This is a genomic window from Paraburkholderia caffeinilytica (genome assembly GCF_003368325.1).
Classification (GTDB): domain Bacteria; phylum Pseudomonadota; class Gammaproteobacteria; order Burkholderiales; family Burkholderiaceae; genus Paraburkholderia; species Paraburkholderia caffeinilytica.
The window spans coordinates 4,249,021-4,364,363 of sequence record NZ_CP031467.1; the positions used below are offsets into that span (position 1 = coordinate 4,249,021).

At 61.7% G+C, this 115,343-nt stretch carries 95 protein-coding genes, 1 tRNA gene and 4 pseudogenes (2 of these 100 only partly in view); 55 read left to right on the forward strand and 45 right to left on the reverse strand.

Features of this window, described 5'->3' with window-relative positions; all coding sequences use genetic code 11:
* Together DSC91_RS35320 and cheY are read right to left on the reverse strand one after the other, a co-directional pair.
* Positions 1–463 carry the 5' portion of a protein phosphatase CheZ gene (locus DSC91_RS35320; protein WP_115783087.1) on the reverse strand. The gene continues 251 nt to the left of window position 1, outside the view, so the window shows 463 of its 714 coding nt (coding positions 1–463); the start codon lies at positions 461–463; its stop codon lies off the left edge, out of view.
* Complete coding sequence (gene cheY / locus DSC91_RS35325) at positions 460–861, reverse strand: chemotaxis response regulator CheY (RefSeq protein ID WP_115783088.1); 402 nt, start codon at positions 859–861, stop codon at positions 460–462. The genes DSC91_RS35320 and cheY overlap by 4 nt, the downstream gene beginning before the upstream one ends.
* Positions 862–2,350: 1,489 nt before the next feature.
* Here cheY and DSC91_RS35335 point away from each other — a divergent pair.
* On the forward strand, positions 2,351–5,497 hold the full coding sequence (locus DSC91_RS35335; RefSeq protein WP_162831518.1) for a PAS domain-containing sensor histidine kinase: 3,147 nt from the start codon (positions 2,351–2,353) through the stop codon (positions 5,495–5,497).
* Positions 5,498–5,623: 126 nt separating this feature from the next.
* Here the strand turns inward: DSC91_RS35335 and DSC91_RS38590 are convergent, their stop codons facing one another.
* Positions 5,624–5,749 carry a hypothetical protein gene (locus DSC91_RS38590; protein WP_268238816.1) on the reverse strand — a complete coding sequence of 42 codons (126 nt, stop codon included), beginning with the start codon at positions 5,747–5,749 and terminating at the stop codon, positions 5,624–5,626.
* 635 nt (positions 5,750–6,384) lie between these two features.
* Here DSC91_RS38590 and DSC91_RS35345 point away from each other — a divergent pair.
* The 6 genes from DSC91_RS35345 to DSC91_RS35370 all read left to right on the forward strand — a co-directional run bounded on the left by DSC91_RS35345 (position 6,385) and on the right by DSC91_RS35370 (position 14,713).
* Positions 6,385–7,038, forward strand: a complete 654-nt coding sequence (locus DSC91_RS35345; protein WP_115783091.1) for a hypothetical protein — start codon at positions 6,385–6,387, stop codon at positions 7,036–7,038.
* 607 nt (positions 7,039–7,645) lie between these two features.
* Complete coding sequence (gene mreB, locus DSC91_RS35350; protein WP_175172143.1) at positions 7,646–8,680, forward strand: rod shape-determining protein; 1,035 nt, start codon at positions 7,646–7,648, stop codon at positions 8,678–8,680.
* A gap of 18 nt (positions 8,681–8,698) precedes the next feature.
* Entirely contained in the window at positions 8,699–9,505 is an 807-nt protein-coding gene (locus tag DSC91_RS35355; RefSeq protein ID WP_115783093.1) for a DUF2968 domain-containing protein, read from the forward strand.
* A gap of 401 nt (positions 9,506–9,906) precedes the next feature.
* The gene (locus tag DSC91_RS35360) at positions 9,907–11,148 is read left to right on the forward strand and encodes an alginate lyase family protein (protein WP_115783094.1); all 1,242 of its coding nucleotides are present in this window, start codon (positions 9,907–9,909) and stop codon (positions 11,146–11,148) included.
* A 98-nt stretch (positions 11,149–11,246) separates the two neighbouring features.
* Positions 11,247–11,612 carry an amidohydrolase family protein gene (locus DSC91_RS35365; protein WP_208645760.1) on the forward strand — a complete coding sequence of 122 codons (366 nt, stop codon included), beginning with the start codon at positions 11,247–11,249 and terminating at the stop codon, positions 11,610–11,612.
* 917 nt (positions 11,613–12,529) lie between these two features.
* On the forward strand, positions 12,530–14,713 hold the full coding sequence (locus DSC91_RS35370; protein ID WP_115783096.1) for a LamG-like jellyroll fold domain-containing protein: 2,184 nt from the start codon (positions 12,530–12,532) through the stop codon (positions 14,711–14,713).
* Between the two features lie 455 nt (positions 14,714–15,168).
* Here DSC91_RS35370 and DSC91_RS35375 read toward each other — a convergent pair whose 3' ends face one another.
* The 3 genes from DSC91_RS35375 to DSC91_RS35385 all read right to left on the reverse strand — a co-directional run bounded on the left by DSC91_RS35375 (position 15,169) and on the right by DSC91_RS35385 (position 18,455).
* A complete protein-coding gene (locus tag DSC91_RS35375) occupies positions 15,169–16,323 on the reverse strand; it encodes a branched-chain amino acid ABC transporter substrate-binding protein (RefSeq protein ID WP_115783097.1) in 1,155 nt (384 codons plus the stop codon).
* Between the two features lie 67 nt (positions 16,324–16,390).
* Complete coding sequence (gene ctlX, locus DSC91_RS35380; RefSeq protein WP_115783098.1) at positions 16,391–17,320, reverse strand: citrulline utilization hydrolase CtlX; 930 nt, start codon at positions 17,318–17,320, stop codon at positions 16,391–16,393.
* A 58-nt stretch (positions 17,321–17,378) separates the two neighbouring features.
* Positions 17,379–18,455 carry an ornithine cyclodeaminase gene (locus tag DSC91_RS35385; protein WP_115783099.1) on the reverse strand — a complete coding sequence of 359 codons (1,077 nt, stop codon included), beginning with the start codon at positions 18,453–18,455 and terminating at the stop codon, positions 17,379–17,381.
* 195 nt (positions 18,456–18,650) lie between these two features.
* Here DSC91_RS35385 and DSC91_RS35390 point away from each other — a divergent pair, with 195 nt between their 5' ends.
* Complete coding sequence (locus DSC91_RS35390; RefSeq protein ID WP_115783632.1) at positions 18,651–19,082, forward strand: Lrp/AsnC family transcriptional regulator; 432 nt, start codon at positions 18,651–18,653, stop codon at positions 19,080–19,082.
* Positions 19,083–19,323: 241 nt separating this feature from the next.
* Positions 19,324–19,449 (forward strand): arginine deiminase-related protein, encoded by a 126-nt coding sequence (locus tag DSC91_RS38720; protein WP_115783100.1) that lies wholly within the window; start codon positions 19,324–19,326, stop codon positions 19,447–19,449.
* Between the two features lie 413 nt (positions 19,450–19,862).
* On the opposite strand, the gene DSC91_RS35400 is transcribed toward DSC91_RS38720, so the two are convergent.
* From DSC91_RS35400 to DSC91_RS35410, 3 genes are all read right to left on the reverse strand, one after another.
* Positions 19,863–21,173, reverse strand: coding sequence for an MFS transporter (locus tag DSC91_RS35400; protein ID WP_115783101.1), 1,311 nt, complete (start codon positions 21,171–21,173; stop codon positions 19,863–19,865).
* A gap of 122 nt (positions 21,174–21,295) precedes the next feature.
* Entirely contained in the window at positions 21,296–22,198 is a 903-nt protein-coding gene (locus DSC91_RS35405) for an HpcH/HpaI aldolase/citrate lyase family protein (RefSeq protein WP_115783102.1), read from the reverse strand.
* A complete protein-coding gene (locus DSC91_RS35410; protein ID WP_115783103.1) occupies positions 22,195–23,427 on the reverse strand; it encodes a Zn-dependent hydrolase in 1,233 nt (410 codons plus the stop codon). The genes DSC91_RS35405 and DSC91_RS35410 overlap by 4 nt, the downstream gene beginning before the upstream one ends.
* A 141-nt stretch (positions 23,428–23,568) precedes the next feature.
* On the opposite strand from DSC91_RS35410, the gene DSC91_RS35415 reads away from it, so the two are divergent.
* Entirely contained in the window at positions 23,569–24,522 is a 954-nt protein-coding gene (locus DSC91_RS35415) for a LysR family transcriptional regulator (protein ID WP_229758080.1), read from the forward strand.
* 34 nt (positions 24,523–24,556) lie between these two features.
* Here DSC91_RS35415 and DSC91_RS35420 read toward each other — a convergent pair whose 3' ends face one another.
* The 4 genes from DSC91_RS35420 to DSC91_RS35435 form a co-directional block, all read right to left on the reverse strand.
* Positions 24,557–25,483: a 2-hydroxyacid dehydrogenase gene (locus DSC91_RS35420; RefSeq protein WP_167470541.1), complete on the reverse strand. Its 927-nt coding sequence runs from the start codon at positions 25,481–25,483 to the stop codon at positions 24,557–24,559.
* A 22-nt stretch (positions 25,484–25,505) separates the two neighbouring features.
* Positions 25,506–26,282 (reverse strand): class II aldolase/adducin family protein, encoded by a 777-nt coding sequence (locus DSC91_RS35425; RefSeq protein WP_115783104.1) that lies wholly within the window; start codon positions 26,280–26,282, stop codon positions 25,506–25,508.
* 107 nt (positions 26,283–26,389) lie between these two features.
* Complete coding sequence (locus DSC91_RS35430; protein ID WP_208645761.1) at positions 26,390–27,073, reverse strand: RraA family protein; 684 nt, start codon at positions 27,071–27,073, stop codon at positions 26,390–26,392.
* Positions 27,074–27,082: 9 nt separating this feature from the next.
* Positions 27,083–28,435, reverse strand: a complete 1,353-nt coding sequence (locus DSC91_RS35435; protein WP_115783105.1) for an MFS transporter — start codon at positions 28,433–28,435, stop codon at positions 27,083–27,085.
* Positions 28,436–28,576: 141 nt separating this feature from the next.
* On the opposite strand from DSC91_RS35435, the pseudogene DSC91_RS35440 reads away from it, so the two are divergent.
* The 4 genes and pseudogenes from DSC91_RS35440 to DSC91_RS35455 form a co-directional block, all read left to right on the forward strand.
* Positions 28,577–29,330 (forward strand): annotated as a pseudogene (locus DSC91_RS35440) (IS110 family RNA-guided transposase); the annotation flags it as partial.
* Between the two features lie 1,346 nt (positions 29,331–30,676).
* On the forward strand, positions 30,677–31,141 hold the full coding sequence (locus DSC91_RS35445; protein WP_115783107.1) for a hypothetical protein: 465 nt from the start codon (positions 30,677–30,679) through the stop codon (positions 31,139–31,141).
* Between the two features lie 10 nt (positions 31,142–31,151).
* Positions 31,152–31,859 carry a nucleotide-binding protein gene (locus tag DSC91_RS35450; protein ID WP_115783108.1) on the forward strand — a complete coding sequence of 236 codons (708 nt, stop codon included), beginning with the start codon at positions 31,152–31,154 and terminating at the stop codon, positions 31,857–31,859.
* Complete coding sequence (locus DSC91_RS35455; protein WP_115783109.1) at positions 31,849–32,583, forward strand: hypothetical protein; 735 nt, start codon at positions 31,849–31,851, stop codon at positions 32,581–32,583. Before DSC91_RS35450 ends, DSC91_RS35455 begins: the two co-directional genes overlap by 11 nt.
* Before the next feature lie 63 nt (positions 32,584–32,646).
* Here DSC91_RS35455 and DSC91_RS35460 read toward each other — a convergent pair.
* From DSC91_RS35460 to DSC91_RS35470, 3 genes and pseudogenes are all read right to left on the reverse strand, one after another.
* Positions 32,647–34,850: pseudogene (locus tag DSC91_RS35460) on the reverse strand (ParB/RepB/Spo0J family partition protein).
* 130 nt (positions 34,851–34,980) lie between these two features.
* Entirely contained in the window at positions 34,981–35,814 is an 834-nt protein-coding gene (locus DSC91_RS35465) for a DUF932 domain-containing protein (protein ID WP_115783110.1), read from the reverse strand.
* Positions 35,815–36,023: 209 nt separating this feature from the next.
* Positions 36,024–37,288 (reverse strand): annotated as a pseudogene (locus tag DSC91_RS35470) (IS110 family RNA-guided transposase).
* Between the two features lie 570 nt (positions 37,289–37,858).
* Between DSC91_RS35470 and DSC91_RS35475 the strand changes: the two are divergent.
* Together DSC91_RS35475 and DSC91_RS35480 are read left to right on the forward strand one after the other, a co-directional pair.
* Complete coding sequence (locus tag DSC91_RS35475; protein ID WP_162831520.1) at positions 37,859–38,071, forward strand: hypothetical protein; 213 nt, start codon at positions 37,859–37,861, stop codon at positions 38,069–38,071.
* Positions 38,072–38,190: 119 nt separating this feature from the next.
* Positions 38,191–38,901: an ImmA/IrrE family metallo-endopeptidase gene (locus DSC91_RS35480; RefSeq protein WP_115783112.1), complete on the forward strand. Its 711-nt coding sequence runs from the start codon at positions 38,191–38,193 to the stop codon at positions 38,899–38,901.
* A 263-nt stretch (positions 38,902–39,164) separates the two neighbouring features.
* On the opposite strand, the gene DSC91_RS35485 is transcribed toward DSC91_RS35480, so the two are convergent.
* The 5 genes and pseudogenes from DSC91_RS35485 to DSC91_RS35500 all read right to left on the reverse strand — a co-directional run bounded on the left by DSC91_RS35485 (position 39,165) and on the right by DSC91_RS35500 (position 44,359).
* A complete protein-coding gene (locus tag DSC91_RS35485; RefSeq protein WP_229758329.1) occupies positions 39,165–40,019 on the reverse strand; it encodes a hypothetical protein in 855 nt (284 codons plus the stop codon).
* Between the two features lie 120 nt (positions 40,020–40,139).
* A pseudogene (locus DSC91_RS38725) lies at positions 40,140–40,286 on the reverse strand (DUF4236 domain-containing protein); the annotation flags it as partial.
* 683 nt (positions 40,287–40,969) lie between these two features.
* Positions 40,970–42,916 carry a helix-hairpin-helix domain-containing protein gene (locus DSC91_RS35490; RefSeq protein WP_115783114.1) on the reverse strand — a complete coding sequence of 649 codons (1,947 nt, stop codon included), beginning with the start codon at positions 42,914–42,916 and terminating at the stop codon, positions 40,970–40,972.
* Positions 42,900–43,685: a PP2C family serine/threonine-protein phosphatase gene (locus tag DSC91_RS35495; RefSeq protein ID WP_115783115.1), complete on the reverse strand. Its 786-nt coding sequence runs from the start codon at positions 43,683–43,685 to the stop codon at positions 42,900–42,902. The genes DSC91_RS35490 and DSC91_RS35495 overlap by 17 nt, the downstream gene beginning before the upstream one ends.
* Positions 43,682–44,359, reverse strand: coding sequence for a vWA domain-containing protein (locus tag DSC91_RS35500; RefSeq protein WP_115783116.1), 678 nt, complete (start codon positions 44,357–44,359; stop codon positions 43,682–43,684). The genes DSC91_RS35495 and DSC91_RS35500 overlap by 4 nt, the downstream gene beginning before the upstream one ends.
* 78 nt (positions 44,360–44,437) lie before the next feature.
* On the opposite strand from DSC91_RS35500, the gene DSC91_RS35505 reads away from it, so the two are divergent.
* The 3 genes from DSC91_RS35505 to DSC91_RS35520 all read left to right on the forward strand — a co-directional run bounded on the left by DSC91_RS35505 (position 44,438) and on the right by DSC91_RS35520 (position 46,753).
* Positions 44,438–45,355: a hypothetical protein gene (locus tag DSC91_RS35505; protein ID WP_115783117.1), complete on the forward strand. Its 918-nt coding sequence runs from the start codon at positions 44,438–44,440 to the stop codon at positions 45,353–45,355.
* 357 nt (positions 45,356–45,712) lie between these two features.
* A complete protein-coding gene (gene yidD, locus DSC91_RS35515) occupies positions 45,713–45,892 on the forward strand; it encodes a membrane protein insertion efficiency factor YidD (RefSeq protein WP_229758335.1) in 180 nt (59 codons plus the stop codon).
* Between the two features lie 126 nt (positions 45,893–46,018).
* On the forward strand, positions 46,019–46,753 hold the full coding sequence (locus DSC91_RS35520) for a hypothetical protein (RefSeq protein WP_115783119.1): 735 nt from the start codon (positions 46,019–46,021) through the stop codon (positions 46,751–46,753).
* A gap of 278 nt (positions 46,754–47,031) precedes the next feature.
* On the opposite strand, the gene DSC91_RS37760 is transcribed toward DSC91_RS35520, so the two are convergent.
* Complete coding sequence (locus DSC91_RS37760; protein WP_162831521.1) at positions 47,032–47,238, reverse strand: hypothetical protein; 207 nt, start codon at positions 47,236–47,238, stop codon at positions 47,032–47,034.
* A 47-nt stretch (positions 47,239–47,285) separates the two neighbouring features.
* Between DSC91_RS37760 and DSC91_RS35525 the strand changes: the two genes are divergently transcribed.
* The 3 genes from DSC91_RS35525 to DSC91_RS35535 all read left to right on the forward strand — a co-directional run bounded on the left by DSC91_RS35525 (position 47,286) and on the right by DSC91_RS35535 (position 51,457).
* Positions 47,286–48,260, forward strand: coding sequence for a protein phosphatase 2C domain-containing protein (locus tag DSC91_RS35525; protein WP_115783120.1), 975 nt, complete (start codon positions 47,286–47,288; stop codon positions 48,258–48,260).
* A gap of 1,095 nt (positions 48,261–49,355) precedes the next feature.
* Positions 49,356–49,432 (forward strand) — tRNA-Asp (locus DSC91_RS35530).
* Between the two features lie 87 nt (positions 49,433–49,519).
* Positions 49,520–51,457, forward strand: coding sequence for a SurA N-terminal domain-containing protein (locus tag DSC91_RS35535; RefSeq protein ID WP_115783121.1), 1,938 nt, complete (start codon positions 49,520–49,522; stop codon positions 51,455–51,457).
* 141 nt (positions 51,458–51,598) lie between these two features.
* Here DSC91_RS35535 and DSC91_RS35540 read toward each other — a convergent pair whose 3' ends face one another.
* Complete coding sequence (locus DSC91_RS35540; RefSeq protein WP_115783122.1) at positions 51,599–51,940, reverse strand: hypothetical protein; 342 nt, start codon at positions 51,938–51,940, stop codon at positions 51,599–51,601.
* A gap of 116 nt (positions 51,941–52,056) precedes the next feature.
* Entirely contained in the window at positions 52,057–52,752 is a 696-nt protein-coding gene (locus DSC91_RS35545) for an arylesterase (protein ID WP_115783123.1), read from the reverse strand.
* Here DSC91_RS35545 and DSC91_RS35550 point away from each other — a divergent pair.
* Positions 52,751–53,437, forward strand: a complete 687-nt coding sequence (locus tag DSC91_RS35550) for an ABC transporter ATP-binding protein (protein ID WP_115783124.1) — start codon at positions 52,751–52,753, stop codon at positions 53,435–53,437. The two genes, DSC91_RS35545 and DSC91_RS35550, sit on opposite strands and share 2 nt — an antisense overlap.
* Before the next feature lie 197 nt (positions 53,438–53,634).
* Here DSC91_RS35550 and pgi read toward each other — a convergent pair whose 3' ends face one another.
* From pgi to DSC91_RS35565, 3 genes are all read right to left on the reverse strand, one after another.
* Positions 53,635–55,257: a glucose-6-phosphate isomerase gene (gene pgi, locus DSC91_RS35555; protein WP_115783125.1), complete on the reverse strand. Its 1,623-nt coding sequence runs from the start codon at positions 55,255–55,257 to the stop codon at positions 53,635–53,637.
* A 332-nt stretch (positions 55,258–55,589) separates the two neighbouring features.
* Positions 55,590–57,215 carry an NAD(P)H-hydrate dehydratase gene (locus DSC91_RS35560; protein ID WP_115783126.1) on the reverse strand — a complete coding sequence of 542 codons (1,626 nt, stop codon included), beginning with the start codon at positions 57,213–57,215 and terminating at the stop codon, positions 55,590–55,592.
* 88 nt (positions 57,216–57,303) lie between these two features.
* Positions 57,304–58,605, reverse strand: a complete 1,302-nt coding sequence (locus DSC91_RS35565) for an FAD-dependent oxidoreductase (RefSeq protein ID WP_115783637.1) — start codon at positions 58,603–58,605, stop codon at positions 57,304–57,306.
* 293 nt (positions 58,606–58,898) lie between these two features.
* Between DSC91_RS35565 and purL the strand changes: the two genes are divergently transcribed.
* Positions 58,899–62,984, forward strand: a complete 4,086-nt coding sequence (gene purL, locus DSC91_RS35570; RefSeq protein WP_115783127.1) for a phosphoribosylformylglycinamidine synthase — start codon at positions 58,899–58,901, stop codon at positions 62,982–62,984.
* Between the two features lie 300 nt (positions 62,985–63,284).
* Here purL and DSC91_RS35575 read toward each other — a convergent pair whose 3' ends face one another.
* The 5 genes from DSC91_RS35575 to DSC91_RS35595 all read right to left on the reverse strand — a co-directional run bounded on the left by DSC91_RS35575 (position 63,285) and on the right by DSC91_RS35595 (position 67,278).
* Positions 63,285–64,064 (reverse strand): peptidylprolyl isomerase, encoded by a 780-nt coding sequence (locus tag DSC91_RS35575; protein WP_115783128.1) that lies wholly within the window; start codon positions 64,062–64,064, stop codon positions 63,285–63,287.
* Between the two features lie 11 nt (positions 64,065–64,075).
* A complete protein-coding gene (locus tag DSC91_RS35580; protein ID WP_115783129.1) occupies positions 64,076–64,390 on the reverse strand; it encodes a BolA family protein in 315 nt (104 codons plus the stop codon).
* Between the two features lies 1 nt (position 64,391).
* Positions 64,392–64,922, reverse strand: a complete 531-nt coding sequence (locus DSC91_RS35585) for a septation protein A (protein ID WP_115783130.1) — start codon at positions 64,920–64,922, stop codon at positions 64,392–64,394.
* A 286-nt stretch (positions 64,923–65,208) separates the two neighbouring features.
* Complete coding sequence (msrB, locus tag DSC91_RS35590) at positions 65,209–65,631, reverse strand: peptide-methionine (R)-S-oxide reductase MsrB (RefSeq protein WP_115783131.1); 423 nt, start codon at positions 65,629–65,631, stop codon at positions 65,209–65,211.
* Positions 65,632–65,721: 90 nt separating this feature from the next.
* Positions 65,722–67,278 carry a protein adenylyltransferase SelO gene (locus tag DSC91_RS35595; RefSeq protein WP_115783132.1) on the reverse strand — a complete coding sequence of 519 codons (1,557 nt, stop codon included), beginning with the start codon at positions 67,276–67,278 and terminating at the stop codon, positions 65,722–65,724.
* Positions 67,279–67,399: 121 nt separating this feature from the next.
* On the opposite strand from DSC91_RS35595, the gene DSC91_RS35600 reads away from it, so the two are divergent.
* From DSC91_RS35600 to DSC91_RS35610, 3 genes are all read left to right on the forward strand, one after another.
* Positions 67,400–69,085, forward strand: a complete 1,686-nt coding sequence (locus DSC91_RS35600) for a 3-(methylthio)propionyl-CoA ligase (RefSeq protein ID WP_115783133.1) — start codon at positions 67,400–67,402, stop codon at positions 69,083–69,085.
* A 154-nt stretch (positions 69,086–69,239) separates the two neighbouring features.
* Positions 69,240–71,324: a 3-hydroxyacyl-CoA dehydrogenase NAD-binding domain-containing protein gene (locus DSC91_RS35605; protein WP_115783134.1), complete on the forward strand. Its 2,085-nt coding sequence runs from the start codon at positions 69,240–69,242 to the stop codon at positions 71,322–71,324.
* Between the two features lie 353 nt (positions 71,325–71,677).
* Positions 71,678–72,856, forward strand: coding sequence for an acetyl-CoA C-acyltransferase (locus tag DSC91_RS35610; RefSeq protein ID WP_115783135.1), 1,179 nt, complete (start codon positions 71,678–71,680; stop codon positions 72,854–72,856).
* Here DSC91_RS35610 and DSC91_RS35615 read toward each other — a convergent pair whose 3' ends face one another.
* Positions 72,857–73,384, reverse strand: a complete 528-nt coding sequence (locus tag DSC91_RS35615) for an LEA/WHy family protein (protein ID WP_115783136.1) — start codon at positions 73,382–73,384, stop codon at positions 72,857–72,859. It abuts the gene before it with no gap.
* 70 nt (positions 73,385–73,454) lie between these two features.
* Positions 73,455–73,832, reverse strand: a complete 378-nt coding sequence (locus tag DSC91_RS35620) for a hypothetical protein (RefSeq protein WP_115783137.1) — start codon at positions 73,830–73,832, stop codon at positions 73,455–73,457.
* Positions 73,833–74,010: 178 nt separating this feature from the next.
* Between DSC91_RS35620 and DSC91_RS35625 the strand changes: the two genes are divergently transcribed.
* The 6 genes from DSC91_RS35625 (at position 74,011) to DSC91_RS35650 (ending at position 79,523) form a co-directional block, all read left to right on the forward strand.
* A complete protein-coding gene (locus tag DSC91_RS35625; protein ID WP_229758330.1) occupies positions 74,011–75,537 on the forward strand; it encodes an aminotransferase-like domain-containing protein in 1,527 nt (508 codons plus the stop codon).
* Positions 75,538–75,589: 52 nt separating this feature from the next.
* The gene (locus DSC91_RS35630) at positions 75,590–75,892 is read left to right on the forward strand and encodes a Dabb family protein (protein WP_115783139.1); all 303 of its coding nucleotides are present in this window, start codon (positions 75,590–75,592) and stop codon (positions 75,890–75,892) included.
* An 8-nt stretch (positions 75,893–75,900) separates the two neighbouring features.
* Positions 75,901–76,386: a PaaI family thioesterase gene (locus tag DSC91_RS35635; protein WP_115783140.1), complete on the forward strand. Its 486-nt coding sequence runs from the start codon at positions 75,901–75,903 to the stop codon at positions 76,384–76,386.
* 114 nt (positions 76,387–76,500) lie between these two features.
* A complete protein-coding gene (locus tag DSC91_RS35640) occupies positions 76,501–77,499 on the forward strand; it encodes an NADP-dependent oxidoreductase (protein WP_115783638.1) in 999 nt (332 codons plus the stop codon).
* 116 nt (positions 77,500–77,615) lie between these two features.
* A complete protein-coding gene (locus DSC91_RS35645; protein WP_115783141.1) occupies positions 77,616–78,503 on the forward strand; it encodes an SDR family oxidoreductase in 888 nt (295 codons plus the stop codon).
* 60 nt (positions 78,504–78,563) lie between these two features.
* A complete protein-coding gene (locus DSC91_RS35650) occupies positions 78,564–79,523 on the forward strand; it encodes an alpha/beta hydrolase (RefSeq protein ID WP_115783142.1) in 960 nt (319 codons plus the stop codon).
* A gap of 116 nt (positions 79,524–79,639) precedes the next feature.
* On the opposite strand, the gene DSC91_RS35655 is transcribed toward DSC91_RS35650, so the two are convergent.
* Positions 79,640–80,473: an NRDE family protein gene (locus tag DSC91_RS35655; protein ID WP_115783143.1), complete on the reverse strand. Its 834-nt coding sequence runs from the start codon at positions 80,471–80,473 to the stop codon at positions 79,640–79,642.
* 125 nt (positions 80,474–80,598) lie between these two features.
* Positions 80,599–81,684 (reverse strand): CAF17-like 4Fe-4S cluster assembly/insertion protein YgfZ, encoded by a 1,086-nt coding sequence (ygfZ, locus tag DSC91_RS35660; protein WP_115783144.1) that lies wholly within the window; start codon positions 81,682–81,684, stop codon positions 80,599–80,601.
* A gap of 78 nt (positions 81,685–81,762) precedes the next feature.
* Between ygfZ and mltG the strand changes: the two genes are divergently transcribed.
* The 6 genes from mltG to DSC91_RS35690 all read left to right on the forward strand — a co-directional run bounded on the left by mltG (position 81,763) and on the right by DSC91_RS35690 (position 86,767).
* Positions 81,763–82,773: an endolytic transglycosylase MltG gene (gene mltG / locus DSC91_RS35665; protein WP_115783145.1), complete on the forward strand. Its 1,011-nt coding sequence runs from the start codon at positions 81,763–81,765 to the stop codon at positions 82,771–82,773.
* Positions 82,773–83,393, forward strand: coding sequence for a dTMP kinase (gene tmk, locus DSC91_RS35670; protein WP_115783146.1), 621 nt, complete (start codon positions 82,773–82,775; stop codon positions 83,391–83,393). The genes mltG and tmk overlap by 1 nt, the downstream gene beginning before the upstream one ends.
* Before the next feature lie 94 nt (positions 83,394–83,487).
* On the forward strand, positions 83,488–84,522 hold the full coding sequence (locus DSC91_RS35675; RefSeq protein WP_115783147.1) for a DNA polymerase III subunit delta': 1,035 nt from the start codon (positions 83,488–83,490) through the stop codon (positions 84,520–84,522).
* 105 nt (positions 84,523–84,627) lie between these two features.
* Positions 84,628–85,146, forward strand: a complete 519-nt coding sequence (locus DSC91_RS35680; RefSeq protein ID WP_115783148.1) for a GNAT family N-acetyltransferase — start codon at positions 84,628–84,630, stop codon at positions 85,144–85,146.
* A 38-nt stretch (positions 85,147–85,184) separates the two neighbouring features.
* Positions 85,185–85,976, forward strand: coding sequence for a TatD family hydrolase (locus tag DSC91_RS35685; RefSeq protein ID WP_115783149.1), 792 nt, complete (start codon positions 85,185–85,187; stop codon positions 85,974–85,976).
* 50 nt (positions 85,977–86,026) lie between these two features.
* Positions 86,027–86,767 (forward strand): ankyrin repeat domain-containing protein, encoded by a 741-nt coding sequence (locus DSC91_RS35690; protein ID WP_115783150.1) that lies wholly within the window; start codon positions 86,027–86,029, stop codon positions 86,765–86,767.
* A gap of 55 nt (positions 86,768–86,822) precedes the next feature.
* Here the strand turns inward: DSC91_RS35690 and DSC91_RS35695 are convergent, their stop codons facing one another.
* Positions 86,823–87,089 (reverse strand): hypothetical protein, encoded by a 267-nt coding sequence (locus DSC91_RS35695; protein WP_115783151.1) that lies wholly within the window; start codon positions 87,087–87,089, stop codon positions 86,823–86,825.
* Between DSC91_RS35695 and DSC91_RS35700 the strand changes: the two genes are divergently transcribed.
* The 4 genes from DSC91_RS35700 (at position 87,088) to DSC91_RS35715 (ending at position 91,937) form a co-directional block, all read left to right on the forward strand.
* A complete protein-coding gene (locus DSC91_RS35700) occupies positions 87,088–87,444 on the forward strand; it encodes a Rap1a/Tai family immunity protein (protein WP_115783152.1) in 357 nt (118 codons plus the stop codon). The two genes, DSC91_RS35695 and DSC91_RS35700, sit on opposite strands and share 2 nt — an antisense overlap.
* Positions 87,445–87,922: 478 nt before the next feature.
* Entirely contained in the window at positions 87,923–89,335 is a 1,413-nt protein-coding gene (otsA, locus tag DSC91_RS35705) for an alpha,alpha-trehalose-phosphate synthase (UDP-forming) (RefSeq protein ID WP_115783153.1), read from the forward strand.
* A 67-nt stretch (positions 89,336–89,402) separates the two neighbouring features.
* Positions 89,403–90,569, forward strand: coding sequence for an AAA family ATPase (locus tag DSC91_RS35710; protein WP_115783154.1), 1,167 nt, complete (start codon positions 89,403–89,405; stop codon positions 90,567–90,569).
* A 300-nt stretch (positions 90,570–90,869) separates the two neighbouring features.
* The gene (locus DSC91_RS35715) at positions 90,870–91,937 is read left to right on the forward strand and encodes a glycosyltransferase family 4 protein (protein ID WP_115783155.1); all 1,068 of its coding nucleotides are present in this window, start codon (positions 90,870–90,872) and stop codon (positions 91,935–91,937) included.
* 108 nt (positions 91,938–92,045) lie between these two features.
* Here DSC91_RS35715 and DSC91_RS35720 read toward each other — a convergent pair whose 3' ends face one another.
* The 3 genes from DSC91_RS35720 to DSC91_RS35730 form a co-directional block, all read right to left on the reverse strand.
* Positions 92,046–92,633, reverse strand: a complete 588-nt coding sequence (locus DSC91_RS35720) for a BPSL1445 family SYLF domain-containing lipoprotein (RefSeq protein ID WP_115783156.1) — start codon at positions 92,631–92,633, stop codon at positions 92,046–92,048.
* A gap of 366 nt (positions 92,634–92,999) precedes the next feature.
* Complete coding sequence (locus tag DSC91_RS35725; RefSeq protein ID WP_115783157.1) at positions 93,000–93,446, reverse strand: hypothetical protein; 447 nt, start codon at positions 93,444–93,446, stop codon at positions 93,000–93,002.
* Between the two features lie 293 nt (positions 93,447–93,739).
* Positions 93,740–94,036, reverse strand: coding sequence for a PsiF family protein (locus DSC91_RS35730; RefSeq protein ID WP_115783158.1), 297 nt, complete (start codon positions 94,034–94,036; stop codon positions 93,740–93,742).
* Between the two features lie 448 nt (positions 94,037–94,484).
* Here DSC91_RS35730 and DSC91_RS35735 point away from each other — a divergent pair, with 448 nt between their 5' ends.
* A complete protein-coding gene (locus tag DSC91_RS35735) occupies positions 94,485–94,781 on the forward strand; it encodes a YciI-like protein (protein ID WP_115783159.1) in 297 nt (98 codons plus the stop codon).
* 583 nt (positions 94,782–95,364) lie between these two features.
* The gene (locus tag DSC91_RS35740; RefSeq protein ID WP_115783160.1) at positions 95,365–96,510 is read left to right on the forward strand and encodes a transposase; all 1,146 of its coding nucleotides are present in this window, start codon (positions 95,365–95,367) and stop codon (positions 96,508–96,510) included.
* A gap of 325 nt (positions 96,511–96,835) precedes the next feature.
* Here DSC91_RS35740 and DSC91_RS35745 read toward each other — a convergent pair whose 3' ends face one another.
* Positions 96,836–98,389, reverse strand: coding sequence for a mannose-1-phosphate guanylyltransferase/mannose-6-phosphate isomerase (locus tag DSC91_RS35745; protein ID WP_115783161.1), 1,554 nt, complete (start codon positions 98,387–98,389; stop codon positions 96,836–96,838).
* 54 nt (positions 98,390–98,443) lie between these two features.
* A complete protein-coding gene (locus DSC91_RS37765; RefSeq protein ID WP_162831522.1) occupies positions 98,444–98,824 on the reverse strand; it encodes a hypothetical protein in 381 nt (126 codons plus the stop codon).
* 212 nt (positions 98,825–99,036) lie between these two features.
* Here DSC91_RS37765 and DSC91_RS35750 point away from each other — a divergent pair, with 212 nt between their 5' ends.
* The 10 genes from DSC91_RS35750 to DSC91_RS35795 all read left to right on the forward strand — a co-directional run bounded on the left by DSC91_RS35750 (position 99,037) and on the right by DSC91_RS35795 (position 112,390).
* Complete coding sequence (locus tag DSC91_RS35750; protein ID WP_115783162.1) at positions 99,037–100,434, forward strand: undecaprenyl-phosphate glucose phosphotransferase; 1,398 nt, start codon at positions 99,037–99,039, stop codon at positions 100,432–100,434.
* Positions 100,435–100,496: 62 nt separating this feature from the next.
* Entirely contained in the window at positions 100,497–101,951 is a 1,455-nt protein-coding gene (locus DSC91_RS35755; RefSeq protein WP_115783163.1) for a UDP-glucose dehydrogenase family protein, read from the forward strand.
* Between the two features lie 48 nt (positions 101,952–101,999).
* Complete coding sequence (locus DSC91_RS35760; protein WP_115783164.1) at positions 102,000–102,455, forward strand: arsenate reductase/protein-tyrosine-phosphatase family protein; 456 nt, start codon at positions 102,000–102,002, stop codon at positions 102,453–102,455.
* Complete coding sequence (locus tag DSC91_RS35765; protein ID WP_373291932.1) at positions 102,449–103,699, forward strand: polysaccharide biosynthesis/export family protein; 1,251 nt, start codon at positions 102,449–102,451, stop codon at positions 103,697–103,699. The genes DSC91_RS35760 and DSC91_RS35765 overlap by 7 nt, the downstream gene beginning before the upstream one ends.
* A gap of 131 nt (positions 103,700–103,830) precedes the next feature.
* Positions 103,831–106,056, forward strand: a complete 2,226-nt coding sequence (locus DSC91_RS35770; protein ID WP_373291935.1) for a polysaccharide biosynthesis tyrosine autokinase — start codon at positions 103,831–103,833, stop codon at positions 106,054–106,056.
* 90 nt (positions 106,057–106,146) lie between these two features.
* On the forward strand, positions 106,147–107,079 hold the full coding sequence (locus DSC91_RS35775; protein WP_115783166.1) for a glycosyltransferase family 2 protein: 933 nt from the start codon (positions 106,147–106,149) through the stop codon (positions 107,077–107,079).
* 109 nt (positions 107,080–107,188) lie between these two features.
* Positions 107,189–108,424 (forward strand): glycosyltransferase, encoded by a 1,236-nt coding sequence (locus tag DSC91_RS35780; protein WP_115783167.1) that lies wholly within the window; start codon positions 107,189–107,191, stop codon positions 108,422–108,424.
* 3 nt (positions 108,425–108,427) lie between these two features.
* On the forward strand, positions 108,428–109,888 hold the full coding sequence (locus tag DSC91_RS35785) for a glucose-6-phosphate isomerase (protein ID WP_115783168.1): 1,461 nt from the start codon (positions 108,428–108,430) through the stop codon (positions 109,886–109,888).
* The gene (locus tag DSC91_RS35790; RefSeq protein WP_175172040.1) at positions 109,885–111,114 is read left to right on the forward strand and encodes a glycosyltransferase family 4 protein; all 1,230 of its coding nucleotides are present in this window, start codon (positions 109,885–109,887) and stop codon (positions 111,112–111,114) included. The genes DSC91_RS35785 and DSC91_RS35790 overlap by 4 nt, the downstream gene beginning before the upstream one ends.
* A 109-nt stretch (positions 111,115–111,223) precedes the next feature.
* A complete protein-coding gene (locus DSC91_RS35795) occupies positions 111,224–112,390 on the forward strand; it encodes a glycosyltransferase family 4 protein (RefSeq protein WP_115783169.1) in 1,167 nt (388 codons plus the stop codon).
* A 98-nt stretch (positions 112,391–112,488) separates the two neighbouring features.
* Here DSC91_RS35795 and gmd read toward each other — a convergent pair whose 3' ends face one another.
* The 3 genes in view from gmd to DSC91_RS35810 are tightly spaced (at most 54 nt apart) and all read right to left on the reverse strand, a layout consistent with a single transcriptional unit that may run on beyond the window.
* Entirely contained in the window at positions 112,489–113,532 is a 1,044-nt protein-coding gene (gmd, locus tag DSC91_RS35800) for a GDP-mannose 4,6-dehydratase (RefSeq protein WP_115783170.1), read from the reverse strand.
* 54 nt (positions 113,533–113,586) lie between these two features.
* Positions 113,587–114,318, reverse strand: coding sequence for an SGNH/GDSL hydrolase family protein (locus DSC91_RS35805; RefSeq protein ID WP_115783171.1), 732 nt, complete (start codon positions 114,316–114,318; stop codon positions 113,587–113,589).
* Positions 114,315–115,343 carry the 3' portion of an acyltransferase family protein gene (locus tag DSC91_RS35810; protein WP_115783172.1) on the reverse strand. The gene runs 60 nt beyond the window's last position, so 1,029 of the gene's 1,089 nt are visible here — the last part of the coding sequence; its start codon lies off the right edge, out of view — the gene reads right to left on this strand; the stop codon is at positions 114,315–114,317. Before DSC91_RS35810 ends, DSC91_RS35805 begins: the two co-directional genes overlap by 4 nt.

Genomic DNA, 115,343 nt, shown 5'->3' on the forward strand with positions numbered 1-115,343 from the left:
TCTGCGCGACCAGCACTTCGCTCAATTGAGTATTTACCGTTGCCGTTGATTGGTGGAGTGATCTAAAGAAGCTACGCGTATCGGCAAACAACTGCGCGATGGTTTCACGGTTTGCGCCTTGCACCGCAATGGAGTTCCATCTCTGTGAAAGAGTGCTGGCAGAAGACCCAAGTCTTTCCAGGATCGGGCGCATGTCGTCGATTGCGTTGAGCGTACGGGTCGCCGCATCTTCGGTCAGTTTCTCGATATATTTGAGGCGATTGACAGCATCGGGAACCAGGGACAATGATGTGCGGATATCCGCATCTATTCCAAGTGTCTGCAATGCCTCGTAGAGGCTCCGGGTGATGCCTGCCACTCGCGCCAGTATCTCGTCCTCGCGCCCCGAAAGCGGCGTCGAAGTCAGTTCATCCGGATGCGTGACCGCATTTCGCACTACGGTTAGATCGCTGACACTATTCATGATGTCGCTCCGGGCTGTGCTATTTTCTCAACAATACGGGTGATCTTCTCGCCCAGTATCTCTGCGGTGAAAGGCTTCACGATGTATCCATTTGCCCCGGCCTGGGCCGCCGCCACGATATTTTCTTTCTTGGCCTCGGCTGTCACCATCAAGACGGGTAGCGTCTTAAGCTGGATGTCGGCACGAATCGCTTTAAGCAGAGTAAGCCCATCCATATTGGGCATGTTCCAGTCACTCAGGACAAAACCAAACTGCGCGCTTTTGAGATGTTGCAATGCCTCCACACCGTCAGCTGCCTGAGCGATGTTCACGAACCCCAGTTCTCGCAAGAGGCTGGTAATTATCTGCCGCATGATTGGGAAGTCGTCCACCACGAGAATTTTGATTTTTGTGTTCATGTGTTGATCACCCTGGATCTCCAGATTTTACATGGGAAAATAATTGCCTTATCTCCCAGAGCGTGAATCGCTTGTCCCCACTTCAGCAACGCGCGTAGGGAAAAAACTGTGATGAGCCGGTGACGGTACGGCGTACGGTATCCCTCTGTCAATCTCCGAGCTCATGTACAACACAAGATATTTCTCGACGCGTTTGCGCGCTCCTGATTCTGCGTTAGGGATGTTCTGATTTTATTGTCGGCAAGACTCCGAATTTATTATCCATACCCCTCTCTTCCAAAACGGTGTCGCCCCGCACAAGGCAGAGCCAAGTTGCAGCACCGGTTGCCGGATCCCATTCACCACATCAACTCGAGCCTATCCGGTGTCATGCTGCGCTTGCTGGGCATTCTCGTGGATCGGTGGCTGGAACTGGACGACGCGATCAGCAAGCTTATCCATGAGATCGAGCCTGGAGGAGAAGAAAGGTTGTTACCTGTGAACTTTCCCACTTCTTGAGCTGTCACCTGATTCTGAAATGGTGCGGAGGAACGGTGTTTGACCCAACAGACTCTGCTATAGAGTTGATGGGTTCGCACCAAAAGTCGATATGGAAGGGCGGCGTTCGTTCACGTAAGTCGCGACGTTCGATGGCTACCCGCGACATTTCGCCGGAAAGGTTGGGTGCGGGATCGATCGCTAATGCGGTCGTGAACCGCAAGCACTCAGAAGTGAGTAATCCTTGACGTCATGCGGGATGCGCCGGGAGCGGAAGTGCCGGTTCATCGTGCAACCGACGACGCTGACTGGGAAACGAAGGTCTTCAAGGAGTGATTCGCTGGTCTCACTATCTGGGCGGCCGATCCTCAGCGTGACAGGGCTCGGCAGCACGATTCTCAATTGACTTCGCGAATTGATCGATTCCGTCGTGCGTCATGCGTCGTGCCACTAAGGAGTTCCTTACAATTAATTCGGCATGCCCCTAATGAATTTTCTACGCGTCCTGATTGCTCGACTCGCATCGCGTGACTACGATTTGACAATCGTAGCGTGGGTCGTCTCGGAGTATCTATCGGACTTGCTGCTGTCCCGCAGGTGCTGCGCTCGTAGCGCTTTCGGGGCCACGCAGTGCAAGTGGTGCTTACGAACAGTCAGGCGGCGCCGCTGCGAGGTGACTACCGTTAGCGCGTAAGTCCGTCGGAAAATGTGCACATGAGCAGTAGCGAAGTAGGAGGCGGGCCGCAGAGGTTTGGTGATGGAAAATCTCTACCAAGAGAATCGGTGAACGCGCTGAACGCGGCATTGGCCAATGTACCGCAATACTCGCGCTGTCTATCGTCGACGATTCCGATCCATCTGCGCTGGTACGTCTCAAATCTGCTCACTTGGCGTGCGCTTAAAGAAATGCTTTCCGAGGACGGTATCTCCATCGATCATTCGACCAGCCGCTGCAGGGCCTGCGAGCTTCTGTCCCTGTTGGGAATGGGGTCGTGCTACCGCACGCGTGCAGTTGGCGGAGGGCCAGGAAGCCGCCGGATACTTCCGCGTACTGACGCCGACTGAAGGCACGATTCGGTGCTATTCAGCGGTGTATCCCAACAAGCGTCTGAATGAGTTCGCAAGTGAAATCATGGTAGGTATGATTCAAGACGAAGTGGAACGGCAATATACGAATCTTCAAGGGGATCGCGAAAATCTGGAGCGACCGGTGGCCGATCGTAACGAACTGCTGGAACTGACGAACTTTGCCCTTAATCGGGTGCATGAGGCAGCTTATCTGATCGATGAGGGCGGTCGTTTCGTCTATGTCAACGAGGAGTCCTGCCGATCGCTTGGATACAGTTTCGCCGAACTGCTGCAGATGACCGTGATGGATATCGATCCGGGATGGACGATCGAGCGATTGACTCAGGCCTGGAGGGAGCTTCGCGAAGAGGGGGCGGCCTCTATGGAAACTACGCACCGTCGGAAGGATGGCAGCATATTGCCTGTCGAAGTGAGCGCGAGTTATTTCGAGTACGGCGGTAAAGAGTACAACCTGTCACTGGTACGGGACGTCACGGAGCGGGAGCGAACCAAGCTCGCGTTACGGGAGAGCGAGCACCGTTACAGGCAAATCTTCGACAATGTCTCGGATGTACTCTCTTTGCTCGAAGTGACCCCGGAAGGGCGTTTTCGTATTCTCGAGATCAACCCGGCCGGCGAACAATCGCTCGGTATCCCGAGGGCGGGTTTGATCGGAAAATGCGTGGACGAGGTGGTGTCGAAGGAAATGTCGGAAGGTCTGTGCGACAGATACCGACAATGTGTTCAGTCCGGTGTGGCTTTCTACGATGAGCGGACGCACGAATTCCCCAGCGGCCGCCGCCATTACCACTCGACACTTATCCCCTTGCGCGACGAGTCGGGCCGCATTCACCGGATCGTCGGTATCGGGCGCGACATTACGGTGCAGAAACAGGCAGAATCGCTACTGATTACGCAGTTGGAACTCGAAACGCAGTTGCACAGATTGGCGGAAAACACGCCGGGCTTTATGTGCCGCTATGACCGGCAATGCCGCTTGGTCTACGCGAATTCGGGGCTTGCTTTGATGGTGGGTAGACCGTTGATTGACCTGTTGGGCAAGACACCTACGGAACATAGCCCTAGCCGCCGGTACGCGCAATATCAGACGTTGATTGAAACGGTCATCAATACCGGGATAGAGCATAATTTTGAAATCATGGTGCCCGATGGCGGCAGCCGCGAGCGTTACCATTATATTCGCATCATTCCGGAGCGGGGAATACGGGACGAGATCGTAGGTGTGCTTACTCTTGGGTTCGACATTACCGAGCGCAAGGAGACGGCGGAGCGGCTATATGCGAGCGAACAGGCTTTCCGCGCCGTTGTAGAGCATTCACCTGACTACATCGCTCGTTACGATCTGGGGTATCGCCGCGTATACGCAAACCCGGCGCTATTGAAACTCATGGGGCCCCGTGCTGGCGAAGTGCTCGGCACGACGCCGGCAGAGCTGTCAAAGTTCGTCGATGCTTCCCGGTATATGGACCAGCTGCAACGCGTGGCCGAGACAGGCAACGAGGTGGCAGATGAGGTGCGGCTGCTTGATGCCACAGGCCGGATTCGCTGGGGACATACGCGTATCGTTCCCGAGTTTGCACCCGACGGTAAGGTTGTCAGCCTGCTGGCCATCAGCCGCGACATTGACGAACTGAAAAAAAGCGAACATCTCTTTCGCACATTGACCGAGAATTTTCCGGATTTCATTGCCCGGTTCGACAGGGATGGACGTCACATCTATGTCAATCCGGTCATAGCGGGGGCCTTCGGCGTTTCCCAGAAGGCCTTTGTCGGCAAGCCGCCACTCGATATGGCTCCTACCAGTGAAGTGGGTCAGAACGAGCGTCTTAGGCTGGGAATCCAGCGGGCCTTCAATGAAGGGCAACCGAACGAGGATGAGGCACATTGGCGCACAGCACAGGGCGTACGCATATTCGAGGTGCGGCACATCCCGGAAAGGGATGCCGAGGGCAAGGTTGTCAGCGTGCTGGGTATTGCGCGCGATATCACAAAACTAAGAAACATCGAACTGGCATTGCGGGACAGCGAGAGGGCTTTTCGCACGTTGGCGGAAAACGCGCCAGATCCCATCATCCGTTATGATCGGAACTGCCGACGTACGTATGTGAATCCGGAGTTCGAGCGGGTAAGTGGGATCGAGGCAGCGAAATTGCTCGGCGAGACCGCGGGCCGGATGTCGGGCGTACCGGCCGTGGTGGCACGGCGGTTTCGGGCGCAATTGAGAAAGATCCTGAAGGGCGGAGTGGCGGCTAAATTCGAGCTCGCTTGGAGTGACCGTGGCAGGCCACAATGCTGGTACGTCCATGCAGTCCCTGAGTGCAATTCAGACGGTGTAGTTCACAGCGTCCTGACTGTCTGGCGAGACATTACCGAGCGCAAGCAAGCCGAGCGCCGTCTGCGCGAGTCTTACGAACTGCTCCAGGAACTCACCTCGCGACGTGAAACGGCACGTGAGGAGGAACGTAAGCGCATCGCTCGTGAGATGCACGACGAACTGGGCCAGCACCTGACGGCGCTTCGCATGGGGGCGTCGACGCTGCGCATCCGGTTCGGTCATGACAATCCAGCCCTCGGCGAGCACGTCCAAAAAATACTTGAACTCGCTGACAAAACGATGCAAGTGGTACGCGACGTCGTCGCTTCGCTGCGTCCTGCCGTCCTCGACGCGGGCATCGCTGCAGCGCTTGAATGGCTGGCCGCCGAATTTTCGAACAATGGGGAGACCGCTTGTCGCCTGTTCGTGCAGGAAGAAAATATGACACTTGCGGAGGATCAGGCCGTAGCGCTGTTCCGAATCGTCCAGGAGGCACTGACCAATGTCAGGCGACATGCCGTGGCGCGACACGTATTCATTGCGTTGGAGCAACGGGGTTGCGATTGCCTGCTGGAAGTGCGCGATGATGGCAGGGGATTCGATCCAGTGACAGTCCATAAAAAGTCCTTCGGACTAGTGGGAATGAAAGAGCGCGCGCTCATGCTCGGTGGTGAGATCGGCATTGCTAGTTCGCCGGGCAAAGGCACCGCTATCAAGGTACGCGTTCCCACTAGTCCGGCTGCCGAGAAGTCGTGATCCGGCTTGTAGCCGTACCCATCCACTGCTGTGGCCCAGCCGGTCGGGGCCGAAAGTTCGGATGGGTTCTGCAGGTATCGGGCCATCCGCCAGGGCAGCAATTCGTCGACGCGGTTGATCGGTTGATTAGCGATGCATGTCAGTACGTGGCACTTCAAGTAGTGGCAACTTGAACAAGCTGACCACCTGCGCGAGCCGTGTTGCCTGATCGCGCAGTTCAGCCGCGACGTGTTCCGCGTCGCCGACAATCATTACATTCTGCTGGGTCGCCTCACCGATCTGAGTGGTTCGCATTAGATCAAAGTGTGGGACTAGTTTGTCAACTGAAGATCGAGCGCGTAGCGCCTGTGGAGGTAAGCTCATTCACCCATTGGAGGCTCGCTTGCCGCTTGCAAAGGCGGCGCGAGTCGGTGTCTCGGGCGGGCGCCAGTCAGAGATCGCCATCCGCCCGCCCGGCCCGATGACGACACCCCGCGAAACATGGGGGGCAGGGATTGAAATCGTGCCACGTTTGGCTGAGAAAATCTCCGGGTCCCTTGGAGTCGAGACAGTTATGGGGCAGTATTTCCTGACAAAGAAATCAGCGAGGCTCCCAGGAAATATCCGCATTCCCTGACTGCGTCGAAATTGGACGCTCGAATACGATCGAGCATCTGAGGTGTAGTGTACCGGCGACGATGTTGATGCGTTGCATGTACGAGGTCGCACCACCAGATTCGGGAAAGCGGGGGACCGCTGCGCATCGCTGCCTTTACGCCTGTGATGAGGCGTTTCGATTCACCAGAAACGTGCTTTCGCAGCATAAGTCCAGGTGCGTGTAAAACGCGAACAGAATGCAACCAGATGCCACTATCAGGCCCGACACAAGGGTCAAAGGAATCTGAAGTATGAAACGCCTGGTTGCGCCTTTGTTTGTAGGCGTTATCACGCTCCACACGACACTCGCACAATCGAATGAAGTTTATGGTCAGGTAGGCACAGAGGGTATCGGCATCGGTTATAGCTATGTGCTGGGTGCGCTGGACAATGTTCGTGCCGAGTTAAACGGTTGCAGTATTTCGCACGACTTCAATTCGGGAGGCTTGCACTACGATGGCAAGGTTAACCTCGCACACGGGGGTATCTATGGGGACTTTTTCCTCGCGTCGAACCCGGTGTCCTTCCGGTTGACCGCCGGCGTACTGATCGGCACCGATAACATCGACGCGACCGCCAACAGCTTGTCGGGAACATACACGATCAATGGCATCGCGTATCCGACGTTGGGTCAGAGTATCCACGCGAAGGCGATCTTCCCCGTCTTGCGCCCGTACCTCGGCATTGGTCTTGGCCACACGCTGACTGCACAAAAGGGTTTCTCGATGTTCTTCGACGCGGGTGTAGCGTACGGCAAGCCTCACGTTGATCTCGAGGTGCCGGCCGACATCCTTGCCGAGGCGGGGCAGGCTAGCGTCGACGCAGAGAAGCGATCGCTGCAGAACACGGTGGATAGGTTGCGCTTCTATCCAGTGTTGAAGATCGGCGCGACGTATCGGTTCTGATGGGTTTCTTCGCAGCGAAGTTCAGCCGTATGTCACGAGCGCCCGGAACAGGGATCGTCTGGTTAAGAGTAGGCATTGAGCAGCTCATCACACGATCCGTTCCGGCAAAAAGTAGATGCGACGTCGGCTCTGGTGTGCTGGTCCGGTTACGGATCGCTACTTCGATGACAAGTAGAAAATGCGTGGAATCTTACCTTTACAAAAAGTAGCCGAGGCTCGGGACGGCGCATGAATTGCTTGATGTCCCGTCTAATACCGCAGCGGTTTCGATGCTCGGCAAGATGCCTTGAGCCACCGCAGCGCAGAGCACAACCATAACTACGCAATTGCAGCGTACGCGCATGAGAATGGCGGCAATGGTAAGGGTACGGTTGAGGTGGCCATCGAATCTGCGAATGTGAACTCGGGTGCGAATTCATAGGCTTTATTCGCGATGGGCTTGCGACACGAGTTTTGACCGTGACTCATTGAAAGGCCGAGACGAGACTGTCCCGGCATCTTGTTGCAAACCCAAGGTGATCTGTTCGCACGACCGCGCCAGCAAGCGAACGACAGAGGGCCTCCAATTATAGTAGATCGCGCTGTAACAAGCGGACCATCCATGACTTTGTTTTCGCAATTCCGGGGACTTCTCCAAACTGATATCGCTCTCGACGTCGGTACGGCCAACACACGCATCTATAGCCGCGACAAAGGAATGGTGCTCGACGAGGCATCGGTGATCTGCGTGAGTTCAGGTGGGCAAACCGACGCGAGCGTGCTGCAGACGCAAGTGGTCGGCGGGGAGGCCAAGCGTATGCTCGGCCGCTTGCCCAGAAACATTGAAGCGATTCGGCCGATCCACGGTGGAGTGATCGCGCATTTTTCCGAAACTCAACGGATGATCGGCGAGTTTATCAAGATGGGGCGTGCGAGGCGCATGCTATCGGCGTCGCTCCATGCCACCGTCGGTGTGCCGAGCGGGGCGACGCAAGTCGAACGTCGAGCGATCAAGGAGGCCATTCAGGGCGCAGGCGTGACTCACGTCATGTTGCTTGAGAAACCCATTGCTGCAGCGCTTGGGGCCGGCGTTGCCGTGTTCGACGCGATTGGCTCGCTGGTCGTGGATATCGGCGCGGGATCGACCGAGATCGGAGTCGTGGCGCTCGGTAGCGTTGCCCATAAGGCGTCGGCGCGCGTGGGGGGAGATACCTTCGATCGAGCTATTATCAACCACCTTCGCCGTGCGCGTGGACTGTTAATCGGTGAGCAGACGGCAGAACGTATCAAGCACGAAATCGGGTGCGCAATCGCTGGTGACGATGAAACCTGCGTGGAGGTGACTGGGCACAACTTGTCCGAGGGCATCCCGCGCACACTGCAGGTCTCAAGTAGCGAGGTTTTTGAGGCCCTCTGCGATCCGTTGAATCAGATTGTCTCTCTGCTCAAAAGCGCGCTTGAGCGCACACCGCCGGAATTGGCGACGGACATCGCAGACCGCGGGATCGTTCTCAGTGGCGGAAGCGCGCGTTTGCATTCGATGGACCGCCGTCTTGCGCAGGAAACAGGGTTGCGAGTGCTGGTCGCGACGGATCCAATGACATGCGTCGTACGCGGTATGGGCATGGCAATCGACAGCCTGCAATCCTATTGCTTTGAATGATCCCACGACAAATCCAGTATGAAAATGAAACACACTTTGGCGCGACCTACACTCCGCTGCGCAATCCTTCTCGCGACGTTAGGCGTTGCCGGATTGGCCTTTTCTCAAACGGACCAACCCGCGCCAACAGGCGTCGCAATACCAGATGAACTGAAGCCGATCAGCGCAAGCTCGACAGTTGCCGCTTCGCAGTCGGCCGTGAGGTCTCCGGTGGGTGGCAATGTTGCGGCACTGACGAAGTTAGTGGCGGCTGGGAAGGTTGCGGAGATAGAATCGTCGTCAGCCGCTGAATATCGTGTGCAACTGTTTTTGCAAGGCGATGGAGCGACTTACTACGTCGCACTAAGCCAACAGAACGAATATTGGCTTGTCATGACGACGCCCAACTATGCGCGTGCTCAATCCCAATACCATGCATTTGTTCGGCGTATGGTCCAGTTGGCTGCGGCGCATCTGTTGCGTGTGAATCTGGAAATGCAGAATGCGGCGGCGCGGCGAAGGCTCGCAGAGACTCAAGCCCAAGTCGAACGACTGCAGGCGGACCTGGAGGTTGCGCAGACTCAGCGCGATGAGTCCGACGCATTACAGGACATCACGGCACAGCGGATCATGATGTTACGAAAGGATGAAGAGTCCGAGCATGCAATACTGGCGGATTCGGCGCGAAAGATACGCGTATTGCAGCGACAACTCAATGCTGGCCTGTCGCCAGTGACGGCGAAAGTAACGCTAAAGAGAAAATCGCATGTTCGCCATCCATCGGCTACCACTCGGACGGCGACTAAGGCGAGTGCATCGCTCTCTTGGGAAAGGCTGGCAAAATGAGCCGATAAAGTGATTGGGGATCGGCTGAGTCGCCACCGCTTGTCCACACCCTCTGCAACACAGTACGGAATATCCACCGGTTGCCCGGTGCGAATAGCGTCGTGATCCAGCAGGTGTTCTCCCCCCAGTATCGCGTCTTCGCACAGTCGAAGCGGTAATCGCATTAAGAACTGTGCTATCCAGACCTTTCCTAACGGCGCTCACTTGCTGTGCAAGGATGGCCGAACGCCGAGTCAGATATCTTGCGTTCTAGTGCGCATTCAATTGATTTTACGGAAGCAAACCCGTCAATTTGAGCATGTGTCGCAGCTTGCCGAGCTTGCAGCACCTTTGTTTGCGAGTCGGCAGGAAATGCCAGTCGCAATCGTTGTTTTTGTCACACGCGAAACAAAGGAAGATAAATGAAAGAACCATATAGCACGTGGGTCATCGGGTTTGCGGTGGCTACCACATTGCTCGTCGGCTGTGTGACGCAACAGCAAAGCCACACGGCGACTGGCGCGAGAGTTGGATTTGTCACAGAAGCACCAGCGAAGGATGATCAAGTCTTTGTACACCCTGGCTTGCTGCACACGCAGCACGACTTTGATCGAATGCGCATCAAGGTCGCCCATGGAGATCAGCCCTGGACTGCAGGTTGGCAGAGACTCGTTGCCAATCGACATTCTTCGCTCGACTGGAGGCCCAATCCCCGAGGGGTCGTATATCGGGGCGCCGACGGGCATCATGCAGAGAACTATCCAGACCTCTTCAATGATGCCGCTGCCGCTTACGCCCTGGCTTTACGTTGGAAGATCTCAGGTAACGACGCGTATGCCGCAAAAGCGGTCGAGATTCTGGACGCCTGGTCATCAACCCTGACGGAGATTGACGGCACGTCGGACAAATTCCTCGCCTCGGGAATCTACGGCTACCAGTTTGCGAACGCCGCTGAAATCCTACGCAGCTATCCCAAGTGGCGTGCGGCCGATTTCCGCCGGTTCCGGACCATGATGCTGAAGGTCTTCTATCCGATGAATCACGACTTCCTGGTCCGCCACAACGGCGCGAAGATCGACCATTATTGGGCGAACTGGGATCTCGCGAACATGGACTCCATGCTTGCCATCGGGGTGCTCACGGATCGTCGCGACATCTACGACGAAGCCACAGAATATTTCAAGCACGGCGCCGGGAACGGTTCTATTGCGCATGTCGTGTGGAAAATCTACAGTGGCGGAATCGGGCAGGTTCAGGAGAGCGGACGTGATCAGGGGCATACGATGCTCGACGTATCGCTGCTCGGAACGTTCTGCCAGATGGCTTGGAATCAGGGCGACGATCTGTTCGGCTACGATCATAATAGAGTTCTGCTCGGTGCAGAGTATGCAGCCAGATACAACCTGGGTTATGACGTACCCTACGCTCCCTACGCCAACAGCGACGTCACGCAGGCCGTGATCTCCAGTAATTCTCGTGGCGACATGCGGCCTATCTGGGAAATGCTGTTTAACCACTACGTTGTGCTCAAAGGGTTAGGTGCGCCGGATGTGAAAGCCTTCGCGCAGAAGGCGCGTGTGGAAGGTGGCGGTGGCGACTACGGCCCCAACAGCGGGGGATTCGACCAACTCGGGTACGGGACGTTGACTTTCACGCTGAAGTAGCCAAATTCAGGGGGGCGTTGAAGGGGCAACCTACAGGCTTTCCGGCGGAGGATATCTGAAGTCAATGCAATGGAGTGCGAAGCGAAATGGCGCGGGATGTGAATCTCTTCAACCTTGAAGAGGCTGTGTTTCGAATGACCGACCTTCCTGCACGGGAGTTCGGATTTGCCGACCGTGGACGTCTGATGCCCGGCCATTTCGCGGACATTGTCGCTTTCGATCGGGAAACACTGTTTGACCGAGCGACCTTTGAGCATCCACCGCGACCCGCGGCCGGCATCGATCAGGGGTTCGTCAATGGTGTTGCTGTGTGGCAGGACGGGCCCTCAACGGGGGCTCGTCCCGGGTCTGTGCTGTGGTCGAAGCCGATTGACCAGAATCACCGTTCGATCGTTTTCGACCATAGGGATTGTCCGGGATGCAATCGTGGTGCACAGGGGTATTCAGACGAAAATACCCGCTGACTGCAACGCTGGTCATGAATGGATTCGTTCATGCAGGAAGTTGTGCCGACAATGTGGCAGCACAACGACACGGGATCTGTTGGTTTTGCGTTGCCGCGGTCGCACCGGTCGCACGACGCCAAGATGTACCTTAGCCCGGCTTCGGTGCGTTGTCGCGACCGCCAGAGTGCACAACGCTAGCGGCGGGCATGGCCATCAATGCCTTTCCTGCGTCGAAGAACGAAGCGTCCGAAGGCCGACACGGATTCTCGCTCTGTCGGCGACCAGACTATGGAAAGGCGCAATCGCGCCGCCTAATGAGCTGTTCATCGAGGGGGCGTTTTTAGATCACCAATTACGGTTCTATTCTTTATCGAAATGTAGGGATTTCCTTATTACTCTATAGGTGAATTTCCCAAAGTATCGTACTAGGCCAGAATTGATTGAAATTCAATTAAAAAATTAGAGATTTGCCCTCAAGAACGAAGAGACGGGGCCGTTTACCCTTGAAAATGCAGGATCATTCGCACTTATGCCGTCGAGCGGATGGGTGCACTTGTGGGCATAAGTGCGAATGAGTTCCTGCTGCCCCGTGATAACGCGAAGTATTCGAACCCAAAAAAAGCCACGGAATAGAATACGGCGCTATTTGGAATGGTTCTAATGCTGCAGCGCTTAGCACGGGTCATCGAAGAATAGATCGAAATCATGTCCCCTGGCGGATATCCGGGGAGGCGAAGTTGCGGGTCTGCGAGCAAACGTTTGGCAGTCGACGATGGCGCCCGAAGCGGACTGCATGAGTGAAACACCGGGTGCGTTCCACACACGACGAGAGGACAAATATGACGAAGTCGAAATCAGGCCACGCCGATACGCCGTACCAAGACGTGAGTTGTGACGCGTCTGACACATTGTCAGGACCCTTGGGCGCCTTACCGATGCCAACGCGAATTGCGGACGGCGTATCGCGCCGGACTTTCCTCTACAGCCTGGGTGCATTGGCCCTTTCGGCTTGCGGCGGAGGAGAGGGTTCGTCGTCATCTCAGTCGACCCAGTCGTCCACGTCGCAGGCGGCAGCAACAAGCAGTTCGTCGTCCAGCGCGTTCGTACATCCCGGTCTGTTGCATACTCAGGCTGATTTTGACCGGATGAGCCAGAAGGTTGCGGCGCAAGCGTCGCCGTGGATCGACAGCTGGAATATCCTGATTGCCAACAGCCACGCGAGTCTGTCGTGGACGCCAAATCCGCAGGCGGTCGTCTCACGCGGCGACGACGGTACGGACTCCAACAATGCCGGCACTCTTTATAACGACATCGCAGCCGCGTACGCATGCGCACTGCGCTGGAAGATAACGGGTACCACCGCGTATGCCGACAAGGCGGTCCAGATCATGAATGCGTGGTCTTCGACGCTGACAAAAATTGGTGGTACGACAGGCGCAAACAGCGACTACGACGGAATCCTGCTCGCCGGCATCCAGGGTTATCAGTTCGCCAACGCAGGCGAGATCATGCGCACGTATTCGGGCTGGACGGCAACTGACTTTGCCAGCTTCCAGTCGATGATGCTCAACATCTTCTACCCGGTGAACCATGGGGCGCTTCCAGGTGCGCTCGTGGTGTACTCGAATTGGGACCTCTGCTGCGTGGCGTCGATCATGGCAATCGGGGTGCTTTGCGATAATCAGAGTGTGTTCGACGAGGCCGTCACGTACTTCAAGACGGGACTCGGCAATGGCGCAATCGCGCAGACGCTTTATTACCTCCATCCGGGCTATCTTGGGCAGACGCAGGAGTCCGGCCGCGACCAGGGGCACGACACGCTCAGCATCGCGCACCTGGGTGCGATCTGCCAGATGGCGTGGAATCAGAGCGTCGATCTGTTCAGTTACAACAACAACAGCTTGCTCGCTGCCGCCGAATATGTCGCCAAGGGCAACCTGATCCAGTCCGGCACGACGTATTACACGATTCCGTTTGCGACATACACGAACGCGAGCGTCACGGACACTGCATTTTCGACGTCCGCGCAGGGCACGATACGGCCTTGCTGGACTTTGATCTATCACCACTACGTTAACCTTCAAGGCATTGCTGCGCCCTATACGGGAAAGATGATGACGGTTGTGGGCACCGAAGGAGGCGGCGGCAACTATGGTCCGAATACTGGCGGCTACGACCAGCTCGGCTACGGGACGCTGACCTGCACGCGTGACCCGATTGCAAGCGGGGTCGCGCCGAGCGGGCTCACTGCGTTCGTGAGCGAGGGGAGCGTCACCCTGTCGTGGTGGGGTACCGCGTATGCGACCAGTTATAACGTCCAGCGCAGCACAACCTCGGGTGGTTCCTATACGACGATCGCAACGGGCATAACCGATCTGTTGACCTATACGGACAGTGGTCTCGCGGCCGGCACCTACTACTACGTCGTCTCGGCGGAGACGCCGACTGGCGAGACTGCGGTGTCGAACGAAGCGGCAGCGGTCACGGCCGTGCAATTGCAAACGTACCTCACGTTCGACGCGAGCAGCGGTACCGCCGCCGCGGATTCGAGCGGCAACGGCCATGCCGGCACGCTGGTCGGAGGGACGAGCTGGGTGGCCGGCAAGACAGGTAACGCGGTCTCCCTTGACGGCAGCACGGGCTACGTCAGTCTGCCGAGCGACATCGTGCTCGGTCTTGCTGACTTCACGATCGCAGCATGGGTTAACTGCAGCACATCGCGCAACTGGATGCGCGTGTTCGACTTCGGTTCAAATGTCGACCACTACATGATGTTGACGACGCACTCAAGTAGCGGGGTACCTCGCTTTGCGATGACGGTCAATGGCAGCGCGGGCGAGAAGGGGATCAACGGCACGACGGCACTACCCACCGGAGAATGGACTCATATCGCAGTGACACTGTCAGGCAGTCTCGGGACGTTGTATGTGAACGGCAGCGCGGTCGGCACGAATACGGCAATGTTGCTTGCGCCGTTCCGCCTTGGCAGTACCAGCCAGAACTGGATTGGCCACTCGCAGTACTCCACGGATCCATATTTCCACGGTTTGATCGACGAGTTCCGTATCTATTACAACGCGCTCACGGCCGACCAGATTGCGACATTGGCTGCGGCCTAAAGGTGGGAGTGCCGGATGCCGACGGACCCGAGGCTTGTCGGCATCCGTAGCTTGATCCGTCGTGTAGGTGAAAACGCTTGCAGGCCTCGGCGAAGCCATGCCGCCCGCTGATCTGCTGAGCGCGTATTGGCACCGCGCTGGAGCGGCGCAACGAATCATTTGACCCACCCCGAGACAGCGTAGTACATCTATTCCGATGTAGATAATCGCAAATATCTTAAGCTTTAGATCTTAATGAATCCCGGCCGGACCTGTTCTCTGTGAAAAGAACAGGGCTGTCATCCGTGAGTGAACAGCGGGCTGCCCCGGGGCTACCGGTTGGCCCGACTTGAAAGTGCTGATGTACTCGAAGTGCAGGGTGTCAGACGCTCTACCTTGCGCTGTCGATGCAAACGTGCTCTCGGATGTGTCATCGTGCTACTTCATGCACGCGTCCGAAGCATGCTACCGGGCGTTCACATTTTTACAACGTCGAGCAACCTCTGTTTCCCGTCAACGTACTGATAGAGTGATATCGCGCTTTGTTTGAGGTCGCCCTGGGCATCAAACCGAGTCGTGCCAATAACCCCTGTGTATGAAGTAGATGCCACCGCCTCGAGAATATCTTTGGCCTGAATCGACCCCGATCGTTTCATCGCGTCCACGATGATGTACACCGCGTCATAGGTGAATGGCGCATAGACTTCAATGGGTTTGTTGAAACGTGCAACGTATCGCTTCTCAAAATCCTTGCCTCGCTCCATCCTTTCGAGCGGAAGACCGGCGATAGAGCAGATGATGTTTTTGCTTGCGGCGCCGGCGAGTTCCGCTACTTTAGGCGTGCAAACCCCGTCGCCCGCGAGTACCTTTGCAGGTATTGCCAACTGCGTGGCCTGTTTGGCAAGTGGACCGCCCGTCGAGTCCATGCCTCCGTACATGATGACGTCCGGGCGCTCACCCTTGATTTTTGTCAGGATGCCCCGGAAGTCGATCGACTTGTCCGTTGTGGCATCGTGCGAGACAACGGTGAGACCAGCCGCTTTCGCCCGCTTTTCGAACTCGTTTGCAAGTCCTTGACCATACGCAGTGGAATCGTCGATGATCGCGACGGTCCTTGCTTTCAGCACCTTCGACGCATAATCGGCAAGCGCCGGACCTTGCTGCGCATCGGTTGCTACCAACCGGTAGGTGGTTTTGAAGCCTTGCTTTGTGTAAGTTGGATTCGTTGCCGACGGTGATATCTCAACAATGCCCGCGTCGTTGTAGATTCGCGAGGCGGGAATCGACGTACCGGAGTTCAAATGACCGATGACAGCAACGGCCTTGTCGTCGACCAGCTTCTGCGCGACTTGAGTCGCTTGACGCGGGTCGCCTGCATCGTCCTCCGACTCGAGTTGAAGTGTGACGTTCTTGCCGCCGATTGTTAGCCCGGCGGCATTGATCTCTTCAATTGCCAGGCGAGCACCGTTTTCATCGTCCTTTCCCAGGTGTGCGCTGCCGCCGGTTAGCGGCGCGGCATGCCCGATCTTCACGACGATGTTGTCTGGGGCCGCCAGTGCAACGCATGGTGACGTGACGCAAAGCACGGCGGCGACCGTGAATTGGGCACGTTTGTTGAATGAATGTCGCATTTGTCTCTCTCCGGTCATCGGATGTTGTAGGTGAAATGCTGTAGTTAAGGAGGGTCGATTACACGCGTTAGCGTCGCGCGAGATGGATGCCAGCAAGCATGCAGCGCACGGAGCCGCCCGCCATTTCAACGGTGGGCACCCGAAGTGGCAGCAGGCGCGCGGATTGCTCAATCTGTGTGCGTTGTTGCGGTCTCAGACTTTCAGCTGCGCGTTCGGACAACGCGAGCACACGACCGTTGCTTCCCGTGAGTTCGATTGCGTTGCCGGCAAAGCTGTCGATCTGTTCGTGATCGAGCGCAATCACGGTCCGTCCACTCTCGAGCAGTCGCCGCTGAACTTCCGCGCGGCGGGACGAATCAGAAATCAAGTCGAGCCCCACCAGCGAAAATTCGGTAGCGATGCTCATCATGACGTTGGTGTGGTAGACGGCACGGCCTGAACGATCAGTCGTGTCGAAACACATGGGCTCGAAATTGAAATGCGTACAGAAGCGCTCCAGGGCAACAGGGTCGGCGCGACGCGAACGCGCAGTGTAGGCAACGCGTGCGACGTGGTCGAGCACCATGGCGCCAGTGCCCTCGAGGAAAACACCGTCGTATTCAAGACCTGAATAATCAATCACGTCCTGGACACGATATTCTGCTTTGAGCATCTCGACGACATCTGCACGTCGCTCGCGCCGGCGGTTCGCGCAATGCATCGGATAGAGCGCGATATGACCGCCAGCATGAGTTGAGAGCCAGTTGTTCGGAAACACGGAGTCGGGCGTCTGGTGTTCCCCGTGATCGTCAAAAACGTGGGTGCGGATTCCGGCTCGCTCCAACGCTGCCGCCGCTGCCGTGACCTCGTTTCGCGCAGCAGCGGCAAGTGCCGCATGGTCCTGCTCGCGCCCGGCCCGCTGAAAGGTGTTGTCATCCGCCGTTTCGGGATTGGGGTGAAAACAGTGCGGCCGGATCATGACGACAGCGCTGGGCGCCTGAATCGAAATAGTGCTCATGTCAGTGAGGGGAGAACGAGTACGTTGTATATGTCGTTTCGAGTTTCGACGACGCTTCTTATTGACTCAGTGCCATAGCCTCGTTATTGAGCGCCATCAAGTCGTCCGCAGGCGCGCTCGACGTGGCCAGCGTATCGAACAGGTTCTTGGGGTCGACAGAAGGCGGGATCAATGCGACCTGTGTGCCGACTTTCCGGCTCTGTGCGAGACTATGCAGATAGCGGAGCGCGGAATAATCTTCGAGCGCGAAGCCCACCGAGTCGAATACCGTGACTTGCTCGGGGCGTTCCCGGCCAGCCACTTCGCCCCGAAGCACACGCCAGAATTCGATGACCGGGAAGTCGCCCGGCAGTTGTTGGATGTCCCCTTCGATGCGGGTCTGCGGCTCAAACTCAACAAATACGGTCGCCGTGCGCAGCACGTCTGCGTGCAGTTCTGTCTTTCCAGGGCAGTCGCCTCCGACTGCGTTGAGGTGCATGCCCGGCTCAATCATCTCGGGCGTGATGATCGTCGCGTACGCCTTGTCCGCAGTGACGGTGGTGACGATGTCGGCCCCGCGCACCGCGTCAGCCGTCGAGCTTGCGCGTACGACTCGCAATTGCGGGTACCCCGCGAGATTGGCAATCAGCTTGTCGGTTGCGCGAGGATCGACGTCAAACACGCGGATCTCTTCGATGCCGAGGATGGTGTGAAAGGCGATCGCCTGGAATTCGCTCTGCGCCCCGTTGCCGATCAATGCCATGGTGCGAGAGTCGGGCCGTGCGAGCACCTTCGCAACCATCGCCGACGTTGCGGCGGTGCGCAATGCGGTCGTCAAGGTCAGCTCGGACAAAAAAGTCGGGTAGCCCGTGTCGACGTCTGCCAACGCACCAAAAGCCATCACGGTGTGGATGCCGCGCTCGGCATTGATGGGATGGCCGTTCACGTACTTGAAGGCGAACAGGCTTGAATCCGCAACGGGCATCAACTCAATGACGCCCACGTTCGAATGACACGCAACGCGTGGCGATTTATCAAATTCCTGCCATCGAAGGTAATCGGCGCGAATCGTGTCGGCGAGTTCCCTCAGGAAGTGCGGGACGCCGATGTCCGCGACGAGGCGATAGGTTGCGGGTACGTCTAGAAAGCAGGTCATTGCCGAATCTCCTATGTTATTGGTGGCCGCTATGGCGAAAACGCTGGCGAAATTATTCACCGGCCTCCAGCCAACAAAAAGATGGCAAAGGTTGCAGTTTTTTTGACTTGTGTAGCAAAATGCTAGTCATTCGTGACAATTTGCTAAATTTGACGGCGACCTGTCTGTGCCGGCGCATTCAGATCGGTGGGGAAAGTGGTCAATCTCGATGATGTCGACAAGCAGTTGCTTGCGCTGTTGCGGCAGGACGCTCGCATGTCTGTGGTGACGCTTGCAAAGCACTTGCGCGTCGCACGCGCAACGGTGCAGAACCGTATAACCCGGCTCGAGAAAAGCGGGGTAATCGTCGGCTATACCGTGCGCCTGAAACCGGCGGCGGAGCCGCATCAAATTCGCGCGTTGATGACGATCGCCGTTGAAGGTAATCGAGCGAAAGACGTAATGACGGTGCTGCGCGGACACCCTAACGTGGCGACCATCCATAGCACCAATGGACGTTGGGACATGATTGCGGAGCTGCGAGCCGACACGCTGGAGAACTTCGATCGCGTGCTCGGTGCGATACGGTTGATCGACGGAATCGCCAATACGGAGACAAGCATTTTGCTTTCCACCCACAAGCTCTAAGCAGGCAGTGCGTGATTGCCAGACCAGCGGCAAGGAGATAGCTTCCGAAGCTCCCCGTCGCACCTCGACTAACCGGATGGCAGACCGGCTGCTGGCGTAACTAGCGAAACGTCACCTACTGGAAGCACTCTGCGCAAACTGGCCGCGACTTTGGACAATCTGTGATCTTTCTGTTGGCTCGAGGGGGCGCGACAATAGGTTCCTTGCTAAACCGCGGAAATCTCAATAGAGCAAGTTCACGATGTTTGCTGACGACTGGTTCTCGACGCACAAGAGCTGCCGCATCGTCCTGGACCCGATGAAGTCAATCAACCGCCGACGTGAGCGACGCCCGGATGTCGTTGAGAGATGGCGGGCGGACCGGTGAGCTATGCTCGGGGATATTCGTCTCACGCAGCGATATGGATGTCGATGCCGAGTTCGGTCAGGCGATCGCTCCCGCTCGGGAGCGGTCACGATATTATTTCCACGTGTTCGGCCAATACAAAGAGGACGAACCTCGCAAGCACGCAGGCAAGAGTTACTACACGGGAAATGAACAGACAATGACCGATAAGCGATCTCGATGGCCTCGACGGGTATCTCATCGGTCTGCCGCTCGGAAGAGGCCCCGAAGTCGGTGATGTACATCCCGCACGCGTTGGCCCAGATACCAAAACTTACCGGTCAAATTCATAAACTCTGTGTCAGGCATCAGCAAAGCCGATATCCTTGATTCTGGTTCTGTCCGACTGAGATCGGCATCAATCGAAGTGGGCGCGATTGCGCCTCCTGCACGCACTAATTCATGAGCATCGCCGCAGGTCCCTCTGCCCGGATCTCCTTGCGATATCGCCCGAGTCCCACGATCCCAAGCAGCGACACAGCGGAAAGTGCGCTGAAGAACACCGCCAATGGCAACCATTCACCCTTGTAGTTCTGCGCGAGCATCGTACCGATCAGAGGCGTCGTCCCACCGGCGATCGTCGCGCACAACTGATAGGCAATCGAAATGCCGGAGTACCGGATCTGGGTCGGAAAGGCCGGTGTCATGAAACCGGCGATGACTGCGTAGATAGCGGACAGCACCACCACTGCGAGCGAGATGCCCACTACGATCGCGACCGGATTTTGTGTCGTGACGAGCAGGAACATCGGGTAGGGCGTAAGCATCGAGAGCAGGGCGGCGCAGGTCAGAAAGCGGGTCTCCCCAACACGCTGTGCCATCAGCGCCGAAACCGGCTGGGACGCCAACTGGATGAGGGTGACGACAAACAGGCAATCAAGAATGAACGATTTCGACATGCCGAGATACGCTGTGACATACGAAATCATGAACGTGTTCGTGAAGAAGAACCCGGCGGAGCCAATCGTCGTGGCCATCGCTGCCACGACGATTGGATACCACGCGGTGCGCAGCACTTCCCTGACCGGCGACTTCAGCACCTCGCGATTCTTGCGAAGCTGCTCGAACTCGGGCGACTCTTTCACGCCGAGACGGATCGCCATGCCGATCAGGAGCAGCACGAAGCTGGCGAGAAACGGCAGGCGCCAGCCCCAGGCAACGAAGCTTGCGTGATCGAGCGAGGTCACGAGCCTGAACGACACGAGCGAAAGAATCAACCCAGCCGGGCTGCCCATCTGTGGAAAGGACGCGAAGAACGTTTTGCGGCCGGTTGGCGCGTGCTCGCTTGCCATCAGTACCGCGCCGCCCCATTCGCCGCCCACGGCAATGCCTTGGAGAATCCGCAACAGCACGAGCGAGATCGGCGCCCAGATGCCGATGCTGGCGTAGCCGGGCAGCAGGCCGATGCCGGTGGTGGCGATCCCCATCAGGAACATGGTCAGCAGCAGCATCCTCTTGCGGCCGAGCCTGTCGCCTAGATGCCCGAACACTGCACCGCTCAATGGACGCGCAATGAAGCCGACAAAGAACGTGCCGAACGAAGCCATCGTACTCAGAAAGTGATTGCTGCTCGGGAAGAACACCTCGCCGAGCACGAGCGCGGCGGCCGTGGCATAGGTGTAGTAGTCGTAAAACTCGACAGCCGTGCCGATAAAAGCCGCGGTGGCGGCGCGCACCGGCTGATGAGTCTGGTCAGAATGGGACATGGGGAATCCTGTTGATGGGCGAATAGCGTTGGCTTGACTGCCGACTTTATCGGTCGCCGAAATACGCCCGCAAAATGCGGATTTTTAATCTTCAGTATCAAGGCAGCTAATGCTCGCACTACTTATGCGTTGCCGCTGTCGTCAAAGGCGCGGAGGAGTGCGGCACGCGCGATCAGCCGTTGCGCGTTATTGCGCTCCGGGTAGTCGATCCATGTCGAACCGGCAGGGGACGGATGCGCCTGCTGCGCCGCGTGTGTATCGACGAGCGCACGCGCCGCCTTCACGTCTTCCACGGATGGCGTTAGCGCGCGGTGAATCGCCGGCACGTGTTCCGGAAACACGACGCTTTTTGATACGAATCCGAGTTGTGTGGAGATGTCCAGGTCCTGCCCAAGCACCTGCGCCGACCGATATGTACAAGGAAGATCAATCGGCACGCGGCCGGCGGCGACGCACTCAATCAGAAAGCGGCTTCGTGCGTAAAGCAGTTCGTTACCGCCCGGCGTGCGGCGTGCGCCGAGGTTCGCCGCCAGGTCCTCGACCGCCAGCATGCAGCACTTTATCCGCGCACCCACATGAAGTAGCGCTCCCAGATTGACCAGACCCTTTGCGGATTCGACAACTGGAACCACCTCCGTCGAACCCTCCGGAATGCCCAGCTTGCGCTCGATGACGGCCAGCGCATCGTCGAGTGAAGCCAGCTGAGCCGCGCTCTCCGCGTGCGGCAGAAAAATCGCCCGTGGGGTGCCGGGCATGATGCCTTCGAGATCAGCATGGCCGTCGTGCTCCAGTTTGTTGATCCGTACCGAACCGAACGTGCCGGCCCGAGCCGCCTCGCGCAATAGCGTGACAATGCGTTCGCGTGCCTGCGGCCGGTCTTGCGGCGAAGTCATCTCTTCGAGGTCGGCGACGATTGCATCTGCACCGCTTTGCAGCGCGACTGCGTGGGTCCCGGAATGGTTGCCGGGTACGAAGAGCCATGTGCGTCGGATACCTGGCGGGCGCGGCGTTTGATCAACGTTCATACGGCCTGCCCGGCGCGTGCAAGCATCGCGTGAAGCAGCACGTCCGTACCACGCGTGACGTCTTCCGGCAAAGCGTCTTCGGCTTCGTTATGACTCAGACCGTCGACACAGGGGATAAAAATCATCGCGGTCGGGCAGTGCTTCGCGAGATGGATCGCGTCATGACCGGCTCCGCTGACGATGCGTTGATGCGGATAGTCCAGCGCCCCCACCGCGTTGCTGACAGCGGCAATGCAGTGCGGGTCGAACGGCGTAGCCGGACTGACCCAATGCTGCCCCACCTCGACGGTGAGGCGGCGGCGCCGCGCGATGGCCTCGAAGCGCTCGCGCAGCGCGGCTTCCATCTTTTCGATCATCGCGTCGTCGGGGTGGCGCAGATCAACCGTGAACGACAGGTCCGCCGCGATCGTATTGCGCGATGCATTGCGTATGTGCAGCTCGCCGATGGTGGCGAGGCCCTGTGGGAAGAAATCCGCCGCGATGCTTTCCAGTTCCGCGGCCATTTCCGCGCTTGCGAATAGCGCATCGCGGCGGTACTGCATCGGCGTCGTGCCCGCGTGCGCGGCCTGCCCGCGGACGCGCACATCGAGCCAGCGAATCGCCTGGCCGCCCGTGACGACGCCAATCGGCACGCCACTTTCCTCGAGCACCGGCCCTTGTTCTATATGCGCCTCGAAATAGGCGTCGAAGACGATGCCGGGCACAGAGCGTGTGCCGGCATAGCCTGTTGCCTGCAATGCCTGCTCGACCGAGGTTCCTGCTGCGTCGCGCGTGTTCAATGCCTGGGCGAGCGGCATGACGCCCGTGAAGGCCGCTGAACCGAGCATCGCCGGCGTGAAGCGGGCGCCTTCCTCGTTGGTCCACACGACGATTTCGATAGGCTTGTCGGTTTGAATGTTCGCATCGTTGAGCGTGCGGACAACTTCGAGCGCGGCCAGCACGCCATAGACTCCGTCGAAGCGGCCGCCTTCGGGCTGGGTGTCGAGGTGGCTGCCGCTCGCGACGGGCGCGGCGTCGTTCCGCTTGCCTGCGCGCCGGGCGAAGAGATTGCCGACCTGGTCGACGGATAACGTGAGCCCCGCGTCGACACACCATTGCGAGAAAAGCGCCCGGCCTGCCGCGTCCTGCTCGGTCAGTGCGAGGCGCCGCACACCACCGCCGGCCGTGGTGCCGACGGCGGCCATGTTCATCAGGCTCGTCCAGAGCCGCTCACCATTGATCTTTAGCATCACACACTCCTGAAGCCGCGGCGTACTGTCCGCGTCGGGTTCGTCGTGATGCCTTTATCGGTAATCAAAAATGATAAGTCTAATTTCTAATTCTTATTCTAAGTATAATTTTGGCGGATGATGAAACCAGTGAGGCTCATCGTGAGCAAAGATCGCCCGGACACCTACCTGAACGACCGTCTTGACTGGAATCTGCTGCGCACTTTTCTTGCCATCGCGAAAGAGGGCAGCGTGAGTCGCGCGGCGACCAAACTCCATCTGACGCAGCCCGCGGTCAGCCAGGCGCTACGCCGTCTGGAGGAGCAGTTGGGACTGCGCCTCGTGGACCGCCACGGTCCGCGTATCGAGGTCACGCAGGCCGGCATCGAAGTGAAGCAGATTGCTGAAGACGTGTACGGCACGATTTCCCGGCTGTCGCTTGCTGAGGTGGATCGCGATCACGATATCTCCGGCATGGTGCGCGTGAGCACCGTCAGCGGCATCGATTTTCCGGCCTACGACACGTTTCTCGCGGAGTTCCATCGCACCTATCCGCGCATTGAACTCGAAAGCCAGGAGATGCGCAGTGCCGATGTGGTGAATAGTCTCCAGCAGAAGTCCGCCACACTCGGACTGACGCCGCGGCGCGCGTTACCTAAACGGGTCGACAGCCGCGTGTTTCTGCGTCAACGGTATGCGCTGTTCTGCGGACGTCATCATCCGCTCTTTGGGCGTGACGACCTGCGGGTCGCCGACCTTGCGGGCGAAAAGTTCGTCTCCTTCACCGGCGACAAAGTGGGCGATCACCTGTCGCCGCTCACGTTCTTTCGTGACGAGATGGGCTTCACGGGGCGCGTGGTGGGCTCGTCGTCGAGCATGACCGAGGTGAGGCGTTTTATCTTCGCGGGCTTCGGCATCGGCTGCCTGCCGGAACACGTCGTACGCGACGACATCGCACAGGGGCGCCTTCAGCGGCTGCCGCCGGATGACGGTGTAGCCGACCTCGATATCTACATGCTGTGGTCGCTGGACCGCAAGTTGAGCGCTGCCGAAACCGCGTTTATCGATGCCCTAAATGTGTTCATCGACGGTCAGGAGGAAGGGGTTGGCGGCTAGCGCCGCACGCAACAGCCGCGTTCAATAACAGCACTCAATAACCGCGCGTGACATCGACCACGTTCTGCAGCGGTTCGCCGCGGTTCAGCCTGCGCACGTTGTGCGCCACTTGCGTGCCGATCGTCTCCGAGCTTGCCACCGACGCCATGTGCGGCGTCACGATCAGATTCGGTGCGCGCCATAAATGATCTTCGGGTGGTAACGGTTCGGTCGGAAACACGTCAACGATCGCTCCGCCGATGTGTCCAGTTGTCAGCGCCGCGATCAGGTCCGCGGGCACCAGATGCTCACCACGACCGACGTGAATCACCTTCACGCCAGGCCGTAAGTGTTCGAACGTGTTTGCGTTGAGAATCCAGCGGGTTTCGTGCGTGAGCGGCAAGAGACACACGAGGATGTCCGTGCCCTGAAGGAATGGCTTGAATTCCTGGGTACCGGCGAAGGTCGTCACGCCAGGCAGTTCACGGGGCTTGCGCGCCCAGCCGCGCACCGCGAAGCCGAAGCGCTGCAGGTCCGTCGCGACACGGCTGCCGATTTCTCCCAGTCCCATAATGCCGACGGCGCATTCGGACGCATCACGCTGATCGTGGCGAAACCAGCGATCAAGACGCTGATTAGCGAGCACGCGGTCGAGTTGACGATGAAAGTGCAGCACCCCCCATGTGACGAATTCGCTCATTCCGCGCGCGTGCTGAGGATCGACTACCCGGCACAGCGGCACGGCGGGCAGGGCGGGGTCGGACAGGATGTTGTCGACGCCCGCTGCGATGCTATGCACGAGCCGCAGTTTCGGCAGTTCGGCCAACGCGCCGGCCGGCGGATTCCAGCACACGGCGATGTCAGCATCGGCGGCCGACCGCTCGCCGTGCATCACGACATCGAATTCAGGGGCGGCGTGCAGAATCGGCTGCACCAGATGTGACATGTCGTAGTCACGGCTCATCAGAACTAGTTTGGTCATTGCATCGAATCAGAAAGCGGGTCTAGCTGCGGTAGTCGGATTGCGGGTCGTCGATCAACCGTAACGCCGCGCGCCACGCCAACTCCGAAATTCCCGCGGAATCGTCGCGAGCGAACTGGCTCGCGGTCAACTCGCACACTTCTCGCGGCGGGATGCGCAGTGCGCTGCCGCCCGCCAGCGCCTGGATTTGCGCCTGACAGGCCCGCTCGAGGAAATAGATCTCGTGGAACGCTTCGGCTGCCGTGGTGCCTGCCGCAAGCAGCCCGTGATTGCGCAGGATCATCGCCTTGCAGGAACCGAGATCGCGCACCAGGCGCTCGCGCTCGCCCAGTTCGAGCGCGATGCCCTCGTAATCGTGATAGGCGAGCTTGCCGTAGAACTTCAACGCATGCTGACTGATCGGCAGCAGCCCCTGCTCCTGCGCCGATACCGCTGTTCCTGCGGCAGTGTGCGTATGGATCACGAAGTGCAGGTCGTCGCGCGCCGCGTGGATGGCCGAATGAATCGTGAACCCGGCGGCGTTCACACGAAACAACGCCGGATCGGTGCGCGCCCGCTCGTCGATGACGTTGCCGAGATGATCGATCTTCACGAGGTCCGACGCGCGCATCTCGTGAAACAGCACGCCATAGCGGTTGATGAGAAATGCCGGCGGCTCGCCCGGCGAGCCGGGCAGGCGCGCCGTGATGTGCGTGTCGATCATGTCGGTCATGCGGAAGTGAGCGGCCAGCCGGTAGAGTGCCGCCAGTTCCTCTCGTACCTGCTGTTCGGCAGCCGGCGGCGCCGGTTTGTCGCTCATGCGATCGGGTGTGGGCGTGGATTGCATTTCAGAAGACTCCCAGGTTCTCACTTGCTGTAGTTCGCGTAGTGTTCGTTAGCGTGTCAGTGTCCGTCAATTTCATTGTTCTAATGCTGATCATTAGCGACACAAATATTCGGCGACATGAAGCATTGAAGAACCGCGTGAATGGGTTCTTTGGCGTTGAGCCGAGCCAGTATCGCGGGCTCCGCGTGGTCGGACGCCAGCGCCAGACCGATCACGGCGGCAAGAGCCGGCGCTTCGGCGAACAGCACGCCGTTGTCGTCGGCCAGCACAATGTCGCCGGGGCGCACCACGACGCCGCCGCACACCACCGGCTCGTTTAACAGACTCGACATCGTGTCGCGTTTTTTGGTCGTCAGCAATGACGTTCCGCGCGCGAACACAGGCAGCCCCGTGCTGCGTAGTTCGATGAGATCGGTCACCACGCCGTCGACGATGACACCCCTAGCGCCGGCGTTGAGCGCGGCGCATGCCGTGACCGCTCCGACCGGCGCATGCGAGTGGTTACCGCTCATGTCGATCACCAGCACGTCGCCGGGTTTGAGTTGCGACAGGGCGCGATTCACGGGAATGGCATCGGGTGACAGCAGCTTGAGCGTCACCGCGCGCCCGATCACCTTCACGTTGGGGACCATCGCGCGGAGGTGATGGTCCGCGAAGCCATTTTCCAGAAAATGCCCGAGTGTCGGAAAGCTGACGGATTCGAGACTCTGCAGTAAGGATGAGTCTGGCGTGGCTTGCATCAGAGCGGTCTTGTCCGTTTTCATACCAGACCTTCACGAAAGGCTCGCCGTGGCGGCATTGGCGCGCGCCGCGGACGAGATATCGCGTCGAAGCGTCTCCGCGAGCAGCAGGAGCGCGAGTACCGAAACAGCAGCCGAGCCCATCATGTACCACGCCACCGACGAACCGCGACCCGTAGCAGACAACAACGCGGTGGTGACAATTGGCGTAGCGGCACTGCCGAGCAGCCCCGACAGCATATAGCTTACCGACAGACCGGAGTAGCGAACCTCGGTGCCGAACAGCTCCGCAAGGAAGGTGGCGATCGGTCCGTAGTTCGCGGCAAAGGCGGTCATCATCAGCAGATAGCCGAGCAGCGCATACGGAAACTCGCGCGTATCCAGCAGCCAGAAAAGTGGAAAAGCGAGCAGGGCCTCGGCGACAATGCCGCCGATGATCACCGGCTTGCGGCCCACGACGTCGGATAGCTTGCCGAAGGCCGGCAACAACACGATGCAGAGCGCGCAGGCAATCAGTGCGATGGAAAGCATCGCGTTGCGTGAGAAGCCCAGCGTTTGCGTCCCATAGGTTAGCCCGAAAGCGACGATCAGGTTGAAGGAGGTGCCCGTCGACATCGTCGCGATGCCGCCGAGCAGCACCTGCTTCCAATATCTGGTGAGGACCTCGGCGATCGGCAGCTTGACCTGCGCGTCGGCTTCCTTGATCTTGCGGAACGACGGCGTTTCGGATGTGTTCAGACGGATATAAAGGCCGACCCCCACGAGCAATGCGCTCGCAAGGAACGGAATGCGCCAGCCCCAGGAGAGCAGTGCCTCGTTTGAAAGCACGGCATTACTGACCAGAAACGCCAGATTGGCGATCAGCGTACCGGCGGGCACACCGATCTGCACCCACGAGCCATACAGTCCACGCTTGTTGGCAGGGGCGTGTTCCACCGCCATCAGCACGGCGCCGCCCCATTCGCCGCCGAGCGCAAGTCCCTGAGTGACGCGCAAGGTTAGCAGCAGAATGGGCGCCCAGATTCCGATCGACGCGTAGTTTGGCAGCAGGCCGATCGAAAACGTCGCCACGCCCATAATGACGAGCGAGACCAGCAGCATCGACTTGCGTCCGAGGCGGTCGCCGAAATGGCCGAACAGGGCGGCGCCGACAATGCGCGCGAGATAGGCGGAGGCGAACGTGCCGAACGCCAGCAAGGTGCCGACTAGTGGCACGAAGCCGGGAAAGAACACTTTGTTGAAGACGAGTGCCGAGGCGGTGGCGAAAACGAACAGGTCATACCATTCGACCGTCGTGCCGATCACACTCGCCACTGCGATCTTTTTCATGTTGCGTTCGGTGCCGTTTGGCGGCGGTAGCGTGTCCGCGGGGCGATAGGACGTCATGGGTTTCTCCTTGAGGCATGGCGGTTTCAGTGGATGAACGCAGCCATTGCGCGCATGGCCTGGTGCCTTTATCGGGAGCCAAAAACAATAAGTAAAAGTCTGATTTCTAATTCTTAGTATTAGCAGCGTGAATAGTTGGCCGCTGTTCCTCGTCGAAAGCTTTCGTGCACACAACTGATTCCGTTTTTTAGCAATCTGAAGGCGGCTACCGTGGTCATGGAGGCGTGTCCCGGCGCGCACGCAAGCTCGATGCAATGGGTCACCAGGTAAAGCTGATTTCGGCCCAATATGTGCGACCTTTTGTGAAGAGCAACATGAATGACTACATCGACGCCGAAGCGATCTGCGAAGCTGCATCCCGGTCCGCTATGCGCTTCGTCGAGCCGCGAAGGGAAGCGCAGCAGCTACTGGCAGCCTTGCATCGGGCGCGTGAAGGTCTGGTGACCGAACGTACGACCACCATCAACCGGATTCGTGGCGTACTGCTTGAGTTCGGCATCGTCGTTCCTTTATCGAGAGCCACGCTACGTCGGTTGCCTGATGTGCTTGCGGTTCAGGAGCTGCCACTGCGGTTGATCGAGCTCATCCACCGCCTCCATGCTCATTATCTTCACCTCGACCAGCAGATTAACGATGTCGAGCGGGATCTGACTTCACAACTAACGAAGACGAGAGCGCTGCCCGGTTACTGTCGATTCCCGGTATCAGAACCGTTACGGCAAGCCTTCTCGCACCGGAAGTCGGCAACGTTGCCCAGTTTGCTAGCGGCCGGAACTTCGCGGCCTCGATCGAACTGGTACCACGACAGCACAGCACGGGCGAGCGAAGTGTCCTGTGTGGAATCAGCAAGCACGGCGACAAGCACCTGCGCCGGTTCCTAGTGCAAGGCGCACGAGGAACCGGCAAGAATACCGAGGCCCAAACCCGACATTTCCATAAAGCTACTACAACCAAAAGGTTGATAGTTTCTTTATGCAAAATCCGCGAACGGCAGGATAGTGACCAGTTCTTAGCACCGTCGCGGTGAACGTGGCAAGTGGATCTGCCGGCCGAGGCGGCGATAGCACACGTTATTGCGTCAACCCGGTGTCGCAAAGGCGAGGGCAGGCAGGACGGATCGACTGGTGGTTGCCCGACTCCATGTAGCATCGTTCTTTGCATTTCTTTGAGGCCACCGGCCGACGCAGCAACAGGGCCGCTTTGGGCAAAGCAGCCACTTCCTGAGAAGCCAACAATGATCGCAATGTCCGACACTCGCTGGCCGCGACGACGCCTCTAACGCGAGCTGTTCCTTATAAGGAGTTCTTGGCGCGACACCGCCGCCGACCTGTTGAGTACGGCGCATTCAACCTGTCAACGCCACTGCAGACGGCGAGCAATTTCGGTGGCCACGAATTCAGTTCTGGATGTTCGCGTTAATCTGATCGATCACGTTACCGGAATACGTAACAGGATGCCGGTCGACGCGAGAGTGCGTGTTGACAAGCGCAGGGTTACGGAGGCCGCTGTCATATTTATCCAGTAGAAGTGTGTCGCACATGGCGCCTAAAACCGGCGGTAGCCTATCCTGCCGTCACTTTTCAAATGTTGTATTTTGGCTGTGGAGTTTGGCATTTTCCGCGAGATTGATCCGCTGAGTCTGAGAGGTCACCCGCGCGATTCCGTTGGTGGTGTGCCGACAGTCTGTTAGCGTGTCCAGCCGATTCGGATCATTGCATCTACCGAGGGTGGCGGATTGGCAGTGGCAGTCTGATCGCTCTGAGCTCCTGGTTCGCGAGGTCGTCCGGGCGAACTTGCGCGGTGCAATACTGCGGGTCGCGCCGGTGTGTCGCGTCAGTCTGACGGGTTTCCGCCATATGTCGGCTAGCTCACGTTTGCCGGTTTGTGATGTGCGCGTAAGCAGTCCGCAGAGCTACCTGATCAATTCTGCAGGTATGGTCGATTGAGTCTTGCGGGCGCTGCGTTTGCGGGATTGCTCACCACGCGATTCACGTTCGGGGGTGAAGCGTATATGGCCGCGCGCCGCTGCGCACCAGTTTGATACCTCATTCACTAGCGTCTGCGATGTGCCCTCCTGAAGGCTGTTGACTCGAGCAGGGCATTAAAAATATTTCTCTGTTCCATCGATTTCCTGCGTATTCCGACTGATTCCGATCGCGCAATTCTATCGCCGGAAGGGGTATTGACGAGCCGTTTCGCGATTCGCATGATGGTCCCGAAGGCGACGCATGGGAGCGAATCGTGCCGGGTGCAAAAAGCTACACACGGGCGCAGTGGGATGAGTTTGTCGATGCCCTTGAGGCATTGCCGGAGAAACCCCGAAATGATCAGCGCGTCACTATCAGCGATGCGATGAAAGAGATTCGGGCGCATATCACTGCCACTCAGGCGAAAGGCTATACGCTCGAAGAAATTGTTCAGGAGGCTGGGCGTAAGGGAATCGATGTGAGCATTGGCGCAGTCAAGTATGCGCTGTATCGCCCAGAGCCTTCTGACGCAGCATCCAGAGCGGCGAATCCCCAGGGAACGCGTGAGGCCGAGAGGTTCTCCAGGCCAAAGCAAGTCGTAAAGCGAAAAGGCAAACGCGTGGGCAACGGACATGGCGATACACGACAACAAAGGGGAAGGGGTTTAGATCAACCGGGATCAATGGAGATTCAGGACGCGTTCTCGTTTGAGATCAGGCCTGATATCGAAAACCTGTAGGAGGTTCGTCGTGGACACGATTCACCCCATTTATCTGGTCGGCGGCAGCAAGGGCGGTGTTGGAAAAAGCATGGTGACGCTTGCCCTGGCGGACTATTTGCAGCGACAGGGTACCCACGCTGTCCTGCTGGAAACCGATACCTCGAATCCCGATGTCATGAAAGCGCTCAGGGACGAAATCAAATGCGCGGCCTATGACCTTGACGATGCAGATGGCTGGATCGGGTTTGTCAATTTCTGCGATGCGCACCGGGGTGCGGCTGTGATCGTCAATACTGCCGCACGCAATCAGACCGGGGTTGCACGGTACGGCGGGACGCTGGCCCGGACTCTGGCTGAACTGGAGCGGCAACTTGTTGTGCTCTGGGTGATCAACCGGCAGCGCGATAGCCTGGAGTTGCTGCATATTTTCGGACAGACGTTCCCCGACACCATGACGCATGTCGTTCGCAACGGGTACTTCGGTATGCCGGACAAATTCACGCTGTATCAGGAATCACAGCTTCGCAAAGCCATTGAGACAAGAGGGCGGTCGCTCGATTTTCCTGATCTGGCGGATCGGGTTGCGGACGAATTACGCAGTCAACGCATCTCGATCCGACAGGCCGCTGAAGTCATGCAGATTGGCCAGCGTGCGGAACTGCTCCGCTGGCGGGAGTTGTGCGACACCATGTTCTCGAAGGTGATTGGCAGCGAGGAGGCAATCCGTGAGCGATAGGCGGTCGGAGCCGGTCGATCCGCTTGTCCGCCTGTTTCGCGAGGTGTCGGGGGATGTCCCTGACGGGGCCAGTCTCGCCCGCATGCACCGCATATCGGGCGCATTGAACCTGCGTGACAATGACGCGCTATGGTCGATTGTCGCTACCCTCGAATACTACGCGCGTCTGTACGAAGCGATGCCGGAGCGTATCCGGTGGGCGAGCGAGGGCAGTCTCGAAGCTGCACGCCGGGAGGTCGGCGGCGCAACCGATGTGCTGATTCAGCAGCATCGGGATGCGCTGGAGCGATGCAAGGCGACGATCCAGTTGGCGGAAACGCTGATACAGGAGCATGAGGAGCGGTATCGGGCAGCACTCGTGCAACTCAATGAGACCGCCTTGATGGCCCTGGCTGAGCGCATGTCAAATCAGGTCGCGCGCACGGCGGGCAACCGGTTGATCGGTGTCGCAGCGGTGTCAGCTCGTGAGCAACGCGAGCGACTGGACAGCACGATGAGCACGTTCGGGCAGGCAGTTGAGGCAGCGATGGTGCGCGTGGACGCGATGGCTTCACGCATGGAAAGGCGTTTTGCACGCTCGATGTGTCGCCTGTTGCTGGTGGGCGGTGTTTCCCTCTGCCTGCTGCTGGTTTCCGGCGGGCTCGTGGACTGGTGGAGGGCATGTCATGTGGCGGGCGCGGATTGTCGCGCGGTGCAGTTGCGACAGGCAGACGGCAGACCTTGAAGGGGTCGCCGTCTGCCTTACCCCGTTACCAGGGCAACGGGTCGGGCTGAAGTGACGTGCCGGTCAGCTTGCCTGATGCCCAACGCTGGCAGCAGTCGGGAAAGGCCAGGGCGGCTGTTCACTGCGCATTTCGGGGGACGTGTCTGCGTCGCGAGGCGCATTGTTGACTTTCTCGCCGCCGTTGCCTCCACCCGGTTCGGCGTCGGCGTCTTCGCCGTCCTGCGTCTCGCCTGCGCCGTTCCGGGTGTCCGCGTCTTCATCGTCGTAGATATCCCAGCAGGGTGTGGCCGGGATATCCCGATCGGTGAGAACTTCCGGGAGCCATGCGGCGTTTGCGAGCCGCAGTTCGGCGGCGGCAGCGGCGTCGGCCTTCTTCATCTTCCCGAGGTCGGCCGCGACCTTCGGGGATACGGCGGCGGATACGACTTCCGCAATGCGCGCCTTGCTGACGTGATCGAAGTAGGTCGCGCGGGTCGGTGTCCAGTACCGGGTCATGTCGAGGTTCAGCGCGCCCACCAGCGCATTGATCGCATGCGGCTTTTCTTCGCTCTCAATGCCATCGAGCAGGGTGCCGGTGCAGAACGCGAGCAGGTCGAGCAGGGTCGTGCCGGGGTTCTGCTGCATCAGCCACGGCAGCAGGTCGGCCGGTCTGGCGGGCAGTTCCGCGATCCAGCGTGCACGCTGCGTCCCGATGGCGTTCCATGCGGGGCTGGCAGGCAGGTCGTCCGCTGCACGTAGCAGGCCGTCGTAATTGTTCTCGCCGGAAAGCGCCAGGCAGCCGTGCGCGGACGTATGCCCGTAGTGTTCGGGCAGTGCCTGTGGGATCAGTTGCTGCAGGATGGCGGCGAGCGCGATGGCGGGCTGTGTGACCAGTTCTGCATGAATGGCGACGGTGCGATGTGCCGTGAGCCGCTGGCAGAGTTTCGCGCTGTGGACAGGTTTGACCTTCGGGGACGGCGCATCTGCCGCTTCGGGCGTTTGGGCTTCCGGCGTGCCGGTGACGGTCGCGCCTGCCGCGTCGAGCGCGGCGCTGTTCTCGCGCCTCACGAGGCCGCGCTCAATAAGCAGGTCGCCCTGCGGACCGACAATCACGAACGCACCGGCCTCGGCGATCCCCAAACGACCGCGCGGCTTTCGAGGGCGATGATCGCCGTATTGACGCGCCCGATTTCCTCTTTGAGGCGGTCGGCTTCCTCATAGGCATTTGCGTCGTCCTCCGACAGTGCCTCGAGCTTTTCGGCCAGTTCGTCCTGCTGTGCGGTGAGCGAATCCATTTTGTTCTGCTCGTCCTCTGTATACGGACGCTGGATGGGGCGCAGCCTGCCGTGGCGGTTCAATTCCAGAAAATCGCGCTCGACGCGCGTTTCGGTCCAGCCCCAACCCTCGGCACGGACTTCCTCGGCGGCGGCGTCGAGCTTCTGCGCAACGAGGCGTTGTAACAGTTCCGCGTCCGCGATGTACCCCGCGTTCTGGTCGTCGCTGAACAGGTCGCGGCGCACATACCCGCCAGCAGCCTCATAGGCGTCAAGTCCGACAAAGCGAACGAGACGGCTGCGGCTCGCGTCGATTTCCGCGCGGGTGATCGCCTGCCGCAGGTAGTTCGGCTGGCGCTGCCACTCGTTCGCATCGAACCAGATATGCTCCTGCGTCTCGTGATCGTCCGCGAGGGCGAGCGCGGCAAGCTGGTCGAGCGTGATGGCATCGTCGCGCAGCAGTGCGAGCAGCCTGGATGACACATTCGCAAGCTTCATGCGTCGTTTGACTGTGAGCGGCGAGGCGGAAAAGAGCGCGGCGATGTAGTCGACGCTGCGGCCTTCCTCCGCCAGCATCCGGTACGAACGCAGCACGTCGAACGGGTCGAGTCCTTCGCGCTCGCTGTTCTCGATCAGCGAAAGGGCGAGGGCTTCGCCTTCGCTGACGATCCGCACGGGGACCGGATAGTCGGCGGTGATGTGCTTCTGCTCGAACAGCAGATCGAGTGCGGCTTCGCGGCGCTGCCCTGCGCAGACCCCGTACTTGCGCTGCCTGCCGCGCGATCCCTTCATCTCGTGGACGACGAGGTTTTGCAGCAGTCCCTTTGCACGGATATTCGCCGCAAGGGCTGGAATGCCGGACAGGGGCTTCGTGCGGGCGTTGAGCGGCGAGCGCCGCAGGCTGGAATAGGGAACCGTGACGACTGGCTGTTCGTTGCCGAAACTGGTTTCGAGTACGGATGCGGCTTCGGCGGAGTCCACCGTGGTGGTGGTTCCGGTTTCATGGGCTTGCATGATTGACTCCAGAAAGTTGGAAAGGGAGTTCCGGGTCGGGGTGCTACCGGATTCTGTCAGGGCCTGGCCCGGATAGGAGTCCTGACAGAGGGTGACGGAGTGGGGCGACGTGGGGGCCGCCCCTGTGCGCTTACCCCTTCATCTGGCGCATCGCATCCGCGAGCATCCAGAGAGCGCGGTTGAGCTTCACGTTCTGGTCGATGCCGGTGATAGGCCGCGTAGACATGGAGCGCCCGGTGCGCGAGCGTCCGTGCAGTCCACCCTTGGTGAGGTTTTCCTGCACGCGGTTAAAGACCGTCCAGAGGTCGTCACTACGATCCTCGAAACGGCGCGGAGCGAGTAACTGGCTTTCGGTGACGGGCGCGGGTGCCTCGGTGTCGGTCGGGTCGTAGCGCAGCGCGAGAGCGGAGCGTGCGAACGCATGCTGTTCGTCGCGGTCGAGTGCCACGTCGCGCATACCGTCCTTCTGCTCGCGGATCAGGTCGAAGCCGTCGAGCATATCGAATGCGCCGTTGATGACGTTCTGGACGATGTTGCCCCTGTGTGGCACGCGGATATCCCGGACGCTGTCGCCCGCGACCATGCCGTTCTGGCAGACGAAGCGCAGCACGCCCGCGAGCATCTGGTAACTGCTCGTGCCGTCGTGCGAGTTCAGCAGCACGATTTCATTGGCTTCGCCGCCGATGATCTGGTCGGCGTGGCGAAGCCGCAGCATGTGCTTGGTGTACTCACGCTTGCTTTCGTCGCGTACGCGGGTCTGGCAGACCATGAAGGGCTGGAAGCCTTCGTTGCGCAGGCCGCGCAGCACGTCGATGGTGGGAATGTAGGCGTAGCGCTCGGAGCGGCTTTCGTGCTTGCCGTCTGCGAAGATGGACGGGGCAATGCGGCGGATCTGATCATCCGATAGGGGCGAGTCCGAGCGGAGCATCGGGGAACCGTAATGGAAAGAGGAAGCGAGTTGCATGGCGTTCTCCACAACAAAAAGTTGAAGGGTGTTGCGCTGACCGGGCTCCAAGATTCCGCTCCGCCGTGGAGGTTGGGCTCGTCCTGGTGGAACCCGGGGTTGGCTTTCCTGCCGCCAGTCTCCTGAGTTCGCGCCCGTGCGACTCAAGGAGCCAATGGTGGGCAAACGTCAAGGAAGAAAGGCGAGGGAGGGTGCCCCTATGTGTTTCGTCAAGCATTAGGGGCTGATTTCGGGTGGTAGAAGGTTCCGTCGCGCAGCATCGCGAACAGCACGTCGCAGCGCCGTCTGGCAAGAGCGATGAGCGCCTGATTGTGGCGCTTGCCCTGCTGGACCTTGCGGGCGTAATAGTCCCTCGAAGTCGGGTCTCGCAGGGCAGCAAAGGCGGAGAGGAAGAGCGCTCTCTTGAGCACCTTGTTGCCGCGTCTGGAGGGGTGTTCGCCACGGATAGACGAGCCTGAGCGTCGGGTGACCGGGGCGAGGCCGGCGTAGGCTGCGAGATGCGCAGCTGAAGCGAAGGCTTTGTGGGCGACTTCCGTGAGGAGTCTGGCGGCGGTCCTGACGCCGACTCCCGGCATGCTGGTCAGGACCGGCCAAAGAGGGTGTGCGTGCACCAGGCGTTCAACTTCGCTGGCAACCTCGTCGCGTTGTTTGCGCAAAGACGCGAGCTGCTGGGCCAGACGCGGCATGACGATGGTTGCTGCCTGCGTACCGGGTACGACCACAGCCTGTTCGCTGAGCGCCTGAACGATTTCGGCAGCAAGGCTTTTGCCCATGCGAGGTGCAAGTTTGGTGAGGCGGTTGGCGAGTGCTTTTTCGCTGGTCGCGGCAAGCTCGGCGGGCGACGGGTACCGCTCAAGCAGATCGAGCACGGCCGGATGGTCGAGGCGCGGCCCCAGAACCCGTTCCAGTGCGGGATGGATCTGGGTAAGCAGGCCGCGAATGCGGTTGCTGGTCTGCGTGATCTGCGCGGCGAGATCGTCGTCGAAACCGCACAACATGGTGAGTTCGGCAAGCGGCTCGTCAGCAAGTCGAAGCGAGCGCAGCGTGTGCGGCATCGAGCGGGCGGCCTCTGCAATGATGGCGGCATCGCGGGCGTCGGTCTTGGCTTCGCCCGCATGCAGATCGGCGATGCGGCGCATGGCCAGACCTGGCAGATAGGCGACCAGAACGCCTTCGTCCCGAGCGACTGCCAGCGGCAGCGCGCCGATGGTGGCGGGCTGGTCGACGACGAATAGAAGTTGGCCGTGCTCCTTGAGTTCGGTGATTAGGGCGCGCAGTTTGGTTTCATCGTTTGGAAGCGCTTTGTTGTACAGGCGCTTTCCGGTCCGATCGAGAGCGACGGCGTGATGATGGCCTTTACCTACGTCAACGCCGACGAAGACATCGACGGAGTCATGTTGTTGGTTTTCTTGCATCGAAGTGTTTGTGCAGATTGAGCTGGTTGGCCTGCAACATCGGTGGCAAGTCTCGGCATCCACGTTACGGACGGCCTCAAGATGTGCCCGGCCGAGCCCCTATTAGCGATCACCAGCCACCCACCAGACCCGGTGACAACACCCCCCGGATCATGACTGCGACTGGGGGCGGGAATCATGCCGGGCCTGGCTGGCCAAATCCTCAATTATCGAGGAGTGAAGATAGTAACGGGGGCGGGCAACACGGTCCCTCGCCCCTTGATGTTTGCCCACCATTGGCTACGGTCGCGGGTTTCGGGCGGGGACACAGGAGACTGGTAGATGCGAAGCGTCGGGTTTTTGCGGTATGAGCCGCCGCGCGGCGAGCGCGAATGTGGAGGCCGCCTGCGGCCTTCACCTGACTGGGCTTTCAAGGGTTGGGTTTTTGCGTCAGGGATTGATGCCCGAAGGGGCGAGACGCGGTACGCGGCTTGACGCGGAGCGCGAAAGCCCGCCCGAAGCGTCAGCGGCGGGGACGCCCTCCATCGTGACGGGCGAAGTGTCTGGATTAACGAAAGTGCGCGCTTGCTGCAATGGAGGCATTGTCAAGCAACGATCTAACGATGCCTGTGCAGCCTGAGACCGAATTGATGGACGACGTCGTGGTAACGGACAAACCCCGCCGCCCGACCCTTGCCAGCGCGCTCGAGCGGCGGGAGCGCCTGAGCGCGTTCAGGGGCTCGCGCATCCATTTCGACGCGTTCGAACCCGAAGTGGTGGAGATCAGGCCTTATAAGGATCAGGACGGGACCTTGGAGCTCAATTCCAGGCGTGTTTCGGCTTTTGGCTCTGCGCCCCGCTGATCGCTTGTCAACCAAGTGCATGTTGTCAAGTCTTAGAATATACAAGATGTGGTGATAATTTTTCTTGAATACACCATCAATTGTGGTAATCTGGATTGTATAGGTTCGGGGGTTCCCACATGGAAAAGATCGACAAGAAAGCGATCGACGACGTCGCGAAGCTCGTCCGCTTTGAAATCTACCAGCGCGCCAAACGCAGCCACAGCACGGTGCCGCATGTGCTCCAACTGCTCCGGCCGGAACACGCCGCGCGAGTGCACGGCGTCGAGTATGAGGAAGTGGCCGGCTCGCTTGGCGTGCATGGTGTTGGCAAGGAAACCTACGAGGTCGCGGGACTCATTGACCCGCAGCGAAATCTGATCAGGGTTTCCGGCAAGTTTTCCTACGAGATCCAGCGCTTCACCGGCGCGCACGAACTCGGTCACCACTTCCTGCATCGCGGCATGTCTCTCCACCGCGACCGTCCGCTGGACGGTTCGTTGACGGGGCTCGACAAACGGGAGCGGGAAGCGAACTACTTCGCTGGTACGTTCCTCGCCCCCGAGCAAATTGCCAAGAGAGCGTATGCGGCGCGGTTCGGCAGCAAGCCTCTGCATTTGACGGATGATGTTGCATTCGCCCTGAAAGGCGCGAAGGACATGCATGACCTGATGCGCACGTCAGGCACGGGCTCGCGACAACTCGCTCGGGCGATAGCGGGTGCCACGCAGTTCGGTCCTGGGCGCCGCTTCGATTCCCTTGCCTCGGTTTTCGGCTTGTCCATCACGGCGATGGCAATCCGTCTCGAGGAGATCGGTCTCGTCGAGGAAGTGAGCCTCGTCAACGACTAGTCCGCCGTGATATCTTTGGGCGCCTCTGCAGGCGCTCAAACAAATCGGGGAGCTGTGCCGGTAGCACTAACGCTTCAACAACTGGGCGCAAATTTGAGGACGACGGGATGTATTCGTCATCCCCGTATGTGGTTTCCAAGACCGACAAAGCGTTGCCTCCTTGCGTAGTCGACTTTGTCTGGCTGCATGGCAGGCACTACCCGATACCCAAAGGCAACGGTTTCACCGGAAGCAAAGGGTGCGATTTCAACGGCGTAATACCTTCAGGGGTTACCAGAGGTGCGCAAAGACATGAGGTCCCGTGCTGATTGTCGGAAGGCGGCTGCGACGCCTGGACGCGAAAATTGAAACAGTTCGTTTATGCCGGAAGCGGAACTTATTGAGAGCTCGTCGTAGCGAACGACAGGCAGCTCCCTGTTGTTCTTGAATCTTCTGTCGGGACCGCCTGACTTGTTGACGTATTGCCAGGTGCGCCCGACTACGGCGGCGTCCGTAGGGACGGCTTCGCCTTCGATGAACTGCGTTGCGCCGTCTCTGATTGCTAGTTCGCCGTATCCGACCGCCGCGACGCTACTTCCTGTGACAACGAAGAGCCGGTCAGGACAGAAGTAGAGTGTGTTCGGCCCTGCAACAATATAGGGAATGTCGAAATTGCACTTTACCTTCGAGAATGGACCTATGCCTAACTGCAGCGCTTTGCGTTGTACAAGGCTAGAAGCTCCCGCATGATATTTTCTGTCCAGTACGCGACCCGTGGCGTCGATTCGCCACTTGGCCCCGGATGCCGCGAGTTGCTCCACGCCATCTGCCAACGAAGAGAATGCTTGTTCGGAGTTTGCGTCTAAATCGTAGAACAGGACTGTTGCGCGTCGAGCTGTGTCCCAATAATAGACCCACGTGGCCGCGAAACACATCGCAATTGCAATGATGCCGCTTGCAAGCGAAGCCAAAAGTCCATTGTCTGCCAATGCTGCAGCGACAAGGATGGAAACAATCGCCAGTACGGATATCCATGGCCATATAGCCATCATCGCTGCTTTAGTGTTGATTTCCTGGACGAGCGAGTCGAGCGAAGATAGTGCCAGTTGGTCAGCGGTCACCGAAGACACGCTGACCATGGGACCAACTGTAGTGTTGGGAGGCGGGTTCAGTGTGGGTGGCGAGGCTCCGTTGGGGCGAGGGCCATTTGAGTGCGGCCGATTAGCTGGCGACGAGGGTAGGGTAGCCCGATAGGTGAAACCGCCCTTCGAGACCGACACGTAGTTGCCCCGCGGACCTGTTCCGATGCGAAAACCGGGGACCCCGACGGACACACCGATGCCGGCACCAGATAGATTAAAGCGGAATGGTCCAGCGGATAGCGATTTCCTGTAGCTCAGTCCCATTGAATTCTCCCCGATACCTTCTTATTGAGCGACGCACCAGTTGCCAATCATTCTGAAGCCAGAGTCACATTCCCATCCGTTCCATGTGTTGGCTAGGTGGGCGCTAGGTGGCAAGCTGATGGCAGAGCACGTGTTACCCATGCGTCTGAAACCTGTATTGCAGTCCCAGTTCGAGCCAACGCCAGTCAAATGCGCGTTGGACGGCATGCTCTGCATCGACATGCATACTGCCCCGAATCGCAGAAATCCATCGTCGCATTGCCATTGCCCATCTGTCGAGACTCGATGAGCGTTGGGGGGCATTGCCATCGGGACGCACCCCGATGGACCGGCAGTCATTCCAGCAGGACAGTCAGCTCGCGCGCGTTGATTGACGGAATTCGTACATCCAATGCGGTCGACACCTGGCGGGCATAAGGGCTGGCTACTTGCAGATGTGTTTTGCCCCGCGGCGGTAGGCAACGATTGTGCTTGGCTTGGAGATTGGGGCTGCGACGTCATCGGTGATGCATTCACAGGAGGCGGTGCAACAGGTCCAACCGGCTTCCCGCGAAAGGCATTTAGAAATTGGTCAACCTGAATGGGCGCCTCTTGCGCCTGACCATAAGTTGCACCTAGAAGCAACAGGCCGGTCAATGACAGGCTAAAAGAGGCGTAGCACTTCGACCTAAGTAAGCTTCTCATCAGCGCACCTGCATGACGGCAAGGTCCGCCTCTGCTTGGGCGAGTGCATGCCAAGTTGCTTCCAGTGCTCCCTTGGCATTGTTCTGTCGCCCAATTATTTCGTTGCGAAGGTCTTGCAGTTGCCGTGCCTCGTCTCTGAGTTGCTGTTCGATGTTGTTGCGCATCGACGCGACTTTGGTATTCACCGCGTTAATGTCCTGCTGCGTCGGAGCTGCACCGGCAGTGGGAACAAATCGTTGTTCGATACTGCGCTTCCATGCCAGCAGATTTGCCGTAAGTCCGGTGCCAAAGCCAGGAATGCCAGCGACAGCGGCTGCTGAAATATCTGCCGCCGATTCGATGCCGAACGAGACGAGGGTTTGCTTGCGCTGCTCACCCACGCCAGTAATCTTTGCGGAATGAATGAGATGACGGTCGAGGAAATCATGCAGCTGCCGGGCGACTATCGATGCCTGCAGTTGTTTCATCTCGCGCGCGAGCACTTGCGGCAGGTCATCCAGTCGAGCTTTGACTTGGCTTGCCGACCGCGCTTTATCCGAAAGTCGTCGGTCAGACCGCAGGCTTTCGTAGTTGGAAAGTGCCTGCTCGTATGCTCGCTTTGTGCTCTCGACAACGCTCTTTCGCGTAATGAGTTCGATTGGTGTGGCCGGTTTTACACCATGGATGGCAAATGCACCCATCACGAACCAGAGCGGCCATAGCTTAGGGACAACCAGAGACATCAAAAACGCGAGGAGGCAGATAGCGGCGTAGGTCAGTCGTGTCTTCGTAACGCCTTTGCTTACGGATGTCGGCGGTGGTCGCCCCGTCAGATTGAGTGGTGGTGGGTTATACGTCGGTAGCGACGGTAAGGCACTTAGGGCCTGAATTTGCGACCAGAGAGCAGCAATGTTGGCGCCCGCAACCTGAAAGTTTATGGGTGCACCGGTGGCTGATGCCGGTGTGAAGTAGGGTGTTCCGAGTCTATCCCGCTCGCACCAGACGCAGGTGTTTAGATGCCCAGGATACTTGTGACGGGGCTCTGCGCTGCATGAACGCAACGAGTGTAATAGCCCGTCCAGAGCGGCAACCCACTCTTTCGCCTTGGGGCGGCCGTATTTCGCGCCTACTTCAGTAAAGGCGCGCCAGAAGAGGTCGCCCATGGTTGTGGGCAGATATTCCAACCCTAGCGCTCTCGGCGGCATATCGTTTAATCGAGCGAGCCTGTCAGCGCCATACGCGAAGCGGAACTCCTTAATTGACCGTTCCAACGGGAGGTCGCCGGATATTTTGGGAATCCCGGAGAAGGGATGCCGCGCCATAAACAGCAACTGGAAAATCAGGACGGCCAGCCCGAAGTTGTCGTGATTCGCAGTACGGGTTACGCCATGAAATGAGCCCAGCCCCTGTAACTCCGGCGGAGTATAGTGAGGAACCCCCACTGTGCATGGGAAGCTGGCCGAAGCTGTGTTGACATGAAACGAGTCGCAGTCAAGCAGCTTGACGGTCCCTTGGTGGCTGACAATGATATTGTTTTCATTGACGTCCCCGATCGCGTGTCCATGCGCGTGTATTGCATCGAATGCTGCCGCGATGTTCCTCGCTGTCCCAACTAGAAACGAGAAATCGACTTTTGGGAATGTCTGCCGTCTGCTCGCAACGCCGTACAGTTGGTGCACGGGTTCGTAGCCGGAAAACTTTGGCATAGTGAACCCGGCTACTGGCCCTGGCTTGCGTGCCAGCAGAACATTGATCGGCCACGCTGCAATCTGTTTCAGATAGGTGTCACCCACCTGCGCCATCGCGCGTAGCTTTGCCTGCCGATCCGCATCCAGAGCGTGGGAATACATCTTGGCGGCCACGTTTTCCCCGTTATGCGTCGCATCGAAGACAGCGCCTTCACCGCCTTGCCCCAGCTTCTTACCGAGCGTGAGCTGGTTTCCCTGTTCGTCAAATGCCACGGACATCAGTTGCTCCCAACGCACGTGTAGCAAGAATCAGCGTCTTATCGTCGTCGGTTCTTTCGTTTATCGCGTCGCTACCCAGAAAACGCTCGAGTGCCGCACACAGCGAGTCGGTTTGCTCGTCAGTGGACGTCCGTAGAGCCTTGAACATGGGTTCAAAGAACGGCGCATGCGCTGTTTCGCTGGAGAACACCAGGGCAAGGCGCTGCAAGCCGTCACTGAACAGAGCGGCCTCGTCGGTCGTCCACCGTACTTCGATACGCAAATGGTTATGCGCGTCGGCATCCGTGACGAAATAGGTCATGTTTGCGTACTCGCCAGACTCGGGCCAAAAAACCGGCGTGAGCGTACCTTCATGCCGCGCGACGATTGCTCCGTCACCGACCTGAAAATAGAGCGCTTGGGTTGGCCCAATGACTACACCGAGCAATGTGCACGCCAGCTCGCGCGTGGTTACGTTGCGAGCGGTCGCAGCTTTTGTGATTTCTGCTCGCACATTCTCGAGTAACTCGGCAGCCAACTCTGTCTTCAGACCCGCTTCACCTGCGACCTCGACCGCTTTAATCAGAAATCTTCCGCTGGTCTCGCAAGCAATCTCAGCTCCTACCTCTCCGAACTGCGCGCTTCCAGCCCCGTCGGACGCGAGAGCGACCAGAAAAACGGCGCCGTTTGCGTCATTCGCGACGTGGTAGAAGCAGCTGTCCTGGCACGGCGCTGACGTTTGGACATGCGAACTGCCGACAACGGAAGCGCCAATGACTCGCCAGCTCACACTGAGGCCCAGCCCGTGGGCGCCGCGAGGGGAACCTCGGTGCCCGGCGTTGAGCGGGAAACGGCTGCCATCGACGCAGACAGCCACTGGAACAGTTCGCGGAATTTCAATCCCTGCAGCGACAATGGCTGACGAGTCGAAATCTGGGCGAGTGTATCCATATTCGCGCCCTGTACTCCGACCGCGAAGAAAGCGAATTTCTTTGAAGCTTCGCCTTCTCGAACTCGGGCCGCCGCTGATTGCCAGGCATCCGTCGGACCGCCGTCTGTGATAAGGAACACCCATGGGCGGTAGTAGGAGATGCCGTTTGCTTTGTATTCGGCTTTTCGCGCTTCGAGCGTGTCCAGCGCGAGGTTGATAGCAGAGCCCATTGGCGTATCGTTATGGGCCGTCAGAGTGGGTGGGAAGAAGTTCGGTGCCGTGTGGAACGGCATTTCGAGTGTGGCGGGGCCGAATGTCACAATCGCTGTGTCAACCCGCTTCATCGCGAGAGAGTCTGCGGCCAGCTCGTCTTTGAAAGTCGTCAGGCCAGCGTTGAGTTGAGCGATTGGCTCTCCGCTCATGGAGCCTGAACGGTCAAGGACGAGCACGCAGGGGCAGCGTTGCTCAGGATTTTCGGCGAAATTGTCCGTGCCGAATGCTACCTGCGTAGCAAAGTCATTGTTCTCAGTCATGGTCTTCTCGCTATGCGGCGCTGGCTAAGCTCGGAACCGCGCGTTAGTATTTAAGCCTGAGATAATAATCCAAGAATCATGTCCGCAAGTAAAGCTCCAGCTTATTTAGGTTTGGTCTTCGCTGTAGCAATGGGCGTGCTCGTATCCGGGGCTAACAAACACACGTCATCTGACGTCGCGGCGCCGCCCGATATCGCAAGTGCGCCGGCGACAGCGGTGTCGCAACCGACCGAACCTGAGTCCGTTCCCGCTGCCGTATGGAAGTTGCAAACGTTAAAAATTGGCCCCTTGCGGGTAAAGGCAAATCTGCCGTCCTACGGGATTAATGCGACTTGCATGTTGCCGAGCCCTGCTGACGACGAAGTCAGCATGTGCCAACCAGTTGTGGGAACCTCTGATACGTCCATCTGGCAAATTCGGATTGTCAGCCAACGCGACCGCTTCGTGCCGTTGACCTGGTTCGACAGTGTGACCCAATCACTGCGCGGGATGCCGGTCGATGTTTTGACTCGCCAACTGGGAAACGAAGCCAACCTAGTGACCAAGGCAGGGTTTACCAGCGCTGCGCTTCTCGCGCCCGGCGACTTGTCGGGAGCCGTAGCTATCCGTGGCTCCGCTGCAGCGCCTTCAGCATTCGCCGCTGCTAAACCGCAATCGTGTGTCTACGCGTTTTTGCTCGCAGCGAACAGGCCAGCGACGGTTCTATACTGTGCTGCGAATGACGAGGATGCGCTGGCTGGCACTCAGAAGATTGTTTCTTCCTTGCTGAAGTTCAACACATCTGCTGAATACAAGCGTGGCAGTGCGCAAGGCGTCGAGCACAACCTGTATCTGAAGCGCCTGAAAGCAGCAGGCGGCGGCGCGCCGGAACTTCTGTCTTCCGAGCAGGCGTATGAGCAGTCGACGGCAGCCGAGTGTGAAAGGTACCCAGTTATATCGCAAGAGCGATACCAGTGCTATGAGGGATTTGCCGCCAATCGTCTACCGATGTTGTGATGTGCTTGTCTCGCACCGATAGAAATGTTGTGTCGAAGACCTAAAGTTCTCGACGCAACTGTCGTCATGCAGGCATGAAGTCCTGTGAGGATGTATGGCGTTCGAATACAGGATGGTTCAGGTTCCTCCAAACATTGCGGTCCGTGCACGCGAGCATAGAGGTAAAGAGGCAGCCGCCTATCTGGGAAGGGGTGTCAACGAGTACGCGCGACATGGATGGGAATTTTATCGCGTCGATAGCATTGGAGTGAATGTCCAGCCTGGATGCTTTGATGCATTGTTTGGTCGCAAGGCGCAGTCTGCAACATACTATGTCGTTACCTTCCGACGGCGCTGATTAGCGCGAGCGAGGCGGTAATCGGTGTCTATCGGAGGCTTGCCTCGGTTGCACTCCGAGACGCTTGCTTTTTCGAGCCGACTTGTTCGGAATATGCGCTGCACGCGATTCGCAGATATCGACCTTTTCGGGGGTGGATGAAGGCGTTGCGACGAATTGCCAGGTGTCGGCAATCGAATGGCGGGATAGACGAACCATGATCCTATAGACTCTTGGGAGTCGCGCGTCTCAAGGCAGCCAGTTAGGCAGGAAGGGTGCGCTTGAGTCTGTCATTCACAACCTATTGAACTTCTGATTATTTAGTCAAAGTTCTCTGAGTCAAAAAAATGAGCAACTTCGGGGTCGGGCTGTTTCTTGTTGGCGTGCTCACCGGATTGATTGGTGTTGGAGGTTTTTTCGATACTCGAAAAGTCGATCGGCGCTTCAAGACGGGTTACAAAAATAATGAACCAGATAACAGGAATTTTGGGCGTGCGGGCAAGCGTATTCTGTACGGTATAGGGGTTTGTATTGTAGCGTCGGCCATTATCAGCTTAAGCTCGCCTTCTGAACGCACATTGCCCACCACGCAGGTGGACAACGTTGCCTCGCAGCCCGAAGTGGTCGCTGCCTCACAGGCAGAAGTGTCGAATCCGGTTGTCGCTCTTGACCCTCAGCAAGCGGGGCAGAAGTCTGACAGCGGAGTTGCACTCGGTTCGAACGAGCGAGTGGTCGCGCCCGAAAGTGTCGCCCCGGCTCTCGCTTCGGAGTTGGTCCCGGTTGCACAAGTACAAGATGCTTCGCTGCAATCTGGCCAGGAAAGCGCCAGCTGCACCGAGGACGGGACGTTTTTTGGTGCCAACATCTGCAAAAGTGCAACTCTCGCGGCGGCCTACGACCGTGAACTGAAGGAGTATGAGGCGGCGCAGGGCCGTATTGGTGGGAAAGACATCGGAGTGCGCATTGAACAGCAGAACTGGCTCGACCAAGTCACCAAAAGCTGTTCGGACATGACGTGCCTGACCGAGGCGTTTGATGCACGGACAGCTAATCTTCACTCTCGGTACCGAAAAGACGGCTAGACCTTTATGTCTTGGCGCCGAACGTCGCGACGTGACGAATTGTCCGATTGCCACAAAGCTCTCTAGGGCTAAGCCATCGAAGGCGCTACCGCAGGCCTTGGTGGAGTCTGCGTCAGCAGAACATCAGGAAATCGTAGTGCCAGGAGTGACAGCCGATACATCCAGTAGCATCACGGCTGAGCGGGTATGTGAAGTGCGGAGGCTACAGCCGGTACGCACTCTCTCAACCATCAATCCAAGAACGCCCGCGACAAAGTGAGCGTTCTTGTCAGCATTAATCACTGATGGCGAAACTGACCATGCCTGTCGCTGGCTTTCATATTACGTTCGCGGTGAATGTTAATTTTCCGCCCCTTCGATTTTGCCCAAGCTATTGCGTCAGCCTGCCTGTCACATGTATGCAAAATAGTTGAAGTTTTATCTTCTTCTACTGCATGGTATTCACCATTAACAGCCTTGACCCTAACAATATCAACTTCAAGCATGGTAATGCCTCCAATTTGAAAGGTCTCTAACAAATAGTCGAGCGCACATGACACGCGCCGGATGGAGTTGCGGTCGAATCGGCATATTTCAAGAGAAACATTTTTCGAAACAGGTTTTCGGCAGCCCTGACGGTTTTCATGACGAATTCTCGCTTCGTTTCTTCATCCATTCGGCCGCTTTTTTGCGCATCGATCGACGCCAACGTATGCGGAGGGAGGGCAGGGAAGTCGAGCGGCGCGACAGTCGCGAACCGGCTTCCGAAGAGTTTTTTTGCGCGGCACACGTCATCGTCCGAGTTCAGATCTTTGATCTGGGCGCCATCCGGCGAGATCGCGTCGAAGTCAAAGACGGATTGCTGGACTTCGGACTGCCCGTAGCGAGTTCCAAGGTGAAGACGAGTGCGGGGGTTCTACCCGTGACTGATGCCGCGGGACGAGAGTGGGGTGTGGTGTTGTGCTTTCATGCAGGGCACCCCGAACGGGTCTGTCGGCGGGCGGTTGGTCTTTCGTCGGCCACGCCGTGCTCGGCGCCACATTATGCCGATAAGTGCCTAGCGAGATTGCGCCGCAAGAGCCGTGGAATGAAGTGCGATGTTGATGCATTCGCGTGCACGCTTATGTTCGTCGCGCACAAATCCGGACGATACCTCGCGGGCCATCTTGGCGACGGCATGATTGCCATGGATGATGGTGTTGGAGAGGTGATTACTTTGTCGCATCCGGATAACGGCGAGTACGCAAACACGACATTTGTGACAGAGCCCGACGCGGTTCAGAGGCTGCGAATCTACGCGGGAGAATGCGCGGCGTCGGCTTTCGCGGTAATGAGTGATGGCACTGCAGAAAGCCTCTACCTGCGCGCGACTGGTCAGCCAGCTAGGTTGGCGCTCAGTAAGCGGTTTCACTGGACCCGAACGTTTCCGAGATCCAAAACGGAAGGCATTCTGGCGCAGAACCTGGAACAGGCGTTTGCTGGAAAAACGACGGACGACTGTTCCATCGGACTGATGGTCATCGCCTGAGCGCGCCCAGCGCAACATCCTAATGCGTCGATTTGCTGGTGGAAATGATTAAGGCCGAATCTGGGTGGCCCGGCGAGGTGCCTGCACTAGGCTATTTCGTCGGCTCCCCAGCCGTCCAGCACTGTTCGGTACGTCGTCTCGTCGTCTGGTTCGCCGGCCAAGGCGCGGAACATATGAATGACTTGCTGTGCGTGTCCAGGGCGCAGTCCGCAAATCGCCTGAGCGGACCCTGCATATGTGGCTTGGCAGCCAGTGCTGTACGCGCCCGGCGATCGCTGCACGCTTCTGGTTGGGGCGGCCGGAGTTGCAACTCTGGCTTTTGAAGGCTCTACCCAGATCAAATTGGATGGTGTCCGACGGTACCGACGACGGTACGCCGACAAGAATCGTTTTGAGACGCCCCGCGTTCGTGACATTTCAACGAAAGCGCGTGTTGATGCTCCAATGCACTTTATCGAAAGCCAATAACTGCCGACTGGATTTCTCGGTATCGCGGACGGTATCGTCGCTGCCCGACTTGGCGGAAACGCCACTCCACAAGAGCTTCGCCCGCGCGATTGACGATCGAGTGGGTATCGTTGGTCAGGATATCTCCAAACTCAATAGTCGCGGCGCATGGAGGCCAACGCGCGGTATTGGCTCATCAGAACCAACATCTTGCAGCTATCGGGCTACCGGGTGCCAAGCTGACGGATTGTCTCAGGAGACCCTTTGGAAGCCAGCCACGTGGCACGATCTCAAAAAACCACTTCCCAAGGACTGGCAGGCGGACGTCGGCGAAAGCCGGCACTCTATATAAATAGTGTCCAGGGTATGTCCGTTGCCGGGGGCGGGAATCCGGACCTAACACTTCGATGGGTTGCGGGTAACATAAGAGGCGCGATGCCTTCGGGTTAGCTGGCGCGACCATATTTCCGTTGCCAAGCCGCGACATTTGCGGCAGAATCTCGGATCGTTGTATTTTTCGTTGTATCCGCTGGATCGAATTGTGCGGGCGCCTTACCCCATAAGGCTTCGCTGGGTGTTTTCGAACCCCTCAGCACCACCAGTTTCAGAGTCGGCTAAGTGCTTCGGCGCAGCGCAATTGCAGTATAAGGAGTGGTAGTTCAGTCGGTTAGAATACCGGCCTGTCACGCCGGGGGTCGCGGGTTCGAGTCCCGTCCACTCCGCCAGTATCCACGAAAGGCGAACTCCGGTTCGCCTTTTTTATTGCCCGCTGTTGTAAGATCGGGCGTTCTGTTTTTGGCACTCCCTCACGCATGCTCGATTTTTTCCGCAATCACAAACGCCTGATGATGTTCATGCTCATCCTCGTCATTGTGCCGGGGTTGGGTTTTGTGGGTATCCAGGGCTTCCGCGGCTTCTTTGACGAAAGTGCAAACGTCGCCAGCGTCAACGGTCACAAGATTACTCGCGCAGAGTATGACGACGCGATGCGTCAGCAACTCGACCGTGCCCGGCAAATGCTCGGCGCGCAGTTCGACATGAAGTCGTTCGACACGCCGGAGCGCCGTCGCGAAATGCTCGACGGTCTGATCGAGCAGCGTGTGCTGGCCGACGAAACACAACGCCTGCATCTGACCGCATCTGACGACGCCGTGCGCCGCGTGTTGCTGAACGATCCGGTGATCTCGTCGCTGAAGAATCCGGACGGCTCGATCGACGTGGACCGCTACAAGCAGTTGCTCGCGATGCAGGGCATGACGCCCGATCAATACGACGAACGTGTGCGCTACAGCATTGCCACGCAGCAGTTGCCTGCGAGCATTCAAGGCAGCGCCTTCACGTCGAAGACCCTCGCGCAGCATCTCACCGAGCTTGCCGAACAGCAACGCGAAGTGCAGGGTATCGCGTTCCATTCGCGCGACTATGCAGCGAAGTTGCAGCCCACGGATGCGCAACTTCAGGGGTATTACGACGCGCATCGCAACGACTTCGCCACGCCGGCCACGGCAACGATCCAGTACCTTGTGATGTCGCCGGCAACGCTGTCCGCCGCCGTGCAGCCGAGCGATGCCGATCTGAAAAAGTACTACGACGACAACATCGCGCATTACCGCACGGACGGCCAGGTGCGCGCGAGTCACATCCTGATTGCCGCGCCGAAAGATGCGAGCGCGGCTGACAAGGCCAAGGCGAAGCAGAAGGCCGAAGAGCTGCTCGCTCAGGTCAAGGCGCATCCGGACCAGTTCGCGCAGATTGCGCAGCAGAATTCGCAGGATCCGGGTTCGGCGTCGAAGGGCGGTGATCTGGGTTACTTCGGTCGCGGCATGATCGCTGGCGGCCAGGCGTTCGACGACGCCGTGTTCGGTCTCAAGAAAGACGAAGTCAGCGGCATTGTGCAGACCGACTTCGGCTATCACATCGTCAAGGTCACGGACGTGAAGCCGACAGTCACCAAGCCGTTCGACGAAGTGAAAGATCAGATCGCAAAAGACCTGAAAACCCAGCTGGCGAGCAAGGCGTTCAGCGACGACTCGGAAGGCTTCACATCGCTGGTCTACGAGAAGGCGAAGAGCCTGCAGCCTGCTGCCGACAAGTACAAGCTGCAACTGCAAACGGCCACGGTCACGCCGCAGCCGGATCCGAAGCTGCCGCCTGGCAGCCCGCTGGGCAACGCGAAGTTCCTGGTTGCCGTGTTCGCAAACGACGCGGTCACCGCGCGCAACAACACGCAAGCAATCGACGTCGGCGGTAACACGCTGATCGCCGCGCACGTGACCGACTACAAGGCGGCGGCTGTGCCGGCGCTGGACGCCGTCAAGGACGCAGTGCGTCAGAAAGTGATCGCGGTTCAGTCGAACGAGGCAGCTCACAAGGAAGGTATCGCGAAGCTGGCGGAGTTCGACAAGTCGAAGGCCACGACGGGCTTCTCATCGCCGCTGAAGGTTTCGCGCAACGACGCGCAAGGCGTGCCGCCGGCTGCCTTGAGTGCAATCTACAAGGCAGACGCGCAAAAATTACCCGCGTACGTGGGCGTGGATCTCGGCGACGACGGCTATGCGATCTACCGCGTGAACGCGGTCGTTGCAAGCGCCCCGATCGATCCGCAGCGTCTGGCTGCCGCGCAGCAGCAGATTGCACAGGTCGATGCGCAATCCGAGGCTCAGGGTTATGTCGAAGCGTTGCGTGCCCGTTCAAAGGTGAAGTTCTACGGTTCGCTCGACAGCAGCAATGCGCAGGCGAGCGGCGAATAAGCGCCGGCGCGAGCGCGCCGGCAAGTAAAGCGCGCAGCCACGAAAAAGCCCCGCAGAATTGCGGGGCTTTTTCATTTGACACATGCCAACGCGTCAGACGGTTTTCTGCCTGGGCGCGCGGCTTGTTACGCCTTCAGCCGCCTAGAGGCAAGCGCTGATCGAGCTGGTGGCATCGCTGCCCGCGGCGCCACTGGCGCGGAAGCCGACCCATGAACCCGGGCCGGTGTACGCGGGCCGTACCACGGCGGCTGCGCCAGCAGGCGGCTGTTGACCTGGCATATAGACATCCACTGCCTGATCGTTCGCCATGACGTCTTGCGACACGACTTGCTGTTGCGAGCTGTCGGCCCACTTCTGCGCGATGCACGTCGCGACGGCCTTCGGCGGCTGCTGGCTTTGGCCCACGGATTGGACGCCTGCCGGCGGTTGAGCGGCGCATGCAGAAATTGCCACGGTCAAAGCGATTAACGGTAAATATTTCACGTTAACTCCTCAGAAGACGCTCGGAATCGAGCCGGGTTGCGCGGGATTACGAAAGTCGGAGCGATCTTGCCGATCCGCGCTCCCCCATTACCGGAAACAAGTTGCTAGCGAGCTTTTCAGTGCGGCGAACTTGTGCGAAGGAGTGGCTTGACAGCCGGCCACACGTTGTTGAGTAGCACCGGCTGTGCCTGCTGCGTGGGATGGATCTGATCCGCCTGAAACATTTCCGGTTTGTCGGCGATGCCGGCCAGCAGGAACGGCACCAGCGGCACGCGCAATTGCTTCGAGAGTTCACCGTACAGGCCGTGGAACTTTTGCGTGTAGTCGGGGCCGTAATTGGGAGGCACGTACATGCCGACCAGCACGACCTTCGCGTGGCCTTGCTGAGCCTGCTCGATGATCGTCCGCAGGTTGTCTTCGGTCGTGGCGAGCGGCACGCCGCGCAACGCATCGTTGGCGCCGAGCTCGACGATCACGATGCTCGGCTTGAGCCGCTGCAGGAGCGCCGGCAAGCGGGCCCGGCCACCGCTCGTGGTGTCGCCGCTGATGCTCGCATTGGCGACGCTATAATCGATTCGCTCATCGGTGAGGCGCTGGCGCATCAAGGCAACCCAGCCAGTGTCGCGGGGCAAGCCGTATTCGGCGGAGATGCTGTCGCCGAGCACGACGATCACCGGCTTGGCCTGTTCGGGCGGGTTGGCCGCATAGATCGGGAAGGGCAGCGAAAACAGGGTTGCGGCCAGCACGGCCGGGCCGAATGCGGTAGTCAGCGCCGTCGCTACGGCGCGCACTTTCAACCTACGCTTCACCATGCTAAACAAAACTGATCCAGTCATTGAAGTGCGGGGTTTGTGCAAGAAGGTTAAGGATGCAACGGGCGAACTGACGATTCTCGAGGACATCGATCTTGCTATCGATGCCGGCAGCAGCGTAGCGATCGTCGGCGCATCCGGGTCGGGCAAGTCTACGCTGCTTGGCTTGCTCGCAGGTTTGGACAGCGCGAGTTCGGGCTCGGTTCGGCTGCTCGGGCGCGAACTCACCGAGCTGAACGAAGACGAGCGCGCCGCGTTGCGCAGCGGCGCGGTCGGTTTCGTGTTCCAGTCGTTTCAGTTGATGCCGCATTTGACGGCGCTCGAAAACGTCACGCTCCCGCTCGAGCTGCAAGGCGGCATCGGCACGCGCGAGGCCGCGGCGCGCGCGCGCGGACTGCTGGAGCAGGTGGGACTGGCGAAGCGCACCGGGCATTATCCGAAGCTGCTGTCGGGCGGCGAACAGCAGCGGGTCGCTCTCGCGCGAGCTTTCGTCACCCATCCGGCGATCCTGTTCGCCGACGAGCCGACCGGCAGTCTCGACGCAGCCACCGGCCACGCGGTGATCGATTTGATGTTCGAGATGAACCGCGCGAACGGCGCCACGTTGATCCTCGTCACGCACGACGTCGAGCTCGCGCGCCGCTGCGATACGACGGTGACGATCGAAGCGGGGCGGTTGGCTTGAGCGAACCGTTCGCACGCAATCATCCGTGCGAAAGCTGCAAAAGCAAAGCGGGCCGCAAGGGCCCGCTTCTCATTTCGGCCAACGCGACCTATGCAGCCAGGCTCAACGCAGCCAGGCTCAACGCAACCAACCAGGCACGGCTAAGCGCACGACTAAACGTTCAGCCCATACGGCGCGAACAGGCGCGCCACTCACGCTCAACGCTTCAACGCAGCGCGCGCCCGCGCGATCAACGCCGATGTCGACGAGTCGTGTTTCTTCTCATCGACGCTTGCCGACGTCAGATCCGCCTCGACCACCTTGCCGAGGATCTTGCCCAACTCGACGCCCCATTGATCGAACGGGTTGATGTTCCATACCGATGCTTGCACCAGTACCTTGTGCTCATACAGCGCGATCAATGCGCCAAGCGAACGCGCGGTAAGCGCGTCGACAAGCAGCGTCGTGGTCGGGCGGTTGCCCGGAAACACCAGGTGCGGCGCCAGTTCCGGCTTGTCCGCACCGGCAACCTTCTTCGCCTCTTCGAGCGTGCGGCCGAGCATCAGCGCTTCGCTTTGCGCGAAGCAGTTCGCCAGTAGCTTTGGATGATGGCTGACGAGCGGATGCTCCGGCGTCAACACAGCGATGAAGTCGATCGGCACGATGGTCGGACCCTGGTGCAGCATCTGGAAAAACGCATGCTGACCGTTCGTGCCCGGTTCGCCCCAGGTCACGGCGGCGGTCGGATAGTCGACCATCACGCTATCGAGGCGCGCGGACTTGCCATTGCTTTCCATTTCGAGCTGTTGCAGATACGACGACAGGAAATGCAGCGCTTCCGAATACGGCGCAACCAGATAGCTTTGCGAGCCGAAGAAGTTGCGATACCAGATGCCGATCATGCCGAGCAGCACCGGCAGATTCTTCTCGAGCGGTGCGTCGCGGAAATGCTGATCCATCTCGTTGGCGCCGGCCAGCAGTTCGCCGAACTGTTGCTGCCCGATCGCGATCATGATCGACAGACCGACCGCCGACCACAGCGAATAACGCCCGCCGACCCAGTCCCACATCTCGAACACGTTCTCTTTCGCGATGCCGAACCTGACCACCTCGGAAGGATTGGCCGACACGCCGACAAAGTGCTTCGCCAGCGCGCTCTCCGGGCAGCCTTTCTCGATGAACCAGTCGCGCAGCGAGCGCGCGTTGGTCATTGTTTCGAGCGTGGTGAAAGTCTTGGAGACGATGATCGCAAGCGTCTCTTCGGGATCGATCTGCTGCATCACGTTGTACAGATCCGCGCCGTCCACGTTCGACACGAAGTGCGTGGCGATCTCCGGCGCGGCCAGATGATGCAGCGCGTGAACGACCATCTTCGGCCCGAGATCGGAGCCGCCGATGCCGATGTTCACGACATAGCGAATCCGCTTGCCGGTGTAGCCGGTCCACTCGCCGCTGCGGACCTTGTCGGCGAACGCGCCCATCTTCGCGCGCTCGGCCTGGATCTGCGCGTGAAACGGCGCCTTCGGATCGCTGGCGCGCAAGGCGGTGTGCAATGCGGCGCGGCCCTCGGTCGGGTTGACGATGTCGCCCGCGAACATGGCGTCGCGGCGTTTCTCGACGCCGGCTTCGCGTGCGAGTTGCACCAGCAGTTTCAGGGTTTCGTCGGTGATGCGATTCTTCGAGAAATCGGCCGCGAGACCGCCGCCCGCGAACGCAAAGCGCTCAGCACGGGTAGGGGCGGGATCGTTCTCGGGGGCGAACCAGTCGCGCATGTGCGCATCGCGAATCTTCTCGTAATGCGTTTGCAGCGAGGACCAGGAGGGGAGCGAGTTCTGCGTCATAGCGTCCGTCTAACGAAGGGGCACGAAGAAAGGCGCGCGCGTGAAGCGCTGCCGAGGATGATGCAACGATGCTGTTAGAGCGATGCCGCGCGCTGCGGTTCGTGATGAATTGCGGGGAGATTTCGCGAGGTCGTCCGGGGATCGTCGAACGGCTCGCCGAAATTTCGCCGTAACCCGCGATGAACCCGACGCGCGGCGCAGTCAATCAGTATAGCGGCGTTGTGTGACGGGCGGCAGCGGTTTGGGCGTCCCATGCAAACTGTGGGACCGGGCGCCGCGGTCGGGACACCCTGATCGACGTGTTTCATGGGGTGCTTCATTCAGCCGCCGACTCATCCCCCCGCCGGCGGATAGAACATGCGATTGAGCAAAGTCCGCACCATCGGCGCGAGTTCGCCCGCCGTCAGACCGGCTGGGCCGTGGCCCTGCGCGCTCAGCGTATCGGCGGCGAGGCCGTGCAGGTAGACGCCTGCCAGCGCGGCTTCGTAACGCGGCAGATGCTGGGCGAGAAACGCGCCGATGATGCCGCCGAGCACGTCGCCGGTGCCGCCCGTCGCGAGTGCGGCATTGCCGGTCGGATTGATCGCGACGCGGCCGTCAGGCGCCGCGATCACGGTGCCGGTGCCTTTCAGCACGACCACGCCGGCAAAGCGTGCAGCGAGAGCGCGCGCCGCGGCGAGCCGGTCGCGTTGCACGCCCTGCACGTCGGTGCCGAGCAGGCGCGCGGCCTCCAGCGGATGCGGCGTGAGTACGCAGGGATCGCCTTGCAAGCCGCGCGCGGCGACTGCAGCCGCGAGCGACGGGTCCGTCGAAATCAGATTGAGTGCGTCGGCGTCGAACAGTTTGGGTGCGTCGAGCGCCAGCACGCCGTGCATGACCTGCGTGGCGCGGTCGCGATGACCCATGCCGCAACCGACGGCGAGCGCGTCCATCTTGCCGAGCGGCAGATCGTCGAGCGCATGCAGCATCAGTTCGGGATGTGGCGGATCGTAGGGCGGGGCGCCGTCGCCGAGCAGCGCGACGTGCACCTTGCCCGCGCCGGTGTAGAGCGCCGCACGCGAAGCGAGGATCGGTGCGCCGCACATGCCGGTATCGCCGCCGACCACGGCGAGGCTGCCGAAGGTGCCCTTGTTGGTGGCGAAGTCGCGCGGCGGCAGGAAGTCGGCGAAAAGCTCGGGCGCGTTGAGTTGCACGGCCGTGCGCGAGGTGCTGTCGACACCGATTGGCGCCACCATCACCGTGCCGGCGAGATCGCGGCCCTGTGCCGTGAAGAGCCCGGGTTTCGCGCCGATGAAGGTGATCGTGTGGGTGGCGTGGACCGCGGCGCCATCGCTCCGGCTTTCGCTCCGGTTTCCACCTTGGCCCGGTTGGTCGCCGACGATCGTGCCGGTGTCGCTGTCGAGACCGCTCGGCGTGTCGAGCGCCAGGACGCCGCCGCGTCTGGACTTTGCTTTCGTGCGTTGCGAGAGCTGCCGGGCGATGATGGCAAAGACGCCTTCCAGAGGGCGGGTCAGGCCGATGCCGAACATGCCGTCCACCAGCCACGTATAGCTGTCCAGCGAAGCCGGCGGTGTCGATGTAATGGCTACGCCTGCCGCGCGGGCGGTGTCGAGCGCCCAGCGGGCGTCGTCCGGCTTGACTTCGAGGGGCATGCAAAGCTCGACGGCGATTCCGGCATGATGCAGCTCCGCAGCCATGATCAACGCGTCGCCGCCGTTGTTGCCCGGGCCCGCGACGAGCCACACCTTGTGCTTCGATTTTTCGGTCGAGGTGTCGCGGGTGATCTGTTCTTGCAGGTAGCTCGCGGCGGCTCTGCCGGCGCGCGACATCAGGGTGTGCTGAGGCAGCGCCGCCGCGGCCTGGGTTTCAAGGATGCGCAGGTCGGCCAGTGCAAGCAGCGGCAACGCCCGGTTGCGCGGGCTGATTAACGTCGGGAGCGTGGATTCGGGCACTGTCATGGCGAGGCCTGGAGTTCGCCTTGGGCAAGGCGAGGACGCGTTGTGAGCCACTATGGTAGTGCCGATATGCTTCGGGCGGGCACGCCATTTACGACTGGAATCGGTCCGCGCGCAGCGCAGCCAGGGTGTCCGCGGGGACGTCGGGCGTCTTGCCCGAGATCAGGTCGGCGATCAGTCTGCCCGCCCCGCAGGCCAGGCCCCAGCCGGCAGGCCCGTGGCCGGCGTTCACGAACAGACGCGGATGAAGCGCATTGCCGACCACCGGCAAACCGTCCGGCGACAGCAGTTTCACGCCTTCCCACGGCAAGGCCGCGGAGATCCGGGCCGCGCCCGGGATCCAGTCGTGCGTCGCCTGGCCCAGCAGCGCCAGCGCTTCCTTCGTCAACGCCTCGCCCAGCGGTTTGTCGATCTGGCCGGCGCTCTGCAAGACCGCACCGCCCGCCACCCGCAGCCGATGATTCATGCGGCTGACCGTAATCCGCTTGACGGAGTCGACAATCGCGACGTGTGGAGCGCACTCCTCATGCGCGATCGGCGCCACCAGGTTGTGCAGGCGCAGCGGGTGCAACGGCAGCCGCAGTCCCAGGCGTTCCAGCAGCGGCAGACTGCCATGACCCGCGGCGACGACGATTGCATCGGCGTTGATCACGTCCACTTCGCGCGAACGCGATGCCGTGCCCGGTCGCGGCGCCAGTTCCACCGCGGCGCGCTGACCCTCGAGGCGAATCGCCGAGACTTCGCAGCCCAGCATGAATTGCACGCCGCCTTGCGTATCGAGAGTCTGCTTGATCAGTTTCGCGAAAAGCGGGCAGTTGGCCGTGCGCTCGTGGTCGAACAGCACACCGCCGGCGAATTCCGGCTCGGTCCGCACGGAGTGCTCGAACGCAGCGCATTCAGCCGGCGTGAGCACATGGTGCGGGACTTCGTACTGGCGCAGCAGATCGAGCGCGGTCTGGGTCTGCTGCCATTCCTGCGCCGAACGCACCAGATAGAGCAGGCCGCTCGCCTGTTCGAATTCGAGCCCGAAGCGCGCTTCGATGTCGGCCATCGCCTCACGCGACGTTTCGATCAGCGGACGCAGCCGCGCATACTGGCGGCTGAACGCCTCCGGCTCCTGCAAAGCGGCCAGTTGCCTGACGAACTGGCGCGCCGGCCCGTTGAAGCCGGCCTTGCTGATCACGCCGTTTTTGGCGCCCTGGCGACTCGCCATGAAAGTCGGGCCGAACCAGACGTCGAGCGGGGTCGGCAGCACGGTGCCGCCGTGCCCATAGGTCGCGCCTTGTGCGACCGTTGCGTGGCGCTCGACGACGCATACCCGATGACCGGCGGCGCGCAGCTGATAAGCGGTGGCGACGCCCACAATCCCGCCGCCAATGACGATGACATCCATGATCTGATTCGATTTGCCGGCGGGACGCCGAAACGCCGCGTTCCCGTTTAGCGTGGCATGCGGCGCGTTGCCCGGCATTGCTCAGGCCGCTCGCGCCGATCTGGTGAAAGGGCGAATGATAGCAGTCAAAGCGACGGCCCGGCCACGCAGATCCCGCCAAAACCCTGGTGCGAAGCCCATTGGAGGCTCGTTCCCGGGGTATAATCCCGGACTTCCTTTCCGCCTCACGTCGCCTCCACGCGCGGCTCATCGGCATCACTCATCGGCATCATTAGCGACGCAACGTCAAGTCCATGGCCCACTTCTCGTGTTTCCCCGGCGCTTCGGCCCTTTCCGATTTCCGTCAAACCCGCCTGCTCGAAACGCTCACGCGCATCGATCCCAACATCACGGGTGTGCGCGGCCAGTATCTGCACTTCGTCAACGCACACACGCCGCTCTCAGTGGAAGACAACGCGAAAATCGAAGCGCTGATGCACTACGGCGATCCGTTCGAAGAAACCAGGGAACGCGGCACGGCCGAAACCTTCCTCGTGGTGCCGCGCTTCGGCACGGTGTCGCCGTGGGCCAGCAAGGCAACCGATATCGCCCATCTGTGCGGTCTCACCCAGGTGCGCCGCATCGAGCGCGGCGTCGAATACACGGTTACGCTGAAGAGCGGTCTGCTGGGCGGCAAGAAAGCGCTCTCCGACGAAGCACGCGAGGCTGTGGCCGCGGCGCTGCACGACCGCATGACCGAGAGCGTGTCGCCCTCGCGTGACCACGCGCTGCATCTGTTCGACGAACTGCCGGCCAAGCCGTTGCAAACCGTCGACGTATTGAGCCACGGCCGTGGCGCGCTGGAAGCGGCGAACACGGAACTGGGCCTCGCGCTCGCCGACGACGAAATCGACTACCTCGTCGACGCCTTCACGAAACTCGGCCGCAACCCGACCGACGTCGAGTTGATGATGTTCGCGCAGGCCAACAGCGAACACTGCCGTCACAAGATCTTCAACGCGGACTGGACGATCGACGGCGAGAAGCAGGACATCTCGCTGTTCAACATGATCCGCAACACCGAGAAGCTGAACCCCCAAGGCACGATCGTCGCGTATTCGGACAACTCGGCGATCATGGCGGGCGGCGTGGCCGAGCGCTGGTTCCCGCGTACGCCGGCTGAACCTGGCGACAACGCGCTGCCGGAACATTACCGTCGCAACGTCGAACTGACCCACACCTTGATGAAGGTGGAGACGCACAACCACCCAACCGCGATCTCGCCGTTCCCGGGCGCCTCGACCGGTGCGGGCGGCGAAATCCGCGACGAAGGCGCGACGGGCCGCGGCGCGCGTCCGAAGGCGGGTCTGGCGGGCTTCACCGTGTCGAATCTGGAACTGCCTGACGGTGTCGAGGCATGGGAAAACGCCCGTGACGCCGCGCAGCCGCTGGCTCACCGGAATCCGGACGACAAGCACGAAGCGTATGGCCGCCCGGACCGCATCGCGTCGCCGCTGCAAATCATGATCGACGGCCCGCTCGGCGGCGCCGCGTTCAATAACGAATTCGGCCGGCCGAATCTGGGCGGCTATTTCCGTGCGTATGAGCAGAACGTCGCGGGTCTGGTGCGCGGTTATCACAAGCCGATCATGATTGCCGGCGGCATCGGCAATATCTCCGATCAGCACACGCACAAGCACGATCTGCCGGAAGGCTCGCTGCTGATCCAGATCGGCGGTCCGGGTATGCGCATCGGCATGGGCGGCGGCGCCGCCAGTTCGATGGCGACCGGCACCAACACGGCCGAACTCGACTTCGACTCGGTCCAGCGCGGTAATCCGGAAATCGAGCGCCGTGCGCAGGAAGTGATCAACGCATGCTGGCAGCTCGGCGAGAAGAACCCGATTCTGAGCATTCACGACGTGGGCGCGGGCGGTCTGTCGAACGCGTTCCCGGAAGTGGTGGATGGCGCCAGCAAGGGCGCGATTTTCGATCTGCGCAAGATCCAGCTGGAAGAGAGCGGCTTGTCGCCGCGCGAAATCTGGTCGAACGAAGCGCAGGAGCGCTACGTGCTGGCCATCGCGCCGGCCGATCTGCCGGCCTTCCAGGCCATGTGCGAGCGCGAGCGCTGCCCGTTCGCGGTGGTCGGCACGGCAACGGCCGAGCGCCAGCTGAAGGTGATCGACTCCGAACGGAATGGCGACGCCGCGCACGAGCCGGTCGACATGCCGATGGAAGTGCTGCTCGGCAAGGCGCCGCGCATGCATCGCGACGTCAAACGCGTCGAAACGAAACTCGAACCGGTGGACGTCACCGGTATCGCCTTGTCCGACGTGGCAGTGAGCGTGCTGCGCCACCCCACGGTCGCCAGCAAGTCGTTCCTGATCACGATCGGCGACCGCTCGGTGGGTGGCACGACCGCGCGCGACCAGATGGTCGGTCCGTGGCAAGTGCCGGTGGCCGATGTCGCCATCACGACGATGGACTACGCGGGCTTTCGCGGCGAAGCCATGACCATGGCCGAGCGCACGCCGCTCGCCGTGATCGACGCGCCGGCGTCGGGCCGCATGGCGGTCGGCGAGGCGGTCACCAACATCGCGGCGGCGCCGATCGCGTCGCTCGACAAGCTCAAGCTGTCGGCGAACTGGATGGCCGCATGCGGTGCAGCCGGCGAAGACGCGGCGCTGTACGACACCGTCAAGGCCATCGGCATGGAACTGTGCCCGGCGCTCGGCATCAGCATTCCGGTGGGCAAGGATTCGCTGTCCATGCGCACCAAGTGGGAAGACCGCGGCGTCGCGAAGGAAGTCGTCGCGCCGGTCTCGCTGATCATCTCGGCGTTCGCGCCGGTCGAAGACGTGCGCAAGCACCTCACGCCGCAACTGCGCCGCGCGAACGAGGTGGGCGATTCCGTGCTGATCGCGATCGACCTTGGCCGCGCGAAACATCGCCTGGGCGGCAGTATCCTCGCGCAAGTCACGCAGCAGGTCGGCGACACGGTGCCGGACGTCGACGATCCGGAAGACCTGAAGCGCTTCTTCACCGCGATCCAGTCGCTCAATAGCGACGGCAAGCTGCTCGCATACCACGACCGTTCGGACGGTGGCCTGTGGGCGACGGTTTGCGAAATGGCGTTTGCGGGTCATGTCGGCGTGTCGCTGAACGTCGACATGCTGGTGCTCGATCCGAACCACGAGTCCGATTTCGGCGACGCGAAAGACTGGGCGAAGCAGACCAGCGGCCGCCGTGAAGACCGCACGATCCGCGCGCTCTTCACCGAAGAACTCGGCGCTGTCATTCAGGTGCGTGCGGCGGACCGCGACGCGGTGCTGGGCGCGTTGCGCGAACACGGTCTGTCGGCATGCTCGCACGTGATCGGCAAGACCAACGAGCGCGACGCGATCGAAATCTATCGCGACGCCAAGAAGATCTACGAAGCACCGCGTACCGAATTGCATCGCGCGTGGAGCGAAGTGAGCTGGCGCATTTCGCGTTTGCGCGACAACCCGGCTTGTGCCGATGCCGAATTCGACGCGCTGTCCGACGCCGCCGATCCGGGCATCTCGCCGGTCCTCACGTTCGATCCTGCTGACGACGTCGCCGCGCCGTTCATTGGCAAGGGCGCACGCCCGCGTGTCGCGATCCTGCGTGAGCAGGGCGTGAACTCGCACCTCGAAACGGCGTATGCATTCGACCGCGCCGGCTTCGACGCGCACGACGTGCACATGAGCGACCTGCTGGCCGGCCGCGCCAACCTGGCGGATTTCGCCGGTGCGGTGGCGTGCGGCGGCTTCTCGTACGGCGACACGCTGGGTGCCGGGGAAGGCTGGGCAAAGGCGATCCGCTTCAACTCGCAACTGGCCGATATGTTCGCCGCGTTCTTCGGCCGCGACGACACGTTCGCGCTGGGCATCTGCAACGGCTGCCAGATGATGAGCAGTCTCGCGTCGATGATTCCGGGCGCCGAGGCATGGCCGAAGTTCACGCGCAACAAGTCGGAAAAATTCGAAGCGCGCTTCTCGCTGGTCGAGGTGCAGGCTTCGCCGTCGATCTTCTTCGCCGGCATGGAAGGCTCGCGCATTCCGGTGGCGATTGCGCACGGCGAAGGTTACGCGGACTTCTCGCAGCAAGGCGATGCATCGAAGGTGGCGGTGGCGATGCGTTACGTCGATCACCGCGGGCAGGCGACGGAACAGTATCCGTTCAATCCGAACGGGTCGCCGAACGGCATCACGTCGGTCACGACGCCGGATGGCCGCTTCAGCGTGCTGATGCCGCACACCGAGCGTGTGCATCGCGCGGTGCAGATGAGCTGGCATCCGGAAGGCTGGGGCGAAGGCAGCACGGACGCAAGCCCGTGGCTGCGCGTGTTCCAGAACGCACGCCGCTGGCTGGGTTGATGGTGTAGTGCAGGCTGCCGCGCCATCTATGTGCGGCAGCTTGGCTGTGCCATGGCCGCAATGTGATGCGGGCGCGTGAGCTGGCAACGACGGCGGCCATGTGCGAGGCATGGCTCGCAGTCGCAATCAAACAGACGACGCTCGATCCGTGTCCGCTCAGGTATGAAACAGCGCGATGCCTCCAGATCTAGTGTTTTTCGTATCCGCTCAGGTACGAAACGGTCATTCCCGACGCGCACGCAGAAACAAAAAAACCGCCCGAGGGCGGTTTTTTATTCCACAGCAGCAGCCAAAAAACGCTTATTGAATCTTCGCGTTCTTGCGCAGACCTTCTTCGAACGCCTGCAGCTTTTCCTGCTGGATCTGCTGCACGATCTGCGGACGCACTTGTTCCAGCGGCGGCGGCGTGATGTTGCGCACGTCGTCGACACGGATGATGTGCCAGCCGAATTGCGTGTGCACCGGCGCGTCGGTCATCTGGCCTTTCTGCAGGTGCGTGGCCGCGTCCGCGAATTCAGGCACATAGGCCTTCGGGTCCGACCAGTCCAGGTCGCCGCCGTTCTTGCCCGATCCCGGGTCCTTCGAGAACTGCTTGGCGAGGTCTTCGAAGCTGGCGCCGGCCTTGATCTTGGCGATCAGATCCTTGGCTTGCTGTTCGTTGTCGAGCAGGATGTGGTGCAGGTGGTACTCCTTGCCGCCCGCGTCCTTGATCAACGCGTTGTAGCGCGCGGTGACTTCGGCGTCGCTCGGCGCGTTGTTCTTCACGAAATCTTCGATCAGCGCGCGCAGCACGACGGTTTGTTGCGCGACGGCGATTTGCGCCTTGATGTCCGGACGAGTCGGCAAGCCGCGGCGCAGTGCTTCCTGCATCAGGATTTCGCGGTTCACCAGTTCTTCGCGCACGGCCATTTGCAGTTGCGGCGTGTTTTGCTGGCCTTGATGAACCAGTTGATCGATCAGCGCATCGGCGCGTGCTTTCGGAATCGGCGTGCCGTTCACGACGGCGATGTTCTGTGCGAATGCAGGTGCGGCCGCAAAGGCGGCCAGCAATACCCAAAGGCGGGTTTTCTTCAAGGTCATCGAAAGGTTTCCTAGCGGGGCAACAAAGCAAATTCTTCGGGCGTATACGCCGTGATTGCAAGGGCGTGAATGCCGCGCTGCATGGCATCGGCCAGCGCATCATACACCATGCGATGCCGCGCCACGCGGGCCTTGCCGGTGAATGCGGCCGCCACGATCGTGACAGAGAAATGACCGCCGGCGGAGGCGCCGGCGTGGCCCGCGTGCTGCGCGCTGTCATCCGTGATCCGGATCGAGGCAACCGGCGCGAGCGCCGCGGTGAGGCGCGCCTCGATCAGCGCGGCGCGCTCGGCGGTGGTGGCGTGCATGAACACATCGCTCGTCATGTCATTCTTCCTTCATATACTTCGACAGCCACAAACTCTGTCCGACGATGAACACCACCAGGCACCCGGTGGCGCCGAACAGCTTGAAATTGACCCACTGGTCGGTCGTGAAGTGATACGCCACGAACAGGTTCACCAGCCCCAGCAGCACGAAGAAAATCGCCCAGACGATGTTCAGCTTGCCCCAGATCGCGTGCGGCAGCGTGATCTGCTTGCCCATCATCGCTTCGATCAGGTTCTTGTTGAAGGCCAGTTGCGAGACGATCAGCGCGACCGAAAACGCCCAGTAGAGCACGGTCGGCTTCCATTTGATAAAGGTGTCGTTGTGCAGCACGAGCGTCGCGCCGCCAAATACGGTAACGACGCCGAGGCTCACCCACAGCATCGGATCGACCTTGCGGTGGCGGAATGCCACCCACGCGATCTGCACCAGCGTGGCGACGATCGCTACTGCCGTCGCCGTGAAAATGCCCCAGATCTTGAAGGCGACGAAGAACAGGATGATCGGGAACAGATCGAACAGGAATTTCATTATCTGGTCGGGGATTCGGAGAGTGGGTCGGAGAGTAGGTCGGAAAACAGGGACGCGGCGCGGGAGGCCCGTGGTGGTTGGCTGCATGAACCCGCCGCCGCTGGTGAGCGGTGCCGGGCAGTGTTGGCGGCCGCTCGTTGCCTGACGTTGCCTGCCTGCCGGCGGCGGGGTGTCCGGTTCGCAAGCGGGATGTAGGGTGCCGCGGCCGACGGGCGGATGATGCCGCAAGCGTGCATGGATGCACGGATGGCCCGCCGGCCGGCAACGCGCCGGACTCCGCACCGCGTTACTTGGGCTCGAATTGTAACGCAGCCGAATTGATGCAGTAACGCAGACCGGTTGGCGCCGGTCCGTCTTCGAATACGTGGCCCAGATGCGCGCCGCAGTTCTTGCACTGCACCTCGATGCGCAGCATGCCGTGCGTACGGTCGGTTTTCTCGGCGATCACCTCGCCGTTGATCGGCTTGAAGTAGCTCGGCCAGCCGCAACCGGCGTCGAACTTGGTGTCCGATTCGAACAGCGGCGTGCCGCAGCAGACGCAGTCATACACGCCGCGGTCCCAATGGTCGTGATAACGGCCGGTGAAGGGGCGCTCGGTGGCCGCGTGGCGCGTCACCTGGTATTCGATGTCGGAGAGCTGTTTGCGCCACTCGGCGTCGTCTTTCTGTACGGCGGGTGCGCCGGTGTTGAGGTCGTCGGGCTTGTTCATGATCGGGGTTCCTGTCTCGAGATTGTTTTGCGGCTGCTAAAGATGCCGGCGGTTCAGGCAGATTTCAGCGCTATCAAAGGCGTCGGCTCGTCACGACGAGCAACTTACTTCCAGCGAGCTGGCCCAATCCGGCGGCAACCCCGCATACGCTTCATTCTCCGGCTGTTCGTCGAACGGACGGCGCAGCACCGCGGCCAGACGTGCCACTTCGGAGAAATCCTTCTCTTTCGCTCGCCGGATTGCCGTTTCCGCCAGATGATTGCGAAGTACGAATTTGGGGTTCACCCGGTTCATTGCAATGGCGCGCAGAGCGTCGTTGCGTGTTTCTTCGGACAGGCGCGCGCGGTAGTCGTTCACCCACGCGTCGAACGCGGCGCGGTCGAGGAACAGGTCGCGCACCGGCGCGTCGCCGCTCGCGTCGTGCTTCGAAATACGCGCCAGATTGCGGAAGGTCAGCGTGAAATCCGCACGGTTGGCGTGCATCACTTCGAACAGGCGGTTGACCAGCGTGTCGTCGCCGTCGCGCTCGGTTTCGAGGCCGAGCTTGGCGCGCATGCGTTTCTCCAGCGCCGGCGCGAAGCGCTCCTTGAAGCCGCCGAGCACGCGCTGCGCGTCTTCGATCGCCTTGTCGCCGCGCACGCTTTCGTCATGCTGTTCGCCCAATAGCGGCAGCAGGCCTTGCGCGAGACAAAAGAGATTCCAGTACGCAATCTGCGGTTGCATCCTGTACGCGTAGCGGCCCTGCGAATCCGAGTGATTGCAGATGTAGCCCGCGTCGAAGCCGTCCATGAAGCCGAACGGGCCGTAGTCGATCGTGAGACCGAGGATCGACATGTTGTCGGTATTCATCACGCCGTGGCAGAAGCCGACCGCTTGCCATTCGACCATCAGATCGGCGGTCGAATTCACGGCTTCGTTCAACAGCGCGAGATACGGATCCTCGGCTTCGCGGCAATGCGGATAGAAGCGCTCGATCACGTGATCGGCGAGCGCGCGCAGTGCGTCGACGCGATCGTTCGAATAGAAATGCTCGAAGTGCCCGAAGCGCACGAAACTCGGCGCCACCCGCGTAACGACTGCCGCGGTCTCGACTTCCTCGCGGCGCACCGGCTGGTCGGAGCCGATCACGCACAGCGCGCGCGTGGTCGGAATGCCGAGATGATGCATGGCTTCCGAACACAGATATTCGCGGATCGACGAACGCAGCACCGCGCGGCCGTCGCCCATGCGCGAATACGGCGTGCGGCCCGCGCCTTTGAGCTGCAGCTCGAAGCGCCCACCGTCGTGTTCGACTTCGCCGAGACCGAGCGCGCGGCCGTCGCCGAGCTGGCCGGCCCACACGCCGAACTGATGCCCCGAATAGACCGACGCATAGGGCAGCGCCTCGGAAGGCCATTCGCGTGTGGCGTTGCCGGAGAACAGTTCGGCGAAGCCCGGATCGTTCTGGAGTCCCGGCTCTAAACCCAGCAACGCGGCGGTTTCTTCGGAGAACCCGACCACGTACGGCGCACTCAGCGGCGCCGCGGGCAGGCGCGTCAGAAACACGCTGCCGAGCCGCGCAAATGCACTTTCGGGCGAGGTGATCAGTGAGTCGGAAAGAGCCGATAGAGGCCCGGATAACCCTGCAGTGCTTGGGGAAAACGACATGTTGAGCGCCTCTGGATTAACCGATATTGTAAATCCGCGCCCGCGGAGCTGCAGGCCGGCTCTCAGCCCGACGTCCGAAAGCAACCACAATGACGCAAACAAGGTGAGGAGATCTCTCTTTATGACGACGCCGCTGCTTGGCCAGATGATGGACGTGCCGCTCACCGTGTCCTCGTTGCTCGCGCATGCCGCGCGGCATTTCGGCGACACCGAGATCGTGTCGCGGCGCATCGAAGGCGACGTGCATCGCTACACTTATCGCGACTGCGAGAAGCGCGCGAAGCAGCTGGCGCAGGCGCTGATCGCGCTCGGCGTCGAACCAGGCGAGCGGGTGGCCACGCTGGCCTGGAACGGCTACCGGCATCTGGAAGCGTATTACGGCACGACAGGCTTCGGCGCCGTGTGCCACACGATCAATCCACGCCTCTTTCCCGATCAGATCGCCTACATCGTCAATCACGCCGACGACGCCTACGTGCTGTTCGACACCACGTTCGCCGCGCTCGTCGACACGCTCGCGCCGCAGTGTCCCAAAGTGCGTGGCTGGATCGCCCTGGCCGACGAAGCGCATCTGCCGGCGATGCAAACGCCGGTGCTGAGCTACGAAACCTTGGTCGAAGCGCAGGACGGCCAATACGAATGGCCGCAGCTCGACGAACGTCAGGCGTCTTACCTCTGCTATACGTCGGGCACCACCGGCAATCCGAAAGGCGCGCTGTATTCGCACCGCTCGACAGTCCTGCACGCGTTCGGCGCATCGCTGCCCGACGCGATGAGCCTGTCCGCGCGCGACGCCGTGCTGCCGGTCGTGCCGATGTTCCATGTGAACGCGTGGGGCATTCCGCACGCCGCGCCGCTGACCGGCGCGAAGCTGGTCTTTCCCGGCAAGGATCTCGACGGCAAGTCGCTCTATGAATTGATGGAAAGCGAACGTGTCACGTATTCGGCCGGCGTGCCGACCGTATGGCTCGGCTTGCTCAACTACCTGCGCGAGGCGAAGGTGCGTTTCTCTTCGCTGAATCGCACGGTGATTGGCGGCTCAGCCTGTCCGCCGGCCATGCTGCGAGCTTTCGAGGACGAATACGGCGTGCAGGTGATCCATGCATGGGGCATGACGGAAATGTCGCCGCTCGGCACCTTGTCGAAACTGACGTGGGAACAGAGTCAGCGTCCGCTGGCGGAGCAGCGCAAACTGCTCGAGAAGCAGGGCCATGTGCTGTACGGCGTCGACATGAAGATCGTCGGCGAAGACGGGCGCGATCTGCCGTGGGACGGTGTGGCGTTCGGCGATCTGCACGTGCGCGGCCCCTGGGTGATCGACCGGTATTTCCGCAAGGACGATTCGCCGCTGGTGGACGGCTGGTTTCCGACCGGCGACGTCGCCACGATTGACCGCGACAGCTTCCTGCACATCACGGATCGCTCGAAAGACGTGATCAAGTCGGGCGGCGAGTGGATCAGTTCGATCGACGTCGAGAACGTCGCGATCGCGCATCCGGCGGTGGCCGAAGCCGCGTGCATTGCCTGCTCGCATCCGAAATGGACCGAGCGGCCGCTGCTGGTGATCGTCAAGCGGGCGGGTTTCGACGTGACGCGCGAGGAACTGCTCGCGTTCTACGACGGCAAGGTCGCCAAATGGTGGATTCCCGACGACGTGGTGTTCGTCGACGAACTCCCGCATACGGCCACCGGCAAGCTGCAGAAACTCAAGCTGCGCGACATTTTCCGCGATCACATCCTGCCGTCCGCGCTCGAAGACGAGAAGGATTGCCCCCTGAGCCCGCTTGCCAGGGGAAACCCCGCTTAGAAATAAAACAAACGAGAATTGAACGAGCGTGCTTTTTTGTGTATTCTGCCTGCTGACCCCGGGAAAGTCGAAAGACAAAGTCGGACAATGAACCGGCTCGACCAACTGGACAGGCGGCGCGTCATGCGCCGCCTCATCGCATGGAGGCTGGCAGATGGCAGTGGACTACACAACTCATGACGGCGTGGCCGTCATCACGCTGAACAATCCCCCGGTGAACGGCCTCGGCCTCTCGACGCGAGCGGGTATCGCCGAAGGAATCGAGCGCGCCCAGAACGATCCGGCCATCAAGGCGATCGTGCTGACGGGCGCGGGCAAAGCCTTCTCGGGCGGCGCCGACATCACCGAATTCAACACGCCGAAGGCGACCCAGGAGCCGACGCTCGCCACGGTCATCAAGATCGTCGAGAGCAGCGCCAAGCCGGTGATCGCCGCGATTCACAGCGTCGCGATGGGCGGCGGCCTGGAACTGGCGCTCGGCGCGCACTACCGGATCGCCGCACCCGGCGCGCAGATCGCGCTGCCGGAAGTGAAGCTCGGCCTTCTGCCGGGCGCGGGCGGCACGCAGCGTCTGCCGCGCGCCATCGGCCTCGAAGCCGCGCTCAACATGATCGTCTCCGGTGCGCCGGTGATGTCGGAGAAGCTGGCCGGCTCGGGCCTGTTCGACGAAGTCGTGGAAGGCGATCTGGCCGAAGCCGCGCTCGCGTTCGCCCGCAAGGCCGGCGAGAAAACGGGCCCGCATCCGAAGCTGCGCGACCGCAAGATCGAGCATCCGAATGCGGCCGGTTTCATCCAGTTCGCGCGCAATACCGTCGCGGCGATGGCGAAGAATTTCCCGGCCCCGCTGAAGTGCATCGACGCCGTGGAAGCGGGCGTGCAGAACGGTTTCGACAAGGGTCTCGCGTTCGAGCGCGAATGCTTTATCGCGCTCGTGCAGACGCCGGAAAGCCACGCGCTGCGTCATGCGTTCTTCGGCGAACGCGCGGCGAGCAAGATTCCCGACGTGCCTTCCGATACGCCCGTTCGCGACATCAAACAGGTGGCCGTGATCGGCGCCGGCACGATGGGCGGCGGCATCGCGATGAACTTCATCAATGCGGGCATTCCGGTCACGCTGCTGGAAACGAAGCAGGAAGCACTCGACCGCGGTCTCGCCACGATCCGCAAGAATTACGAAGCCACCGTCAAGAAGGGCAAGCTCAAGCCCGAGGCGCTGGAACAGCGCATGGCGTTGATTGCGCCGACACTCTCCTACGACGACCTGAAAAACGCCGACCTGATCGTCGAAGCGGTGTTCGAGGAACTCGGCGTCAAGGAGCAGGTGTTCAGGCGTCTTGACGAAGTGGCGAAGCCCGGCGCAATCCTGGCCTCGAACACCTCGACGTTGGACGTCGACAAGATCGCAGCTTTCACCAGGCGTCCGCAAGACGTGGTCGGCATGCACTTCTTCAGCCCGGCCAACGTGATGAAGCTGCTCGAAGTGGTGCGCGGCAAGGAAACGGCGAAAGACGTGCTCGCCACCGTCATGGCGCTGGCGAAGAAGATCAAAAAGACAGCTGTGGTCTCGGGCGTGTGCGACGGCTTCATCGGCAACCGGATGATCGAGCAATACGTTCGTCAGGCGCTCTTCATGCTCGAAGAAGGCGCATTGCCCGCGCAAGTGGACAAGGCCATCGAGAAGTTCGGCTTCGCGATGGGCCCGTTCCGCATGAGCGACCTGGCCGGCAACGACATCGGCTGGGCGATCCGCAAGCGCCGCTATCAGGAACATCCCGATATGCACTACTCGAAGATCGCCGACCGTCTCTGCGAGACGGGGCGCTTCGGGCAGAAGACCGGTGGCGGTTGGTACGACTACAAGGCGGGCGACCGCACCGCGTATCCGTCGAAAGTGGTCGACGAGATGATCAGCGCGTTCTCGAAGGAAACCAACGCCGAGCGCCGCAAGATCAGCGACGAGGAAATCGTCGAGCGCCTTGTGTTCGCGCTTGTCAACGAAGGCGCGAAGATTCTCGAGGAAGGCATTGCGTCGAAGGCGTCGGACATCGACATGGTCTATCTGACCGGCTACGGCTTCCCGCTGTATCGCGGCGGTCCGATGCTGTATGCGGATACTGTCGGCCTCTACAACGTCGAGCGCGCGATTCGCCGCTATGCGTCGAGGCCGAATGGCGACGCGTGGCAATTGGCGCCGAGTATTGCGGAGCTCGCGGCGAAGGGCCGTGGGTTCAACGGCTGAAGCGCCGCCGCTTCGGGCGAAATGAGTGAGATGAACGAAGTGGGGCGTCTGAGCGATTCGCCGGCGCGCCCACTGTCATCATCTGGAAGGCGATAAATCGCGTGGGATCGGAGTAAGTGCTTTGCATGGGATCGGAGTAGCGAGCTTTGCATGGGACCGGAGTAACGCGCTAAAGCGCGAACTCCGATCGACAGCTAAAGCGTGAACTCCGATCGACAGTAAAAGCGCTAACTCCGATCGACAACTTTGTATGGGATCGGAGTAAGCGCTAAAGCGCTAACTCTGGTCGACAACTTTGTATGGGATCGGAGTAAGCGCTAAAGCGCTAACTCCGATCGACATAGGAGAGAGGTATGACTGACGCTGTAATCGTATCGACCGCCCGTACGGGCCTCGCCAAATCGTGGCGCGGCGGGTTCAACATGACGCACGGCGCGACGCTCGGCGGACACGTGACGCAGGCCGCTGTCGAGCGCGCGAAGCTGGACCCGGCGCGCATCGAAGACGTGATCATGGGCTGCGCGAATCCGGAAGGCGCGACGGGCATGAACATCGCGCGCCAGATCGCACTGCGCGCGGGTTTGCCGGTTAGCGTGCCGGGCATGACCGTGAATCGCTTCTGCTCGTCCGGTTTGCAAACCATCGCACTGGCTGCGCAACGCGTGATTGCCGGCGAGGGCGATGTATTCGTCGCGGGCGGCGTGGAATCGATCTCGTGTGTGCAGAACGAGATGAACCGCCACATGGTGGCCGATGGCTGGCTGAGCAAGAACAAGCCGGAAATCTACTGGTCGATGTTGCAGACCGCCGAAAACGTCGCGAAGCGCTACTCGATCTCCAAGGAACGCCAGGACGAATACGGTGTGCGCTCGCAGCAACGCGCCGCGGCCGCGCTCGAAGCCGGCAAGTTCAAGGACGAGATCGTGCCGCTGACGGTGCTCGCCGGTGTCGCCGACAAAACGAGTGGCCGTCTCTTCACGAAGGAAGTCACGGTCAGCGCCGACGAAGGCATTCGCGCCGACACGACGCTCGAAGGCGTGTCGAAGATCCGTACCGCGATGCCGGGCGGCGTGATCACCGCCGGCAATGCGAGCCAGTTCTCGGACGGCGCGTCGGCGTGCGTCGTGATGAACGCGACAGTCGCGGAGCGCGAAGGGCTGCAACCGCTCGGCATTTTCCGCGGCTTTGCAGTGGCCGGTTGCGAGCCGGACGAGATGGGCATCGGCCCGGTGTTCGCGGTGCCCAAGCTGCTCAAGCAGGCAGGCCTGAAGGTCGAGGACATCGACCTGTGGGAGCTGAATGAAGCGTTCGCGGTGCAGGTGCTGTATTGCGCCGACAAACTCGGCATTCCGCACGACCGCCTGAACGTGAACGGCGGCGCGATTGCGGTGGGCCATCCGTATGGCGTGTCGGGCGCGCGTCTGACGGGCCATGCGCTGATCGAAGGCAAGCGGCGTGGCGCGAAGCTGGTGGTCGTGACGATGTGTATCGGCGGCGGCCAAGGGGCGGCGGGCCTGTTCGAAGTGGTTTGATCAGGGCAAAGCCATACCGAGCGCCGGCAGGCTCAGCGTACCCTGATCGACGAAGCGTGTCGTGCCCGTCAGGCCGCCCGCGAGCTTGCCGCGCAGGATGTACGGCATCTGTCCCGACTGCGTGGCGTCCGCTTGCACGGCACCCGCAAGAGCGAAAACCTGCCGAACCGCGGCGAACGCGGGCACCGTCAGCGGTACATTGATGACCGTTTCGCCGAAGCGCGGCACGGTGCCGCTCTGATCGCTGACGCCGCTGGCGAACGGCTTGCCGTTCAGTTCAAGAGCAAGCGACACACCGTCGAAGTTGATAGCGGAATCATTGGGATTCTGTACGCGCAGTTTGACATTGAAGCGCATCTCCAGGCCCTGACCGTCGACCGGTTCGATGCCGGCCACGCTCACGCGCAAAGGGTCGCCGCCGAACAGTCCGGCGCAACCGTTGAGCGTCAGCGTGACGACGGCGAGGAGCGCGGCCAGATGGACATGACGGACATGACGGCGGGACAGCAGTACGCGAAGGAAGGACATGACCGGCACCTCGGAAGAAGCGGCTTGGGTCATGCATTGTAGCGGGCCGTTCCGCGCCGGCAGGGACGTTTCAGATAGCGCGCGGCAGGCGTGCCTTGACGAGACCTGCCAGCTTGCGCACGGCTTGCCTGACGAAGCGGTGCGGCTCGTTCCCAGCGCGGTGCGGCTCGACGACGAACACGGCGGATTGCGCATGTGCCGCGCCGATCGACACGACGCCGCGCTGTGGCGTGACGTAGCGGTCGCCTTCCTGCAGCGTGACCGACGTGACCGGGACGGCGTCGCCCAGCCACGCCAGGGAATGATCGCGGAAGTCGAGCTGCAGATTGCCTTCGACGGCCACGATCGAGGTTCGGGCGCGCAGATCGTGCACGGCCAGCTGACCGGCGGCGACGCGCGAGGTGGCGGCATCGGGAGGCAAATCGGCGGGAGCTTGAGTGATGGGCATGACCGATTCCTTTAAACCGTTTTCATGCCACACAGCTTATTGAGTCCGCCCAGGTGAAAACAGGCGCAATAATGGACAATGTGAACCGGTACAACGCAGGGTTTCAACATGTTGTATCGGTCGGAATCAGGCCGATGTGTATCTGTCGCCACGCGCTAACTATCCGCACCATTGGCTCATGAGCGTTTCTACCCTTACTCCCGACGCACGAGTGGCGACGCGCACGGAAGCGCCGCCCCCGGCACAGCCCGCGGACAGCCGGCCCCTCTACCGCCAACTGGCCGACCAATACCGCCGCGCGATCGACAACGGCGTGCTGCGTCCCGGCGACCGCATGCCGTCGATGCGCGCATTCATGCAGCGGCACGGCGTGAGCCTCGCAACCGCGACTGAAAGCTATCGAACGCTGGAACGCGCCGCGCTGATCGAGGCCAGGCCGCGCGCCGGTTATTTCGTGCGCGTCCGTCAAACGGCGGCGCTGCCCGCGGCAACCGAACCCGACCTCGCGGCCGTGCCCGGCGCCGCGCAGTTCGTCGGCATCCATTCGGCGATTTCGACGATCGTGTCGACATTCCAGCGCTATCCCGACGCGCTGAATCTCGGCGGCGCGACCGCGTCGCCCGATCTTTATCCGACCGACGCATTGCAGAAGTCCGCGCTGCGCGCATTGCGCCGTCGGCCGACCTTGCTGACCGCGGCCGGACACGATCAGGGCGATCCCGAGCTGCGCGCAATCATTGCGCGCCGTGCGCTCGACGCCGGCATCCAGATCGGCGCGGACGACGTGATCATGACCCACGGCGGCATCGAGGCCGTGAACCTGGCCTTGCGCGCGGTCGCGCAGCCGGGCGACACGGTCGCGGTGGAATCGCCGTGCTTTTTCGGCCTGCTGCAGGCGCTCGAAAGTCTAGGCCTGCGCGCGCTCGAAATCCCGGCCAGTCCCACCACCGGTCTCGCCGTCGAAGCATTGGCGTTCGCGTTGCAAACGCATCCCGACATCAAGGCGGTGGTGGCCGTGCCGAATCTGCAGAACCCGCTCGGCAGCGTGATGCCCGACTCGCACAAGGCGCGGCTCGTCGAACTGTGCGCGCGAGCCGGCATTCCGCTGATCGAAGACGATCCCTACCGCGAACTCGCCGACACGGCGCAGCCGCTCAGATCGTTGAAGGCCTGGGATACGGACGGCACGGTGATCCATTGCACGTCGTTCAACAAGACACTGGCGCCCGGCATGCGGGTCGGCTGGATCAACGGCGGACGCTGGCATCCACGCATCGGTATGCTGAAGTTCGCGCAGTCGCGCCATAACGAGCAGTTGTCGCAAGTCGTGCTCGCTGAGTTTCTGGAAACGAATGCGTATGAACGGCATCTGCGGCGTTTGCGCGACCGTCTGCGGATTCAGCGCGAACGGATGGCCGAGGCGATCGCCGCATCCTTTCCTGACGGCACGCGCTTCACGCCGCCGGGCGGGGGCATGTTCTTCTGGATCGAGCTGCCGCGCGACGTGTCGTCGGCGGCTTTTTTCGAGGCAGCGCTGGACGACGGTATTCGCGTGATGCCGGGCACGGTGTTTTCGAACGCCGGGCGCTTCGATCATTTCATCCGCCTGAGTTGCCCGAGTACGGATCTCGATCAGGCCGACGATGCGGTACGCAGGTTAGGGCGTCTGGCGGGACGGAGGGGGGCGTATGCGCGAACGTTGTAGCGGTTATCATTTCCTGCTGCGCTCAACGAATTGAATCGAACGAGGTGATCCCGTGATCCGTCATATTGTGATGTGGAAGCTCAAAGAACACGCCGAAGGTGCCTCGCGTGCCGAAAACGCCCTGAAGTTGAAAGACAAGCTCGAGGGCTGCCGCGGCATCGTCCCCGGCATCCTCAAGCTGGAAGTCGGCATCGCGGCGCCGGGCCTGGAATCGACCTGTCACGTCGTGATGGTTTCGGACTTCGCCGACAAAGCCGCGCTCGACGCTTATCAGGTCCATCCGACCCACACGGCGCTGAAGGGCTTCGTTGGCGCGGTGCGTGAATCGCGTGAATGTGTCGACTACGAAATCTGAGATCCGCAATGACCGATTCACCCTCATCCAGAACAGGCAGCGCGTCGTTGCCTGAAAGCCCCTTTGTCGACCGGCTCGGCGCGCAGTTGGTGTCGGCGGCGGACGGCGCCAGCGAAGTGGTGTTGCCGCTGCAGCCCGACCACATGAACACGTGGGACGTCGCGCATGGCGGCGTGATCATGACGCTCGCCGACGTCGCGCTCGCGATGGCCGCACGGAGTCTGGCCGGCGACGGCGTCGGCGTGGTCACCGTCGAGATGAAGGTCAACTTCATGCAGCCAGGGCGCGGCGAATTGCGCGCCACCGGCCGCGTGCTGCACCGCTCGACCACCATGGCTTATTGCGAAGGCGAGATCCGCGATAGCGAAGGCCACTTCGTCGCCAAAGCGCTCGGCACCTTCAAATACATGCGGCGCCTCGCCGTGGGTCGCGATGTGACGCAACAGCGTCTGCGCAGCGATCCTTCGGCGAAACCCGGCCCAAGCGACGGTTAATTCCCCAATGAACAGCGTGCGTGCTGAGAGCCGCGCACGCTGACTCCTCTTTCGCACACGCTGTTGGTTCGAACTATTCGCCGATCACATCGGCAACTCATGGAGACGATCGTCATGCCCCAGATCAACCGTCAACTCGTGCTGGCTTCGCGTCCGCAAGGCGCTGTTACGCCCGATAACTTCAAGCTCGTCGAAACGCCGCTGGCGCCGCTGGCCGATGGCGAATTCCGCGTGCGCAATCACTTCCTCTCGCTCGATCCGTACATGCGCGGGCGGATGAACGACAGCAAGTCGTACGCAGCGCCGCAGCCGTTGAACGAAGTGATGATCGGCGGCACGGTGGGCGAAGTGGTGGAATCGAAGAATCCGAAATTCGCGGTCGGCGACAAGGTCGTGGCGATGTTCGGCTGGCAGGAGTACGGCACTTCGAACGGTGCGGGCGTGCAGAAAGTCGACGATACGCATGTGCCGTTGTCGGCGTATCTCGGCCCGGTCGGCATGCCGGGCGTGACGGCCTGGTATGGTCTGAACAGGATTATCGTGCCGAAGGCGGGCGAGACGGTGGTGGTCAGCGCGGCGAGCGGCGCGGTGGGCAGTGCGGTCGGGCAACTGGCGAAGCTGGCCGGCGCGCGCGCGGTCGGCATCGCGGGCGGTGAGGATAAATGCCGCTATGTGGTCGAGACGCTCGGCTTCGATGCCTGCGTCGACTACAAGGCCGGCAATCTGTATCAGGCGCTCAAAGCGGTGACGCCGGACGGCGTCGATGGCTACTTCGAGAACGTCGGCGGCGAAGTGCTCGACGTGACGCTCGCGCGCATGAACGCGTTCGGCCGCATCGCGCTGTGCGGGTTTATCGCGGGCTACGACGGCCAGCCGATGCCGCTCAAGCATCCGTCGCTGATGCTTACGCAGCGGCTGCTGGTGCAAGGCTTCATTGTCAGCGAGCATATGGAGGTGTGGCCCGAAGCGCTCAAGCAGCTCGGTACGCTGGTCGCGCAGAAGAAGCTGCAATACCGCGAGACCATCGCGCAAGGGCTCGATGCGGCGCCCGAGGCGTTCATCGGTCTGCTGAAGGGGAAGAACTTCGGTAAGCAGCTCGTCAAGCTGATCTGAGCGCGGCGGCGGGCGAGCCGCGCATGCGGTCGATGTCGATGAGGTTAGCCGATGAATGTATCGGCTGACGGTTCCCAGCCGATCATCATCGAGCCGATAAACCCAGGAGAGAAACGATGTTCGAATTCGAAGGCAAGGTGGCGGTGATCACCGGTGCCGCTAGCGGTTTTGGCCGTGCGTTCGCGGAGAAGGGCGCGTCGCTCGGCATGAAGCTCGTGCTCGCCGATGTGAATCCCGAGGCGCTTACGCAAACCGTCGACGCGTTGCGCGCCGGCGGCGCCGAGGCGATCGGCGTGCCGACCGACGTGTCCGACGCGGCCCAGGTCGAAGCGCTCGCGCAAGCGTCGCTCGACGCCTTCGGCAAGGTGCATCTTCTGTTCAACAACGCGGGCGTGGGCTCGGGCGGCTTCCTCTGGGAAAGCTCGGCGAAGGACTGGACGTGGGTGTTCAACGTCAACGTGATGGGGGTCGCGCACGGCGTGCGCGCCTTCACGCCGATCATGCTGCGGCAGAACGAGGCCGCGCATATCGTCAACACGGCGTCGGTGGCGGGCTTGCTGTCGCCGCCCGCGATGGGCATTTACAATGCCTCGAAGCACGCCGTCGTGTCGTTGACGGAGACGCTTTACCACGACCTGCAGCTGGCGCAAGCCGGGCGCGCGGAAGGTGGCGCGGTCGGTTGTTCGCTGCTGTGCCCGGCCTTCGTGCCGACCGGCATCGCCGACGCCGAACGCGCGCGGCCCGCGGACCTGCGCAACGATAGCGGGCCGACACGCTCGCAGATCGCCGCTGGCAAGCAACTGCAACGCGCGGTGCAATCGGGCAAACTGAGCGCGGCCGACGTTGCCGAGATCACGTTCGAGGCCATCGCTGCCCGGCGTTTTTACATCGTCACCCATCCGGGCATCATGGCGACGGTGAAGCTGCGTCACGAAGATATCGAGCAGTTGCGCAACCCGACTGATCCGATGTCGCTGAAGCCCGAAGTGAAGAGCGCCAGCTAGACGCCGCGCCCTCACTGTTGACCTGCTAACCTTCACCGCCCACGCGCTACCAGACGTCCAATGCCGTTGAATCCGAAAATCGAGCAGGTGCTCGACATGATCGCGCGCGCGAAGCGCCCGCAACTTCACGAGTTGACCCCGCAGCAGGCACGCGCGTCTTACGAAAAAAGCGCGCCGATTCTGGAGATCGCCAGCGCGCCCATGTTCGCGGTCGACGATCTGCAGGTGCCGACGCGCGACGGCGCGACGATTCGCGCGCGTCTTTATCAGCCTGTCGAGCCGAGCTGGGCCGAACCTGCGCCGGCGCTGGTGTATTACCACGGCGGTGGCTTCACGGTCGGCAGTGTCGATACGCACGATGCGTTGTGCCGGATGTTCGCGCGCGATGGCGGGTGCACGGTGCTGTCGGTCGACTACCGGCTCGCGCCCGAGTACAAATTCCCCACCGCCGTCGACGACGCGTTCGATGCGCTCACCTGGCTGCACGCGCATGCCGCGGAATATGGCATCGATGCAGAACGGCTGGCCGTGGGCGGCGATAGCGCGGGCGGCACGCTGGCAACGGTGTGCGCGCTGCTGGCACGCGACGCGGGCATCAAGCCCGTGCTCCAGTTGCTGATCTATCCGGGCGCGACGGGCTATCAGCAAACCGATTCGCACTCGCGCCTCGCCGACGGCTTCCTGCTGTCGGGCGACACGATTCAATGGTTCTTCGAGCACTACGTGCGCGATACGAACGACCGCGACGACTGGCGCTTCGCGCCGCTCGACGGGTCGCGCGATGCGCCCGGTTTCAGCGGTCTCGCGCCGGCATGGATCGCGACCGCCGAATACGATCCCTTAAGCGACGAAGGCGATGCGTATGCGGAAAAGCTACGCGCAGCGGGTAACCGGGTCACGTTGAAACGCTACCCGGGCATGATTCACGAGTTCTTCAAGATGGGCGGCTTCGTGCCCGACGTCGCAGAGGCGCATGCGGACGCCGCCGCGGCACTTCGGGCGGCGTTTGGCGTTGGGTAGTTTGCCCCCTATATAAGCCTGTAAGCCGTCTGGAAATTGAACGAGGGGGCGATCAGCGATTGACCGTCGGCTAATGAACGGCCGCGCAGTCGCCAATCGCAGGTGCCAAACGTTCGTCAGGCGATCTCGCGCTCGACGTTGAACGCAAAGCTGCGCTCGAAGTCGCCGGGCCGCACGATCCGATGCGAGCCGTTGTCGTCGCTGCGCTCGGCGGCCGCCACGCTGATCACCTCGCCATGCGCGACCACGCGCACCGCGGTCGTACCGCGCGTGCCGTATTCCGGCGCTTCGATAAACGCCGCCGACAACGCCCGCTCCCGTTCGAGCGGAATGCCGGTGGACGGCAATTCGTCATCGCGTGCGAGGCGCGGATCGCGCATCAGATCGATCAGCCGTTCGAGCGGCGGCATCGCGTCACGCGCGAGCAGGGCGCTCAGTTCCGCGCGCTTTTTGACCAGCTTCGGCCAGGCGGTATCGAGCACCGCGTTCGAGATGCCGTGCGTGCCGGACTCGAGCAGCGTGGGGGTGGTGCTCGACCGGTTGCAGTACCAGCCGAGCTCGCGGCGCGTCCAGTCGCCGACCAGCAGATTGAAGCCGTTGTAGATGTCGCCTGTGCGCGCGACGTGTTGCAGATAGTCGAGCGGCGTTTCGTGCGGGCCGTTGCCCGAGTCACTGAGCCAATCGCTGACCAAGGTGCCGCGGGTCGGCGCATCGGCGCGCATTTCATGCGGCGCGCGGTAATTGGTCAGCGCCGCGAAGCGGCCATCGCGCGACATGCCGAGCCACGTGCCGCCGCCCAGCAGGTCGCGGCCGGCGAGTACGGTCGGCGCGTCATGCCACCAGCCGATCGGCTCGGCGGTACGGCGAAAGAACTCGTCGCGATTGGCGGTGAGTGTGAAGAGCGGCCCGTCGAGCGCATCGGGTCGCCAGTCGAAGACGATCAGGCACATCGGGGGAGTCTCCTGGTGGAGGCGATGGACTAACAGAGGCCGGGATAGATGCCAGGCGCCAGATGCCAGGCAGAGGCAGAGGCTTCTGGCAGCGGCGCCTGGTCGCGCCGCTCCGGTTCGGGCGCTTAAACCTCGGCCGGCAACCCGTACGGCAACGCCAGGAACGTCAGCGCCGGACCATCCGCCGTGCCCAGATGCACGGTGCCGCCCTCGAGCGCCGCCAGCTTGATCTCCACCAGCACGTCGACGCCACCCTCCGGCGCCGACGCCGCGTTCACCACCATGCCGCACGGCTGGCCCGGGTCGGCCGAGTGGAATAGTTCGGCGCCGGCCTTGACCGTCTCCAGCTCGCCCGTCACGTTCGCAAGCGAGGTGCGCCGCTTGATCGTGCCGCGATACTGGCTGCGCGCCACCACTTCCTGACCCGGATAGCAGCCTTTGCGGAAATTGACCGCGCCGAGCACGTCGAAATTGACCATCTGCGGCACGAATTGCTCGACCACCGGTTGCGTGATGCGCGGTTCGCCCGCGCGAATGTCGAGCCAATCCCACACCGCCGGCGACACGCGCCTGAGTTTTTCGTCGAGCAAGGGCAGGTGCGCCTCGACCGTGGCCTTCGGGCCGACCCATAGATAGCGCAGTCGGCCTAGCGCGTCTGGAACGCGGATCAGCGAACCCGCCGTGCCGTCCACCTGCACGTGCACGCCGTCGGGCAACGCGTCGAACACGCCGGAAAGCGCCTTGCGCACGTCGCCGGCGAGGCCCACCACCGCCAGTTCGCCGCTCGCGTCGACGAGCTTGGCCTTGGCGCGCAGAACGAACATGGACAGCCGTTTTTGCACGGCGGCCTGTACGTCTTTCGACACCAGCAGGCGGATCGTCTCGCCAGTGCGCCAGGTCAGGAACGACGCCAGCAGCCGGCCCTTGGCCGAGCAATAGCCGGCGAGGCGCGCATTGGCCGCGTCGAGATGCTGGGTGTCGTTGGTCAACTGGCCGTGCAGGAAGCTCGCCGCGTCGTCACCGGTCGCGTCGATCACGCCGAACTGCGCGAGCGGCATATAGGCGCCTTGCCGGATGACGGCGTCGAATTCGTCAGCGGCGGGGCGCGGCAAGACAGGAAGTCCGGCGGGCGCGGAAGCCTGCGCCGTGGTGGCGGTACCCGTGTGAGCAACTGGAGGCGTGCCTGAAGCGGTAGCGAGCGGTGTGTTCATGGATTCCGAGAACAGTCAATTCTGACTTTAGCTAAGGCAAACAAGTATTATATGAGGTCCAACCCAGCCACGTTTCGCATGTCCCTTCTGAAGAAATGTTTCGTCGCCGGCTCAATCGTCGTTGTGCTGGCCGCAGCCGCAATCGCAGGCGGCTATCACTGGGCCACCAGCCCACTCGATTTGACCCCCGCGCAACTCGATGTCACCGTCAAACCGCACAGCAGCCTGCGCAGCGTCACGCTGCAGCTCAACCGTGGCGGCGTGCCGGTCGAGCCTGAGCTGTTCGTCGTCATGACGCGCCTGCTCGGCCTGCAAAGCGATCTCAAATCCGGCAACTACGAGTTCAAGACGGGCATCACGCCGTACGAAGTGCTGCAGAAAATCGCCCGCGGCGACGTCAACGAATACGTGGCGACCGTCATCGAAGGGTGGACCTTCAAGCGCATGCGCGCCGAGCTGGACGCCAATCCGGCGCTCAAGCACGACACGGTCGGCATGAGCGACGCCGATCTGATGAACGCGATCAATGCGCCGGAAGCGTCGCTCGGCAACGGCGAGGGGCTTTTCTTCCCGGACACCTATCTGTTCGACAAGAACACCAGCGATCTGGACGTGTACCGTCGCGCGTACCGCCTGATGCGGCTGCGTCTGGACGAAGCGTGGACCGCGCGTGCGCCGAATCTGCCGTACAAGACCCCTTACGACGCGTTGACGATGGCCTCGATCATCGAAAAGGAAACCGGCAAGAAATCGGACCGGCCGATGGTGGCGGCCGTGTTCGCGAACCGCCTGCGCGTGGGCATGCCGCTGCAAACCGACCCGACCGTGATCTACGGCATGGGCGACAGCTACACTGGCCACATCAGGAAGAAAGACCTGCAGGCCGACACTCCCTACAATACCTACACCCGGATGGGGCTTCCGCCAACGCCCATCTCGCTGCCCGGTGTCGCATCGCTGCAGGCGGCGATGAACCCGGCGCAATCCACCGCGCTGTACTTCGTTTCGCGCGGCGACGGCAGCAGTATCTTTTCCGACACTCTCGGCGATCACAACAAGGCCGTGGACAAATACATTCGAGGGCAATGATGGCGCGGGGCAAATTCATAACGTTTGAGGGCATCGACGGTGCCGGCAAGACCACCCACCTGGGCTGGTTTCGCGAACGCCTCGAAGAGAAAGTCGCGAGCACCGGCCGCTCGGTCGTGATGACGCGCGAGCCGGGCGGCACGTCGCTCGGTGAACAGATCCGCGAAATCGTGCTGCATCAGAAAATGGACCTCGAAACGGAGGCCTTGCTGATGTTCGCGCTGCGCCGCCAGCATCTGGCCGAAGTCATCGAGCCGGCGCTCGCGCGCGGCGACTGGGTGCTGTCCGACCGCTTCACGGACGCGACCTTCGCCTACCAGGGCGGCGGCCGCGGCCTGCCGCGCGACAAGCTGGAAACGCTGGAGCGCTGGGTGCAGGGCGGTTTTCAGCCGGACCTGACGGTGCTGTTCGACCTGACGCCGGAGATCGCCAGCGAACGGCGCAGCGCCGCGCGCGATCCGGATCGTTTCGAAAGCGAGTCGGAGGCGTTTTTCAACCGCACCCGTACCGAATATCTGCGACGCGCGGAAGAAGCGCCATACCGGTTCGCTATCATTGACTCTTCGCAAACCATCGCGCGTATTCAGAAGCAGCTTGAAGAATTGATTGCAGTCCTTTGATTATAAAAGAATATAATCCTGATTTATAACGGTCGACGAAGTTCGCCTGATGCTTCATAAAGCTGCGTCAACCGATTGATTTAAAAGAGAAACGATGATTTATCCGTGGCAAGCCGATGACTGGAGCCGCCTGCAGCAGTTGCGCGGGCATTGGCCACACGCCTTGCTGCTGCATGGCCAGGCGGGGATCGGCAAGCTGCGCTTCGCGCAGCACCTCGCGCAAGGGCTTTTGTGCGAGGCGCAGCAGGCCAACGGCGAGCCGTGCGGCGCATGCGTGGCGTGCAACTGGTTCACGCAGGGCAATCACCCCGACTATCGAATCGTCGTGCCGGAAGCGTTGGCCGCCGAAGCCGGTCTCGCTAACGCCGCCGACGAAAAAGCCGAGAAAGCCGACGCCGACGAAGGCAAGAAGACCCGCGCGCCCAGCAAGGAGATCAAGATCGAGCAGATTCGTGGTTTGCTCGATTTCGTCGGCGTGGGGTCGCATCGCGGCGGTGCCCGCGTGGTCGTGCTGTATCCCGCCGAGGGGCTCAACATCGCCGCGGCCAACGCGCTCCTGAAAACACTCGAAGAACCGCCGGCGGGCGTCGTGTTCTTGATGGTGTCGGCGCGCATCGACCGCCTGCTGCCCACCATCATCAGCCGCTGCCGCCAGTGGCCGATGACCGTACCCGCGCCGGACGTCGCCACGAAGTGGCTCGCGGCCCAAGGCGTCGCCGAAGCGCCCGCGCTGCTCGCCGAGGCCGGCGGCGCGCCGCTCACGGCCCTCGCGCTGGCGAGCGACGAGAACCGCGCGCTACGCGACTGGACCCTGAAGCAACTGGCCGCCGGCGCCGAGTGCGACGCCTTCGCCTGCGGCGAGGCGCTGCAGAAACTGCCGGTGCCGCTCGTGCTCGGCTGGCTCCAGCGCTGGATGTACGATTTGCTGGCGCAGCGCACGGCCGGCACGCCGCGCTATTTTCCGCAGGCGTCGACGGCCTTGTCGCGCTGTGCGTCGCAAGCCGATGCCAGCGCGTTCGCGCGCTTCATGCGCACGGTGACGCGCCAGCGCGCGGTCGAGAACCATCCGCTGAACGCTCGGCTGGTGTTCGAGGAGCTGTTTATCGGCTACCGCGAGTTGTTCGCGTAAATCTTTTGTGGGCGGACGGTGTGTGCAAGGCTGGCGCGCCTGACTGCGCCGCGCCGGCCCGCGTCTCTGTCCGCTGATTCGTCTTCCATCTCACGCCAAATCACCATGAGCCTTTCCTACCGCGATGCCACACTCGACGATCTGCCCGCGATCGTCGCCATCTACAACTCGACCGTGCCGTCGCGGCAAGTCACCGCCGATCTGGAGCCGGTGAGCGTCGAAAGCCGCCTGGCGTGGTTTCATGCGCACGGGCCGGACAAGCGTCCGCTGTGGGTGGTGGAAGATCCGCAGCAGTCCGGCCGCGTCATCGCGTGGTTGAGCTTCTCGGATTTCTATGGCCGCCCGGCCTACCAGCGCACCGCCGAAGTCAGCATCTATCTCGACGAGCGCGCGCGCGGCAAGGGGCTCGGCAAGCAGTTGCTGGCGGCTTCGCTCGCGGCGGCGCCGGCGCTCGGCGTCGATACCGTGCTGGGTTTTATCTTCGGCCACAATGAAGCGAGCCTGCGCCTGTTCCGCAGCTTCGGTTTCGACACGTGGGGCTCGCTGCCGCGCGTCGCGGTGCTGGACGGCGTGGAGCGCGATCTGGTGATTCTCGGCAAGCGGCTCGGGCCGGCCGCCGCCTGACCGGCGGACAGATTCACATTTATCAGCAGGACATCATCATGTTTGTCGATTCGCACTGCCATATCAACTTCGAAGGACTCGCCGACCGCCTCCCGCAGGTGCTCGAGAACATGCGCAGCCATTCGGTCACGCATGCGCTGTGCGTATCGGTCGATCTGGAGACGCTGCCTTCCGTGCTGGAGATCGCCAGCCAGTACGAGAACGTGTATGCGTCGGTTGGCGTGCATCCGGATCACGAGGACATGCGCGAGCCGAGTCTCGCCGAACTTGTCGAGCTGGCCGGGCATCCGAAGGTGGTCGCGATCGGCGAGACCGGGCTCGACTACTACCGCCTGGAGGGCCGCACCATCGCCGATATGGAATGGCAGCGCGAGCGTTTTCGCACCCATATCCGCGCGGCGCATGCCACGAAAAAGCCGTTGATCATCCACACGCGGTCGTCGTCGGAAGACACGCTGCGCATCATGGCCGAGGAGCGCGCGAGCGAGCCGGGCGGCGTGATGCATTGCTTTACCGAGCCGTGGGCGGTCGCCGAGCAGGCGTTGGCGCAGAATTTTTATATTTCGCTGTCGGGCATCGTCACGTTCAAGAGCGCGACCGACGTGCAGGACGTGGCGCGCCGCGTGCCGCTCGAACGTTTGCTGATCGAAACCGACTCGCCGTATCTCGCGCCCGTGCCGTATCGCGGCAAGCCTAATGAACCTGCGTACGTAAGTTATGTCGGACGCTTCATCGCGCAGCAACGCGAGATGCCGGAGACGGCGCTGGCCGCCGCGACGACGCAAAACTTTTTCCGGCTCTTCAATATTCCCGCGCCCGCTGGCGCGTGACGCAAAGCTGATATATATCAAAAGGATAGGGAAGTTTCCTAAAGCAAAATATGACGAATCATCCGACTTCGATCGCCGCGTTTCAAGAGACTTCAGCCGTGCAAACGGCACGCGGTTCGGCGCGCCGCTACGCCTCGCGCCTCGCGCTGGCCGCCACCTTCGCCTGCGCGGCTTTGAGTTCGCTGGTCGCCGCGCCGGTTCAGGCCGCGCCGATCGACTCGCTCATCAAGTCGGTCAAATTCGACGACGTCAACGGCGTCAACAAACTGCTCGCCAAGGGCATGGACCCGAACAGCGTCGACAACCAGGGCATCCCGCTGCTGGTGATCGCCGCGCGCGAGAAGTCGGACAAGGTGGGCGCGGTGCTGATCGCCAATCCGAAGACCGACATCGAGATAGAGGACAAGGCGGGCGAAAACGCGATGATGATGGCCGCGCTGAATGGCGACCTCGACTTCGTCAACCTGCTGATCGCGAAGGACGCCGAGGTCAACAAGAAGGGCTGGGCGCCGTTGCACTACGCGGCGGCGAACGGCCACGACGATATCGTCAAGGTGCTGCTCGACCATTCGGCCTACGTCGACGCCGGCTCGCCGAACGGCACCACGCCACTGATGATGGCCGCACGCGGCGGTCATGTGTCGACGGTCAAGCTTTTGCTCGATAACGGCGCCGACCTCACGGTGAAGAACCAGATTGGCCTCACCGCGCTCGATTTCGCGAAGACCTACAAGGAGCCGGATGTGGTCGAAGGCCTCACCGCGCGCCTGCAGCAGATGCAACAGAAGTAAGCTGTGCGACGAGCCGGAGGACTGGCTGCCGGATTGCAGGTCGCCGGTCATCCGGTCATCCGGCCGCCGGGTCGCCAGTCGCGCGAGCGCCGGCCGCCTGGTTGTTGATCGACGGGTATCTGGCTGGCGGCTGCCGGATCGCCGGCCGCCGAATACCCAGCCGCCGGATACCTGAACCAAAAAAATTGCCTGAAGATAGCGCCTGTTGGCATGCCTGCCGCTCCACAAAACAGTGCAGAATGACGACTTGGCGCGTTGCGAGGCGCGCCGGTTCGATGCGGCGCAAGACCGCCTGATAAACGACCCTGGAAAGGAACACCATGCTGCGGGCTTTGATTTTCGCCAGCGCGCTTGCCGTACCGCTATCGGCAGCCGCGTTTACGGGAGGCGACCTCAACAAGCTGTGCACGAAAACCGATGTGGCATCGCGTAGCGCGTGTGCCGCGTATATCGAAGGCGCCGCCGACGGCATCTTCAATACGATCGACGCGATCGGCGGCACCACCGGGCCGCGCGTCGGCCAGTACTATTGCCTGCCGCCGGACGCGCGCTCGGCGCAACTCACCGACGCGGTGCGCAAGTACATCGCCGAGAATCCGATCGTCGCAGGCTATAACGCGAGTACGGCGATCTCGCTCGGGCTCGGCAAGGCATTCCCTTGCAAGAGCGGCAACTGATCGCGCGGTTGATTTGAATGTGCTGTGCGTTTGATCTGAATGTGCTGTGAATCGTGACTGACGTCCGCGCCGCGTGCTCGCGTCGGGCACACCGGGCAAGCAGGGCACGCCAGGCACACCGGGCATTTCAGTTCGCGTTGAAATCCGCTTCCATGCCGGCTCAAAGCCGGTCGCCTGCTTTCAGAAACGACTGCCTCGGGCAGCTTTCCCCAGTCCGTGCGGACGAACGCCTGCGATCCCGCGAGGCGTGCCGCGGCGGATGCATCGAACCATGAACCGCGCACCGCTGCTTTAAAGTTCGATAGCGCCAGTGCCGCCTGCGAGGCGCGACCTTCGAGTTCCATGAACTACCGTCGCTGGCGCGCCGCTTGCGCATGTCCCGAGATCGCATCGGCAAACAGATGAGTGCAACTGATCGGACACCCGAGCGGTCGAACTGTCCATCTGACTCACGAATCTGCCAGGGAGGACGACCAACATGGGCCGACTGATCGTCGTGTCGAATCGCGTCGCGACGCCGACGGAGACCAAGGGCTCGGCGGGCGGCCTCGCGGTCGGCGTGTTCGGCGCGCTGAAGGACGCGGGAGGCGTGTGGTTCGGCTGGAGCGGCGACGTGGTGAGCGAGACCGTCGCCAACGCCGGTCCGACACTTGAGCAGGACGGCGCGGTGACCTTCGCGACTGTGGGGCTTACGCGCAAGGATTACGACCAGTACTACCGCGGCTTTTCGAACGCGACGCTATGGCCCGTGTTCCACTACCGCAACGACCTCGCGCGCTACGAGCGCGAAGAGTATGCCGGCTACCGTCGCGTCAACGCATGGCTTGCGCACAAGCTGATCAAGCTGCTCGAACCCGACGATGTCATCTGGATCCACGACTACCATCTGATTCCGTTCGCCGAAGCGCTGCGCTCCGAAGGCATCACGAACCGCATCGGGTTCTTCCTGCACATTCCCTTTCCCGCGCCGCAGATTCTGCTCAACATTCCGCCGCACGAAGAGTTGGTGAAATCGCTGTCGTGCTACGACCTGCTGGGCTTCCAGACCGCGACCGACGAACTCGCTTTCCACGACTACGTGACGCGCCACGCCCGTGGCGCCGTGAGCGAGGGCAATCACGTGGAAGCCTTCGGTCGCAAGCTGCGAACCGGCGTCTATCGGATCGGCGTGTTTCCCGACGAGATCGCCGAGCAGGCGAGGCGCTACGAAAGCCGCCAGCACGTGCTCGATCTGAAGCAGAGCCTGGAGGGCCGCAAGTTGATCATGAGCGTCGACCGCCTCGATTATTCAAAGGGGCTCGTCGAGCGTTTTCGCGCCTTCGAGCAATTGCTGGAACGCTCGCCCGAATGGCGCGGCAACGTCACGCTGGTGCAGATCGCGCCGCCGACCCGTTCCGACGTCGCGACCTATCAGAAGATCCGCCAGGACCTCGAATACGAGGCGGGGCGCATCAACGGCCGTTATTCGGGCCTCGACTACACGCCGATCCGCTATCTGAATCAGCAGTACGACCGCTGGAAGCTGATGTCGCTGTTTCGCGAGTCGCAGATCGGTTTTGTCACGCCCTTGCATGACGGCATGAACCTGGTCGCGAAGGAATATGTCGCCGCGCAGAATCCGGACGATCCGGGCGTGCTGGTGCTGTCGATTTTCGCCGGCGCGGCGGCGGAGTTGACCGGTGCGCTGCTGGTCAATCCGCACGACGCGATCGGCATGTGCGAAGCCCTGCAGCGCGCGCTGCAAATGCCGCTCGATGCGCGCCAGCGGCGTCACGAGATCAATATGGCGGCGCTGCGCAAGAACGATCTCGGCGTGTGGCGCGATACCTTCCTGAACGATTTGCGCAGCGTGCCCGTGCAGACGCCGGGCAAGGGCGGTGGGCACAAGTGATGGTGCGTTTGAACGGAATGGTTTTATCGAGCGCCTGGCAGCGCGTGTTTGATCGAAAGGCGGGCGCATGTTGAGGACGTTGGCCATCGCGGGGTACCGGTCGCTGCGCGAGTTGATCGTGCCGCTCGGGCAGTTGAATGTCATCACGGGGGCGAACGGCAGCGGCAAATCGAGCGTGTATCGTTCGCTGCGTCTGCTGGCCGAGACGGCGCGCGGCGGGGTGATTACGTCGCTTGCCCGTGAGGGTGGCTTGCAATCCACCTTGTGGGCCGGTCCCGAACGTTTCTCGCGCGCGGTGCTGGCCGGCGAATTGCCCGTCGAGGGCACGCGCCGGAAAGACCCGGTGAGTCTGCGGCTCGGGTTTTCCGGCGATGAGTTCGGCTATGCGATCGATCTTGGGTTGCCGGCGCTCGACGGGGTCACCCGCTTTCCGCTCGACCCCACGATCAAACGCGAGTGCATCTGGAGCGGCCCGGTGTTGCGGCCGTCGGCCTTGCTGGTCGACCGGCACGGCGCGGCGTTGCGCACGCGTGACGAGCAGGGCGAGTGGCAAACCATTCCTCAACCCGTCGCGAGCTTCGACAGCATGATGACGGAGTTCTCCGACCCACGGACCGCTCCCGAGATGATCACGGTGCGCGAGCAGATTCGCTCATGGCGCTTTTACGATCACTTCCGCACCGATGCCGAAGCGGCCGCGCGTCTGCCGCAGATCGGCACGCACACACCGGTGCTCGCCAACGACGGCGCGGATCTCGCGGCGGCCTTGCAAACCATTCGCGAGATCGGCGACCCGGTTGCGCTCGATGCCGCCGTCGACGACGCCTTTCCCGGTTCGCGCCTCGACGTCGTCTCGCAGGACGGCCGCTTCGAAGTATCGATGCAGCAACACGGCCTGCTGCGGCCGCTGAAGGGCGCGGAGCTGTCGGACGGCACCTTGCGTTATCTGCTGCTGGTGGCCGCGCTGCTGACGCCGCGCCCGCCCGCGTTGCTCGTGCTGAACGAACCGGAGACGAGCTTGCATCCGGACCTGCTGCCGGCGCTGGCTCGCCTGATTGCGCGCGCTTCCGCGCATTCCCAGGTGCTGGTGGTGTCGCATGCGGTGCGGCTGATCGCGGCGCTCGAACGGGAAGACGGCAGCCAGTCGATCGTGCTCGAGAAGCACTTCGGCGCGACCCGCATCACGGACGCGGACGATCGCGACCTGCCGGCGTGGAAATGGCCGGCGCGATAGCCGTGGTTAAGCGACTTGGTGAAGGAGCATGGGTAAGTGCGGGAGGTAAGTGACGTAACGGAGCGACGTGCCGAAGCGGATAATAGGCACACCCTCGGATGTAAGCTGAATGTAACAGCGCACAGGAATTGCAAAGCCGACGGTTTTTCGTTCAGCCCTGGTGAATAATGCTGTGATGCGGATGGTGCAGGAGGACGCCCGGCGTTCACTGCATTGATGGAGAAGGACCGGCGCTGTCATCAGCAGCGCCGCTGACGTGCACCGCCATCGGCGCGAGCCGTCAGTTCACGGAGACAAAATATGAAGATTGCGCAGATCGCCCCCTTGACCGAATCGGTGCCGCCGAAGCTATACGGCGGCACGGAGCGCGTCGTGTCCTACATCACCGAGGCGCTCGTCGATCTCGGCCATGACGTGACGCTGTTCGCGAGCGGCGACTCCGTCACGAGCGCGAAGCTGGAACCCGTCTGGCCGCGCGCGCTGCGTCTGGACCCGGGGATCCGCGACCGCATCGCGCCCCACATGCTGTTGATGGAACTGGTGCGCCGCCAGGCCGAGAACTTCGACGTGCTGCACTTTCACCTCGACTACTACTCGTTTTCGGTCTTCAAGCGCCAGGAGACGCCCTTCGTCACGACGATGCACGGCCGCCTCGACTTGCCCGAGCAACAGCCGGTGTTCGACACCTTCAACACCGCGCCGGTGATCTCGATTTCAAATGCGCAGCGTCATCCGTTGCCGCAGGCCAAGTGGCTTACCACCGTCTATCACGGTCTGCCGGAGCAGCTCTACACGCCGCAGCCGGTCGAGCAGAAATACCTCGCGTTTCTCGGCCGTATCTCGCCGGAAAAACGCGTCGATACCGCGATCCGCATTGCCGGGCGCTGCGGGATGCAGATCCGCATTGCCGCGAAAGTGGATGCCGCCGACCGCGAATACTTCGAGCGCGAAATCCGGCCGTTGCTGGATCTGCCGTATGTCGAGTTCATCGGCGAAATCGCGGATAACCAGAAGGCCGAGTTTCTTTCGGGCGCGCATGCGCTGCTGTTCCCGATCGACTGGCCGGAGCCGTTCGGCCTCGTGATGATCGAAGCGATGGCCTGCGGCACGCCGGTGATCGCGTTCAACCGCGGCTCGGTGCCGGAAGTGCTGGACGACGGTGTGACCGGCTTTATCGTCGAGGACGAAATCGGAGCGGTGGCGGCGGTGAATCGCCTGCACAAGATGCCGCGGGCGGGCGTGCGGCAACGCTTCGAAGAGCGTTTCACGTCGCACCGGATGGCCCAGCAGTATGTGGATGCGTATCAGTCGGTGATTCGCGCGCAGAAGCGTTCGCGCTTCAAGGTGATCGACACGTCGGGGAGTTGAGCGGCGTAAGACGGGCTCACGCGGCACAATGAAACAGAACGGCGACGTGCAATGCGCATCGCCGTTTTTTATTGCCGCGGCCCTCAGGACTCGGGAGCGGCCAGGCGCCTAGATCTTCAGGCGCGATACCTTGGTGCCCTGCAGCGAGACATCGGCCATCAGGCCGGCATTGGTCAAGATGAAGACTTCGACCGGCGCGGTCGCCGTGGTCGTGTCGATCGCGCCGTTGGCGCCCATCTTCACCAGCGCGACCGAGGCGTCGCCGCCTGCCGACCAGCCGTCGGCATTGCGGAATGTGTCGAGCGAGTCCTGCGTCATGAACAGGAAGACGATGGCCTTCGATTGCGCGCCCGCCTGCAGGCCGAACGAACCGGAAACCGTGCTGTAGTAGCCCACCGTGCCGCCGCCCACGCGCAGCGCGCCTTCGCCATACTGGCCGCCCACGATGAAGCCCACTTGCAGTACCGACGGAAACACGAGAACGCCGCGCGCCTTGGAAACGAGTTCGCGCGAACCCTTCACGGTCGTGAACAGGCGCGACATGGTGCCGTCGACGCTGGCGTCGATCGACTGCCGTTTGGAGGCATCCGTGGAGGGCGTGCTGGGGTTGCCGCTGTTAGTCGTACAACCGGCGAGTGCAAGGCCCCCGAAAGCGAGCGCAGCGGTAGTCTTCAACATGAAGTTTCGTCTTTGCATCGTTTTTCTCCATCATGGTTCCTGGGCACAACCTCATATGGTGCTGCCGGGTTGCCTTTGAGTTATATCACACGCAAGCGCGCGGGGCGTACTTCGTCGTTTGGCGAAAAGCCTTGTGTGGCGGGGGTTTGCGACCCATCGTAAAGCGCGTCGATGTAATTTTGACCGGTCGCGGGAGAGCGTTGGGAGAAGCTCGGACAGCGCGTTCGAACGGGCTCCCGGCGAATTCCGCCGCGCACGGACCGGCGCTTCGGCGGCCGGGCGCAAACCGTATCGTGGACCGTTTTTTACCGATTTTTTCGCGGTCACGGTTCGCGTTGAAATCGAACTGAAAGTGTTGCCTCGACGCAGCACCCGCACGCATCCTCATCCATGGTTTGCCGGACTTTTGACCGGCGGCCGCCGCAGCGCGCGGCGAATCATGCCGATCAATACGCCGATCAGGAACAGCGCGACGGCCGGCACGATCCAGTACCCGACGAACGCGTGCCAGAGGTAAGCCATGAGCGTGGAGCGGCGCACGCTGTATTCGTTGCGGGCGTCCTGCTGACGTGGCGCATTGGCGGCCAGCACATTGGCAGGGCAGCCGGCGGCTTGCGCTTCGTCGGGCTTGCCGTGGCAGCGCGCGGGCGCGCCGGCGGCGCGTTGTGCGTCGGTGAAATTCCAGGTGGTCAGCGCGCGCTCGAGGTCGACGGCGTTATATGCCATTTCCTCCCGGATCTCGCTGACCGCAACGATCGCCACGGGCACGGCCCAGAATATGATGACGACCAGCCACCGCCTCAACCAGCGGTTTTTATGCTTCGATACCATCCTTGCCTCCGAGCGGTGCTGTGCAGCACCAACGACAAGATGGCGGCCCGTCTAATGTTGTGTGTGGGGGTGGGCCGTCTCCGCAGCCATCATAGAAGAAAAACGCCGCGTTCGCGCGGCTGGACTGCGAAGGCGTGGGTCGCGCGAGGGCGGCCGCGGGGCGGATCCGCGGTGACGGAGAACAGGGGGAGGGACAGAAGAAAGACAGTGGCCACGCCGGAAAAAGGCGTGGCCCTGTTCGAGCAATGCGCGGTTAGGCAATCGGCGTGCGGGCCACGCCGATTGCCTCGTGTTCAGTTAGCCGGTGCGGACGACAGGCAGGTCTTCATGAAGGCCTTGCGGTCGTCGCCCTTCTTGCCGGCGGCTTGCGTGTTGCACGCCTTCATCTTGTCCTGCTGGCTCATCGGCGCGGCGGCGGCCGGCTTGGCGGACAGGCAGGTCTTCATGAAGGCCTTGCGGTCGTCGCCTTTCTTGTCGCCGGCCTGCTTGTTACAGTCGGCCATTTTCGTTTGCTGGCTGTTCTGCGCGAACACCGGCGAAACGAGGACAGTACCCAGCACCAGCGCAGCGATAGCGGATTGGATTTTCATGTGACACTCCATCGGTGGTGAAAACGTTTTTTGATCGTTCATGCGCCTGGGCGTCAACGGCGTCCAGGCCCCCTCGGCACGTCCATTACGGCAAATGCTGTCTGCCAGAACGGACAAAAGGGCATTCCGGTTGACAGGCGCTCACGCTGGTTTTCCCCTACGCGGCGGGGATCGCGGCGCTCCGGGAGATAAAACGGTTGAGTAGCGGTCGTGTAAGAATATGTTATGCAATCCGGATTAATTGGTGATGCGCATGGAAATGAATTAGGCCGCCATGATTCCATATGGGCGATCAAATTCCAAACATTCGATTTGCATTGCTGCAGATGCAAATGAATAAGAAATCGGCAGAAAATCCCGTTGACGATCATAGGGGTAATCTTGACTGAATTTCCGGCGCCCATGCGCCGCCGGTCGTCACCGTTACACAAGCCCAAGGAGGCTCGCCATGCACTACCTGTTGATGTATGAACTCGTACCGGACTACCTCGAACGGCGTGGCACGTATCGCTACGCCCATCTGGCGCTCGCCTGGGCGGCATCGGAACGCGGTGAGTTGCAACTGGCCGGAGCCCTGGCCGAGCCTGCGGACACGGCCGTTCTGCTCTTCAAAGGCGATTCTCCCGAAGCCGCCGAAGCCTTTGCCAGAGCCGATCCCTATGTGCTTGCGGGGCTCGTGGCGCGCTGGCGCGTACGCCCGTGGACGACCGTGGTGGGCGAGAGCGCGGCGAACCCGGTCCGCTAGAAGCAGGTCGATCGGCCTGCGCTCGCACGGCCTCGAAGGGAAGGCGAACGGCATGCGCGAGCGCTGCGTTCGCCCCAACCACCATTGCGCCCCGATGGCACTCAGGTGCTGTCGAAACACCGCGCCCCGGCATTTCCCTGTTGGGAAAAATACGTTCAAAACGCATCGAAATGCGTTGTGACTCAAATGTCGATTTCGTAAATGCCATTCGTCTTCGTTGCCGCGCCATTGTGCTGTGCAATAGCGTCTTTCGGTGCCGGAACCGACGATAGTTCTGTTACGGCAATACGAGAAATGACGCAGCAAAAAGGACAAGTTTGTTTCCATCCGTAACACTTGTCTCAAGGATATTCACGCAAACCCTGGTGATGGTATGCTTCGTGCACAAATTCTCCCATGCACGAGTGAGACCACGTTTTGTGCTTCGCAATAGGGACAAACCGCACTAACCCAGTGCGACATTGACCCGCAAACAGAACGTACAAAACATATTTGTGCAACCGCGGGCTGCACACGGATCGTGAAAGTTGAATCCGTGGCCGCCCAAAGCCGCGGCCCGGCCAGGCCGCGTGGAGAAAACCCAATGTTTTTCGATGAGCTAAGCAATGACGAATGGGCGCTGCTGGCAGCGCTTGTCTCTGATGAGCCGGCCGTCCGTCTGAACCGACGCGGCCGGCCCCGCGCCGAACCGCGCATCGTGGCGAATGCCGTTCTGTGGATCCTGACAACTGGCGAACCCTGGTCGAAGCTGCCGGGCCGTTATCCGTCGGGCCCTACATGCCGGCGCCGTTTTGAAGAATGGCAGTTGAACGGCACCCTGCTCGAGATGGTTCGGCTGTTATCGCAAACCGGGCGCACTTTCGCGTACGTCCCGCAACCGGCGCCGCCCGTCGCGGCCAAACCGGCAGCACCGGCAGCAGAAACCCCCAGCGTTCGCGACGAAGGTCTGCGCGGTGTGTCGTGGAAAAGTCCCGAGTCATGGCAGGCGCCCGGCGTGTCGAGCAGCCTGAGCACCTGGCGTTCGGCCGATCCGTTCGCCGATATCACGCGCCAGTTGTCCGGGCTGACGAATCTGCCGCCGGCATCGCGCGCGCCTTCGGCACCTACGGCACGGCCCGCCATGCGCGCCGGTCTGCAGGACATGGAGGAGGTGCGGGCGGTGGACGCGGCAATGCACAGCCTGGATTCGGCCATCATGTCGGCACGCCGCACGCAACAGCTTGAAGATCAGCGTAGCTCGCTGTCGATGAGCCTCGCGCCACGCGGCACACAAGTCGCCGACCGGCGCGGCTATGTGATCTACGTTGCGGCGGAGCAGGTGCCCAACGCCATGTATCGCGCGTGGGCGGAGATCATGAAGGACGGCAAACGCGTCGAGCGTTCCGGCCTCGTCGGCCCGCGCTTTGCCGAGGCTGAGGCGGCGGAGCAACACGCGCTCGAATGGGCGCGGCAGTGGATCGACCGTGAATGCCGCACACAGGCGGCAGCCGAGGCCGCGCCTGCAGTTAATGTGAATGGAGCGGCGGCTGCGGTGGCGCGTCCGTTGCCGGCCATGCGTCATGTGCCGGAGCCGGTCGCGGTGAATCACGGCGGGCCTTTGCACGGTCCCCTCAATGCGTTCCGCGGACCGCTGCGCCGTTATCCCGGCGAACCGGCCGCATCCACGACCGAAAGCAGTGCATCGGATCGTTTTCCGTCGTACCCAGAACTCATCTCCCATGCGGGATGAGCACGGCGGCTAGCACGGCTGTAAGCGCGGCTATAAATGCAGCGGCTGGCACGGCTGTAAATGCGCCAGTTAGCACGACTGCAAGCGCGCCGATCAGCGCAGCAGTACCCCGCGGCCGTCAGGAGCAACTGCCGCAGGTTCCCGCTTTATCCGTTGTGAATCATGAGTGTTGCGACTGGCATTGACTGGCGTTGATGGACTTCGCCAGAACGTTGCATTGGCTCGGATTCGACGATGGTTCAACCGTGGTTCAGCGTGACGCGCCGGCATCCTTCACCGGCGGTCCTGATTGGCGAGCGTCAGCGGCATCCGTCAGTCGCGTGCTTCATTGACGTCCATACGTGTCGTCGAAGCGCACGATATCGTCTTCACCGAGATACGAACCCGACTGCACCTCGATCATTTCGAGCGGCATCTTGCCCGGGTTCTCGAGACGGTGGGTGACGCCCAGCGGAATATAAGCCGATTCGTTTTCGGAGACGATGAAGCGCTCTTCACCCCGTGTGACGAGTGCGGTGCCGCGCACGACGATCCAGTGTTCCGCGCGGTGATGATGCATCTGCAACGAAAGCCGCGCGCCCGGTTTCACGACAATGCGTTTGACCTGGAAGCGCTCGCCGGTGTCGACGGAATCGTAGTTGCCCCACGGGCGATGCACCTTGCGATGGTTGGTCGCTTCGAGTCCGCCATCGTTGCGAATCCGTCCGACGATCTTCTTGACGTCCTGCACGCGCGATTTGTCGGCGACCAGAATCGCATCGGCCGTTTCGACCACCACGAGATCCTGCGTGCCGACGCAGGCGATCAGGCGTCCTTCCGAATGCGCGAAGGTCGAGCTTGCTCCTTCGAACATCACGCGGCCGCGGCCCACGTTCCGATCGGCGTCTTTCTCCGAGATGTCCCAGATCGCGTCCCACGAACCCACGTCCGACCACCCCGCTTGCAACGGCACGACCACGCCGGATGCGGCAGTCTGATCGTTGCCGAGCTTCTCCATCACCGCGTAGTCGATCGAATTGGACGGCGAGGCGCTGAACGCATCGCGTTGCAGGCGGAAGAAATCGCCGTCCGCCTTGCCGCTTGCGAAGGCGACTTCGCAGGCTTCATAAATCGCCGGCTGGAAATGGCGGATCGCCTTGAGCCAGGTCGACGCGCGCATGATGAAAATGCCGCTGTTCCACCAGTATTCCTGCGATTCGATATAACGCTGCGCCAGTTCCAGATGCGGTTTTTCGACGAAGCGATCGAGCTTGTGCGCGCCGATCCGGGCGGCCGTATCGGCGTCCGTTGCGCGCGCGTCATTAGGCATGCCAAGCGCCGCGCCGATGCGAATGTAGCCGTAACCCGTTTCCGCGCGCGTCGGCACGATGCCCATCGTCACGATATGACCCGCTGCCGCATGGTGCACGCCGGCGACCACCGCCGCTTGAAAACCGTCGCTGTCGGTCACCGCGTGATCGGCGGGCATCACGACCATGATGCCGTCCCCGTCCTGCGCGGCGATCGAAAGGGCGGCCACCGTCAGCGCCGGCGCCGTATCGCGTCCGGCAGGTTCGAGAATCAGCCGGGTCGGCTTGCCGCTCGTGCGCAATTGCTCGGCCGTGGTGAAGCGCTGTTCTTCGTTGGCCACCACGACGAGTTGCTCGGCGAGCGGATGACCGGCTTCGAGCCCGTCGAGCCGGCGGGTGGTCGATTGCAGCAGCGAGTCGTCGCCGAGCAGGCCAATCAGTTGTTTCGGATGCTGCTCGCGCGACATCGGCCACAACCGTGTGCCTGAGCCGCCCGCCAGAATCACGGGGTGAACCTTGAGCTTGACGTTAAGGGGCATAGCTTGCGTGGACCGGGTGTCGGCGGGCGTGGCCGTAACCGGAGCTGTCATGATGGACTCCTCGAGGCTGGGTGAATGCGTCGAGTTTTATCACGAAGTACGGAATCAATAAAAGCGTGTTAAATGGAAACTATATAAATCGTCTAATAAAATTATCCGCTCCGTGAAGAAAAAATGTCCAAACGATTTTTTAAAAAGAAAAATTAACCGAAAAAAATCGAGGGTCATTTTTTTATCTGCCGGCATGCGACAGAATGAGGGCGAAAGCCGAGGCGTAAGCTTCGTAGGAAAACGGCAGGATTTGCCCGATTCGGCCTCCAGAAAGGCGCTGAATGAGATTGCCAAACGCCGATTCGGTAACAATTGCCGAACAAAATTCAGAAAAAATACCGAAACTTTGACCGATACATTTTGAGATATTTTGCTGTCTTGCAGTCCGAATTTTAATATCGCTTTATCTATACCTGTACAAGGGTATTCACTCATTCAGACACCTGCTCCCCGAATCGTCCGTTCAGGAATTTTTTTAATCTGAAGGGCGGCGGGGCAATTAACACCGGTTCAATCAGTTTCGCGTCGCGCATTGATTCGCAGACGCGAATACCGGCGTTGCGCCTCCGGCGGCAGGACGTGATGAGCGTGACGGGAATTCAACCAACCAACGGATGGCACTTGACTGACGAACTGAGGGGCAGCACATGCTGAGCGTTCTATCGAGAATCATCGACATCGCGATGGTCGCGCTCGGCGCGGCCATCGCGACGGCCGTGCACAGCGGGAAATTGGCGTGGCTTGACGACGTCCAAAGCGTGTCGCTCGCGTTCGACTGCCTGCTCGTGGTGGTGTTCTTCCCCGCGCTTGGGATCTATCAGTCGTGGCGCGGCAAGCCGCTGTACGACCTGCTGTGCCGCGTCGCGGGCGGCTGGGTCATGGTGGAGATCACCGGCATCCTGATCAGCTTCAGCCTGCACCGTTCGGACAGCCTGTCGCGTTTGTGGCTTTTCTACTGGGCGATCGCCACGATCGTGCTGCTGATCGTCACCAAGGTGATCGTCTATTCGATCCTGCGCGGACTGCGCCGCGAAGGGTTCAATCAGCGCGCGGTGGCGATCGTCGGCGGCGCACCGTATGGCCGCTTTCTGATCGAACAGATGCGTGGCCGTCCGGAAGCGGGTTTTAGTCCCGTCGTGGTGTTCGACGAGGAGGGCACGATCAACCCTTATGAAGACCCGGATGCGAGCGACGCGATCGAAGGCGTGCCGGTCGAGCGCGATTACGCGCGGATGCTTCAACTGGTGCGCCAGCGCGCGATTCGCGAACTGTGGCTCGCGCTGCCGATCTCGAAGGAGAAGGCGATCCATCGCTTCGTGATGGACCTCAAGCATGACTTCGTGAACATCCGTTTCATTCCGGATGTGCGCAGCCTCACGCTCTTCAATCAGCCGATGGTCGATCTGCTCGGCGTGCCGGCGATCAACCTGGCCGCCTCGCCGATCACCGATCTGCGCGTGCTGCCCAAGCGGGTCTTCGACCGGCTGTTCGCATTGGGGGCCTTGACCGCGCTGGCGCCGGTGATGCTGGTGATCGCGGTGATGGTGAAGCTGAGCTCGCCGGGTCCGGTGTTCTTCCGCCAGAAGCGCAAGGGCATCGACGGCAACCAGTTCGAGATCTACAAGTTTCGCTCGATGAAGATGCACAAGGAAGAGGCCGGCAAGATCACTCAGGCCACGCGGCGCGATCCACGCATCACCGCGGTCGGCGCGTTCCTGCGGCGCACCAGCCTCGACGAATTGCCGCAATTCATCAACGTGCTGCGCGGCGAGATGTCGGTAGTGGGGCCGCGCCCTCACGCGCTCGAACACGACGACATCTACAAGGACCTGGTGAAGGGCTACATGCACCGTTACCGGATCAAGCCGGGCATCACCGGGTGGGCGCAGATCAACGGCTATCGCGGCGAGACCGATCGCATCGAAAAGATGATGGGCCGCGTCAAGCTGGATCTGTACTACATGCAGCACTGGACCTTCTGGCTCGACATCAAGATCGTCGTGCTGACGTTGTGGAAGGGCTTTGTGGGCAGCAACGCATATTGAGCAGCAGCCGCGCGACACGCGGCCGCTCTTCCGAATCAACTCCATTTTCCGAGGTGTAATACATGAACCTGACGATCATCGGTAGTGGCTACGTAGGCCTCGTAACAGGCGCATGTCTCGCCGACATCGGCCACGACGTGTTCTGTCTCGACGTCGATCAGCGCAAGATCGACGTGCTCAACAACGGCGGCGTGCCGATCCATGAACCGGGTCTGCAGGAGATCATCGCGCGCAATCGCCGTGCCGGCCGCCTGAAGTTCTCGACCGACGTCGAGGCCGCGGTCGCGCACGGCGACATCCAGTTCATCGCGGTCGGCACGCCCTCCGACGAAGACGGTTCCGCCGACCTGCAATACGTGCTCGCCGCCGCGCGCAATATCGGCCGCCATATGACGGGCTTCAAGGTGATCGTCGACAAATCGACGGTGCCGGTCGGCACGGCTTCGCGCGTGCGCGACGTGATCGCCGAGGAACTGGCCACGCGCCACGCGAGCCACATGTTCTCCGTGGTGTCGAATCCGGAGTTCCTGAAGGAAGGCGCGGCCGTGGAAGACTTCACGCGTCCCGACCGCATCGTGCTCGGCTGCGATGAGGACGTACCCGGCGAGAAGGCCCGCGAGCTGATGAAGCGCCTCTATGCGCCGTTCAACCGCAATCGCGAGCGCACGCTGTACATGGACGTGCGTTCGGCCGAGTTCACCAAGTACGCAGCCAACGCGATGCTCGCCACGCGTATCTCGTACATGAACGAGCTCGCGAATCTGGCCGACCGCGTCGGTGCGGATATCGAAGCGGTGCGCCGCGGCATCGGTTCCGATCCGCGCATCGGCTACGACTTCCTGTATGCCGGTTGCGGCTACGGCGGCTCGTGCTTCCCGAAAGACGTGCAGGCGCTGATTCGCACGGCGGCCGACCACAAGGCCAATCTGCGCATTCTCGAAGCGGTGGAAGCCGTCAACGACACGCAGAAAAAGATCCTCGCGCAGAAGATCGTCGATCGCCTCGGCGAAGACCTTTCGGATCGCACCTTCGGCGTGTGGGGCCTCGCGTTCAAGCCGAACACCGACGACATGCGCGAAGCGCCGAGCCGTCCGCTGATCGCCGAACTGCTGCGCCGCGGCGCGCGCGTGAAGGCCTACGACCCTGTCGCGATCGACGAATCGAAGCGCGTGTTCGCGCTCGATCTGAAGGACGTGCCGCAACAGCATGCACGTCTGTCGTTCGTGAACGAGGAAATGGAAGCGGCCGAGGGCGCCGATGCCCTGGTGATCCTCACCGAATGGAAGGTCTTCAAGAGTCCGGACTTCGGTTCGCTCAAGGAGAGCCTGACCACGCCGCTGATTTTCGACGGACGCAATCTGTACGAGCCGGACGCGCTGCTCGAACTCGGGATCGAGTATCACGCGATCGGCCGTCAGCACGCGCTGCGCAATGCACCGGCGAAGGTCGGCGCGAACGGCCTGCCGGTCACGGCAGACGCGGTCGATACGGTCGATACGGTCGAGGCCGGCCAGTAAATTGGCCAGTAAGCCGCCGCGCCGCCACGCCTCATTCAGGAGCCCGCCATGTTCGCCAACGTTCTGATCGTCTGCCACGCCAACGTGTGCCGTTCGCCCGCCGCCGAGATGCTGTTCAAGGCCCGGCAGCACGCGCCGTCGCGGCCCTCGTCAGCGCCGATCGCGTTTCATTCGGCGGGTCTGCGCGCCACCAACGGCCACGCCATGGACCCGGTGATGCGGCGCCTGCTCGCCGAGCAGGGCGTCGCCTCCGGCATCCACTATTCGCGGCGGCTCGACCGCCGGCTCGTGCGCGCAGCCGACCTGGTGCTCGTCAGCGAGCGCGCGCAGGTGAGCGCGGTCGAAGCGCTCGATCCGGCCTCGCGCGGCAAGGTCTATCCGCTCGGCAAGTGGGAAGCCGACTCCGACGTCGCCGATCCGCACGGCGGCAGGGAGGCCGATTATAGGGAGAGTCTCGTGCTCATCGAACACCTGGTCATGGGATGGCTGAAGAAAATATGCTGATGAAACAACGCACTGCACACACATTCGCGAACATCGATTCGACGGGCTTCAAATCGACGGGTCTTAAATCGAAATTCGCCGCCACGCTTTTGCTGACGTCCTTTCTGTCGGCCTGCGCTACCGCACCTGGCAATTACCTCGATACGTCCCGTCTGAAAGACGACGGCCAGCACCAGGGGCAGCAAGCCAACGAAACCTATCCGGTTCATCTGATCGACGGCCCGCTGGTTGCCGCGCAAGCGCAGGCGCAAGCCAGCGCCGCGCAGCAGGCGTTGCCGGCCTCGCACTTCACCGACCCGTCGCAGTACGTGTACCGGCTCGCGCCGCAGGACATTCTCGGCATCACCGTGTGGGACCACCCTGAATTGACCACCCCGCAGGGCAGCACGCTGTCGTCGGGCGGCAACACCACGCAGAGCGTCGCAGGCGCCTTGCAGCAGCCGTACACGGCCGCGCTGCCGGGCCAGGCCGATCCCTACGGTCAGACGATTGCCCCGGACGGCACGATCTTTTTCCCGTTCGTCGGCCGTATCAAGGCCGCGGGCAAGACGGTGGGCGAGGTGCGCGATCAGTTGAGCACCGGCCTCGTGCGCTACATCCGCAATCCGCAGGTCGACGTGCGCGTGCTGTCGTACCGCGGCCAGAAAGTGCAGGTGACCGGCGACGTCAAGACGCCGGGCCCGCTCGCCATCAGCGACGTGCCGCTCACGCTGGTCGACGCGATCACGCGCTCGGGCGGCACCAACACCGACGCCGACATTCAGCGTGTGCGCCTCACGCGCAACAACAAGCTGTATGTGCTCGACGCCAACCGCATGCTCGACCAGGGCGACACCACGCAGAACGTCATGCTGCAAAACGGCGACGTGATCAACATCCCGGATCGCAGCGACAGCCGCATCTTCGTGATGGGCGAAGTGAAATCGCCGATCCAGTTGCCGATGGTGAAGGGCCGCCTGACGATCGCCGACGCGCTCACCCAGGCGGGCGGCATTCTCGACACGGACGCCAATCCGCGCCAGATCTTCGTGATGCGCGGCATGCGCGAGCATCCGACCACGCCGGACGTGTACCGCCTCGACATGACGCAGCCCGACGCGATCATGCTGTCGTCCCAGTTCCAGTTGCAGCCGATGGACGTCGTGTATGTGGGCACCGCCGCTTCGACCACGTTCAACCGTGTGTTGCAGCAAGTTCTGCCGACCGTCCAGACGCTGTTCTATCTGAAGCAGTTGACGAAATAGCCGTCTGAGCCGTCGACAGGCCCGCGCCGCTCTCAAAGGGCGCGGGACCGAAGCAAACGCCAGGGCAAGCGCGCAAGCACATGCCAGGGCACACGCTGAAGCCCACGCCGAAGCAACCGAAACGGGATCGAATTGTGAGCACTCAAATCTCTCCACACATGGCCGGTCCGATCAAGACCGAAGAAGAGGACGTCGTCCTCGGGCAACTGGTGCAGGTGATCCTCGACGACATCTGGTGGCTGATCGCGATCGCCGCGGTGATCGTCGGGCTGGCAGCCGCGTACTGCTTCCTCGCCAAGCCGATCTATTCGGCCGATGCGCACGTGCGGGTCGAGCAGTCCGACAACACCTCGCAGGCGCTCACGCAGACGCAGACGGGCGCGGCGATCACCACCGGCTCGACTTCGCTGCCGACCGACGCCGAAATCGAAATCATCAAGAGCCGCGGCGTCGTGGGTCCGGTGGTCCAGCAACTGAAGCTGAACTTCAGTGTCGTGCCGAAGACGATTCCGCTGCTCGGCAGCATCGCCGCGCGCATGGCGAGCCCGGGGCAACCGGCGCCGCCGTGGCTGGGTTTGTCGTCGTACGCATGGGGCGGTGAAGATGCCGAGGTCGATTCGATCGACGTGGTGCCGGCGCTCGAAGGCGCGAAGCTGACGATGAAGGTGTTCGACGAGCAGCACTACGAACTCTACGCAGAGAACGGCTCGCTGCTGCTGCGCGGCCAGGTCGGTCAGCAGGAGCAGGGCGGCGGCGTGACGATCCTCGTCAGCAAGCTGGTGGCCCGTCCGGGTGAAGAGTTCACGGTGACGCGCTTTAACGACCTCGACGCGATCACCGCGTTCCAGTCGGCGATCACCGTACAGGAGCAGGGCAAGCAGACCGGCGTGATCCAGATCTCGCTGGAAGACAAGAGTCCGGAGCACGCCGCGCTGGTGGCCAATGCGCTCGCGCAGTCGTATGTGCGCCAGCACGTGTCGAACAAGCAGGTCGACGCGAGCAAGATGCTCGATTTCCTGAAGAGCGAAGAGCCGCGCCTGAAGTCCGATCTCGAACGCGCCGAGGCCGCGTTGACCGCTTACCAGCGTCAATCCGGCTCGATCAATGCGAGCGACGAAGCCAAGGTCTACCTCGAAGGCAGCGTGCAGTACGAACAGCAGATCGCCGGCTTGCGTCTGCAGATGGCGCAACTGACCGAGCGTTACGGCGACGACCATCCGATGCTCGTGACCGCGCGCCGGCAGATGGCCGAACTGGAGGCGCAACGCGCCAAATACGCTGATCGCTTCCGCGATCTGCCGGCCACCGAAGTGAAGGCCGTGCAGCTGCAACGCGACGCGAAGGTGGCGGAAGACATCTACGTGCTGCTGCTCAATCGCGTGCAGGAGTTGTCGGTGCAGAAGGCCGGTACCGGCGGCAACGTGCATATCGTCGACCAGGCCATGCGCCCGGGCGTGCCGGTCAAGCCGAAGAAGGTGCTGATCCTCTCGGCCGCGGTGATTCTGGGCCTGATCTGCGGCACCGGTTTCGTGTTCCTGCGCCGCAATATGTTCAAGGGGATCGACGACCCCGACCATATCGAGCGCGCGTTCCATCTGCCCGTGTACGGTCTCGTGCCCCTGAGCGCCGAGCAGGCGGTGCTCGAAAGCAGCTTCCAGCGCGGCGGCGAACGCCTGCGCTCGGTACTGGCGAATGCGCGGCCGAAGGACGTCACGATCGAAAGCCTGCGCAGCCTGCGCACGTCCATGCAGTTCACGATGCTGGACGCGAAGAACCGCATTGTCATGCTGACCGGTCCGATGTCCGGCGTCGGCAAGAGCTTCCTGACCGTCAATCTGGCGGTGCTGCTGGCGAACTCGGGCAAACGCGTGCTGATGATCGACGGCGACATGCGTCGCGGCGTGCTCGAACGTTACATGGGCGGTGCACAGGACAACGGTCTGTCGGAATTGCTGAGCGGGCAGATCTCGCTCGAGGAAGCGATCCGCCCGTCGAACGTGGAAGGCTTGAGCTTCATCTCGTGCGGCCGGCGTCCGCCGAATCCGTCGGAGCTGCTGATGTCGCCGCGTCTTCCGCAGTATCTGGACGGCCTCGCCAAGCGCTACGACGTGATTCTCATCGACACGCCGCCGGTGCTGGCCGTGACCGATGCATCGATCATCGGCGCCTATGCCGGGTCGACTTTCTTCGTGATCCGCTCGGGCGAGCACAACGAAGGCGAAATCGCGGAAGCGCTGAAGCGCCTGCGCGCAGCCGGCGTGCATGTGCAGGGCGGCATCTTCAACGGGATGCCGGCGCGTGCGCGCGGCGGTTACGCCCGTGGCTATGCCGCGGTCGAGGAATATTTGAGCACCTGAATCTGAGTACCTGGGCGCCTGGGCGCAGAGCCAGCTGGCTGAGCCCGGTGTTCCGATTCAGCCGCGAACACGATTACAAAGGACATCACGATGAAAGTGACGGTACTGGTTCCGACTTACCGCCGCCCGGCCGACCTGGCGCGCTGCCTCGCGGCGCTGCAACGGCAGTCGCGCGCGCCGGACGAAGTGGTGGTGGTCGCGCGCGCCGACGACGAAGCGACCCATGCCTGCCTGCGCGACCCGGCGGTGCCGGGCGGGTTGTCGTTGTCCGTCGCGCTGGTGGACGTGCCCGGCCAGGTCGCGGCCCTGAATCGCGGACTGGATGCCGCCAACGGCGACGTGATCGCGATCACCGACGACGACGCCGCGCCGCACGTCGACTGGGTCGAGCGCATTGCCGCCGCGTTCGAAAGCGACGCGCGCCTGGGTGCGCTGGGCGGCCGCGACTGGGTGCATGAAAAAGGCCGCGTGCTCGACGGCCAGCGGCCGCTGGTCGGCAAGGTCACGGCGCACGGCAAGATCATCGGCAATCATCACCTGGGTGTGGGCGGTGCGCGCGAAGTCGACATCCTGAAGGGCGCCAACATGAGCTACCGGCGCGACGCGATTCGCACGATCCGTTTCGATCAGCGCCTGCGCGGCGCGGGCGCTCAGGTTCACAACGACATGGCCTTCAGCCTCGCCGTGAAGAACGCCGGCTGGAAGCTGACGTACGACCCGCGCGTGGCCGTCGACCATTTCCCGGCCGAACGTTTCGACGACGACCGGCGCGACGCGCAAACCATGGCGGCGTTGCGCAATGCCGCCTTCAACTTCCATCTGATCCTGCGCGATCAATTGCCGCCGCTGCGCCGCGAAACCGCGTGGTGGTGGTGGACGCTGGTGGGCACGCGCGTCTACCCGGGCCTCACGCATGCCGCGCTCGCACTGGTTTCGAAACAGGCGAGCCTGAGGCTGTCGCGCTGGCGCGCGGTGCGCACCGGCGCGCACGAGGCGCGCCGCGCGCTGTCCCGGACTGCGTGACCGCCGCGAGATTCCGCGTGCCCCAATCGTCCTGCACGTTCGTGCATCGGCACCGGCGCCTGTCCGCGCAGGCCGATGCCCCTTTCCACCGGCAGAGCGGAGTGTCTGCATGAGTACGAAAGTTCACGTTCATCTGTTTTACGGCGCCGACCCGCGCTTTTACCGGCCGGGTGACAACATCGGCTGCCTGTACGGCTATCACCATGCCGAATCCGACGCGTTCAGGCTGACCTATTCGCAGGACGCGCGCGAAAGCAAACCGGTGCGTTTGCTGCGCCGCGCGCTGAAGGCGGCGCTCGGGTTCGACTTCATCCATACGTGGCGCAATCGCGACGAGATGCTGCGCTCGGACGTGATCTGGACGCATACCGAGCAGGAATGGCTATCCGCCGCTCTGATGCTGCTGCTGAGCGGCCGCAAGGCGGGCGCTAATGCCAGCCCCTTGCTGTTGGCGCAAAGCGTGTGGCTGCTCGATAAATGGCCTTCCTATGGGATTCTGCGCAGCTGGCTGTATCGCAAGCTGATGACGCGCGCCGACCAGCTGACTACGCTCGCCACTGAAAACGCCGAACTGTGCCAGCGCTATTTCAAGCGCGACGCGAAACCGCTCCTGTATGGCCTGAACACGCAGGACTTTCCCGTGAAGGCGCCCACGGAGTGGCAGCCGCACACGCCGATCCGTATCGCCGCCATCGGCAACGATCGCGACCGCGACTGGGAGACGCTCATCAAGGCGTTCGGCAACGATGCGCGCTACACGGTCAAGCTCGCGACACGCCGGCGGATTCCCGCTTCGCTGCGCGCGCCGAACGTCGAGATCGCGTTGTTCTCCGGCATCAGGAAGCAGCACGAACTTTACGACTGGGCCGACGTGATCGTCGTGCCGCTGCGGCCGAATTCGCACGCCTCGGGCATCACCGTGATGCTGGAAGCGGCGGCGGTCGGCAAGCCGATGGTGGTCACCAACGTCGGCGCGTTGCAGGATTATTTTCCGGCGGGCGAGGCGGCGTATATCCCGCCGTTCAACCCACAGGCGTTGCGCGAGGCGGTGGACCAGCTCGCCGCCTCGCCCGCGGACGCGTTGCGCCAGGCACAGGCCGCGGCGGCCGGCTTGCTGTCGCGCGATCTGACCACGCGGAACTATGCGATGCAGCACGTGAGAATTACGCAGGAGATGCTGCGGGCGCGCGTTGCGTCGCGCGGACGCGTGACGGCCGGTGCTGCCGATGCCGACACAGTGGCAACGGTGCCGCGTGCCGCCGTGAACCAACCGGCGCGCGTTCGCGCGGGCAGCCACGCGCAAGGCCAACGCCCTGGCCCGCGCGAATCACGCGGAGGTCTCTAAACGATGTCGACGATTGCGCGAGGCGGCGATAACGCGGAGCGGGTCCTGTCCGGCGCCCGCAAGGAGTGGCTGCCGGAGGCCTTGCTGTGGCTGATCACCGTGATGTTGATCATCGCGCATCAGGGCACGGTGCTTACGCTCGGTTTTCCTGTGCTCGCGATCCTGACGGGCCTGTGGCTTTACTTCAAGAGCCCGGCGCGTTACATCGGCTTCATGTGGTGGCTGTGGTTCCTGAGCCCGGAAGTGCGGCGTCTCGCCGACTGGTCCAAAGGCTCGTTCACGCCGACCAGCCTGATCCAGGTCGCGCCGCTAGCGGTGACGATGATCAGCGCGTTTTCCCTGCTGCGTTACTACAAGGTGCTGTCGCAGCGGCGCGGCTTGCCGGTGCTGCTGATTCTGATGGGACTCGCCTATGCGTTCATGATCGGCGTGATGTCGAGCGGGCCGCTCGCCGCGACCTATGACCTTGCGAACTGGCTCTATCCGATCCTGATCGGCTTTCACATCATGGCGCACACGCGTCAGTACCCGAAGTATCGCGACACCATCGTCAGCACCTTTATCTGGGGCATGCTCGCGATGGGCGGCTATGGCCTGATCCAGTTCTTCATCATGCCGCCGTGGGACGCGCTGTGGATGCTCGGCTCGCAGATGAATTCGCAAGGCGACCCCGTGCCGATGGGCGTGCGCGTGTTCAGCACGATGAACTCGTCCGGACCGTTCGCGTTCGCCATGATGGGCGCGATGGTCTACGTGATGGCGGCGAAGCACCGCGTGCGGTGGGTCGCGGCGGCGCTGGGCTTCTTTTCGTTCGCGCTGAGCCTCGTGCGTTCGACGTGGGGCGGCTGGGTGATCGCGCTCCTGATCCAGTTGGTCAAGGCGAACAACAAGGTGCGCGTGCGGATCGTGGCGAGCGCGGTGCTGCTTGCCGGTCTTTGCGTGCCGCTGCTCACGGTCGGCCCCGTCGCCGAGCGGATGCAGGCCCGCCTGAACACGCTCGTCAACCTGAGCGACGACCAGAGCTACGCCGCGCGTAACGAGTTCTACGCGACCTTCGCGAAGACGGCGTTTACCGACGTCTCCGGAGAAGGCATGGGCGCGACCGGCACCTCGACCAAGCTCTCGAACGACGGCGGCCAGCTCGGCCAGTACGGCAACTTCGACAGCGGTGTGATGAACATCCCATTCGTGCTCGGCTGGCCCGGCACCTTGCTCTACATGTCCGGCATCGTGTGGCTGGTGGTGCGGGCGGCGCTCGCGTCGTTCAAGCTGCGCAACGACAAATTCGTTTCCGCCTGCCTGAGCCTCAGTCTCGCGACCTTCGCGATGCTGGTGTTCACCAATTCGCTGGTCGGCACCGGCGGGCTGCTGCTTTTCATGAGTGTTTTTTCGATCCTATCCGCGGTGCACTACGAAAAGATGAACCGCAGACGCACGCTATTTTTCCACGGAGGCACTGATTGAGAGTCGCCATTGTCACGCACGTCGTGCGCCATAACGACGGCCAGGGGCGCGTCAACCACGAGATCGCGCGCGCCGCCCTCGAGGAAAACATCGGCGTGACGCTGGTCGCGTCGCACGTTGCGCCGGACCTGCTCGCGCATCCGAACGTCCGCTGGGCGCCGGTGAAGATCGGCCGCTGGTGGCCCACCAATCTGCTGCGCCAACAGGTGTTCGCGTTCAAAAGCGCGCTATGGCTGCGCGCGCATCGCCGCGAATTCGACGTGCTGCACGTGAACGGCTTCATCACGTGGATGCCCGCCGACGTCAACACCTCGCACTTCGTGCATAGCGGCTGGTTCGGCAGCAAATACTACCCGTTCGGGTTCACGAAGGGCGTGTGGTCCGCGTATCAGTCGGTTTATACGCGCTGTAACGCATTGCTCGAACGCTGGGCTTACCGGCGCTCGAAGGTGATTACGGCGGTGTCGCAAAAGGTCGCCGACGAAATTCGCGCGATCGGGTTGACGCCTCATAACCGGGTCGACGTGATTTACAACGGCGTCGATACGCAAGGCTTCGCGGCCGCCACCGGCGACCGCGCGAAATTCGGCTTGCCGGCGGACGCGTTCCTGCTGCTGTTCGTCGGCGACCTGCGCACGCCGCGCAAGAACCTCGGCACGGTGCTGCAGGCGCTCAAGCATTTGCCCGAGCACGTGCAGATCGCGGTGGCCGGGTTCCTGCCGGGCAGCCCGTATCCGGACGAGGCGAAGGCGCTCGGCATTGCGCATCGCGTGCATTTTCTTGGGCTGGTCAAGGAAATGCCGGTGCTGATGCATTCGGTCGATGCGTTCGTGTTTCCGTCGCGCTACGAAGCGATGAGCTTGTCGCTGCTCGAAGCGATGGCCGCAGGCCTGCCGGTGGTCACGGCGCGCACGGCGGGCGGTGCTGAAATCATCACGCCGGAGTGCGGCATCGTGCTCGACGACCCGGACGATCCCAAGGCATTGGCGGGCGCCGTCGCGCGTCTTGCGGAAAACGACGACGCGCGCCGCGCGATGGGCGCCGCCGCCAACGAACTCGCAACCGGCTTCGGCTGGGCGCGGATGGCCGCGCAATACATCGCGCTGTACCGGCAACTGGCGGGACAGCAGAAGGACCGCCGGCGCAGCGAAGCCGAAGCCGCGGTGGTCGCCAAGACCGATGCGCTGACGCTGAACACGCTGGCCGGACAGAAGGGCGCGGAATGATCCACTACAACGCACACAACGCACACAACGCACACAACGCACACAACGCACACAACGCACACAACGCACACAACGCACACAACGCACACAACGCACAGGGGCAACAATCATGACGACGAGTTCAATCAAATCGCTGCAGATCGGGATGCACTGGTTTCCCGAGCGCGCGGGCGGCCTCGACCGCATGTACTACTCGCTGGTCGGCGCGCTGCCGGGCGCGGGCGTCGCCGTGCGCGGCGTGGTAGCCGGCTCGCCGAAAGTGGCTGCGGACACCGGTGGCGCGATCAACGGCTTCGGCTCCGCCGCGCAATCGCTGCCGCTGCGCCTGATGGCGGCACGCCGCGCGCTGCGCCATGAGATCAGCACCTCGCGTCCCGACGTGATTTCATCGCACTTCGCGCTGTACACGTTTCCGGGTCTCGACGTGACGCGCGGCATTCCGCAGGTCTCGCATTTTCAGGGACCATGGGCCGACGAGAGTCACGTGGAAGGCGCCGATTCGCTCGGCCAGCGCGCCAAGCGCTATCTGGAACAATCGGTGTATGCACGCTCGTCGCGCCTGATCGTGTTGTCGGAGGCGTTCGGCAAGATTCTGACGTCGCGCTATCGCATCGCCCCGGACCGCGTGCGCGTGGTGCCGGGCTGCGTGGATGTCGAGCAGTTCAATCTGCCGATCACGCCGGCCGAAGCGCGTCTGAAGCTGCAACTGCCGCAAGACCGGCCGATCGTGCTGGCCGTGCGGCGTCTGGTGCGCCGCATGGGCCTCGAAGATCTGATCGATGCGGTGAAGTTGCTCAAGCGCACGGAGCCCGATGTGCTGCTGCTGATCGCGGGCAAGGGGCGGCTCGAAGGCGAGTTGCAGGCGCGTATCGCCGAGGCGGGCCTCGAGAACAACGTGAAGCTGCTGGGCTTCGTGCCCGACCAGCATCTGGCTGCGCTGTACCGGGCGGCGAATATCAGCGTGGTGCCGACGGTGGCGCTGGAAGGCTTCGGGCTGATTACCGTCGAATCGCTGGCGTCCGGCACACCGGTGCTGGTGACGCCGGTGGGCGGCCTGCCTGAAGCGGTGGCGGGTTTGTCGCCGGATCTGGTGTTGCCGGCGACGGGCGCGAAGGCGATTGCGGACGGTCTCGCAGGCGCGTTGAACGGTTCACTGAAGTTGCCGGATGCCGAGGCTTGCCGCCGCTATGCGCGCGAGAACTTCGACAATTCGGTGATCGCGAAGCGGGTGGCGTCGGTGTATAGCGAGGCGATTGGGGCGGGCGGGGTGCATTGAAGGCTTCCTGACGCAATAGAAAAAAGGCCTGAATCATTACGTTCAGGCCTTTTTTTACGCGGTTTTTTTACGGCCGCGCGAGCAGCCGCCACTCAGGATCAGAACGTCTCGTGATGCTCGTTCCGGCCAAGGTCCGCATGAACCATCATGTGGCACAGCTGTTCAAGCGTGGTCTCCGGCTTCCAGCCGAGCTTCTCGTGGGCCCTGTCCGCGCAGCCGATCAGCAGGTCCACTTCCGCCGGGCGATAGAACTTCGGGTTCACGCGCACCAGCGTCTTGCCGGTTGCCACGTCGATGCCGGTCTCGCGCTCTTCCTTGCCTGACCATTCGATCTGATAGCCCGCCGCGGCGAAGGCCATGCGCACGAAGTCGCGGACCGTCTCGGTGCGGCCGGTGGCGAGCACGAAGGTATCGGGTTCGTCGGCTTGCAGCATGCGCCACATGCCTTCCACGTATTCGAGCGCGAAGCCCCAGTCGCGCTTGGCGCTCAGGTTGCCGAGCTCCAGCACGTCCTGTTTGCCGAGCTTGATCTTCGCGACGGTGTCGGTGATCTTGCGCGTGACGAATTCGCGGCCACGTAGCGGCGATTCGTGATTGAACAGAATTCCGCTGCTGGCAAACAGGTTGTACGACTCGCGGTAGTTGATGGTCGACCAGTGCGCGAACAGCTTGGCCACGCCATACGGGCTGCGCGGATAGAAGGGCGTGTCCTCGCGTTGCGGCACCGCCTGCACGAGACCGAACATTTCCGACGTCGAGGCCTGGTAGTAGCGGGTCTTCGGATCCAGAATGCGAATGCCCTCGAGCAGATTCAGCGCGCCGATGCCGGTCACTTCGGCGGTCGTCACGGGCTGATCGAACGAGACGCCCACGAAGCTCTGCGCGGCGAGGTTGTACAGTTCGTCGGCCTGCGCGCCTTCGAGCAGGCGCAGCGTCGAGCCCAGATCGGTCAGATCGTGTTCGACCAGACGCAGATTCGGATGGTCGAGCACGCCGAGCTCACGAATGCGCCAGAAGTTGACCGAGCTCGTGCGCCGGTAGGTGCCCGTCACGTGGTAGCCCTTGTCGAGCAGCAGTTTGGTCAGATAGGCGCCGTCCTGTCCGGATACGCCGGTGATGATCGCTTTGCGTGGTTGGCTCATAGCTTGCCTTCGATATTGGAAAAAGAAAAAGAGAAGTGCACCTGAAAAGAAGCGTCAAAGCGCGCCGTCCAGCAGCCGCCGCACCAGCGGATCGACGACCTGAAAATCCTGTTCCGCCTTGAGCCGGTACAAAGCCGGCTTGGGGTGCGCGCCGTCGGACATCAGCGTCTTCCAGTCCGGCAGATTGCTGACGTACGCGAACTGATCGACGAGCGGCACCTGCTGTTCGGCGGCCACGCGGCGCGTCATCGCGACCATCGCGGCGAGCCGCGCGTTCAGGCGGTTGTCGGGCATCGGGTTCGAGGTCTGCAGAACCGGTTCCTTGCCGAGCGCGCGGGCCGTTTTCACGAGGGTGGTTTCGGCCGCGTAAAACTGCTCGGGCGTCTGGTTCTGCATCACTTCGTTGATGCCGTAATTGATCAATACGATCTGCGCGGACGAAGCGGCCAGCCGCTCCTGCCACGGCAGGCCGGCGGTCGGTCCGGCGCGGCGGTTGCCGGTGCCGTCGCGCAACTGGCTGGCCGTCGTGCCGCCCACGCCGTAGTTCGTGACGCGCACCCGTTCGCCGTGCCTCGACTGCAATTCGTCCTGCAGATACGACACGGCGTTTTGCGCCTGCGGTCCGCAGTGGCCGTCGCTGCACGTAATGCCGAGCGTGGTCGAATCGCCGTAGGCGTCCACCAGCACCTGTGGCGCCGGATTGCCGGCATGCGCGTCCAGCGCCAGCGAAACCAGCACTGACGCAGCGGCCGACACGCCCGCGGCGAGCCACGCGCGGCGCCTCATGCGCGGCTTTGCGGCGCTTGCGACGCGCCCCCCGTCACGCTCGCGGCGGACGCATGGGCTTTGCCTGCCGAGCCGAAGATCAAACGTTTCTCGAATGCGAACCACGTGATGCTGGCGTACGCGAGGGTGATCGCGAGTGCCAGCGCGGCGGTCAGATAGCGGTTCAGATGCAGCGGCCACAGCGTGTACAGCACGCTCAGGTGGATCAGATAGATCGTGTAGCTGATCGTGCCGATGTAGACCAGCACGGGGTTGCACAGCAGCCGCTTGACGATGCCCTTGCTTTGCAGGGCGATGACCACGACGGACGTACACAACACCAGCGAAACGCTATAGAGCGCAGCGTTCGAGAGCGGCGTATTGGCCGCCCGGAAGCGCGGATAGTGCAGATGCAGCCACGCCAGCACGGCGAGCGCGGCGAAAAAACCAAGCACCGCGAGGCCCTTGAACGGTTCGAGTGCATGGCGATCGCGCCGCACGGCGACGGCGAGCAGCGCGCCGGCCGCCAGCAGGTCCATGCGGAACGGCGTCAGGTAATAGATTGGCCAGAACGAATCGAACCAGGGCGTGGCGAGCGCGCGCAGCACCGGCACCAGCACGATCAGCGCCGCCGCCACGTAGCCGAGCACGCGCTCGGGCAGCAACAGGATCACGAACGGCCAGAAAATATAGAACTGCTCTTCGACCGCCAGCGACCACAGCACATTCAGGCTGTCGTGACCGCTTTGATTGAGCGCGTCGCCGATATTGGTCGCGAAGAACGCATACCACTGCCAGTGCTCCGCCCAGCCGAAGCCGAACAGAATCGACGACACCACCATCAGCAACAGATAAGGCGGCAGGATGCGCCGCGCCCGGCGTGCGTAGAAATAGCCGAAATACGACTGCTGACGCGCCTTGCGCTCGAGCAGGATGCCGGTAATCAGAAAACCGCTCAAAACAAAAAACAGATCGACACCCATCCACAGCGGCGCTTTCAAGGCGTGCTGGGCGAATACCGCGAGCACGGCGATAGCGCGCAAACC

What these genes read in the sequence shown, in the direction of transcription:
- DSC91_RS35710 (WP_115783154.1), top strand. Translation starts at nt 89,403, where the DNA reads ATGTTGAGGACGTTGGCCATCGCGGGGTACCGGTCGCTGCGCGAGTTG.
- DSC91_RS35750 (WP_115783162.1), top strand. Translation starts at nt 99,037, where the DNA reads ATGCTGAGCGTTCTATCGAGAATCATCGACATCGCGATGGTCGCGCTC.
- DSC91_RS38590 (WP_268238816.1), bottom strand. Translation starts at nt 5,749, where the DNA reads ATGATTGTCGGCGACGCGGAACACGTCGCGGCTGAACTGCGCGATCAG.
- DSC91_RS35480 (WP_115783112.1), top strand. Translation starts at nt 38,191, where the DNA reads ATGGAAAAGATCGACAAGAAAGCGATCGACGACGTCGCGAAGCTCGTC.
- DSC91_RS35585 (WP_115783130.1), bottom strand. Translation starts at nt 64,922, where the DNA reads ATGAAATTCCTGTTCGATCTGTTCCCGATCATCCTGTTCTTCGTCGCC.
- pgi (WP_115783125.1), bottom strand. Translation starts at nt 55,257, where the DNA reads ATGACGCAGAACTCGCTCCCCTCCTGGTCCTCGCTGCAAACGCATTAC.
- DSC91_RS35685 (WP_115783149.1), top strand. Translation starts at nt 85,185, where the DNA reads ATGTTTGTCGATTCGCACTGCCATATCAACTTCGAAGGACTCGCCGAC.
- DSC91_RS35615 (WP_115783136.1), bottom strand. Translation starts at nt 73,384, where the DNA reads ATGTCCTTCCTTCGCGTACTGCTGTCCCGCCGTCATGTCCGTCATGTC.
- DSC91_RS35765 (WP_373291932.1), top strand. Translation starts at nt 102,449, where the DNA reads ATGCTGATGAAACAACGCACTGCACACACATTCGCGAACATCGATTCG.
- DSC91_RS35485 (WP_229758329.1), bottom strand. Translation starts at nt 40,019, where the DNA reads ATGGTCAGCGTGTCTTCGGTGACCGCTGACCAACTGGCACTATCTTCG.
- DSC91_RS35355 (WP_115783093.1), top strand. Translation starts at nt 8,699, where the DNA reads ATGAAAATGAAACACACTTTGGCGCGACCTACACTCCGCTGCGCAATC.
- DSC91_RS35805 (WP_115783171.1), bottom strand. Translation starts at nt 114,318, where the DNA reads ATGAGGCGCCGCGCGTGGCTCGCCGCGGGCGTGTCGGCCGCTGCGTCA.
- ctlX (WP_115783098.1), bottom strand. Translation starts at nt 17,320, where the DNA reads ATGAGCACTATTTCGATTCAGGCGCCCAGCGCTGTCGTCATGATCCGG.
- DSC91_RS35475 (WP_162831520.1), top strand. Translation starts at nt 37,859, where the DNA reads ATGGACGACGTCGTGGTAACGGACAAACCCCGCCGCCCGACCCTTGCC.
- DSC91_RS35620 (WP_115783137.1), bottom strand. Translation starts at nt 73,832, where the DNA reads ATGCCCATCACTCAAGCTCCCGCCGATTTGCCTCCCGATGCCGCCACC.
- purL (WP_115783127.1), top strand. Translation starts at nt 58,899, where the DNA reads ATGGCCCACTTCTCGTGTTTCCCCGGCGCTTCGGCCCTTTCCGATTTC.
- DSC91_RS35755 (WP_115783163.1), top strand. Translation starts at nt 100,497, where the DNA reads ATGAACCTGACGATCATCGGTAGTGGCTACGTAGGCCTCGTAACAGGC.
- DSC91_RS35600 (WP_115783133.1), top strand. Translation starts at nt 67,400, where the DNA reads ATGACGACGCCGCTGCTTGGCCAGATGATGGACGTGCCGCTCACCGTG.
- DSC91_RS35745 (WP_115783161.1), bottom strand. Translation starts at nt 98,389, where the DNA reads ATGACAGCTCCGGTTACGGCCACGCCCGCCGACACCCGGTCCACGCAA.
- DSC91_RS35605 (WP_115783134.1), top strand. Translation starts at nt 69,240, where the DNA reads ATGGCAGTGGACTACACAACTCATGACGGCGTGGCCGTCATCACGCTG.
- DSC91_RS35625 (WP_229758330.1), top strand. Translation starts at nt 74,011, where the DNA reads ATGAGCGTTTCTACCCTTACTCCCGACGCACGAGTGGCGACGCGCACG.
- DSC91_RS35550 (WP_115783124.1), top strand. Translation starts at nt 52,751, where the DNA reads ATGCTAAACAAAACTGATCCAGTCATTGAAGTGCGGGGTTTGTGCAAG.
- mltG (WP_115783145.1), top strand. Translation starts at nt 81,763, where the DNA reads ATGTCCCTTCTGAAGAAATGTTTCGTCGCCGGCTCAATCGTCGTTGTG.
- DSC91_RS35735 (WP_115783159.1), top strand. Translation starts at nt 94,485, where the DNA reads ATGCACTACCTGTTGATGTATGAACTCGTACCGGACTACCTCGAACGG.
- DSC91_RS35345 (WP_115783091.1), top strand. Translation starts at nt 6,385, where the DNA reads ATGAAACGCCTGGTTGCGCCTTTGTTTGTAGGCGTTATCACGCTCCAC.
- DSC91_RS35760 (WP_115783164.1), top strand. Translation starts at nt 102,000, where the DNA reads ATGTTCGCCAACGTTCTGATCGTCTGCCACGCCAACGTGTGCCGTTCG.
- DSC91_RS35730 (WP_115783158.1), bottom strand. Translation starts at nt 94,036, where the DNA reads ATGAAAATCCAATCCGCTATCGCTGCGCTGGTGCTGGGTACTGTCCTC.
- DSC91_RS38720 (WP_115783100.1), top strand. Translation starts at nt 19,324, where the DNA reads ATGTTTGCTGACGACTGGTTCTCGACGCACAAGAGCTGCCGCATCGTC.
- DSC91_RS35655 (WP_115783143.1), bottom strand. Translation starts at nt 80,473, where the DNA reads ATGTGCCTGATCGTCTTCGACTGGCGACCCGATGCGCTCGACGGGCCG.
- DSC91_RS35370 (WP_115783096.1), top strand. Translation starts at nt 12,530, where the DNA reads ATGCCAACGCGAATTGCGGACGGCGTATCGCGCCGGACTTTCCTCTAC.
- DSC91_RS35430 (WP_208645761.1), bottom strand. Translation starts at nt 27,073, where the DNA reads ATGAAAACGGACAAGACCGCTCTGATGCAAGCCACGCCAGACTCATCC.
- DSC91_RS35560 (WP_115783126.1), bottom strand. Translation starts at nt 57,215, where the DNA reads ATGACAGTGCCCGAATCCACGCTCCCGACGTTAATCAGCCCGCGCAAC.
- DSC91_RS35725 (WP_115783157.1), bottom strand. Translation starts at nt 93,446, where the DNA reads ATGGTATCGAAGCATAAAAACCGCTGGTTGAGGCGGTGGCTGGTCGTC.
- DSC91_RS35545 (WP_115783123.1), bottom strand. Translation starts at nt 52,752, where the DNA reads ATGGTGAAGCGTAGGTTGAAAGTGCGCGCCGTAGCGACGGCGCTGACT.
- DSC91_RS35500 (WP_115783116.1), bottom strand. Translation starts at nt 44,359, where the DNA reads ATGACTGAGAACAATGACTTTGCTACGCAGGTAGCATTCGGCACGGAC.
- DSC91_RS35785 (WP_115783168.1), top strand. Translation starts at nt 108,428, where the DNA reads ATGTCGACGATTGCGCGAGGCGGCGATAACGCGGAGCGGGTCCTGTCC.
- DSC91_RS35740 (WP_115783160.1), top strand. Translation starts at nt 95,365, where the DNA reads ATGTTTTTCGATGAGCTAAGCAATGACGAATGGGCGCTGCTGGCAGCG.
- DSC91_RS35650 (WP_115783142.1), top strand. Translation starts at nt 78,564, where the DNA reads ATGCCGTTGAATCCGAAAATCGAGCAGGTGCTCGACATGATCGCGCGC.
- DSC91_RS35565 (WP_115783637.1), bottom strand. Translation starts at nt 58,605, where the DNA reads ATGGATGTCATCGTCATTGGCGGCGGGATTGTGGGCGTCGCCACCGCT.
- DSC91_RS35400 (WP_115783101.1), bottom strand. Translation starts at nt 21,173, where the DNA reads ATGTCCCATTCTGACCAGACTCATCAGCCGGTGCGCGCCGCCACCGCG.
- DSC91_RS35410 (WP_115783103.1), bottom strand. Translation starts at nt 23,427, where the DNA reads ATGCTAAAGATCAATGGTGAGCGGCTCTGGACGAGCCTGATGAACATG.
- DSC91_RS35715 (WP_115783155.1), top strand. Translation starts at nt 90,870, where the DNA reads ATGAAGATTGCGCAGATCGCCCCCTTGACCGAATCGGTGCCGCCGAAG.
- DSC91_RS35405 (WP_115783102.1), bottom strand. Translation starts at nt 22,198, where the DNA reads ATGAACGTTGATCAAACGCCGCGCCCGCCAGGTATCCGACGCACATGG.
- DSC91_RS35525 (WP_115783120.1), top strand. Translation starts at nt 47,286, where the DNA reads ATGACACGCGCCGGATGGAGTTGCGGTCGAATCGGCATATTTCAAGAG.
- DSC91_RS35595 (WP_115783132.1), bottom strand. Translation starts at nt 67,278, where the DNA reads ATGTCGTTTTCCCCAAGCACTGCAGGGTTATCCGGGCCTCTATCGGCT.
- DSC91_RS35645 (WP_115783141.1), top strand. Translation starts at nt 77,616, where the DNA reads ATGTTCGAATTCGAAGGCAAGGTGGCGGTGATCACCGGTGCCGCTAGC.
- DSC91_RS37765 (WP_162831522.1), bottom strand. Translation starts at nt 98,824, where the DNA reads ATGAGTGAATACCCTTGTACAGGTATAGATAAAGCGATATTAAAATTC.
- DSC91_RS35425 (WP_115783104.1), bottom strand. Translation starts at nt 26,282, where the DNA reads ATGAGCGACAAACCGGCGCCGCCGGCTGCCGAACAGCAGGTACGAGAG.
- DSC91_RS35385 (WP_115783099.1), bottom strand. Translation starts at nt 18,455, where the DNA reads ATGACCTGCTTTCTAGACGTACCCGCAACCTATCGCCTCGTCGCGGAC.
- DSC91_RS35720 (WP_115783156.1), bottom strand. Translation starts at nt 92,633, where the DNA reads ATGCAAAGACGAAACTTCATGTTGAAGACTACCGCTGCGCTCGCTTTC.
- DSC91_RS35700 (WP_115783152.1), top strand. Translation starts at nt 87,088, where the DNA reads ATGCTGCGGGCTTTGATTTTCGCCAGCGCGCTTGCCGTACCGCTATCG.
- DSC91_RS35535 (WP_115783121.1), top strand. Translation starts at nt 49,520, where the DNA reads ATGCTCGATTTTTTCCGCAATCACAAACGCCTGATGATGTTCATGCTC.
- tmk (WP_115783146.1), top strand. Translation starts at nt 82,773, where the DNA reads ATGGCGCGGGGCAAATTCATAACGTTTGAGGGCATCGACGGTGCCGGC.
- DSC91_RS35675 (WP_115783147.1), top strand. Translation starts at nt 83,488, where the DNA reads ATGATTTATCCGTGGCAAGCCGATGACTGGAGCCGCCTGCAGCAGTTG.
- DSC91_RS35580 (WP_115783129.1), bottom strand. Translation starts at nt 64,390, where the DNA reads ATGACGAGCGATGTGTTCATGCACGCCACCACCGCCGAGCGCGCCGCG.
- DSC91_RS35640 (WP_115783638.1), top strand. Translation starts at nt 76,501, where the DNA reads ATGCCCCAGATCAACCGTCAACTCGTGCTGGCTTCGCGTCCGCAAGGC.
- ygfZ (WP_115783144.1), bottom strand. Translation starts at nt 81,684, where the DNA reads ATGAACACACCGCTCGCTACCGCTTCAGGCACGCCTCCAGTTGCTCAC.
- DSC91_RS35680 (WP_115783148.1), top strand. Translation starts at nt 84,628, where the DNA reads ATGAGCCTTTCCTACCGCGATGCCACACTCGACGATCTGCCCGCGATC.
- DSC91_RS35465 (WP_115783110.1), bottom strand. Translation starts at nt 35,814, where the DNA reads ATGCAACTCGCTTCCTCTTTCCATTACGGTTCCCCGATGCTCCGCTCG.
- DSC91_RS35780 (WP_115783167.1), top strand. Translation starts at nt 107,189, where the DNA reads ATGAGTACGAAAGTTCACGTTCATCTGTTTTACGGCGCCGACCCGCGC.
- DSC91_RS35775 (WP_115783166.1), top strand. Translation starts at nt 106,147, where the DNA reads ATGAAAGTGACGGTACTGGTTCCGACTTACCGCCGCCCGGCCGACCTG.
- DSC91_RS35795 (WP_115783169.1), top strand. Translation starts at nt 111,224, where the DNA reads ATGACGACGAGTTCAATCAAATCGCTGCAGATCGGGATGCACTGGTTT.
- DSC91_RS35375 (WP_115783097.1), bottom strand. Translation starts at nt 16,323, where the DNA reads ATGCGACATTCATTCAACAAACGTGCCCAATTCACGGTCGCCGCCGTG.
- DSC91_RS35420 (WP_167470541.1), bottom strand. Translation starts at nt 25,483, where the DNA reads ATGACCAAACTAGTTCTGATGAGCCGTGACTACGACATGTCACATCTG.
- DSC91_RS35490 (WP_115783114.1), bottom strand. Translation starts at nt 42,916, where the DNA reads ATGTCCGTGGCATTTGACGAACAGGGAAACCAGCTCACGCTCGGTAAG.
- DSC91_RS37760 (WP_162831521.1), bottom strand. Translation starts at nt 47,238, where the DNA reads ATGCTTGAAGTTGATATTGTTAGGGTCAAGGCTGTTAATGGTGAATAC.
- DSC91_RS35520 (WP_115783119.1), top strand. Translation starts at nt 46,019, where the DNA reads ATGAGCAACTTCGGGGTCGGGCTGTTTCTTGTTGGCGTGCTCACCGGA.
- msrB (WP_115783131.1), bottom strand. Translation starts at nt 65,631, where the DNA reads ATGAACAAGCCCGACGACCTCAACACCGGCGCACCCGCCGTACAGAAA.
- DSC91_RS35695 (WP_115783151.1), bottom strand. Translation starts at nt 87,089, where the DNA reads ATGGTGTTCCTTTCCAGGGTCGTTTATCAGGCGGTCTTGCGCCGCATC.
- cheY (WP_115783088.1), bottom strand. Translation starts at nt 861, where the DNA reads ATGAACACAAAAATCAAAATTCTCGTGGTGGACGACTTCCCAATCATG.
- DSC91_RS35360 (WP_115783094.1), top strand. Translation starts at nt 9,907, where the DNA reads ATGAAAGAACCATATAGCACGTGGGTCATCGGGTTTGCGGTGGCTACC.
- DSC91_RS35435 (WP_115783105.1), bottom strand. Translation starts at nt 28,435, where the DNA reads ATGACGTCCTATCGCCCCGCGGACACGCTACCGCCGCCAAACGGCACC.
- DSC91_RS35575 (WP_115783128.1), bottom strand. Translation starts at nt 64,064, where the DNA reads ATGACCTTGAAGAAAACCCGCCTTTGGGTATTGCTGGCCGCCTTTGCG.
- DSC91_RS35635 (WP_115783140.1), top strand. Translation starts at nt 75,901, where the DNA reads ATGACCGATTCACCCTCATCCAGAACAGGCAGCGCGTCGTTGCCTGAA.
- gmd (WP_115783170.1), bottom strand. Translation starts at nt 113,532, where the DNA reads ATGAGCCAACCACGCAAAGCGATCATCACCGGCGTATCCGGACAGGAC.
- DSC91_RS35690 (WP_115783150.1), top strand. Translation starts at nt 86,027, where the DNA reads ATGACGAATCATCCGACTTCGATCGCCGCGTTTCAAGAGACTTCAGCC.
- DSC91_RS35505 (WP_115783117.1), top strand. Translation starts at nt 44,438, where the DNA reads ATGTCCGCAAGTAAAGCTCCAGCTTATTTAGGTTTGGTCTTCGCTGTA.
- DSC91_RS35610 (WP_115783135.1), top strand. Translation starts at nt 71,678, where the DNA reads ATGACTGACGCTGTAATCGTATCGACCGCCCGTACGGGCCTCGCCAAA.
- otsA (WP_115783153.1), top strand. Translation starts at nt 87,923, where the DNA reads ATGGGCCGACTGATCGTCGTGTCGAATCGCGTCGCGACGCCGACGGAG.